Source organism: Jiangella endophytica, from assembly GCF_003427025.1.
Taxonomy (GTDB): domain Bacteria; phylum Actinomycetota; class Actinomycetes; order Jiangellales; family Jiangellaceae; genus Jiangella; species Jiangella endophytica.
In genome coordinates this window covers 57,672-173,014 of record NZ_QVAI01000009.1, presented here as the reverse complement: position 1 = coordinate 173,014, position 115,343 = coordinate 57,672, and the positions used below count along the sequence as shown (strand labels likewise).

100 protein-coding genes, 1 other RNA gene and 2 pseudogenes (2 of these 103 cut by a window edge) are annotated in these 115,343 nt (G+C 72.5%); 47 read left to right on the top strand and 56 right to left on the bottom strand.

Annotated features, from left to right (window positions below):
* The 3 genes from DZA62_RS19020 to nadA all read left to right on the top strand — a co-directional run.
* Positions 1-1,133: the 3' portion of an N-acetylglucosamine-6-phosphate deacetylase gene (locus DZA62_RS19020; protein ID WP_157987765.1), read on the top strand. 151 nt of this gene lie to the left of the window's left edge; the window shows 1,133 of its 1,284 coding nt (coding positions 152-1,284); its start codon lies beyond the left edge, outside the window; its stop codon occupies positions 1,131-1,133.
* Positions 1,134-1,531: 398 nt separating this feature from the next.
* Positions 1,532-2,389, top strand: coding sequence for a GNAT family N-acetyltransferase (locus DZA62_RS19015; RefSeq protein ID WP_116950486.1), 858 nt, complete (start codon positions 1,532-1,534; stop codon positions 2,387-2,389).
* 150 nt (positions 2,390-2,539) lie between these two features.
* Entirely contained in the window at positions 2,540-3,718 is a 1,179-nt protein-coding gene (gene nadA, locus DZA62_RS19010) for a quinolinate synthase NadA (protein ID WP_198663951.1), read from the top strand.
* Between the two features lie 470 nt (positions 3,719-4,188).
* Here nadA and pspAB read toward each other — a convergent pair whose 3' ends face one another.
* From pspAB to DZA62_RS18990, 4 genes are all read right to left on the bottom strand, one after another.
* Positions 4,189-4,755, bottom strand: coding sequence for a PspA-associated protein PspAB (gene pspAB, locus DZA62_RS19005; RefSeq protein ID WP_116950484.1), 567 nt, complete (start codon positions 4,753-4,755; stop codon positions 4,189-4,191).
* Between the two features lie 4 nt (positions 4,756-4,759).
* A complete protein-coding gene (gene htpX, locus DZA62_RS19000) occupies positions 4,760-5,659 on the bottom strand; it encodes a zinc metalloprotease HtpX (protein ID WP_116950483.1) in 900 nt (299 codons plus the stop codon).
* Positions 5,660-5,784: 125 nt separating this feature from the next.
* Positions 5,785-6,078 carry a PspA-associated protein PspAA gene (gene pspAA, locus DZA62_RS18995; protein WP_116950482.1) on the bottom strand — a complete coding sequence of 98 codons (294 nt, stop codon included), beginning with the start codon at positions 6,076-6,078 and terminating at the stop codon, positions 5,785-5,787.
* The gene (locus tag DZA62_RS18990; RefSeq protein WP_116950481.1) at positions 6,075-6,869 is read right to left on the bottom strand and encodes a PspA/IM30 family protein; all 795 of its coding nucleotides are present in this window, start codon (positions 6,867-6,869) and stop codon (positions 6,075-6,077) included. The genes pspAA and DZA62_RS18990 overlap by 4 nt, the downstream gene beginning before the upstream one ends.
* Positions 6,870-6,991: 122 nt before the next feature.
* Between DZA62_RS18990 and DZA62_RS18985 the strand changes: the two genes are divergently transcribed.
* Genes DZA62_RS18985 through DZA62_RS18975 form a run of 3 tightly spaced genes read left to right on the top strand, consistent with a single transcriptional unit; the run spans position 6,992 to position 9,102 of the window.
* Positions 6,992-7,579 (top strand): DUF3043 domain-containing protein, encoded by a 588-nt coding sequence (locus DZA62_RS18985; protein WP_116950480.1) that lies wholly within the window; start codon positions 6,992-6,994, stop codon positions 7,577-7,579.
* Positions 7,576-8,082: a GNAT family N-acetyltransferase gene (locus DZA62_RS18980; protein WP_232827533.1), complete on the top strand. Its 507-nt coding sequence runs from the start codon at positions 7,576-7,578 to the stop codon at positions 8,080-8,082. Before DZA62_RS18985 ends, DZA62_RS18980 begins: the two co-directional genes overlap by 4 nt.
* 18 nt (positions 8,083-8,100) lie before the next feature.
* A complete protein-coding gene (locus DZA62_RS18975) occupies positions 8,101-9,102 on the top strand; it encodes an aldo/keto reductase family protein (RefSeq protein ID WP_116950479.1) in 1,002 nt (333 codons plus the stop codon).
* Positions 9,103-9,187: 85 nt separating this feature from the next.
* Here the strand turns inward: DZA62_RS18975 and DZA62_RS18970 are convergent, their stop codons facing one another.
* Positions 9,188-9,409 (bottom strand): hypothetical protein, encoded by a 222-nt coding sequence (locus DZA62_RS18970; protein ID WP_116950478.1) that lies wholly within the window; start codon positions 9,407-9,409, stop codon positions 9,188-9,190.
* A 308-nt stretch (positions 9,410-9,717) separates the two neighbouring features.
* Between DZA62_RS18970 and DZA62_RS18965 the strand changes: the two genes are divergently transcribed.
* Entirely contained in the window at positions 9,718-10,971 is a 1,254-nt protein-coding gene (locus tag DZA62_RS18965) for an MFS transporter (protein ID WP_157987764.1), read from the top strand.
* An 80-nt stretch (positions 10,972-11,051) separates the two neighbouring features.
* Here the strand turns inward: DZA62_RS18965 and DZA62_RS18960 are convergent.
* Positions 11,052-11,291 (bottom strand): annotated as a pseudogene (locus tag DZA62_RS18960) (phosphotransferase-like protein); the annotation flags it as partial.
* Positions 11,292-11,297: 6 nt separating this feature from the next.
* The gene (gcvT, locus tag DZA62_RS18955; RefSeq protein WP_198663949.1) at positions 11,298-12,398 is read right to left on the bottom strand and encodes a glycine cleavage system aminomethyltransferase GcvT; all 1,101 of its coding nucleotides are present in this window, start codon (positions 12,396-12,398) and stop codon (positions 11,298-11,300) included.
* A 31-nt stretch (positions 12,399-12,429) separates the two neighbouring features.
* Here gcvT and DZA62_RS18950 point away from each other — a divergent pair, with 31 nt between their 5' ends.
* Both DZA62_RS18950 and DZA62_RS18945 read left to right on the top strand, forming a co-directional pair.
* A complete protein-coding gene (locus tag DZA62_RS18950; protein ID WP_116950474.1) occupies positions 12,430-13,191 on the top strand; it encodes a metallophosphoesterase family protein in 762 nt (253 codons plus the stop codon).
* A 53-nt stretch (positions 13,192-13,244) separates the two neighbouring features.
* Positions 13,245-14,744 carry a leucyl aminopeptidase gene (locus DZA62_RS18945; RefSeq protein ID WP_116950473.1) on the top strand — a complete coding sequence of 500 codons (1,500 nt, stop codon included), beginning with the start codon at positions 13,245-13,247 and terminating at the stop codon, positions 14,742-14,744.
* 30 nt (positions 14,745-14,774) lie between these two features.
* Here the strand turns inward: DZA62_RS18945 and DZA62_RS18940 are convergent, their stop codons facing one another.
* On the bottom strand, positions 14,775-15,098 hold the full coding sequence (locus DZA62_RS18940; protein ID WP_116950472.1) for a hypothetical protein: 324 nt from the start codon (positions 15,096-15,098) through the stop codon (positions 14,775-14,777).
* Positions 15,099-15,263: 165 nt separating this feature from the next.
* Here DZA62_RS18940 and lpdA point away from each other — a divergent pair, with 165 nt between their 5' ends.
* The 3 genes from lpdA to DZA62_RS18925 all read left to right on the top strand — a co-directional run bounded on the left by lpdA (position 15,264) and on the right by DZA62_RS18925 (position 19,404).
* Positions 15,264-16,646 carry a dihydrolipoyl dehydrogenase gene (gene lpdA / locus DZA62_RS18935; RefSeq protein ID WP_116950471.1) on the top strand — a complete coding sequence of 461 codons (1,383 nt, stop codon included), beginning with the start codon at positions 15,264-15,266 and terminating at the stop codon, positions 16,644-16,646.
* Between the two features lie 68 nt (positions 16,647-16,714).
* Positions 16,715-18,508, top strand: coding sequence for a 2-oxoglutarate dehydrogenase, E2 component, dihydrolipoamide succinyltransferase (sucB, locus tag DZA62_RS18930; RefSeq protein ID WP_116950470.1), 1,794 nt, complete (start codon positions 16,715-16,717; stop codon positions 18,506-18,508).
* A gap of 5 nt (positions 18,509-18,513) precedes the next feature.
* On the top strand, positions 18,514-19,404 hold the full coding sequence (locus DZA62_RS18925; RefSeq protein ID WP_198663948.1) for a TIGR01777 family oxidoreductase: 891 nt from the start codon (positions 18,514-18,516) through the stop codon (positions 19,402-19,404).
* A 217-nt stretch (positions 19,405-19,621) separates the two neighbouring features.
* Here DZA62_RS18925 and DZA62_RS18920 read toward each other — a convergent pair whose 3' ends face one another.
* Complete coding sequence (locus tag DZA62_RS18920; protein WP_116950468.1) at positions 19,622-21,451, bottom strand: serine/threonine protein kinase; 1,830 nt, start codon at positions 21,449-21,451, stop codon at positions 19,622-19,624.
* A 438-nt stretch (positions 21,452-21,889) separates the two neighbouring features.
* Here DZA62_RS18920 and DZA62_RS18915 point away from each other — a divergent pair, with 438 nt between their 5' ends.
* Positions 21,890-22,396: a DedA family protein gene (locus DZA62_RS18915; RefSeq protein WP_116950467.1), complete on the top strand. Its 507-nt coding sequence runs from the start codon at positions 21,890-21,892 to the stop codon at positions 22,394-22,396.
* An 8-nt stretch (positions 22,397-22,404) separates the two neighbouring features.
* The gene (locus DZA62_RS18910; RefSeq protein WP_116950466.1) at positions 22,405-23,121 is read left to right on the top strand and encodes a Type 1 glutamine amidotransferase-like domain-containing protein; all 717 of its coding nucleotides are present in this window, start codon (positions 22,405-22,407) and stop codon (positions 23,119-23,121) included.
* A 10-nt stretch (positions 23,122-23,131) separates the two neighbouring features.
* Here DZA62_RS18910 and DZA62_RS18905 read toward each other — a convergent pair whose 3' ends face one another.
* Complete coding sequence (locus DZA62_RS18905) at positions 23,132-24,892, bottom strand: BCCT family transporter (protein WP_116950465.1); 1,761 nt, start codon at positions 24,890-24,892, stop codon at positions 23,132-23,134.
* A 128-nt stretch (positions 24,893-25,020) separates the two neighbouring features.
* Positions 25,021-26,070, bottom strand: coding sequence for an LLM class flavin-dependent oxidoreductase (locus tag DZA62_RS18900; RefSeq protein ID WP_116950464.1), 1,050 nt, complete (start codon positions 26,068-26,070; stop codon positions 25,021-25,023).
* Between the two features lie 59 nt (positions 26,071-26,129).
* Between DZA62_RS18900 and lipB the strand changes: the two genes are divergently transcribed.
* The 3 genes from lipB (at position 26,130) to DZA62_RS18885 (ending at position 28,471) form a co-directional block, all read left to right on the top strand.
* A complete protein-coding gene (gene lipB / locus DZA62_RS18895) occupies positions 26,130-26,786 on the top strand; it encodes a lipoyl(octanoyl) transferase LipB (RefSeq protein WP_116950463.1) in 657 nt (218 codons plus the stop codon).
* 9 nt (positions 26,787-26,795) lie between these two features.
* Positions 26,796-27,725, top strand: a complete 930-nt coding sequence (gene lipA, locus DZA62_RS18890) for a lipoyl synthase (protein WP_116950462.1) — start codon at positions 26,796-26,798, stop codon at positions 27,723-27,725.
* Between the two features lie 326 nt (positions 27,726-28,051).
* Positions 28,052-28,471, top strand: coding sequence for a hypothetical protein (locus tag DZA62_RS18885; RefSeq protein ID WP_116950461.1), 420 nt, complete (start codon positions 28,052-28,054; stop codon positions 28,469-28,471).
* 120 nt (positions 28,472-28,591) lie between these two features.
* On the opposite strand, the gene DZA62_RS18880 is transcribed toward DZA62_RS18885, so the two are convergent.
* From DZA62_RS18880 to DZA62_RS18850, 7 genes are read right to left on the bottom strand one after another with little or no spacing between them, the layout of a single operon-like run.
* Positions 28,592-29,743 carry a PA2928 family protein gene (locus tag DZA62_RS18880; protein ID WP_116950460.1) on the bottom strand — a complete coding sequence of 384 codons (1,152 nt, stop codon included), beginning with the start codon at positions 29,741-29,743 and terminating at the stop codon, positions 28,592-28,594.
* Positions 29,743-30,729, bottom strand: a complete 987-nt coding sequence (locus DZA62_RS18875) for a PA2928 family protein (RefSeq protein WP_157987763.1) — start codon at positions 30,727-30,729, stop codon at positions 29,743-29,745. Before DZA62_RS18875 ends, DZA62_RS18880 begins: the two co-directional genes overlap by 1 nt.
* Positions 30,726-31,547 carry a hypothetical protein gene (locus DZA62_RS18870; protein ID WP_116950458.1) on the bottom strand — a complete coding sequence of 274 codons (822 nt, stop codon included), beginning with the start codon at positions 31,545-31,547 and terminating at the stop codon, positions 30,726-30,728. Before DZA62_RS18870 ends, DZA62_RS18875 begins: the two co-directional genes overlap by 4 nt.
* A 35-nt stretch (positions 31,548-31,582) precedes the next feature.
* A complete protein-coding gene (locus DZA62_RS18865; RefSeq protein WP_116950457.1) occupies positions 31,583-32,866 on the bottom strand; it encodes a CHAT domain-containing protein in 1,284 nt (427 codons plus the stop codon).
* Positions 32,860-34,422, bottom strand: coding sequence for a hypothetical protein (locus tag DZA62_RS18860; protein WP_116950456.1), 1,563 nt, complete (start codon positions 34,420-34,422; stop codon positions 32,860-32,862). The genes DZA62_RS18865 and DZA62_RS18860 overlap by 7 nt, the downstream gene beginning before the upstream one ends.
* Positions 34,419-35,447: a hypothetical protein gene (locus DZA62_RS18855; RefSeq protein WP_116950455.1), complete on the bottom strand. Its 1,029-nt coding sequence runs from the start codon at positions 35,445-35,447 to the stop codon at positions 34,419-34,421. Before DZA62_RS18855 ends, DZA62_RS18860 begins: the two co-directional genes overlap by 4 nt.
* Complete coding sequence (locus DZA62_RS18850; protein ID WP_116950454.1) at positions 35,444-36,739, bottom strand: hypothetical protein; 1,296 nt, start codon at positions 36,737-36,739, stop codon at positions 35,444-35,446. Before DZA62_RS18850 ends, DZA62_RS18855 begins: the two co-directional genes overlap by 4 nt.
* 98 nt (positions 36,740-36,837) lie before the next feature.
* Here DZA62_RS18850 and DZA62_RS18845 point away from each other — a divergent pair, with 98 nt between their 5' ends.
* Together DZA62_RS18845 and DZA62_RS18840 are read left to right on the top strand one after the other, a co-directional pair.
* Positions 36,838-37,539: a DUF4191 domain-containing protein gene (locus DZA62_RS18845; RefSeq protein WP_116950453.1), complete on the top strand. Its 702-nt coding sequence runs from the start codon at positions 36,838-36,840 to the stop codon at positions 37,537-37,539.
* Between the two features lie 49 nt (positions 37,540-37,588).
* Positions 37,589-38,878, top strand: coding sequence for a serpin family protein (locus tag DZA62_RS18840; protein WP_157987762.1), 1,290 nt, complete (start codon positions 37,589-37,591; stop codon positions 38,876-38,878).
* 29 nt (positions 38,879-38,907) lie between these two features.
* Here DZA62_RS18840 and DZA62_RS18835 read toward each other — a convergent pair whose 3' ends face one another.
* Positions 38,908-39,327, bottom strand: coding sequence for an RDD family protein (locus DZA62_RS18835; protein WP_116950451.1), 420 nt, complete (start codon positions 39,325-39,327; stop codon positions 38,908-38,910).
* 201 nt (positions 39,328-39,528) lie between these two features.
* Here DZA62_RS18835 and glnA (DZA62_RS18830) point away from each other — a divergent pair, with 201 nt between their 5' ends.
* Positions 39,529-40,953, top strand: coding sequence for a type I glutamate--ammonia ligase (gene glnA, locus DZA62_RS18830; protein WP_116950450.1), 1,425 nt, complete (start codon positions 39,529-39,531; stop codon positions 40,951-40,953).
* Between the two features lie 63 nt (positions 40,954-41,016).
* On the opposite strand, the gene DZA62_RS18825 is transcribed toward glnA (DZA62_RS18830), so the two are convergent.
* The 9 genes from DZA62_RS18825 to glnA (DZA62_RS18790) form a co-directional block, all read right to left on the bottom strand.
* The gene (locus DZA62_RS18825; protein ID WP_116950449.1) at positions 41,017-43,095 is read right to left on the bottom strand and encodes an FUSC family protein; all 2,079 of its coding nucleotides are present in this window, start codon (positions 43,093-43,095) and stop codon (positions 41,017-41,019) included.
* A gap of 125 nt (positions 43,096-43,220) precedes the next feature.
* Positions 43,221-43,703: a nucleoside deaminase gene (locus tag DZA62_RS18820; RefSeq protein ID WP_116950448.1), complete on the bottom strand. Its 483-nt coding sequence runs from the start codon at positions 43,701-43,703 to the stop codon at positions 43,221-43,223.
* Positions 43,704-43,725: 22 nt separating this feature from the next.
* A complete protein-coding gene (locus DZA62_RS36420; RefSeq protein ID WP_198663947.1) occupies positions 43,726-43,875 on the bottom strand; it encodes a hypothetical protein in 150 nt (49 codons plus the stop codon).
* 27 nt (positions 43,876-43,902) lie between these two features.
* On the bottom strand, positions 43,903-46,911 hold the full coding sequence (locus tag DZA62_RS18815) for a bifunctional [glutamine synthetase] adenylyltransferase/[glutamine synthetase]-adenylyl-L-tyrosine phosphorylase (protein WP_116950447.1): 3,009 nt from the start codon (positions 46,909-46,911) through the stop codon (positions 43,903-43,905).
* A gap of 136 nt (positions 46,912-47,047) precedes the next feature.
* Positions 47,048-47,401: a fluoride efflux transporter CrcB gene (crcB, locus tag DZA62_RS18810; RefSeq protein ID WP_116950446.1), complete on the bottom strand. Its 354-nt coding sequence runs from the start codon at positions 47,399-47,401 to the stop codon at positions 47,048-47,050.
* Positions 47,398-47,745: a DUF190 domain-containing protein gene (locus tag DZA62_RS18805; RefSeq protein WP_116950445.1), complete on the bottom strand. Its 348-nt coding sequence runs from the start codon at positions 47,743-47,745 to the stop codon at positions 47,398-47,400. Before DZA62_RS18805 ends, crcB (DZA62_RS18810) begins: the two co-directional genes overlap by 4 nt.
* Positions 47,742-48,149, bottom strand: a complete 408-nt coding sequence (gene crcB, locus DZA62_RS18800) for a fluoride efflux transporter CrcB (protein ID WP_198663946.1) — start codon at positions 48,147-48,149, stop codon at positions 47,742-47,744. The genes DZA62_RS18805 and crcB (DZA62_RS18800) overlap by 4 nt, the downstream gene beginning before the upstream one ends.
* 8 nt (positions 48,150-48,157) lie before the next feature.
* A complete protein-coding gene (locus DZA62_RS18795; RefSeq protein WP_198663945.1) occupies positions 48,158-48,859 on the bottom strand; it encodes a type 1 glutamine amidotransferase in 702 nt (233 codons plus the stop codon).
* 4 nt (positions 48,860-48,863) lie between these two features.
* Positions 48,864-50,201: a type I glutamate--ammonia ligase gene (gene glnA / locus DZA62_RS18790; protein WP_116950444.1), complete on the bottom strand. Its 1,338-nt coding sequence runs from the start codon at positions 50,199-50,201 to the stop codon at positions 48,864-48,866.
* 71 nt (positions 50,202-50,272) lie between these two features.
* On the opposite strand from glnA (DZA62_RS18790), the gene DZA62_RS18785 reads away from it, so the two are divergent.
* Positions 50,273-52,330: an NAD+ synthase gene (locus DZA62_RS18785; protein WP_198663944.1), complete on the top strand. Its 2,058-nt coding sequence runs from the start codon at positions 50,273-50,275 to the stop codon at positions 52,328-52,330.
* A 77-nt stretch (positions 52,331-52,407) separates the two neighbouring features.
* A complete protein-coding gene (panB, locus tag DZA62_RS18780) occupies positions 52,408-53,244 on the top strand; it encodes a 3-methyl-2-oxobutanoate hydroxymethyltransferase (RefSeq protein ID WP_116950443.1) in 837 nt (278 codons plus the stop codon).
* Here panB and DZA62_RS18775 read toward each other — a convergent pair.
* Both DZA62_RS18775 and DZA62_RS18770 read right to left on the bottom strand, forming a co-directional pair.
* Positions 53,204-54,055, bottom strand: a complete 852-nt coding sequence (locus DZA62_RS18775; RefSeq protein WP_157987760.1) for an SDR family NAD(P)-dependent oxidoreductase — start codon at positions 54,053-54,055, stop codon at positions 53,204-53,206. The two genes, panB and DZA62_RS18775, sit on opposite strands and share 41 nt — an antisense overlap.
* A complete protein-coding gene (locus DZA62_RS18770; RefSeq protein WP_116950441.1) occupies positions 54,052-54,906 on the bottom strand; it encodes an SDR family NAD(P)-dependent oxidoreductase in 855 nt (284 codons plus the stop codon). Before DZA62_RS18770 ends, DZA62_RS18775 begins: the two co-directional genes overlap by 4 nt.
* A 114-nt stretch (positions 54,907-55,020) precedes the next feature.
* On the opposite strand from DZA62_RS18770, the gene DZA62_RS18765 reads away from it, so the two are divergent.
* Entirely contained in the window at positions 55,021-55,563 is a 543-nt protein-coding gene (locus tag DZA62_RS18765) for a PadR family transcriptional regulator (RefSeq protein WP_116950605.1), read from the top strand.
* Positions 55,564-57,029: 1,466 nt separating this feature from the next.
* Here DZA62_RS18765 and DZA62_RS18755 read toward each other — a convergent pair.
* Positions 57,030-57,215, bottom strand: a complete 186-nt coding sequence (locus DZA62_RS18755) for a hypothetical protein (protein ID WP_116950440.1) — start codon at positions 57,213-57,215, stop codon at positions 57,030-57,032.
* Between the two features lie 125 nt (positions 57,216-57,340).
* On the opposite strand from DZA62_RS18755, the gene map reads away from it, so the two are divergent.
* Entirely contained in the window at positions 57,341-58,189 is an 849-nt protein-coding gene (map, locus tag DZA62_RS18750) for a type I methionyl aminopeptidase (protein WP_116950439.1), read from the top strand.
* A gap of 21 nt (positions 58,190-58,210) precedes the next feature.
* On the opposite strand, the gene DZA62_RS18745 is transcribed toward map, so the two are convergent.
* Positions 58,211-61,984: a S8 family serine peptidase gene (locus DZA62_RS18745; RefSeq protein ID WP_116950438.1), complete on the bottom strand. Its 3,774-nt coding sequence runs from the start codon at positions 61,982-61,984 to the stop codon at positions 58,211-58,213.
* 94 nt (positions 61,985-62,078) lie between these two features.
* Here DZA62_RS18745 and ppgK point away from each other — a divergent pair, with 94 nt between their 5' ends.
* Positions 62,079-62,852, top strand: a complete 774-nt coding sequence (gene ppgK, locus DZA62_RS18740; RefSeq protein WP_232827531.1) for a polyphosphate--glucose phosphotransferase — start codon at positions 62,079-62,081, stop codon at positions 62,850-62,852.
* Between the two features lie 10 nt (positions 62,853-62,862).
* Positions 62,863-63,236, top strand: an RNA gene (rnpB, locus tag DZA62_RS18735) — RNase P RNA component class A.
* Between the two features lie 646 nt (positions 63,237-63,882).
* Here rnpB and DZA62_RS18730 read toward each other — a convergent pair.
* The 9 genes from DZA62_RS18730 to DZA62_RS18690 all read right to left on the bottom strand — a co-directional run bounded on the left by DZA62_RS18730 (position 63,883) and on the right by DZA62_RS18690 (position 77,039).
* The gene (locus tag DZA62_RS18730) at positions 63,883-65,355 is read right to left on the bottom strand and encodes a family 16 glycosylhydrolase (protein ID WP_198663942.1); all 1,473 of its coding nucleotides are present in this window, start codon (positions 65,353-65,355) and stop codon (positions 63,883-63,885) included.
* Between the two features lie 66 nt (positions 65,356-65,421).
* Positions 65,422-66,456 carry an ABC transporter ATP-binding protein gene (locus DZA62_RS18725; protein ID WP_116950435.1) on the bottom strand — a complete coding sequence of 345 codons (1,035 nt, stop codon included), beginning with the start codon at positions 66,454-66,456 and terminating at the stop codon, positions 65,422-65,424.
* Positions 66,453-67,517, bottom strand: coding sequence for an ABC transporter ATP-binding protein (locus DZA62_RS18720; protein WP_116950434.1), 1,065 nt, complete (start codon positions 67,515-67,517; stop codon positions 66,453-66,455). Before DZA62_RS18720 ends, DZA62_RS18725 begins: the two co-directional genes overlap by 4 nt.
* A 12-nt stretch (positions 67,518-67,529) precedes the next feature.
* Complete coding sequence (locus DZA62_RS18715) at positions 67,530-68,708, bottom strand: ABC transporter permease (protein ID WP_116950433.1); 1,179 nt, start codon at positions 68,706-68,708, stop codon at positions 67,530-67,532.
* 11 nt (positions 68,709-68,719) lie between these two features.
* The gene (locus DZA62_RS18710; RefSeq protein WP_116950432.1) at positions 68,720-69,709 is read right to left on the bottom strand and encodes an ABC transporter permease; all 990 of its coding nucleotides are present in this window, start codon (positions 69,707-69,709) and stop codon (positions 68,720-68,722) included.
* A 13-nt stretch (positions 69,710-69,722) separates the two neighbouring features.
* Positions 69,723-71,681: an ABC transporter substrate-binding protein gene (locus DZA62_RS18705; RefSeq protein ID WP_198663941.1), complete on the bottom strand. Its 1,959-nt coding sequence runs from the start codon at positions 71,679-71,681 to the stop codon at positions 69,723-69,725.
* An 82-nt stretch (positions 71,682-71,763) separates the two neighbouring features.
* A complete protein-coding gene (locus DZA62_RS18700) occupies positions 71,764-73,365 on the bottom strand; it encodes an FAD-dependent oxidoreductase (RefSeq protein WP_116950431.1) in 1,602 nt (533 codons plus the stop codon).
* Between the two features lie 129 nt (positions 73,366-73,494).
* Positions 73,495-75,954 carry a glycoside hydrolase family 3 C-terminal domain-containing protein gene (locus DZA62_RS18695; RefSeq protein ID WP_116950430.1) on the bottom strand — a complete coding sequence of 820 codons (2,460 nt, stop codon included), beginning with the start codon at positions 75,952-75,954 and terminating at the stop codon, positions 73,495-73,497.
* Between the two features lie 47 nt (positions 75,955-76,001).
* Complete coding sequence (locus DZA62_RS18690; protein WP_116950429.1) at positions 76,002-77,039, bottom strand: LacI family DNA-binding transcriptional regulator; 1,038 nt, start codon at positions 77,037-77,039, stop codon at positions 76,002-76,004.
* A gap of 159 nt (positions 77,040-77,198) precedes the next feature.
* Here DZA62_RS18690 and DZA62_RS18685 point away from each other — a divergent pair, with 159 nt between their 5' ends.
* Positions 77,199-77,480 (top strand): SinR family protein, encoded by a 282-nt coding sequence (locus DZA62_RS18685; RefSeq protein ID WP_116950428.1) that lies wholly within the window; start codon positions 77,199-77,201, stop codon positions 77,478-77,480.
* A 244-nt stretch (positions 77,481-77,724) separates the two neighbouring features.
* On the opposite strand, the gene DZA62_RS18680 is transcribed toward DZA62_RS18685, so the two are convergent.
* Positions 77,725-78,450, bottom strand: a complete 726-nt coding sequence (locus tag DZA62_RS18680) for an LPXTG cell wall anchor domain-containing protein (RefSeq protein WP_116950427.1) — start codon at positions 78,448-78,450, stop codon at positions 77,725-77,727.
* A 175-nt stretch (positions 78,451-78,625) separates the two neighbouring features.
* Between DZA62_RS18680 and DZA62_RS18675 the strand changes: the two genes are divergently transcribed.
* Positions 78,626-79,261 carry a class I SAM-dependent methyltransferase gene (locus DZA62_RS18675; protein ID WP_198663938.1) on the top strand — a complete coding sequence of 212 codons (636 nt, stop codon included), beginning with the start codon at positions 78,626-78,628 and terminating at the stop codon, positions 79,259-79,261.
* A gap of 339 nt (positions 79,262-79,600) precedes the next feature.
* Here DZA62_RS18675 and DZA62_RS18670 read toward each other — a convergent pair whose 3' ends face one another.
* A complete protein-coding gene (locus tag DZA62_RS18670) occupies positions 79,601-80,653 on the bottom strand; it encodes an iron-siderophore ABC transporter substrate-binding protein (protein ID WP_116950426.1) in 1,053 nt (350 codons plus the stop codon).
* A gap of 65 nt (positions 80,654-80,718) precedes the next feature.
* Between DZA62_RS18670 and DZA62_RS18665 the strand changes: the two genes are divergently transcribed.
* Positions 80,719-81,573, top strand: coding sequence for an MBL fold metallo-hydrolase (locus DZA62_RS18665; RefSeq protein ID WP_157987759.1), 855 nt, complete (start codon positions 80,719-80,721; stop codon positions 81,571-81,573).
* A gap of 161 nt (positions 81,574-81,734) precedes the next feature.
* Here the strand turns inward: DZA62_RS18665 and DZA62_RS18660 are convergent, their stop codons facing one another.
* From DZA62_RS18660 to DZA62_RS18650, 3 genes are all read right to left on the bottom strand, one after another.
* Positions 81,735-84,737, bottom strand: coding sequence for a glycine--tRNA ligase (locus DZA62_RS18660; protein WP_116950602.1), 3,003 nt, complete (start codon positions 84,735-84,737; stop codon positions 81,735-81,737).
* An 18-nt stretch (positions 84,738-84,755) separates the two neighbouring features.
* The gene (locus DZA62_RS18655) at positions 84,756-85,580 is read right to left on the bottom strand and encodes a methyltransferase domain-containing protein (protein WP_116950424.1); all 825 of its coding nucleotides are present in this window, start codon (positions 85,578-85,580) and stop codon (positions 84,756-84,758) included.
* Positions 85,581-85,700: 120 nt separating this feature from the next.
* The gene (locus tag DZA62_RS18650) at positions 85,701-87,662 is read right to left on the bottom strand and encodes a M64 family metallopeptidase (RefSeq protein WP_116950423.1); all 1,962 of its coding nucleotides are present in this window, start codon (positions 87,660-87,662) and stop codon (positions 85,701-85,703) included.
* A gap of 166 nt (positions 87,663-87,828) precedes the next feature.
* Here DZA62_RS18650 and yaaA point away from each other — a divergent pair, with 166 nt between their 5' ends.
* Positions 87,829-88,626 carry a peroxide stress protein YaaA gene (gene yaaA / locus DZA62_RS18645; RefSeq protein ID WP_116950422.1) on the top strand — a complete coding sequence of 266 codons (798 nt, stop codon included), beginning with the start codon at positions 87,829-87,831 and terminating at the stop codon, positions 88,624-88,626.
* Between the two features lie 3 nt (positions 88,627-88,629).
* On the opposite strand, the gene DZA62_RS18640 is transcribed toward yaaA, so the two are convergent.
* Both DZA62_RS18640 and DZA62_RS18635 read right to left on the bottom strand, forming a co-directional pair.
* Positions 88,630-90,807, bottom strand: coding sequence for a polysaccharide deacetylase family protein (locus tag DZA62_RS18640; protein ID WP_116950421.1), 2,178 nt, complete (start codon positions 90,805-90,807; stop codon positions 88,630-88,632).
* 164 nt (positions 90,808-90,971) lie between these two features.
* Positions 90,972-91,991 carry an ROK family protein gene (locus DZA62_RS18635; protein ID WP_157987758.1) on the bottom strand — a complete coding sequence of 340 codons (1,020 nt, stop codon included), beginning with the start codon at positions 91,989-91,991 and terminating at the stop codon, positions 90,972-90,974.
* An 83-nt stretch (positions 91,992-92,074) separates the two neighbouring features.
* On the opposite strand from DZA62_RS18635, the gene DZA62_RS18630 reads away from it, so the two are divergent.
* The 9 genes and pseudogenes from DZA62_RS18630 to DZA62_RS36925 form a co-directional block, all read left to right on the top strand.
* A complete protein-coding gene (locus DZA62_RS18630) occupies positions 92,075-93,280 on the top strand; it encodes an ROK family transcriptional regulator (RefSeq protein WP_116950419.1) in 1,206 nt (401 codons plus the stop codon).
* Between the two features lie 255 nt (positions 93,281-93,535).
* Positions 93,536-94,567: a substrate-binding domain-containing protein gene (locus DZA62_RS18620; protein ID WP_198663936.1), complete on the top strand. Its 1,032-nt coding sequence runs from the start codon at positions 93,536-93,538 to the stop codon at positions 94,565-94,567.
* Positions 94,564-96,120 (top strand): sugar ABC transporter ATP-binding protein, encoded by a 1,557-nt coding sequence (locus tag DZA62_RS18615; RefSeq protein WP_116950417.1) that lies wholly within the window; start codon positions 94,564-94,566, stop codon positions 96,118-96,120. The genes DZA62_RS18620 and DZA62_RS18615 overlap by 4 nt, the downstream gene beginning before the upstream one ends.
* Positions 96,117-97,091: an ABC transporter permease gene (locus DZA62_RS18610; RefSeq protein WP_198663935.1), complete on the top strand. Its 975-nt coding sequence runs from the start codon at positions 96,117-96,119 to the stop codon at positions 97,089-97,091. Before DZA62_RS18615 ends, DZA62_RS18610 begins: the two co-directional genes overlap by 4 nt.
* Positions 97,088-98,071 (top strand): ABC transporter permease, encoded by a 984-nt coding sequence (locus tag DZA62_RS18605; protein WP_116950416.1) that lies wholly within the window; start codon positions 97,088-97,090, stop codon positions 98,069-98,071. The genes DZA62_RS18610 and DZA62_RS18605 overlap by 4 nt, the downstream gene beginning before the upstream one ends.
* 13 nt (positions 98,072-98,084) lie before the next feature.
* Positions 98,085-99,329: a Gfo/Idh/MocA family protein gene (locus DZA62_RS18600; protein ID WP_116950415.1), complete on the top strand. Its 1,245-nt coding sequence runs from the start codon at positions 98,085-98,087 to the stop codon at positions 99,327-99,329.
* Between the two features lie 91 nt (positions 99,330-99,420).
* Complete coding sequence (locus DZA62_RS18595) at positions 99,421-100,167, top strand: hypothetical protein (protein WP_116950414.1); 747 nt, start codon at positions 99,421-99,423, stop codon at positions 100,165-100,167.
* On the top strand, positions 100,164-101,303 hold the full coding sequence (locus tag DZA62_RS18590) for an XRE family transcriptional regulator (RefSeq protein ID WP_116950413.1): 1,140 nt from the start codon (positions 100,164-100,166) through the stop codon (positions 101,301-101,303). The genes DZA62_RS18595 and DZA62_RS18590 overlap by 4 nt, the downstream gene beginning before the upstream one ends.
* 198 nt (positions 101,304-101,501) lie before the next feature.
* A pseudogene (locus DZA62_RS36925) lies at positions 101,502-102,022 on the top strand (transposase); the annotation flags it as partial.
* Positions 102,023-102,347: 325 nt separating this feature from the next.
* Here the strand turns inward: DZA62_RS36925 and DZA62_RS18585 are convergent.
* Genes DZA62_RS18585 through DZA62_RS18575 form a run of 3 tightly spaced genes read right to left on the bottom strand, consistent with a single transcriptional unit; the run spans position 102,348 to position 105,020 of the window.
* Positions 102,348-103,430, bottom strand: coding sequence for a bifunctional RNase H/acid phosphatase (locus DZA62_RS18585; protein WP_116950412.1), 1,083 nt, complete (start codon positions 103,428-103,430; stop codon positions 102,348-102,350).
* Positions 103,427-104,146: a zinc ribbon domain-containing protein gene (locus DZA62_RS18580; protein ID WP_232827530.1), complete on the bottom strand. Its 720-nt coding sequence runs from the start codon at positions 104,144-104,146 to the stop codon at positions 103,427-103,429. Before DZA62_RS18580 ends, DZA62_RS18585 begins: the two co-directional genes overlap by 4 nt.
* Before the next feature lie 13 nt (positions 104,147-104,159).
* The gene (locus DZA62_RS18575) at positions 104,160-105,020 is read right to left on the bottom strand and encodes a Nif3-like dinuclear metal center hexameric protein (RefSeq protein WP_116950410.1); all 861 of its coding nucleotides are present in this window, start codon (positions 105,018-105,020) and stop codon (positions 104,160-104,162) included.
* A 261-nt stretch (positions 105,021-105,281) separates the two neighbouring features.
* Between DZA62_RS18575 and DZA62_RS37260 the strand changes: the two genes are divergently transcribed.
* The 3 genes from DZA62_RS37260 to DZA62_RS18565 all read left to right on the top strand — a co-directional run bounded on the left by DZA62_RS37260 (position 105,282) and on the right by DZA62_RS18565 (position 106,523).
* On the top strand, positions 105,282-105,410 hold the full coding sequence (locus DZA62_RS37260) for a hypothetical protein (RefSeq protein WP_269813899.1): 129 nt from the start codon (positions 105,282-105,284) through the stop codon (positions 105,408-105,410).
* A gap of 286 nt (positions 105,411-105,696) precedes the next feature.
* Entirely contained in the window at positions 105,697-106,251 is a 555-nt protein-coding gene (locus DZA62_RS18570; RefSeq protein WP_157987757.1) for a hypothetical protein, read from the top strand.
* The gene (locus tag DZA62_RS18565; protein WP_116950408.1) at positions 106,248-106,523 is read left to right on the top strand and encodes a hypothetical protein; all 276 of its coding nucleotides are present in this window, start codon (positions 106,248-106,250) and stop codon (positions 106,521-106,523) included. Before DZA62_RS18570 ends, DZA62_RS18565 begins: the two co-directional genes overlap by 4 nt.
* Before the next feature lie 112 nt (positions 106,524-106,635).
* On the opposite strand, the gene DZA62_RS18560 is transcribed toward DZA62_RS18565, so the two are convergent.
* Positions 106,636-107,871, bottom strand: coding sequence for an asparaginase (locus tag DZA62_RS18560; RefSeq protein ID WP_198663934.1), 1,236 nt, complete (start codon positions 107,869-107,871; stop codon positions 106,636-106,638).
* A gap of 104 nt (positions 107,872-107,975) precedes the next feature.
* Positions 107,976-108,284 carry a hypothetical protein gene (locus tag DZA62_RS18555; RefSeq protein WP_116950406.1) on the bottom strand — a complete coding sequence of 103 codons (309 nt, stop codon included), beginning with the start codon at positions 108,282-108,284 and terminating at the stop codon, positions 107,976-107,978.
* A gap of 157 nt (positions 108,285-108,441) precedes the next feature.
* Between DZA62_RS18555 and DZA62_RS18550 the strand changes: the two genes are divergently transcribed.
* The 3 genes from DZA62_RS18550 to sigJ all read left to right on the top strand — a co-directional run bounded on the left by DZA62_RS18550 (position 108,442) and on the right by sigJ (position 110,572).
* Positions 108,442-108,792, top strand: coding sequence for an MmcQ/YjbR family DNA-binding protein (locus DZA62_RS18550; protein WP_116950405.1), 351 nt, complete (start codon positions 108,442-108,444; stop codon positions 108,790-108,792).
* 86 nt (positions 108,793-108,878) lie between these two features.
* Positions 108,879-109,625: an SDR family oxidoreductase gene (locus tag DZA62_RS18545; RefSeq protein ID WP_116950404.1), complete on the top strand. Its 747-nt coding sequence runs from the start codon at positions 108,879-108,881 to the stop codon at positions 109,623-109,625.
* A 59-nt stretch (positions 109,626-109,684) separates the two neighbouring features.
* Entirely contained in the window at positions 109,685-110,572 is an 888-nt protein-coding gene (gene sigJ / locus DZA62_RS18540; RefSeq protein WP_116950403.1) for an RNA polymerase sigma factor SigJ, read from the top strand.
* A 31-nt stretch (positions 110,573-110,603) separates the two neighbouring features.
* Here sigJ and DZA62_RS18535 read toward each other — a convergent pair whose 3' ends face one another.
* The 3 genes from DZA62_RS18535 to DZA62_RS18525 are packed head-to-tail and all read right to left on the bottom strand — an operon-like array spanning position 110,604 to position 114,167.
* Positions 110,604-111,662: a hypothetical protein gene (locus DZA62_RS18535; RefSeq protein ID WP_116950402.1), complete on the bottom strand. Its 1,059-nt coding sequence runs from the start codon at positions 111,660-111,662 to the stop codon at positions 110,604-110,606.
* The gene (locus DZA62_RS18530; protein WP_116950401.1) at positions 111,659-112,873 is read right to left on the bottom strand and encodes an AGE family epimerase/isomerase; all 1,215 of its coding nucleotides are present in this window, start codon (positions 112,871-112,873) and stop codon (positions 111,659-111,661) included. Before DZA62_RS18530 ends, DZA62_RS18535 begins: the two co-directional genes overlap by 4 nt.
* A gap of 4 nt (positions 112,874-112,877) precedes the next feature.
* Complete coding sequence (locus DZA62_RS18525) at positions 112,878-114,167, bottom strand: ABC transporter substrate-binding protein (protein ID WP_116950400.1); 1,290 nt, start codon at positions 114,165-114,167, stop codon at positions 112,878-112,880.
* Between the two features lie 162 nt (positions 114,168-114,329).
* On the opposite strand from DZA62_RS18525, the gene DZA62_RS18520 reads away from it, so the two are divergent.
* The gene (locus DZA62_RS18520) at positions 114,330-115,289 is read left to right on the top strand and encodes a carbohydrate ABC transporter permease (RefSeq protein WP_116950399.1); all 960 of its coding nucleotides are present in this window, start codon (positions 114,330-114,332) and stop codon (positions 115,287-115,289) included.
* Positions 115,286-115,343, top strand: the beginning of a protein-coding gene (locus DZA62_RS18515) for a carbohydrate ABC transporter permease (protein WP_116950398.1). It continues 767 nt past the right edge of the window; the window shows 58 of its 825 coding nt (coding positions 1-58); it begins with the start codon at positions 115,286-115,288; the stop codon falls past the right edge of the window. Before DZA62_RS18520 ends, DZA62_RS18515 begins: the two co-directional genes overlap by 4 nt.

Genomic DNA, 115,343 nt, shown 5'->3' with positions numbered 1-115,343 from the left:
TCGGCAACGGCGTCATCCAGACCATCGCCGCCGGCGAGGTCCCCGCGGGCACCGGGCCGGACGACGCCGTCCGCGTCGACGTCGTCCACGACGTCACCGGCCACATCGTCGCGCCGGGTTTCGTCGACACCCACGTGCACGGCGGGCTGGGCGCGAACGTCATGAGCGCGGACGCCGCGACCGGGACCCGGGTCTCACGCTGGCTGGCCGCGGGCGGCGTCACGGCCTGCCTCGCGGCCACGACCAGCGTCGACGCCGACCAGCTGCACCGCACGCTGGCCGGGCTGGCGGCGCTGCGCGGCCGGCTGGCCGGCGGCCTGGGCATCGAGATGCTGGGCGTCCACGTCGAGGGACCGTTCCTCGCCGCGGCCCACCGCGGCTCCCACCGCGAGGAGCACCTGCGGCTGCCGTCCCCCGAGGCCGTCGACGCGTTGCTGGAGGCCGGCGACGGCGCCGTCCGCGTGGTGACGCTCGCGCCCGAGCTGCCCGACGGCATGGACACCGTCGCCCGGCTCGCCGACGCCGGCGTGCACCCCTCGCTCGGCCACTCCGGAGCGTCGTTCCAGCAGGCCAAGGCCGCCATCGGGCGCGGGCTGGACCGCGCGGCGCACCTGTTCAACGAGCTGCCGCCGATCGATCACCGCGCGCCGGGCCCGGTCCCGGCGCTGCTCACCGACCCGCGGGTGCGCTGCGAACTGATCGGCGACGGCGTCCACGTCGCGCCCGAGATGCTCCGCTTCGCTCTCGACGTCGCCGGATGGGAGCGGCTCATGCTGGTCAGCGACGGATGCGACGTGGCGGGTCTGCCGCCCGGGCGGCAGCGGCGCTGGGACGGCACCGTGGTGGACGTCACCGAGTCCGAGCCGCGGACGCTCGACGGCGCTGTCGTCGGCAGCGTCACCCGGCTGGGCGACGCGCTGCGCGTCCTCGTCCGCGACGGCGGCGTCTCGCTCTCCGACGCCCTGCGGATGGCCTCCGCCGTGCCGGCCGAGTCGCTCGGCCTGGACGACCGCGGCCGGCTGACGCCCGGACGGATGGCCGACATCGTCGTGCTGGACCCCGAGCTGTGCGTTCGAACGACCTACGTCCGTGGCGAGGTCATCTTCGACCGCGAGGAGATGGGGCCGGGCTGAGAAGGGGCCGGATGGCGAGGATGACACCCGACTGGCGGCCGCTCGCCCGCGGCGGGCCACTGCACGACCGGGTCCGGCCGGAGTTCGAGCAGCTGATCGTCGACGGCGTCCTGGCACCGGGCGAGCACCTGCGAGAGGAACTGCCGGCCGAGCACAACGATGATCATCAACGATCGCGTACACCACCAGGCGTTCTCCCGCTCCACCAGGCATGCATGCCTAGTGGAGCACCAGAACACCTGGCCTCATGGCCCCGCACGCGGCGCCGGCGACGGCCGACCCCGACCGCGCCGCCGCTCTGATGACCGCACACGTCGACCACACGCGGCGGCTGCTGGACTCCACGTACGGCCGCCGAGCCACTGGTGCATCGGCGCCGGACCTGGTGATGTGGAGACATGCGGATCCGGCCGATGCGCCCCGAGGACGCCGAAGCGGTGGAGCGGCTGACGGCGCTCGCCTACGACACCGACCGCAGCGACGACTGGCGGCGCCGCTGGTGCGATCGGGTCCGGCACCTGCTGACGACCGATCCCGGCGGCTGCTGGGTGGCCGACGACGCCGGCTACGGGCCCACCGGGGAGGCCGGCCCGGTCATCGGGGTGGCGATCTCGCTGCGCCGCGACCTGCTGTGGATCCTGTCCGCGTACGCCGTCCACCCCCGCCACCAGGGCCAGGGCATCGGCACCGCGCTCCTCGACGCCGCCGTCGGCTACGGCGCCGGCTGCCTGCGCGGCATGCTGACGGCCCGACCCGACCCGCAGGCACTGCGGCGCTACCGGCGGGCCGGGTTCACGCTGTACCCGACCATGCGCCTCACCGGTGTGGTCGACCGGTCCGCGCTGCCCGCGGTCGACAGCGTGCGTGCCGGCACCACGGCGGACGCCGACCTCGTGGACTCCGTGGACCGGCGGGTGCGCGGCGCCACGCACCGTCCCGACCAGGCGTTCGTCCAGGAGCACAGCACGCTGCTGGTCTGCGACCTGCTGACCGGCAGCGGCTACGCGTACGTCGCCGACTGGGGCGTGACGCAGCTGGCCGCGACGAACCGCGCGGTGGCGCAACGGCTGCTGTGGGAGGCGCTGGCCCGCACCGCGCCCGGCTCGCCCACCGACGTGCGAAATCTCACATCGGACCAGGAGTGGGCCGTCGACGTCGGCCTCGCCGCTGGTCTGCGCGTCGAACAGGACGCCTACCTGGCGCTACGACACATGCGGCCGCCGGCGCCGTACGTCCCGTCCACCGCGTTCGGCTGAGCCGGGCCGCCCTTGGCGGCGGCGCGACGCGAACAAGGTGGGACGATGATGGAGACGGCGCGTGTTGTCACCAGCGCCGAAGCGACGCGGCCGGACGCCCACGACGTCGTTGGCGCCGACTGCCGGAGGAAGGGCTGACGAGCCGTGACCGTGACCCACACCCCGTCGACACCCGTCCCACTGCTCCTGCTGGGGCGCGGTGCCGACCCGCAGAGCGAACGCGGCGTGGAGTGTCCGGGCGACCTGCCCGCCGCCAGCGACCCCGATCTCGTCGAGCGCGCCCGCAAGGCCCGCGCGGCGCTGGGCGACCGGGTGTTCGTGCTGGGGCACCACTACCAGCGCGACGAGGTCATCCAGTTCGCCGACGTCACCGGCGACTCCTTCAAGCTCGCCCGCGACGCCGCCGGCCGTCCCGACGCCGAGTACATCGTCTTCTGCGGCGTGCACTTCATGGCCGAGTCGGCCGACATCCTGACCGGCGACCACCAGCAGGTCGTCCTGCCCGACCTCGCGGCCGGCTGCTCCATGGCCGACATGGCCCGCATCCTGCAGGTCGAGGACGCGTGGGCGCGGCTCGAGGAGGCCGGCGTCGCGGGCGCGACCGTCCCCATCACGTACATGAACTCCTCCGCCGACATCAAGGCGTTCTGCGGCCGCAACGGCGGCGCCGTCTGCACGTCCAGCAACGCCAAGCAGGCCCTGGAGTGGGCATTCGAGCAGGGCGAGAAGGTGCTGTTCCTTCCCGACCAGCACCTGGGCCGCAACACCGCCGTCCTGCAGCTGGGCCTGTCGCTGGACGACTGCGTGGTCGTCGACCCGCACCAGCCGGGCTTCGGTGTCACCGACGAGCAGTTGCGCGCGGCGAAGATGCTGCTCTGGAAGGGGCACTGCTCGGTGCACGGCCGGTTCACCGCCGAGTCGGTGGCCGACGTCCGGGCCCGCATCCCCGACGTCAACGTGCTGGTCCACCCCGAGTGCCAGCACGAGGTCGTCACCGGCGCCGACTACGTCGGGTCGACGGAGTACATCATCAAGACCATCGCGGCGGCGCCGGCCGGCTCGGCGTGGGCCGTCGGCACCGAGCTCAACCTGGTCAAGCGGCTGGCCGCCGAGCACCCCGACAAGACCGTCGTGTTCCTCGAGAAGACGGTCTGCTTCTGCGCCACCATGAACCGCATCGACCTCCCGCACCTGGTGTGGGCGCTGGAGAACCTGGTCGAGGGCCGCGTCGTCAACCGCATCGAGGTCGACCCCGACACCACCCACTGGGCTCGGGTCGCGCTCGACCGCATGCTCGCGCTGCCCGGCAGCGGCGCCGTCAAGGACTGACGAACACCCGGCGGGCGCGCCTCGTCCCGGCTCAGGGACGAGGGGCGCTCTCCCGTCGCCGCGATCGCAGCCGGGTTGCGACACCAGATGTCGTGCCGCCCGTGAGCGTTCGGGCTCGCCGACCCGATCCGTGGCCGGCGCTCGAACGCGCCGGCTCGGCCGGTTCCGGCCGGCCCGGCACACCGAACGCCGGGTCGCACGTCACTACACCAGGCGTTCTGGTGCTCTGCCAGGCATGCATGCCTGGTAGAGCAGGAGATCGCCTGGTGATGTGGGCGAGTATCCAGACAGCTGTCCGTTCTGAGGCCGCGGAGCCGCGGGTCAAACGGTCACGGCCACGTGAAGCGCCCATCCGTTCGTCTGGGGCGCAGGTCGCACTGGACCGCATGCTCGCGCTGCCCGGCGGCGTCGCCGTCAAGGACTGACGAACGCCCGGCGGGCGCGTCGGGCCGCTCACTCCCCCGTGAGCGTCAGACGCCGGGCGCGCCCCAGACCGGGAACCAGCGGCTGACGTCGGGCTCGATCGGGAGATCGCCGCCCACCAGCGCGCGCACCTGCAGCTCCAGCGCGTTGTCGCGCTCCTGCCGCCGCGCGTCGAGAGGCGCGAACGGGTAGAACGTGCCGCGCTTGTAGAGGTACACCAGGGCGACGCTGCGGCCGTCGTCGTCGCGCAGGCCGATGGTGGTGCACAGCAGCGACGGGCCGAAACCGGCCTCCTCGAGGGTGGAGTTCACCGCGTGGAGGTCGGTGCACAGCTCGGACATCTGCGACGGCTCGCGCCGGACGACCAGCCAGGTGTAGCCGTAGTCGTCGTGCACCTCCTCCGGCTCCGCGCCGCCGAGCAGCGTGGTGACGTCGGCCTTGAGCCGGGCGAACGGGCCGCCCTCGACCTGGCGGAAGCACACCGCGCCGACCCCGGTGGGGTGTTGCTGGGCCGACGCCTCGAGCGTCAGCGCCGCCGTGGGCAGCGCGAACAGGGCGTCGAGGTTGGGTTGGACCTGCTTGGTACGTCCGAAGATGGCGTCGAGGATGCCCACGTAGTCACTCCCGGCCCAGCTCGACGGAGATGCGGCTGAGCTGTTCGAGCCGCTTCTCCAGCGGCGGGTGCGAGGCGAAGAGCGACGCGATGCCGATCTTGCCGGTCAGCGCCGGGACCAGGAAGAACGCGTTGTACGGCTCGGCCGCGCGCAGGTCCTTCTTCGGGATGCGGGCCATGTCGCCGGAGATCTTGGTCAGCGCGCTGGCCAGGGCCGACGGCTGACCGGTGAGGATGGCGCCGGCGCGGTCGGCGGCCAGCTCGCGGTAGCGCGAGAGCAGCCGGGTCAGGAGGTAGCTGACGCCGTAGACCACGGCCGCGACGACGGTGACCAGCAGCACCATGACGGCCGCGTTGTTGTTGTTATTGTTCCGGCTCATCCCGGACCACAGCAGCATGCGGGTCAGGAAGCCGGCCAGCACACCCACCACCGACGCGATGGTCATGACCAGCACGTCGCGGTGCGCCACGTGCGACAGCTCGTGGGAGAGGACGGCCTCGACCTCGCGCTCGTCGAGCCGGTGCATCAGCCCGGTGGTGACGGCGACGACGGCGCGGTCGGGGCTGCGGCCGGCGGCGAACGCGTTGGGGATGTCGGTGTCGGCGATGGCGACCCGCGGCTTCGGCATGTCGGCCAGCGCGCACAGCCGGTCGATCATGGCGTGCAGCTCGGGCGCCTCCTGCGGCGTGACCTCACGCGCGCCCATGCCGGCCAGCGCCAGCCTGTCGGAGAAGTACCACTGACCCCAGAACACGCCGAGACCGATGATGACGCCGAGCCAGATGCTGCTGGTGCCATAGGAGATGGCAGCGATCAGCACTACGTAGAGCAGAGCCAGAACGACCATGGTCAGGCCCATCCGGGCCGACAGACCGCGGTCCGGCGAGAACCTCGAGCGCGCCAACGCTTGCTTCCTTTCCTACCTGCGGCGGCGATACCGCATTCACTCAGTACAACGCGGTATTGGCAGCCGTTCGTTCCCGTGGCCGCCGGGGCGGGTCCGGCAAGGACCCACCCGGCGGCACCGGGTCACTTGGCGGGCGGCTCGGACGGGACCAGGCCCTCGTCGGTGAGCAGCTCGCGCACCTCGTCGATGTGCGCCTCGTCGTACGGGAGCACGAGGTCGCTGTCGACCAGGACGTCATCGGCGACCGCGGTGCCCGCCCGGCGGACTTCGTCGAGCAGCGCCTTCAACGCAGCGCGGAACGCGTCGTCGTCGCCGCCGTCGATGGCCTCGCCCAGGGCGTCGTCGAGCCGGTTGAGCTCGTCGAGGTGGGTGTCGTCGACCTCGAACTGCCCCTCACCCATGATGCGGACGATCACAGCTGGCCCTCCTCGCGCTGCCGCTGCGGCTCGGCCGCCTCGGCGGCCGGCGCCGCACCGTTGCCCTCGAGCTGCCGCGGCGGCTCGGCGCCACCGGTGAGCTCCTGCTTCATGCGCGACAGCTCCAGCTCGACGTCGCTGGTCGAGGCCAGCCGGTCCAGCTCGAGGGAGATGTCGTCCTTCGACGTGCCGGTGGGGTCGTCGAGCGCGCCCGACGCCAGCAGCTCGTCGATGGCGCCGGCCCGCGCCTGCATGTTCGCGGTCTTGTCCTCGGCCCGCTGGACCGCGAGACCGACGTCGCTCATCTCCTCGGAGATGCCGGAGAACGCCTCACCGATGCGCGTCTGCGCCTCGGCCGCGGTGTAGCTGGCCTTGATGGTCTCCTTCTTCGTGCGGAAGGACTCGACCTTGGCCTGCAGCCGCTGCGCGGCGAGGGTGAGCTTCTCCTCCTCGCCCTGCAGCGACTGGTGCTGGGCCTGGAGGTCGGTGATCTGGCCCTCCAGGCCCGACCGGCGGGTCAGCGCCTCGCGGGCGAGGTCCTCGCGGCCGAGCGACAGTGCCTTCTGCGCCTGCTCCTGCAGCTTGCCGGACTGCGACTGCAGCTGGGTGATCTGAACCTCGATGCGCTTGCGGCTGGTGGCGACGTCGGCCACGCCGCGGCGCACCTTCTGAAGCAACTCGAGCTGCTTCTTGTAGGAGTAATCGAGAGTCTCCCGGGGGTCCTCGGCGCGGTCGAGCGCCTTCTCGGCCTTCGCCCGGAAGATCATGGACATTCGCTGGAGGATCCCCATGAGACCAGGTATCCCTTTCTCGAGCTGGTGAGCACTGCCACACACAGTGTTTCCATCCAACCCTACGGCGTAGGGCGTCGGCGTGGCAGGGCCGGTGCGAATACTGTCCTACCCTGGTAGACGTGTTCCGTCGCCGAACTCCTCCTGAGACCGCTGACGTCCCCGCCGCCGAAGCCGCGGACGCCCCCGGCCGCGCCGGTGGCAAGGGCCGTCCCACGCCGAAGCGTTCCGAGGCCGAACAGGCCCGCAAGCAGCGGGTCCGGCCCGCGCTGAACCGCCGTGAAGCGATGCGCCGCGACCGCGAGCGCATGCGCGCCGACCGCGCCAAGACCAGGGCGGCGATGAACACCGGCGACGAGAAGCACTACCTGGCCCGCGACCAGGGCGACGTGCGGCGGTTCATCCGCAACTACGTCGACTCCCGCCGCACGGTGGCCGAGTTCTTCCTGCCGCTCATCCTGGTCATCCTGCTGACCAGCCTGATCGGCATTCCGGTCGTCCAGTTCGCGTCGACCATCATCTGGCTCGCGGTCATGGTGCTGCTCATCGTCGACTTGACGATTCTCGGCATGCGGGTGAAGCGTGAGGTGCGAAAGCGCTTCCCCGACGACCCCGGGAAGGGACACGTGCTGTACGCCATCACGCGCGCCACCCAGCTCCGCCGGCTCCGGCTGCCCAAGCCCCAGGTCAAGCCCGGGACGCTCGTGTGAGCACGGCGCCGACGGCCGACCGCGACGACACCGGCCTGTTCATCCGTGCACTGCGCTACTCCGACCCCGTCGTGCGGGCGCTCGAGAGCGAGCTGCAGCTGGAGTACGCCGAGCGTTACGGCGACCCGGACGAGGGTCCGATCTCCCCCGAGGAGTTCACCCCGCCCGAGGGCCTGTTCCTCGTCGGCTTCGTCGGCAACGAGCCGGTCGCGACCGGCGGCTTCCGCAGGCACGACGACGGCGTCGCCGAGATCAAGCGCATGTACGTCGCCCACGAGCACCGCGGCGGCGGCCACGCCCGCCGGCTGCTGGCCGAGCTCGAGGCGCAGGCGGTCCAGGCCGGTTACAGCCGCGTCGTCCTCGAGACCGGCCTGAAGCAGCCCGAGGCGATGTCGCTGTACCAGTCCAGCGGGTACGCGCCGGCCGACCCGTACGGCTACTACAGCGGGGCCGAGGTCAGTCGCTTCTTCACCAAGGACCTGGACCAGACCTCCGGAACCTGAGCCGATAGATTCTCGCGCATGGAATTTCGCGCCCTCGGCCGGTCCGGCCTCAAGATCAGTGAGATCGCGTACGGCAACTGGATCACCCACGGCTCCCAGGTGCAGGACGACACCGCCGTCGCCTGTGTGCGCGCGGCGCTGGACGCCGGCATCACCACGTTCGACACCGCCGACGTCTACGCCGCCGGTCGCGCCGAGGAGGTCCTCGGTCGGGCATTGGCAGGCCTGCGGCGCGAGTCGCTGGAGATCTTCACCAAGGTCTTCTGGCCCGCCGGGCACGACGGCCCCAACGACCGCGGCCTCTCGCGCAAGCACATCCACGAGTCCATCGACCACTCGCTGCGCCGCCTCGGCGTCGACTACGTCGACCTCTACCAGGCGCACCGGTGGGACGCCGGCACGCCGCTCGAGGAGACGATGGAGGCGTTCGCCGACCTCGTCCGCGCCGGCAAGGTGCTCTACATCGGCGTCTCGGAGTGGACCGCCGACCAGCTCCGGCAGGGCCACGCGCTCGCCCGCGAGCTTCGCGTCCCGTTCATCTCCAACCAGCCGGAGTACTCGATGCTCTGGCGGGTCATCGAGTCCGAGGTCGTCCCGGCCTCCGAGGACGTCGGCGTCTCGCAGATCGTCTTCTCCCCCATCGCCCAGGGTGTGCTGACCGGCAAGTACCGGCCCGGACAGTCCGCGCCGGAGGGTTCGCGCGGCGCCATGACCACCGGCGGCTCGGACATCGGCCGTCGCTGGCTGACCGACGACGTGCTCACCCGCGTCCAGAGCCTGCAGCCGCTGGCCGAGCAGGCCGGTCTCTCGTTGGCCCAGCTGGCGGTCGCGTGGGTGCTGCAGAACCCCAACGTCGCGGCCGCCATCGTCGGCGCCTCACGGCCCGAGCAGGTCACCGAGAACGTCGCGGCCAGCGGTGTCACGCTGGAGCCGGACCTCCTCAAGGCCATCGACGACATCCTCGGCGACGCCGTCGCGCGCGACCCGGCCGAGACGGCCAAGCGGTCGCCGAAGTACTGACGAACCTCCGCGGCGGGCCGGACCACACCGGACCGGCCCGCCGCGGCATGTCTGCCGTCCTGGACGCGGCGCCGGCGTGGCGCCGTCAGTCCGGCGGGGCGAGGCTCATCGGGCCGTAGACATCGCGGCCGTCCTCGACCAGCACCACCGAGTCGACGCCGGCCTCGACCAGCCCGCGCCAGTGCTCGCCCAGCCAGCTCTCTGCGTCGGACTGGGTCGGGAAGCCGGCCTCCGGGCGCCCCGTGCCGTCGTCCACCCCCGACGCCGGCGCGCCGTCCGGTGCCAGGAACCGCCACGTCCAGCTCATCTTCGCCTCCCGATCGACCCGTCACTGCGCCTGACAGTACGGTCCGCCGGCCCCGGAGCGGCGACCGGGGGCCGATGTGGCCCACGTCACATCGAATCCAGCGTCATGACCCGTCGCCTGGTCTGTCTTGACGGGTACAAGGGCGCGTCGTTGCCGCGCAGGGGACGGCAACGACGCGCCCTCGGACTTTCCCCGAGGCAGGCCTGACGAGCACGATGACCCGCCACAGGGGCGCCTTGACAAGAGACGCGTCATGCTGTTGCCTTCCGCGTAAAGTTAGTTTTCGCGGGGGGCGGGAGTTCATCGACGTGGGTAGTTCAGCGCCCGCAAGGCGCGAGCGTCTGCTCAGCGATCCGGACGTCTTCCGGTACGTGGCGGCGCGCATCGTCTCGTTGACCGGCTCGGCGGTGACGTTCATCGCCATGCCGGTGCTCATCTACGGCATCACCGGCTCGGCCACGTGGACGTCGCTGGTGATCGTCGCCGAGGCCGTCCCGTACCTGGTGTTCGGTCTGCTGGCCGGCGCACTGGCCGACCACGCCGACCGACGCCGGATGATGGTCGGCGCCGACCTGCTGGCCGCGGTGGCGCTGTGCACCGTGCCGATCGCGTTCTGGCTCGACGCGCTGACCGCCGCTCACGTGCTGATCGCCGCGTTCGTCGTCCGCACCATCTACGTGTTCTTCGACGCCGCCAACCAGGGCGCGCTGCCCAGTCTGGTCGGCCGGGAACGGCTGCCCGCGGCCAACGCGCTGGTGGCCGGCGGAAGCACGGTCGCCGAGACGGTGGTGCCGATGATCGCCGGTGCGCTCATCGTCGTCGTCTCCCCCGCGTCGATCATCGCCATCGACGTGCTGACGTTCGTCGCGTCGGCGATGCTCATCCGCGGCGTCGTCCGGCCGCTGAGCGGCACGCGGGATCGCGACAGCACCCTGCGGCTGTCCGCCGTCGCCGAGGGCACGCGGTTCATCGTGCGGCACGAGATCATCCGGGTGATGATCGTCATCGGCGTGCTGGTGGCGTTCAGCGCGGGCTCGCTCATGGCCATCCTCGTCGTCTGGGCCGACCGCACCCTCGGCGTGCAGGAGGGCGACTGGCGGCTCGGCGTGCTGTTCGGCGCCTGGGGCCTCGGCGCCGTCGTCGGCAGCATCCTGATGCCCCGGCTCATGGACCGCTTCGGCGGGCCACGAGCGGCGCTGATCGTGCTGCCGTTCGCGGCCGCCGCCGGCGTCATCGTCGCGCTGGCGGAGGACTGGCTGCCCGGCGCGCTGGCGATCGCCGGCTGGTCGTTGATGTACCTGGTGATCGCGACCATCTCGGTGACGCTGCGCCAGCAGGTGACGCCGGAGCCGTTGATGAGCCGGGTCATGACGGCCGGGCGCATGGCCACCTTCGGCGTCGGCTACCCGCTGGGCGCGGTCGTCGCCGGCGCGCTGGCCAGTGCGCTCGACACCGACGAGACCGTGCTGCTGTGCCAGCTGTCGCTGGTCATCGCCACCGTCATCGCCTGGCTCTCGCCACTGCGCTCCGCGCCGCGGCGACTGGACGTCGCCGAGGGCTGACGCACGCCCAACGGGCCCGCTGGGTGCTCAGGTGTAGGGGCGGGCGCAGTGATCCATCCGTCTCCAGGTCCGACCCGACGTCAGCCTGCGCGCGCGGCGATGACGCGGGCGCAGGCCATGGCCTCGGCGCGCGTGGTGTCGACCTCGAGGTCGTCGCCGACGCCGCGATGCACGAGCTCGGCCTGCCCCGCCGCCATGCCGGGGACGCGGTCGCCGCGGGCCAGCTCGCGGTCCGCCGCGACCGCCGCGTCGCAGCGCACGCCGACCCAGAGCACCGGTAGCCCGGCCAGGTGGCCGCGCCACTCCTGCTGCGAGTGCGCGGCGGGTCAGCTCTCCTTGGTCGACGGCTGCACGAACGGCGGCCGCACGACCTCGAACGCCTCGGCCCGGCCGCGGACGTCGACCTGCACCTCCACGCCGTCGGCGACGCCGGGCGGCAGCAACGCCAGGCCGATGCCCTGCTTCAGGGTCGGCGAGAACGTGCCCGACGTGACCGTGCCGGACGGCGCGCCGTCGATCGTCACCGTCATGCCCGGGCGCGGGATGCCGCGGCCACGCGCCTTGATGCCCCGCAGCCGCCGCGCCGGGCCGGCCGCCTTCTCCGCCAGCAGTACGTCGCGGCCCCAGAACGCCGGCTTGGACCAGCCGACCGCCCAGCCGGCCCGGGCCTGCACCGGCGAGATGTCCAGCGAGAGGTCCTGCCCGTGCAGCGGGTAGCCCATCTCGGTGCGCAGCGTGTCGCGGGCGCCCAGGCCGGCCGGCGCGATGCCGTAGTCGCGGCCGGCCGCCAGCAGCGCGTCCCACACCGTCCCGGCGTCCTCCCACGGCACCAGCAGCTCGTAGCCGCGCTCGCCGGTGTAGCCGGTGCGGCAGACGGTGAGCGGGACGCCGTCGTGCGTGGTCTCGGCGAACGACATGTACGGGTGCCCGATGGGCAGCCCGAGCGCGGCCAGCACCTCGTCGCTGTTCGGCCCCTGGACGGCGAGGACGGCGAAGTCGCGGTGACGGTCGCGCACCTCGACGCCACCGGGCGCGGCCGCGGCGAGCCGGCGCACCACCTCGGCGTTGTTGGCGGCGTTGGGCACCAGCAGCAGGTCGTCGTCGGCGCGCAGGTACACGATGAGGTCGTCGACCACTCCCCCGGACTCGTCGCAGCACAGCGTGTACTGCGCCTGACCCGGGCCGATCTTCTCCAGCGCGTTCGTGAGGCACGAGTCGACGAACGCCCGCGCGCCCGGCCCGGTGACCGACGCCTTGCCCAGGTGGCTGACGTCGAACAGGCCGACGCGCTCGCGCACGGCGGTGTGCTCGTCGACGATGCCGGTGTACTGCAGCGGCATCGACCAGCCGCCGAACTCGGCGAACTTGGCGCCCAGCGCCACGTGGCGGTCGTACAGGGAGGTCCTGGCGAGGTCGTCGGTGCTCACGCGCACACCCTACGGCGTCTACCCTCGGGGGATGGTCGCCTCCGTCGCGGTGTTGTCCGACGTCCATGGGGTGCTGCCGGCGCTGGAGGCGGTGCTGGCCGAGCCGGATGTCCGAGCGGCCGAACGTATCGTGCTGACCGGCGACATCGCGGCCGGCCCGCTACCCGTCGAGACGCTCGACCTGCTGGTGTCGCGGGGCGAGCGGGTGGTCTGGGTGCGCGGCAACGCCGATCGCGAACTGGTCGCCGTCGCGCGCGGAGCGACCTCGGCCATCGACGTGTCCGACTGGGCCGGGCGGCAGCTGCGGCCGGACCACGTCGAGCTGCTCGACGGCCTGCCGCATCCGGTGACGCTGGACGTCGACGGGTTCGGGCCGGTCCTGTTCTGTCACGGCACGCCCCGCGACGACGACGAGGTGGTGCTCGTCGACAGCTCGCTCGCCCGCTGGGCCGAGGTGCTGTCCGTCGTGCCGGGCGACGTGCGCACGGTCGTCTGCGGGCACACGCACATGCCGTTCCAGCGCCTCGTCGACCGCCGGCTGGTCGTGAACCCGGGCAGCGTCGGCATGCCGTACGGCCGGCCCGGGCCGCACTGGGCACTGCTGAGCGACGGCGTCGTCACCCTGCGGCGCACCGCGATCGACCCGGACGAGCTGGGCGACGCCGTCGTCGCGGCGAGCGCTTACCCCGAAGCTCGGGCCTGGGCCGACGAGTACGCGCGCACCGTCCACTCCGACGCCGAGGCGCTGAGGGTGTTCGCGCCACGCGCCGGGCATCCGGCGATGCCTGAGTGACCCGGCGGTAGCATCGGGCGGAATCGGCTGAAACGAGCGACGTCAGGAGAACCGTGACCAGCATTGCCCTGTCCTCCGCCGCCCCGACGGGCCTCAAAGTAGACGCCGTCGTCGTGGGTGTGGCCCCGGGCGACGACGACGTCGTCCTGTTGCCGGGCAGCGAATCCCTCGACAAGGCCCTGAAGGGCTCGCTGGCGAAGCTGCTGGGTCAGCTCGGCGCCACCGGGAAGGCCGACGAGGTCACGAAGCTGCCGGCGATGGGTGCCGCGAAGGCCGGCCTGCTGGTCGTCGTCGGGACCGGGCCGCTCGCCGAGGCAGGCACGCCCGCCCGGCACGAGTCGCTGCGCCGCGCCGCGGGCGTCGCCGCCCGCGCCCTGGCCGGTCAGCAGTCCGCGGCCGTCGCGCTGCCCGTCCTCGACGAGGCCGACGCCGCCGCCGTCGTCGAGGGCCTCGCTCTCGGCGGCTACGCCTTCGACCAGTACAAGAGTGGCGACCCGACCACGCCGGTCGAGTCGGTCACGCTGATCGGCCCCGGCGTCAAGGCCAAGGGCGTCAAGGACGCCGTCGCCCGCGCCGAGACCATCTCCGCCGCCGTCAACCGCGCCCGCGACTGGGTCAACGTCCCGCCGCGCGACCTCACACCCGTCACGTTCGCCGACGCCGCCACCAAGCTCGCCAAGAGCGCCAAGCTCGACGTCGAGGTGCTCGACGAGAAGGCGCTGGCCAAGGGCGGCTACGGCGGCCTCATCGGCGTCGGTCAGGGCTCGGCCAACCCGCCGCGGCTGGTCCGCGTGTCCTACCGGCCGTCGCGGGCGAAGAAGCACGTCGCGTTCGTCGGCAAGGGCATCACGTTCGACTCCGGCGGCCTGTCGCTCAAGCCGGCCGACAGCATGGTCGAGATGAAGAGCGACATGAGCGGCGCCGCGGCCGTCATCGCCGCCGTCCACGCCATCGCCCAGCTCGGCACCAAGGTCGCCGTCACCGCCTACGCGGCCATGGCCGAGAACATGCCGTCCGGCAGCGCCCAGCGCCCGTCCGACGTCATCACGATCTACGGCGGCAAGACCGTCGAGGTGCTCAACACCGACGCCGAGGGCCGCCTGGTGCTGGCCGACGGCATCGTCCGCGCCGCCGAGGACGAGCCCGACCTCATCGTCGACGTCGCCACGCTGACCGGCGCCGCCGTCGTCGCGCTGGGTAAGCGGGTCTCCGGCATCATGGCCAACGACGAGGAGCTCGGCGCGAAGATCCACGACGTCGCCGGCCGCGTCGGCGAGGCCATGTGGCCGCTGCCGCTGCCGGTCGAGCTGCGCGAGAAGCTCGACTCCCCCATCGCCGACATCGCCAACATCGGCGACCGCTGGGGCGGCGCGCTGCAGGCCGGGCTCTTCCTGCAGGAGTTCGTCGCCGACGGCATCGGCTGGGCGCACCTCGACATCGCCGGGCCGGCGTTCAGCGACAAGGCGTTCGGCTACACCCCGAAGGGTGGCACCGGCGCCGCCGTCCGCACGCTGGTGCAGCTGGTCGAGGACGTCGCCGACGACGTCATCTGACGGTTCCGCCAGGACGGCGGTCGCCGGTGCTCAGGCGCCGCGGCCGCCGTTCTTGCGATTCCAGTCGCGCATGCGCTGCGGGTAGCCGACCACCTGCGCGTCGTAGGCCGGGATGCCGAGCTTGCGGGCCAGCCCGTGCGCCGCGGCGGCGTCGCGCACCCGCCGGCGGGTCCACTCGCCGTCGTGGGCGACGAAGACGACGGTGGTGGCCGTCATGGTCGTCGGCGGCTCGACGAACGCCTCGACGCCGCGGCGGCTCCGGGCGAACTCCTCGAGGTGTTTGACGTCGGCGGAGTCGGCAGCGCGGTCCAAGCTGCCTTCGGCGCTCTTCCGCCGTCGCCGGAACAACCCCATCGTCTCGACCTCCGAGTCCGTTCGCCTGGTGGGAACCAGGACCGTATCGCGACACTACCTGCTCACAGTGCAACGTCCCGGTCCGGTGAATGGTGTCGGAACAGCGGATGGAAGGATGCTGTTGACGCGGTAGCGAGGACAACGACGACATCGAGGAGCACCACCGTGGCCGACACTGCCGGTTTCGACGTCATCATCCTGGGCGGCGGGAGCGGCGGCTACGCCGCGGCGTTCCGCGCCAGCGAGCTGGGCATGAACGTCGCGCTGGTCGAGAAGGACAAACTCGGCGGCACCTGCCTGCACTACGGCTGCATCCCCACCAAGGCGCTGCTGCACGCCGCCGAGGTCGCCGACAACTCCCGCGAGAGCGAGCAGTTCGGCGTGAAGACCTCGTTCGAGGGCATCGACATGCCCGGCGTGAACACCTACAAGGACGGCGTCGTCGGGCGGCTGTACAAGGGGCTGCAGGGCCTGTTCAAGGCCAACAAGGTCACGGTCATCGAGGGCGAGGGCCGGCTGGTCGCGCCCAACGCCGTCGAGGTCGGCGGCACCCGCTACGAGGGCCGCAACATCATCCTGGCCACCGGCTCGCGGTCCCGGTCGCTGCCCGGGCTGGACATCGACGGCACCCAGGTCATCAGCAGCTACGAGGCGCTGACGCTGGACCGCGTACCCTCGTCGGCGGTCGTGCTGGGCGGCGGCGTCATCGGCGTCGAGTTCGCCAGCGTGTGGCGCTCCTTCGGCGCCGACGTCACCATCGTCGAGGCGCTGCCCCGGCTGGTCCCGGCCGAGGACGAGGCTGCCTCGAAGGTGGTCGAGCGGACGTTCCGCAAGCGCGGCATCGGCTTCAAGACCGGCGTGCGGTTCGCCGGCGTCGAGAAGCACGACGGCGGCGTCACCGTGTCGCTGGAGAACGGCGAGACCATCGACGCCGAGCTGCTGCTGGTCGCCGTCGGGCGTGGCCCCGTCACCGAGGGCCTGGGCTACGAGGAGAACGGCATCACGCTCGACCGCGGCTTCGTCGTCACCGACGAGCGGCTGCGCACCGGCGTGCCGAACGTCTACGCCGTCGGCGACATCGTCCCCGGCCTGCAGCTGGCCCACCGCGGCTTCGCGCACGGCATCTTCGTCGCCGAGGAGATCGCCGGGCTCGCCCCCGTCCCCGTCGACGACCTCGGCATCCCCAAGGTCACCTACTGCGACCCCGAGGTCGCCTCCGTCGGCCTCACCGAGGCGCAGGCCAAGGAGCGGCTGGGCGACGACAAGATCGAGACGTTCGAGTACAACCTCGCCGGCAACGGCAAGAGCCAGATCCTCAAGACGCAGGGCTTCGCCAAGCTCGTGCGCGAGAAGGACGGCCCGGTCATCGGCGTGCACCTGGTCGGCGCCCGCGTCGGCGAGCTGATCGCCGAGGCGCAGCTCATCTACAACTGGGAGGCGCTGCCGCACGAGGTCGCCCAGCTGATCCACCCGCACCCCACCCAGAGCGAGGCGCTGGGCGAGGCGCACCTCGCGCTGGCGGGCAAGCCGTTGCACGTCCACGGCTGACCTGCCGGGGCATAAGCTTGCCTCGGCCTTCCAGCGACGACCGTACGTAGGACTCGAGAGGACAGACGATGGCAACCTCCGTCACCTTGCCCGCACTCGGCGAGAGCGTCACCGAGGGCACAGTGACCCGCTGGCTCAAGCAGCCGGGTGACACGGTCGCCGTCGACGAGCCGCTGCTCGAGATCTCCACCGACAAGGTCGACACCGAGATCCCGTCGCCGGTCGGCGGCACCCTGCTCGAGATCAAGGTCGCCGAGGACGAGACCGTCGAGGTGGGCGCCGAGCTGGCGGTCATCGGCGAGGCGGGCGAGTCCAGCGGCGACGGCGCGGGCGGCGGCCAGGCGGCCGCCGAGGCCGCTCCGGCCGAGGCGGCTCCGGCTGAGGCCGCTGAGGAGGCTCCGGCCGAGGAGGCCGCTCCCGCCGCCGCGGAGGCGCCGGCTCCCGCTGCCGCGTCGGTCGACGGCGCGGGCGGCGAGAGCACGCCCGTCACGCTTCCGGCGCTGGGCGAGAGCGTCACCGAGGGCACGGTCACCCGCTGGCTCAAGCAGCCGGGCGACGCCGTCGCCGTCGACGAGCCGCTGCTCGAGATCTCCACCGACAAGGTCGACACCGAGATCCCGTCGCCGGTCGCCGGCACCCTGCTCGAGATCAAGGTCGCCGAGGACGAGACCGTCGAGGTCGGCGCGGTGCTCGCGCTGGTCGGCACGGCAGGCGGGGCCGCCCCGTCGGCCCCCGCGCCGGCCGCCCCGGCTCCTGCGCCGGTCCAGGAGGCCCCGCCCGCGGCTCCGGCCGCCCCTGCTCCGGCTCCGGCCGCTCCCGCTCCGTCCGCCCCCGCGGCGCCCGCCGCGCAGGCCACGGCCACGCAGGCTCCGCCGGCGCCCGCCCCGGCCGCTGCGCCCGCCGCCGAACCGTCCGGCAACGGCACCACCTACGTCACCCCGCTGGTCCGCAAGCTGGCCACCCAGCACGGCGTCGACCTCAGCACCGTCCAGGGCACCGGCATCGGTGGTCGGGTCCGCAAGCAGGACGTCCTCGCCGCGGCCGAGGCAGCCAAGGCCGCCGCCGCGCAGCCGGCACCGTCCGTCGCGACACCCGCCGCCGCACCGGCCGAGGCGCCCGAGTCGATCGAGCCGTCGCCGCTGCGGGGCACCACCGAGAAGCTGACCCGCATGCGCAAGGTCATCGCCAAGCGCGTGCACGAGTCGCTGCAGGAGACCGCACAGCTCACCAGCGTCGTCGAGATCGATATCACCACGCTGGCCCGGCTGCGCGACCGCAGGAAGGCCGACTTCGCCCAGCGCGAGGGCGTGAAGCTGTCGTTCCTGCCGTTCTTCGCGAAGGCCGCGGTCGAGGCGCTCAAGCAGCACCCCAAGATCAACGCGTCGATCGACGTCGAGAAGGGCGAGGTCACCTACCACGACCGCGAGAACCTCGTCATCGCCGTCGACACCGAGCAGGGCCTGCTGGTGCCGGTCGTGAAGGACGCCGGCGACCTCAACATCGCCGGGCTGGCGCGCAAGATCGCCGAGGTGGCCGAGAAGGCGCGCACCGGCAAGCTGACGCCCGACGAGATCACGGGCGGCACCTTCACGCTGACCAACACCGGCAGCCGCGGCGCCCTGTTCGACACGCCGATCTTCTTCCAGCCGCAGGTCGCGATCCTCGGCACCGGCGCCGTCGTCAAGCGTCCGATGGTCATCGACGACCCCAACCTGGGCGAGACCATCGCCGTCCGGCACATGGTGTACTTCGCGCTCAGCTACGACCACCGGCTGGTCGACGGCGCCGACGCCGCGCGGTTCCTGACCACGGTGAAGAAGCGGCTCGAGGGCGGGCGGTTCGAGGCCGACCTGGGCCTCTGACCCCCATGCGGGTCGCTGTTGCGGGCTCCAGCGGTTTCGTCGGATCGGCGCTGGTCGCCGAGCTGGAGTCCGCCGGTCACGACGTCGTGCGGCTGGTGCGGCGGGCTCCGGCCGCGGCCAACGAGGCACGGTGGGACCCCGAGCAGGGCGTGGTCCCACTCCCCCGCCTCACCGACGTCGAGGCCGTCGTACACCTGGGCGGCGTCAACGTCGGCTCGCGCCGCTGGACCCGCGGGTTCAAGAAGCAACTGCACCACAGCCGCATCCGCTCGACGACGGTGCTCGCGTCGGCGCTGACCGGCCTGCCGACACGCCCGCGGGTCTTCGTCAGCGCGTCGGCGATGGGCTTCTACGGCCCCGACCGCGGCCGCGAACTCCTGGACGAGGAGTCCGGCCCGGGCGACGGCTTCCTCGCCCGGCTGTGCCAGGACTGGGAGCACGCCGCGGCCCCCGCCCGGGCCGCCGACATCGCCGTCTGCCACCCGCGCTTCGGCCTCGTGGTCGGGCCGGGCGGCGGGGCGCTGAAGCCGCTGCTGCCGCTGTTCCGACTCGGCCTCGGCGGCCACTTCGGCGGCGGCGAGCAGTTCTGGAGCACCGTCTCCCTGCACGACGCCGTCCGCGCGCTGCGCTTCCTGATCGAGCAGCACGGGTGCGTCGGCCCCTACAACGTCACGGCGCCCGAGCCGGTGTCCAACGGTGAGTTCAGCCGCCTGCTGGCCGCCGAACTGCACCGGCCGCGGCTGCTCCCGGTGCCCGGATTCGCCCTGCAGATCGCCCTCGGCCAGGCGTCGTCGGAACTGCTCGGCAGCCTGCGGATCGTGCCGACGCGGCTCACCGAGGCGGGCTTCGAGTTCGATCAGCCGGATGCGCGTTCCATCATCAGGGCGGCTCTCTGAGGGGTCTTCGGGGTGTTCAGCTGGCCGGCGCGTTCGGTTGGCCGGGCTCTCGTGGGGTTGGGTCTGCCGCGTTGGCCCGCCCCCTGCTCGCTGTTGGTACCCCTCCGCTGGCCGCTGCCGACTTCGCTGGGGTTGGCGACCGACTCCGCTCAGCCCACCGTCCGCTGGCGGCGCGCCTCCATGATCATCAATGGTGCGCGCCAGCGGTCGAAAGCGGCTAGCCGAAGCGCCAGGAGCTGGTGCCGTCGGGGTTGGCGACCGCGACGAGGTCGGCCTCCCAGGTCTGCTCCTCGAAGCCTTCCATCTCCTGCTCGACGTTGCCGTCCTCGTTGACGAGGGTGTAGGGCGGGGTGCGCTGCGTGATGGTGACCCTCGCGCGGCCGCCCTCCTGGGACACCAGCTCGGCGTTGACCACCTCGAAGACGAGCCCGTCGGTGTGGACGTCGGCGTCGGCGTACTCCTCCAGCGTCTCGGCGTCGTCGGTGAGGGTGGGGTTGGTCGGCGAGTGCACCTGGCAGAGCAACTCGGGGTCGCCCTCCTCGAACGCCTGCGCCCGCAGCGTGTACAGGCGCTGCACCTCCTGGGTCCAGTCGGTGACCGTGGGCGGCGGGACGCTGGGCGCGGGTTGCGGCCCGCCACAGAGATCGGTGGACACCTCGGCGCCGGGGCTGGAGCCGCTGCCGGGGCCGTCAGTCGGGGTGTCGTCGCCGAAGACGCTCCAGCCGACGATGGCCACGCCGGCGACCACCAGCAGCGCCACCAGCGTGCTGACGATCCACAGACGGTCCTTGCGTTTCGGGCCGCCGGTGTCCACATCGTCCGAGGAGGGCGGCGGTGCGCCGCGGCCACCCCCGCGGCGGGAGTCCTTCGCCGGCGGGGCGGCGGCGGACTTCGCCGGGGCGGGACGACGGCCGGGGCGGCGGTCGTCGGGAAGGACGCCTTCGGGGACGGGGACGTTGACGCCGTCGTCGATGCCGCCGCGCGGGCCGGACGGCGGCGGCGGTTCCTCGCTCCGCCCGCGCCGGCCGCGGCGCGGGGTGCTGATGGGGCCGGTCGGCGCCGTGGGGCTCACACCGGCGCCGCCGGGCACCGTGGTCGGACCGGCGCCTGCGGGAGCCACCATGCCGCCCACAGCCCCGGACGCGAGCACCTCCGGCGCGTCGGCCGACTCGGAGCGGCGACGCGCGCGGCGCCCGGTGGCCGTCGAGCGGCGCATGAAGGCCGCGACGTCGTCGTCGGCGCCCATGACGGGGGCGTCGAGCACAGGCCGCATGGTGCCGGTGGTCGCGTGGTTCTCCTCGAGGACCAGCTCGACGGGGGCGGGGTCGGCCACGGCGAAGAAGACGTTGCCGATGCTGCTGACCGGCGGCCGCCGGTTGGGGACCGGGTCGAGCGCGCTGGCCAGCAGCGCCTGCGTGGCCGGTGGGACCGCGGGCAGCGACAGCCGGGCCGACGGCAGATAGCCCGTCAGCGCGACGACCGCGGCCGTGACCAGCCCGTACACGTCGGCCGGAGGGCCGGGTGGCGAGCCGGCCTGGACCTCGGGCGGCACCGGGCGGGCCCGCTGGCCGACGCGCAGCGGCACGCCGGTCTGCACCAGCCCGACGCCGGCGACCATGGGCCGGCCGTCGAGGCTGAACACGAGATCGTCGAGCGTGAGGTCGCCGTGGACGATGCCACGGCGGTGGACCTCGGCCAGCCCTTCGGCGACCGGAGCGCAGGCCGTGACGACCTCGCCCGCCGGCAGCACGCCCCGGGCACCGATGATGCCGGCCAGGCTGCCGCCCTCGGCCGCGCCCAGCACGACGACGACGCCGCCCGGACCATCGACGACGTCGAGGAACGGGATGACGTGCGGGTGGTCGACGGCGCGCAGGGCCTGGGCGGCCAGCCGCAGCCGGTCGCGCACCTGGGGGCCCACCTGACCGACGAACCGCAGGGTTACGGACGCACCGGTCGCGTCCTCTCGAGCGAGGTACATGGCCGACGCGTCGGAACCGAGGCGGCGGGTGATCGTGTAACCCGCGGGAGTCTCGAGACCCAGCATCGGCCCATCGTTGCAAACCTCACGCCCGGATGTCGCATCGGCCGTGTCACAAATCCCGTCACACCACCCTCAGGCGTCGCTCCGCACCGGATCGGCGCCACCACCCCGGGCAAACCTCACGCCCGGATGTCGCATCGGCCGTGTCACAAATCCCGTCACACCACCCTCAGGCGTCCCTCCGCACCGGATCGGCGCCACCCCTCTCACAGGATCGGCGCCACCCCTCTCACAGGATCGGCGCCACCAACCCGGGCAAACCCCACGCCCGGATGTCGCATCGGCCGTGTCACACATCCCGTCACACCACCCTCAGGCGTCCCTCCCCACCGGATCGGCGCCACCAAACCGCCGGCCGTGTCACAGCTTGCTCGGGACACTGTCCGCGGCGTGCCGAGCGTCCTGCGGGCACTCGGCCGGGCGGTGACTACGATGCCGGGCATGGACGGGGTCACGCCGCTCGCAGCCCCGGACAGCCCGTTCGGACTGCCGCTCTGGCTGGGAGTCGCCGTCATGTTCGGCATCGTCGTCGCGCGGGCCCAGGCGACGTACTGGCTGGGCCGGGCGGCGGGGACGGGCATCGCGCGGTCCCGCTGGGGCGAGCGCCTCGGCCGCGACCGGCTGGATCGCGCCGAGCGGGTCGTCGGACGCTACGGCCCGGTCGCCGTCACGCTGTCGTTCCTGACCATCGGCGTACAGACGGCGGTCAACGCGGTCGCCGGCGCCACCCGCATGCCGTTCGGCCGCTACCTGGCCGCGATGCTGGTCGGGTCGGCCCTGTGGGCCGTCATCTGGACGGTCGGCGGCCTGAGCGTGGTCTGGGGCGCGGCGACGGTGGCCTCGGCGGCGCCGCCGGCGGCCGCGGCGGTGGTGGTCGCGGCCGTGGTGATCGCCGCGGCGATCATCGGCTACCGTCGGCGGCGGGCACGCCGAGCGCTCGTCCCCTAGGAGGCCCGATGACCCGCCCGCCCACGATCCTCGCCACCAGCGGCGGCTTCGCCTACGACGCGCGCGAGAACCTCCGACCGGCCGGGCTGACGCGGCTCGCGCTGCGGCTGACCGGCGCCGACCGGCCCAAGCTCTGCTTCGTGCCGACGGCGTCCGGCGACAGCGTGTTCTACGTGCAGCGGACGTACGCGGCGTTCGCGGGCTGGTCGGTCGACGTGTCGCACCTGAACCTGTTCCCGATGCCGAACGTCGACGACATCCGGGCGCACGTGCTGGCGCAGGACGTGCTGTGGGTCGGCGGCGGCTCGGTCGCGGGGCTGCTGGCGATGTGGCGGCTGCACGGCCTCGACGACGTCATGCGCGAGGCCTGGGAGGCCGGCGTCGTGCTGGCCGGGGTGTCGGCCGGGTCGATCTGCTGGCACGTCGGCGGCCCGACCGACTCGTTCGGGCCGACGTTGCGCGCCGTCACCGACGGGCTGGCGCTGCTCCCGTACGGCAACGGCGTCCACTACGACTCCGAGGAACAGCGCCGCCCGCTGCTGCACCGGATGGTCGCGAGCGGCGAGGTGCCCACGTCGTTCGCCACCGACGACGGCGCGGGCGTGCTGTACCGCGGGACGGAGCCGGCCGGCGTCTACACCGAACGCGACGGCGCCGGTGGCTACCTGGTCGAGGCGTCCGGCGGCGCGGCCAAGGAGACCGCCCTGCCCGCCGAACGCCTCTGACGAGGCCGGCTCAGCGCCGCCGGCCGGGATCCTCAGGCGGCCCGGTCTCCTCCGCCGGAGCGTCGCCGTTCGTGGCGCCCACCCGCAGGTGGAACTCGCCGTCGTAGTGATCGAGGCCGTAGTCGACGGCCTGCTCGACCGCTTCGACGCCGCGGTCCTCGCGCAGCATCAGCGGATCGCTGCGGAGGTCCTTGGCCAAGGCCACACAGACGCCGACCATCACCAGCATGAACGGCGCTCCGGCCAGGATGGTGATGTTCTCCAGGCCTTCCAAGGCGGTCGCACCGCCCTCGCCGATCATCAGCATGATCGCGGCCACGGCGCCCATGAGCAGGCCCCAGAAGACCACCACGCGCCTCGACGGCTCGATCGACCCGCGCTGTGAGAGCGTGCCGGTGACGATGGACGCGGCGTCGGCGCCGGACACGAAGAAGATCGCCACCAGCAGCATGACCAGCACGCTGGCGATCGTCGTGAGTGGCAGGTGCTGCAGCACCGAGAACAGCTGTTCCTCCTGGCCGGACGGATTCTCCGCCGTCCCGGCGATGTCCGCGCCGTCGCGCTGCAGGTCGATGGCGGTGCCGCCGAAGATGCAGAACCAGACCACGCTGACGGCACTCGGCACCAGCAGGACGCCGACGACGAACTGCCGGATGGTGCGGCCGCGGCTGATGCGGGCGATGAACATCCCGACGAACGGGGTCCACGACATCCACCACGCCCAGTAGAAGATCGTCCAGCCGGACACCCACGCCTGCATCGCCTCGCCACCGCTGGCCTCGGTGCGGGCGGCCATCTCGGCGAGGTCGGCGAAGTAGTCGCCGATCGCGGTCGGGATGAGGTTGAGGACGAAGATCGTCGGGCCCGCGACGAAGACGAAGAAGGCCAGAACCGTGGCCAGCACCATGTTCGTGTTGGACAGCCACTGGATGCCGCGTTCGATGCCCGACACCGCCGAGGCGACGAACGCGAACGTCAGCACGGCGATGATGGCCACCAGCAGCCCGGTGCTGACGTCGTTCAGCCAGCCGACCTCCTGCAGGCCGCTGCCGATCTGCAGCGCGCCCAGACCCAGCGAGGCGGCCGTCCCGAACACGGTGGCGAAGATCGCGAACACGTTGATCGCCCGCCCGAACCCACCCTCGACCCGGCGCCGGCCCAGCAGCGGCGTGAACACCGAGCTGATCAGCTGGCTGCGGCCGCGCCGGAACGTGCCATAGGCGATGGCCAGGCCGACGACGGCGTAGATGGCCCACGGGTGCAGCGTCCAGTGGAACAGCGTCGTGGCCATCGCCGTGTTCATCGCCTCGATGCTCTCCGGCTCACCGGTCCCCGGTACGGGGTCGGTGGTGAAGAACGTCAGTGGCTCGTTCACGCCGAAGAACATCAGCCCGATGCCCATACCGGCGCTGAACATCATCGCGATCCACGACGACGTTCGGAATTCGGGCCGTTCGTCGTCGGCGCCGAGCGGAATGCGTCCGTACCGGCTGAACGCCACCCAGAGGATGAAGACGACGAACCCGGTGGCCGTCAGCGCGAACGCCCAGCCGGCGTTGTGCGTGACCCACGCGAGCGCCTCCGAGGAGGCGCTGGCCAGCGAGTCCGTGTTGGCGAGTCCCCAGATCACGAAGGCGAGCACGATGCCGCCGGCGACGCCGAAGACCACCTTGTCGGTCGGCCGTCTCTCCGCGGCGGCGGGTGTGTCGGGATCGGGGCCGTGGACACCGGCCTCGCGGGCGGTTGTCGTCGTTTTTCGATCAGAAGTCACGTGAATGGCGTACCCGAATGGGCACTTCTCCTCTCTTCACCCACAGAAATGACGCGTTTCAACGTAACGGCCGAGGCCTTTCGGGGCACGCCGATTCGTCACTGTGGGTGGGCGCGTCGAGGAGACGGTCAGGGCAGCAGACCCGCCAGCAGGTCGTACGAGCGCAGCCGGTCGGCGTGCGGGGACACCGTCGTGACCACCATCAACTCGTCGGCGGCGGTGCGGTCCAGGAGCGCTTCCAGTTCGCGGCGGACGGTGTCCGGACCGCCCGCGATCTGGCCGCCGAGGAACGGCGCCAGCAGCTCCAGTTCGGCCGGGGCGAACTCGTACGCCGCGGCCTCCTCCGGCGTCGGCAACGGTCCGGGCCGCCCCGACCGCAGTCGCGCCATCGACAGCTTCATCGGCCCGGCCAGCCACTGCGCGCGCTCGTCGTCGTCGGCCAGCACGACGCTGACGGCGACCATGGCGTACGGCGCTGCGAACTCGGCCGACGGCTGGAACCCGTCGCGGTACAGCGTCAGCGCGGGGACCGTGTTCGTCGAGCTGAAGTGGTGGGCGAACGAGAACGGCAGCCCGAGCGCCGCCGCGGCCCGGGCGCTGTAGTCGCTGGACCCCAGGAGCCAGACCGGGACGTTCGCGCCGTGCCCCGGTGTCGCGGTGATGCCGGCGTACGGGTGCCCGTCCGGCCACTCCCCCGAGAAGAACGCCCGGACGTGGGCCAGGTGCTGCGGGAACTCCTCGACCAGCCGCGGGTCGCTGTTGCCGCGCAGCGCGTGCGCCGTCAGCCCGTCGGTGCCCGGCGCCCGGCCGATGCCGAGGTCGATGCGGCCGGGATGCAGTGCCTCGAGCGTGCCGAACTGCTCGGCGACCACGAGCGGCATGTGGTTGGGCAGCATGACCCCGCCGGAGCCGACCCGGATCGACGTCGTCGCGGCGGCCACCGCCCCGATGAGGATCGGCGGGGCGGAGCTGGCGATGCCCGGCATGTTGTGGTGCTCGGCCAGCCAGTAGCGCCGGAAGCCGAGGTCATCGACGTGCCGGGCCAGCTCCAGGGTCTGCGCGAGCGCCGCGGACGGCGTCGACCCGCTCACGACGGGCGCGAGGTCGAGGACGGACAGGGGGACTCCGCGGAAGCGGGCCTCGGCAGTGGCGCTGCCGCTCGGCGTAAGGGAGGTCACGACAGGTGCCAACCGCGCGGTTGCCGCGAGCCTTCCCGGCGGGCGTAGGCTCGACGTCCGTGGGCGAGCTACGGATCATCCGGCACGACGGGTTCGTGCCGTATCAGGAGGCTTGGGACGAGCAGCGGCGCCTGCACGCCGCACGGGTGGCCGGCGAGATCGGCGACACCATCGTCCTGCTGGAACACGAGGCGGTCTACACCGCGGGCAAGCGCACCACGCCCGACGAACGACCGCTGCTGGATGCCGGCGCGCCGGTCATCGACGTCGACCGCGGCGGCAAGATCACCTGGCACGGGCCGGGTCAGATCGTCGGCTACCCGATCCTCGCGCTGCCGGAGCCGTACGACGTCATCGGCTACGTCCGCCGGGTCGAGCAGCTCATGCTCGACGTCTGCCACGACCTCGGCGTCGACGCCGTCCGGGTCGAGAACGACGGCCGCAGCGGCGTGTGGATCCAGCCCGGCGACGGCCGGCCCGACCGCAAGATCGGCGCCGTCGGCCTGCGGGTGGCGAAGGGCGTGACCATGCACGGGTTCTCGCTCAACTGCGACAACGACCTCGGCTGGTACGACCGCATCATCGCCTGTGGCATCCGCGACGCGAGCGCCACGACGCTGTCGCGCGAACTGGGCCGCCAGGTCACCGTCGCCGAGGTGCTGCCGTATGTCGAACGTCACCTCGACGAGCTCCTCGCGCTGCAGCCGCAGACGTAGGGTGAAGGGGTGACTGTCGCGCCGGAGGGACGTCGGCTGCTGCGCCTCGAGGTGCGCAACGCCGAGACGCCGATCGAGAAGAAGCCTTCCTGGATCAAGACGAAGGCGACCATGGGCCCGGAGTACCGCGAGCTGCAGTCGCTGGTGAAACGCGAGGGCCTGCACACGGTCTGCCAGGAGGCCGGCTGTCCCAACATCTTCGAGTGCTGGGAAGACCGCGAGGCGACGTTCCTCATCGGCGGCGACCACTGCACCCGACGCTGCGACTTCTGCCTCATCGACACCGGCAAGCCCGACGATCTCGACCGCGACGAGCCACGCCGGGTCGCCGAGTCGGTCCAGGCCATGGGGCTTCGCTACGCCACGGTCACCGGCGTCACCCGCGACGACCTCCCCGACGAGGGCGCCTGGCTGTACGCCGAGACCATCCGCGAGATCCACAAGTTCAACCCGAACACCGGGGTCGAGATCCTCACGCCCGACTTCTCCGGCAAGGCCGACCTCCTGCAGCAGGTCTTCGACGCCGAGCCGCAGGTGTTCGCACACAACGTCGAGACCGTGCCGCGCATCTTCAAGCGCATCCGCCCGGCGTTCCGGTACGAGCGCTCGCTCGACGTCATCTCCATCGCCCGCGCGGCCGGCATGATCACCAAGTCCAACCTCATCCTCGGCATGGGCGAGACCCGCGAGGAGATCTCCCAGGCGCTGGCCGACCTCCAGGGCGCCGGCTGCGACCTCATCACCATCACGCAGTACCTGCGCCCGTCCGTCCGCCACCACCCGATCGAGCGCTGGGTGAAGCCCGAGGAGTTCGTCGAGCTGCAGGCCGAGGCCGAGGAGCTCGGCTTCGCCGGCGTCATGTCCGGGCCGCTGGTGCGCTCGTCGTACCGCGCCGGGCGGCTGTACCGGCAGGCCATGGAGGCCCGCGCCGCACACTGACCCGTGATCGGTAGGCGCCGCCAGGGGGCGCGACGCTGCCGGCATGACGCAGCAACCCTGGCCCGGCGACCCGGCGGCGGCCTGGCGGCGAGCATCGACCGACGGCCCGGCCCCGTCGGCACGGCGCCCGCACCCGCCCGACCTGTCCGATTTCGAGACCTTCACCCGGCTGCTGCCGCGGCGTGGCGAGTACCTGGCGATGCCGGTGCTGTACGGCATCGGCGGCGTGTTCTGCGTCGCCGTGGGCCTGCACCTGATGCGCTATCAGCGGCCACTCGACCCGTTCGACGACACGGTGCCGGGCTGGCTGGGGCTGATCGCGTTACGTGCGCGGCAAGCGCGACCACCCGCGCTACCTGAGGGAGCTGTTCGTCCGGATCAACCGCGACGGCACCATGGTCCAGACGTTCCTGAGCACCCTGCGGTTGGAGGCCCACGAGGGCACCGACCCGTCCAGGATCGCCGTCGAGACCCGGGTCGGCGACGCCCAGGCGGGACGGCTGTTCGCCGCCTTCCACGACTGGCTGGACGGACTGCGGCACGACGGCGACGCGACGAAGGCCGTGCGCGAGCGTTTCGGCAGCCGCCGAGTGCTGCCGGCCACCGAGCTGTTCGGCCCCGAGGCGGAGGGCGGCTACCTCCTCCGTGCCACGGCCATCAGCCAGTGTCTGGTCCTGCTGCCCGAGACCGCCGACGACGGCATCGAATTCGGCTCGGTCGAACCACTCTTCTATCTGCCGTGGTGACGTCGTTCCCTACGGTTCGGGCCGTGCCGCTGACACATCTGGGTGCCCGTGAGCACTGGCAAGATTCCAGCCGGCTCTGGCGCTGAACACGTTCGACTCCCAGTACGACCGCCGAGCCTCTCAGAGCCCGAACCAGCCCTTCTCCGCCACGACGATGTCGCGGACGGCGCCGTCGGTACCGACGATCACCACGTGGTCGGTCGGCCACGGGCCGCCAGGCGAGCCGAACGGTCCTTCCCAGTCGGCCTCGACGACCAGCACGACCTCGCCGGACGGGGCGGTGGAGGCCACAGCGACGCCGCCGCGCACGTCGAGGGTGGCGGTGATGGCGCCGGTCCGCACGTCGACCACGGTGAGCCGCCGGCTCTCCTCGTCGTTGGGGCCGGCGCTGCTCTGGACGACGACGTGCCCGCCGGCGAGGCCCGCGGTCGTCAGGACCGCCTCCTCGCCGGGTTCGACGATGTCGTACGGCCAGTCGACACCGGCGCAGGCCCGCTCCGGCGGCAGCCGCGGAACGACCTCCTGGACCAGCCCGGCGTCGTGGAAGTCGACCGGCGACAGCTCGCGCCGCACCCCGTCCTCGACGACGTGCAGCCGCGTGGTCGCCAGACCGGCCGGCGTGCCGTCCGGCGGCACCAGCCCGACGTCACGGGTCTCGGTCACCGCACGGGTCACGTCGTAGGTGATGGGCGCGGCCCCTCCTTCGCGGCCGAGCTGGCACCCCCACGTGTCCTGGGTGGCGTCGTCGGCGGCGACCGCGGCGACCTCGTCGAGTGGGAACTGACGGGTCTCGCCCTCATCGGTCGCGAACAGCACGGCCTCGCGTCGCGGGTCGTACACGTAGTTGTCCCAGCGGCCGTGCGGCACCTCGTCGCCGAGCCCGTCGACGTCCTCGTCGCGCGCCACGGTGTCGCCGTCGTCCAGTTCGATGATCGCCACACCGAACGTGTGCCGCACGTACACGTACCGCTCACCGGCCGCGACGACGACCGGCTCCCAGGTCGCGTCCGGCAGCTTCGCATCCCACACCGTGTCGCCGGTCGCGACGTCGATGGCCAGGACGCCCGAGGACAGGCCGCCGGGGCGCAGGCCGGGCATGCCGTCGTCGTCGTAGCCGACCAGCGCGACGGCGCGCCCGTCGATGGTGGTGAGGAACGGCGGACCGGCGATGGACGCGGTGGTCCGGATCACGAAGCCGGGCACGACGTACGCGCCGAGGACGAGCACGACGATCATCACGGCCATCGCGGCCGCACCCAGGCGCCGGCGCATCAGAACCACCGCATCCCGGGCGCGCCGACCACGAACTCGGTGAAGCCGCCGGCGGTCGCGACCACGAGCAGCCCGGTGTACTCGTCGTTCTCGGTGAGGATCAGCACCCGGTCGCCGGGCGCGTTCACCACCTGCCGCAGCGTCCCGGGCAGCCGATAGGTGTGCGCCGGTTCGTACGTCTCCGGGTCGACGATCGACAACCTCGAGTGCGGGTGCTCCAGCGCCTCCAGGACGAGGAACCCGGACCCGGCCGCGACGCCGTAGCGGTCGGCGCCGGTGTCGAGCAGGTAGAAGTCGGTCCGGGTGGCCCAGGTGTTGAGGTCGATCGAGCTGCCGTCCGCCGCGAGGGCGCTCTTCGACGTCGTGCCTGGCTGGTTGCCGTACAGGTCGCGGACGGTGCCGGTGTTCAGAACATCGCGCCAGCGGGTGACGGCGTCGGCGCCGGCCGGCTCGGCCGTCGTCGTCCCGACCGGTACCGCGAGCACCTCGCCGCCCGACGTCAGGGTGACGACGGCGTTCGTGGCGGCGTCGTAGTCGTACGCGGTGAGCGAGGCCAGGTAGGCCGCACCGAGGCCGTCGATGCCGTCGTCGCGGGCCACGACGCCGCCGTCGTCCAGGTCGACGATCACCAGGCCGTCGTCGGTGGTGACGTACGCGTACCCGTCGCCGGCGGCCAGCACGCCGGCCTCGATGCCCGGGTAGGCGGTGGAGATCTCACGGTCCCAGAGGTGCTCGCCGGTGCCGAGATCGATGGCCGCGACCCGGATGGTGACCTCCCGCGAGAAGGCCCACAGGATCCGGCCCATCGCCCCGCCCGCCTCGTGCTCGTACGCGACGACGGCGACGTCCCGGCCGTCGACGGTGGTGACCGCGAGGTCCAGCGACGGCCGGGTGGGGCCGTCCACCCCGCCGGCGGCGAGGGCGGCGACACCGGCGCCCGCAGCGGCGACGACCAGCGCGAGGATGACGAGCAACCGGCGCCTCATCCACCACCCCCTCCCCCGCCGTCGCCCGAGGGCCGGCGGTACTCCTCGACTCGCGGGTCGAACTCGACCGGCACGGTGGCGTCCAGCTCGACCAGCACGTCGGTGTCGTCGGGAGCGACGGGGTCGGTGTGCACCCAGAGCCGGGCTCCCGGCAACGGCACCCGCTCGGGCTCGGTCACCAGCCGGGCCGTCACCCGCCGCTCCCCCGCATAGCCGGTGACGACCTCGAACTCCGGCTGCGCCCCTCCCGCCCAGGTCTTCAGGAACCGCACCGACTCCAGGACGCCGTCGACGCGTCGTCCGCGGGCCCGCAGCTCGCGCATGCGCTCCTGCCTGCGCAGCGCGCCCCGCGTCAGCACGATCGCGCGGCCGATCAGGATCACCCCGGCGAGCGCGACCGAACCCGGGATGGCGGCGGCGATCAGCACCGGGAGGTTCGAGCCGTGGTCGGACCAGGCGTACCCGAGCGGCGCCGTGAGCGTGGCGCCGAACCCCAGCAGGCCGATGCCCAGCATCATCCGCGTCCCGACACTCGGCCGGCCGGTCAGCCGCTCACCGAGCGCGTTGACGACGAGCGCCGCGGCCAGCACGACCACGATCGGTGGCCCGGCGCGCAGGGCGACGTAGCCGAACCCGTGCCCCCTTGCGATCAGCACGAAGAGCACCACGAGCGCGACCGGGACGGTGGCCAGCAGGACCAGGCCGGCGAGGACGAGCAACGTCCAGGCTCCGGCGCCGCCGCGCGGCCGTTCCCGCACGACGTGGTCGCCGGTGTCGTGGACGGAGAACACGACGTCGGAGTATTCGGAGTCGGCCATGAGCCCGACGTTGTCAGGCGCGCCGTGCCTACCGATCACGGGTTCGGCCGGGGCGTCGGCGTGGGCGCGTACGCCGTCGAGAAGGCGCCCCAGAACAGCGGAGAACAGGACGGGTCGCCGCTCCGCCACCAGCGGGCGGCGCGGTCGCGTTGCCAGGCGGCCAGGGCCGCGACCGGATCGGCCGCCTCGTGCGCGTCGTTCACCGCGACGACGGCGCCGGCCAGGCCGCCGCCGGGGAGGGCGGCGTCGGTCGGCAGCGCCCAGCGCGCGGCCGTCACGTACTCGGCCCCGGTCTGCACCATCGCCGTCACCAGCCCGGACGGCTCGGCGAACCGGGCGTCGCCACCGCTCTCGCAGGCGATCATCGCGACCCGGTTCGGCAGCCGCCACGGCCGGGGTGCGTCCGTCCGGTGCCCGAACGCGAGATCCGCGGCGGTGAGCGGCCGGTGCGCGCCGATCGGCGCCGCCCGGCCGGATGCCGACGCCGGACAGGACAGGTGCAGCGCGGCGCCGAGCCCGTGCTCGGCCGTCGTCACGTGCCCGACGTAGAGGAACCGGGCAGCGGTGGCGAGCTCGGCCTCCAGCAGGTCGCGGTCGAGGTCGCCGCGCCGGAACGCGTCCGACACCGTCGCGGCGGACGGGCGCAGCCGCGGGCCGAGCGCGGCGGCCATCGCGGCCAGCGCGGAGCCGGACTCGACCGGGCCGAGCACCGAGCCGAGCGCGGAGCCGTCCGGGACACCCGGGACGCGTGGGTCCAGCGCCGCGGCTACCGGGCCGGCGCGATCCCACGGCGCGACCCGCCGGCCGGTCGCGTTGCGCACCGTCGCCGGGGTCAGCACGGACACGTCAACGAGGTCGGCGAAGCGCTCCCCCGCGTCGCCGGGCAGCGCCTCCCACGGCACCTGGGCGGTCGACGGCGACGGCTGGATCCGCAGGTGCGGGCGCGCGCCGCGGGCACCCAGCTCGTTCAGCTCGGCCGTCAGGTGGAACGGCAGCAGCGTCTGCGCCAGCCGGGTCGTCAGCGCGTGCTCGCGCTCGCGGTCGAGCAGCGCGCCGCCCAGGGCGCGGCCGAGTGCGCCCTCCGGATCCTCGCCGGGCAGCGGCGACGGCAGCGCCCGCGCGAGATCGTCGAGGCCGGGCCGGAGCCGCCCCCGATCGAGCGCCATGACCCGCGGCTCGCCGGGCGCATGCTCCCAACGCCACGACACGTACAGGTCGCCCGCATCGACCAGCTTCACCTGCACCACCGGCCGCGCGGCGTTGTCGAGACCGTCGAGGACCCGCAGGTCGACGGCGGGACGGCGGCGCAGCCTCACCATGCCGGCACCACCTCGGCGGAGCGCACCGGGAACCCGTAGCGTTCCTCGGCGGCGTCGATGAACCCGTCCAGCACCCCGCCGCCGGACGGCAGCATCCGCAGGCGAGGCGGCAGTGCCAGCCGGTCAGGGTCCGGCGCGACGAAGCCGGGGCCCTCGGTCGCGGCGTCGGTGAGCGCGGCCCACGCGTGCTCGGCGAACGCATCGTCGGCGTCGAGCAGCCGGTGCGACTCGGCGGATGGCGTCAGAGTGGCCGACGCGGCCGCGTGTTCGACCAGTTCGAACGCGAGCTGCGTCCATCCCAGCTTGGTGACCAGCTCGAACGCCAGCGTCAGCGCGGGCGCGGCGACGGTGCCGGCCCATCGCTCGCGCACCGGGCCGGCCGCGAAGCCGTACCGGATCGCGTCGGTGGCGAGCGCGGCGGGCAGCGCAAGCCCCAGCGCGGCCTCGCGGCGCCGGGTGCGCTCCTTCCGGCGCGGTGTGATGCGAGTGGAGGCGGCGACGATCATCGCCCGGCGGACGTCGACGCGGGCCACCTCGTGCCGCAGGCTCAGCCGTTCGCACCGCTCGCGGGCGGCCAGATAGACCCCCTCGCCCGCGGCGAAGCCCTGGACGACGGTCGTGAGATCGCCCTGCAGCAGCAGGCACTCGGTCAGCTGCGCGGCGTCGCCGGCGTCGGACAGCACCGTGACGGCGGCGGACAGCCACCGCTGTGCGGCGCCCGGCCGCCCGCGGCGCAGCGCGACCGCCGCACGCCCGACCTGGCAGCCGGCGACGTCGAGGATGCGGCCGAGCCGCTGGTACGCCTCCTGCGCCGCGGTGAAGCCGCCCTCGGCCGCGGCGAGGTCGCCGCGGCGCAGCGCCTGCCGGGCCAGGTTCTCCCGCGCGAGGGCATGGGCGGCGGCGTCGCCGGTCAGCGAGTGCAGCTCGGCGGCCAGGCCGAGCTGCTGGGCGGCGGCGTCGTCATCGCCGAGGCGGGTGGCCAGCGCCGCGAGGTTGGCGTGCGCGTGCCCGGCGAGGCCCGGCTCGCGCTCCTGGGCGACGGCGAGCGCATGGTGCAGCGCCGCCTCGGCCTCCTGGGCCCGGCCCAGGCTCAGCAACGAGACGCCACGGCTGTTGTGCAGCGCGAAGACGAGCACGGCCGGAGGTTCGCCGGTCGGGTCGGCGGCGGCCGCGGCGGCGTCGAGGTCGCGCAACGCGTCCGTGCTCCGGCCCAGGCGCTCCAGTGTCTGCGCCCGGTTGACCAGCGTGGCGGCCCGGGTGGTGGCGCCGCCCACGGCGAGGCTCTCGTCGGCCAGGGTCAGCGCGGCGGCGAGATCGCCGCGGTCGTCCGCGGCCATCGCCAGCAGGTGCAGCGCCCGGGCGCGCAGGTCGCGGCCCTCGCCGTCGTCGCACCCCTCGGTCGCGTGGCGCAGCTCGGCGAGGATCGCCTCGGCCCCCGCGACACGGCCGGCGGCCAGCTCGGCCGCGGCGTCGTCGAGACGGCGGCCGAGAGCCTGCCACCGCGGGCCGTAGGGCGCGGCCGGGCGGAGACCGACCCGGGTGTCCTGGCCGGTCACGGTGCCGCCTGGCCGGCCGCGCGCTCGGTGCGCGTGGCGTGCGTCGCGCTCAGCCGGGCCCGGGCGGCGGCGACGATCGCCGTCCGTCGGGCGGCGTCCTCCGGGTGGACCTGATCGGGTGCGTCGGCCACGGCGGGTGCGTAGACGACCGCGGCCCACTCGGCGGCCGGCAGCAGCAACGCGGCCGCCGGGATCGGAGCGGTCCCGGTGAACCGGTCGTCGCGGACCGGCTCGAGCGGCACCTCGACCGGGCCGAACCGGGCCCGCAGCGTTGCGGTGCGCGCCCGCGGGTCGGGCGCGGCCGGCACCGAGACGTCCACGACGGTGTGGTCGCCGGTGCGGCGGATGGTCCAACCCGCCTCGGCAGCCGCGTCGACAACACCCGGCGGGACCGCCGCCCAGCTGACCTGCGTCGACCCTCGCGCCACCAGCACACCGGCGCCGTCGCCGCGGCCACCGGCCGCGAGTGCGAGCCCGGCCCGGCCCGGCGTGCCGGCCGCGGCGGGCAGCGCGACGCCGTAGTCCTCCGCGACGGCGGCCAGCTCGGCCGCCAGCTCGGGGTGCTGGTGCGGCATCGCGGCGGCGGCGAGGGCCCGCTCGACCGCTTCGTCGTCGTCGAGCAGGTGCTCGACCGCCGCGGCCGCGACCGCGCGCTCGGCCCGCAGCAGGTCCTGATCCAGCGCCGGCACCCCGGCGAGCGCCGACGCGGGCCACCACGCCTCGGCCCAGGCGAGGTGCGCGAGAGTGCGGACGGCCTCGACGATCCGCTGGTCGGCGGGCGCGGCCGCGACGTCGGCACCGGCCTGCGTCGCGGCCGGGACCGCCGCGGCGACGTCGGCACCGTAGAGCTCCCAGAGCCAGCCGGCGGCACGGCCGACGTCGTGGATCGTCGCGGACGGCAGTGCCGCGGGGTCGACGACGTCCCAGGTCAGCAGGGCGCCGGCGGCCTCGGCCAAGGCCGTCCGCTCCGGGTGGCGCGGTGCCGGCCCGACCGTCACGCCGTCTGCGGCCCGGGTGACGATCACGACCGCGTCTCCGTGGCCGCACGTGACAGCGCCGACCGCAGCCGGTCGCGCTGGTCGAGGATCACCGAGCGCAGCACACCGTCGAGCAGGTCCCAGCACAACCCGGAATCGACATCCTGGCCACGCAGTTCGCGGCCGTGCAGCCGGACCCAGAGGCGACGCAGGTAGACGGCCCGGACGCCACGGACCTCGGCGCGCAGCTCGTCCGGGACGACGGCGGCCTCGGCCTGCGGCAGCCGCAGCACCCGATGCACGTACGCCTCGCGCCGCCAGCGCGACCGGAGCCGGGACCGCGCGTCATCGGCCGCCCGGCGGACGTCGGAGTCGTCGAGCGCCGGGGCGGCGGCGCGGCCCAGCGCCAGGACGACGCGTCCGGGCTCCCCGGCCAGCTGCCACGGCCGTGCGGACCGGCCGATCTCGGCGCGGACCGACTCGGCGACGTCGCCCTCGATCGCATGACCCGTCGCGGCCCCGGCGAACAGCCGCTCCAGGATCGAGCGGTCGAACGGCTTCGGCAGCCGCCGCTTCGACGCGGCGTCGCCGAGCCCCGGCCGCTCGACACTCGTCCGGTCGGTCAGCCCATGCTCGCGGGCCGAACCGGGCGGCTCCAGGTGGGCGGCGTCGCGGCTGCCGTGCCGGCCGTCGACGAGCGCCGCCCAGGCCTGCTCGTCCGGAGCGGTGGCGCACGTCGCCAGCAGGTCGTCGAGCTGTCTCGGCGGTTCCGGCGCGGCGCCGAGAGGCTCACGATCACTCCACGCCGCGTCCAGCAGCCGGGCCAGTTCCTCGGCGTGCGCGGGATCGACGACGTGCGCGCGCACCGCGGCGGCCGTCACCCGCCCGGTCGCGGCGCGGGCCTCGGCGACGACGGCGTCGGCCAGTTCGGCGGCACGCGGGACGTCGTCGGGGTGCCCGTGCTGATGGGCCAGTTCGTAGCAGTGCTGGAAGTGGCGGTCCTGCGGATTGCCATCGGTGACGCCCGCCCGTCGCCTGGCCTGCTTGACCAGCAGGAACCAGGCGGCCGTGGCCGTCAGAACCGGTCCGGCGGCGGAGATGCGCGCGGTGAGGTCCGCCGCGTCGCCCGCCGCGATGGTGGTGCCCGCGAACCGCGGGTTGAGCACCGGGCGCAGCACGAGCGGATCGAGGATCAGCCGGACCGTGCGGACCAGCGGGCGCCCGGAGGCGTTGCCGAGCGGCGCGACACCTGGTCCGAGCAGCGCCCACGCCTGCGCCAGTAGCTGACCGCGCGACACCCTGGCGGCCGCGTCGAGGGTCGTCCCGCCGCGGCTGCTCACGGTGTCCGATTCTACCGATCGCGCGTTCGCCGACCTCGGCGTTCACCCACCCACCGGCGGGTCGGGAGGCGGGCGCGGCAGGAAGTACTCTTCTCCCCATGGCACGCAACGACGACGAGGGGACGCCCGAGAAGACCGGGCGCATCGCGCAGATCCGCCAGACCTACAAGATGGCTCGGCGGTCCGACCGCTGGGTCGGCTGGATCACCCTGGGCATCCTGCTCGGCGTCATCGCGCTCGCGGTCGTCGTCGGCATCTTCGTCGGGCCGCTGTGGCTGTGGATCGTCCTCGGCCTGCCCATCGCGCTGCTGGGCGCCGCCATCGTGTTCGGGCGGCGGGCCGAGCGGGCCGCGTACTCCCAGATCGAGGGTCAGCCCGGCGCCGCCGCGGCCGCGCTCGGCACCCTGCGCCGCGGCTGGGACACCACCCCCATGGTGGGCGCCAACCGCCACCAGGACGTCGTCCACCGTGCCGTCGGCCGGCCCGGCATCGTGCTGATCGGTGAGGGCGCCGTCCCCGGCCGGGTCGCCAACCTGCTCGCGCAGGAGAAGAAGCGGCACAACCGCGTCGCGCCGGACATGCCGGTCATCGAGGTCATCGTCGGGCGCGAGGAGGGCCAGGTGTCGCTCCCCCGCCTCACCCGGCACCTCAACAAGCTGCCGAAGAACATCCGCCCGGCCGAGGTGACGGAGCTGCGGGCGCGGCTGCGCGCGCTGGGCAGCACGCCCATCGGCATCCCGAAGGGGCCGCTCCCGAAGGGCGCCCGCATCCCGCGCGGGACCCAGATGCCGGGCCGCTGACCCGGCCACGGGTGCCGAACCGAATCACCGCGCCACGCGTCCAATGAGCATGCGTGGACGATCTTGGACCGGCCTGCCCGCGCGGGTGCTGCTCGTCGCCGCTGTCGTCGTCGCGGCCTCGGGTTGCGGCGGCGACGTTGACATGGCCCGCTCAGAGGCGTCGCGCGAGGAGGCGACCGTCGCCGACGCCCAGGTCGCCGGCGACATCGTGCGTACCCTGGCGGCGGAACTGTACGCGTCGCTGGCCAGCGGCGACGACGGCAACCTCGTCTACTCGCCGGCGAGCATCGCGGTAGCCCTGGGCATGCTGCGCGCGGGCGCGACCGGTGCGTCGGCCGATCAGCTCGACGCGCTTCTCGGCACGACCGGCCCGGACCAGCTGCATCCGGCGTTGAACGCGTTCGAGCAGGCCCTGGACGCACGCTCGGGCGAACGCGACAACGCCGACGGCGAGAGCGCCGACGTGGCGCTGTCGTCGGCCAACTCGCTCTGGGCGCAGGACGGCGCGCAGTGGGAGACGCCGTTCCTGGACACCCTGGCCCGCTTCTACGACACCGGCGTGCGCCAGGTCGACTTCGCCGACGCGGCGGCCGCGCGCGACTCCATCAACGGCTGGGTGGCCGACAACACCGAGGACAAGATCGGCGAGCTGATCCCACCCGTCGCGTTCAGCGACGCCACGAAGCTGGTGCTCGTCAACGCGCTCTACGCGAAGGCGCCGTGGGACACCGCGTTCCACGATGCGGGTGCGAACGACTTCACCACGATCGACGGCGACGTGCGGCAGGCCCCGGCGATGAGCCTGGCGACGACGTTCCCCTACCAGGCCGGCGATGGATGGCAGGCGGTCACCATCCCGTACGCCGGTCGCGAGCTGGCGATGACGCTGCTGGTGCCCGACGCGGGCGCGTTCGCGGCCGTCGAGGGCCGACTCGACGGCGAGCTCCTCGGCGCCGTGCTCGGCAACACGCAGACCGCCCAGGTCGACCTCCAGCTGCCGAAGTTCGGCCTGCGCACCGCGACGACTCTCTCCGACACCCTGGCCACCCTCGGCGTGACCGCGCCGTTCGATCCGCTGACCACCGATTTCGCCCCCATGAGCACGGATCCCGACATCGTTCCGCTGACCGTCGGCGAGGTCCGGCACGAGGCCACCATCACCGTGGACGAGGAGGGCACCGAGGCGGCCGCCGCGACCTCCGTCGAGGTGGGGCAGGGGTCCGCACCGGTCGACGGCCCCGTCGAGCTGACCGTCGATCGCCCCTTCGTCTTCGTGCTGCACGACGTCGAGACCGCCACGCCGTTGTTCGTCGGGCGGGTCACCGACCCGCTGGCATGAGCCCGCGGAGACAAGCGTCGCGACGCCGTTCAACGGCCGTTGACGACCACCGTGTTGGACGCGAGGTCATGCAGGCCGCGGCCGTCGCGGGTGAACACCAGCGGCGGGATGATCAGCGCGATCATCAACGTCCGCACCGCGGCGATCAGCGGGCTGATGCGCCGTCCGCCCAGGTGGGCGACCCGCAGCCCGAGCATCAGCTGACCGAGACTGCCACCCGCCAGCGTGGTCGACGCCACCACCAGCAGGTACCAGCAGATCAGCGGCAGCCAGAACACCCCGCTCTGCGCGTCCCACACCCCGGAGTCGCCGCCGGTGAGGATGAACGCGACGAGGTTGCCGGCCAGCCAGTCCAGCAGCAACGCGGCGAAGCGCCGGCCCCACCCGGCCGCCGAGCCGGGGCCGTGGTCGGGCAGCTGGAGGTCGAAGGACGACCGGTCGGAACTCACCCTGTGAGCCTAGGGGGTGCCCGGGGACTGACGGAGACCGCCTCCGCGACCCGCCTCACATCGCACGTAACACTGGTGAAACACTTGGGACACCGCCGGGAAATCCCAGGAACCTAGCGTCCGAGCAACGAGGGTAATACGGTCAACGCCGACCGTCGACGGATGCGGAGACTGCGCCGCCGAGGCGCGAAGGAGATGCGGATGTTCACCAACCCGGACGAGCTGTTGAAGTTCGTCAAGGACGAGGGCGTCGAGTTCATCGATGTCCGCTTCTGCGACCTGCCAGGCGTCATGCAGCACTTCAACGTGCCGGCCTCGGCCTTCGACGCCGACGCGATCGCCGAGGGCCTGATGTTCGACGGCTCCTCGATCCGCGGCTTCCAGGCCATCCACGAGTCCGACATGAAGCTGATCGCGGACCCCGCGACGGCATTCGTCGACCCGTTCCGCAAGGCCAAGACCCTCGCGCTGAACTTCTCCATCGTCGACCCCTTCACCGGTGAGCCGTACAGCCGCGACCCGCGCAACATCGCGGCCAAGGCCGAGGCCTACCTCGCCAGCTCCGGCATCGCCGACACCGTCTACTTCGGCCCCGAGGCGGAGTTCTACGTCTTCGACGACGTCCGCTTCGAGACCAAGCAGAACGCCGGCTACTACTACATCGACTCCATCGAAGGCGCCTGGAACACCGGCCGCGTCGAGGAGGGTGGCAACCGCGGCTACAAGACGCGGTACAAGGGCGGCTACTTCCCCGTCCCGCCGGTCGACCACTACGCCGACCTGCGCGACGACATGGTGAAGGCGCTGACCGGTGTCGGCATCGAGATCGAGCGGGCCCACCACGAGGTCGGCACCGCCGGCCAGGCCGAGATCAACTACAAGTTCGACACCCTGAAGCACGCCGGCGACCGCCTGATGCTGTTCAAGTACATCATCAAGAACATCGCCTGGGACGCCGGCAAGACGGCCACGTTCATGCCGAAGCCGCTGTTCGGCGACAACGGCTCGGGCATGCACTGCCACCAGTCGCTCTGGAAGAACGGCGACCCGCTGTTCTACGACGAGCTCGGCTACGGCGGCCTGTCCGACCTCGCCCGCTGGTACATCGGCGGCCTCATCAAGCACGCCGACTCGCTGCTGGCCTGGACCAACCCGACGGTGAACTCGTACCACCGCCTGGTGCCGGGCTTCGAGGCGCCGGTCAACCTGGTCTACTCCCAGCGCAACCGGTCGGCGGCGGTCCGCATCCCCGTCACCGGCACGTCGCCGAAGGCCAAGCGCATCGAGTTCCGCGTTCCGGACCCGTCCAGCAACCCGTACCTGGCCTTCTCCGCCATGCTCATGGCCGGCGTCGACGGCATCCGCAACAAGATCGAGCCGCCGGAGCCGGTCGACAAGGACCTGTACGAGCTGCCGCCCGAGGAGCACGCCAACATCGCGACGGTCCCGTCGTCGCTCGGCGAGGCCCTCGACGCGCTGGAGTCCGACCACGACTACCTGCTCGAGGGTGGCGTCTTCACCGACGACCTGGTCGAGACCTGGATCGACTGGAAGCGCACCAACGAGATCGACCCGATCCGGCTGCGTCCGCACCCGCACGAGTTCGAGCTCTACTTCGACATCTGATCGCAGGGCACATCCCCTGACGGGAGCCGCCGGCCGCCTGCCTCGAGGCGCGGCCGGCGGCTCTCAATCATTATTGGGGCCGGTGTCCTCAGCCGGCGCCGGCACCACCCGGGCGAGGTCGTGGGTGACGCCGCCGAGCCAGAGTTCGATGTCGACGACCCAGGCGTTGGGGACGCCGGCGAATCGCGTGTCGCCCTGCGGCGGCATGGTCGGTATCGGCTTGCGCAACGCCGCCGCCAGGTCGTCACAAGCGCGCTCCACCCGCCTTGCGTCCGCGGTCACCGACTCGGCCCATGGCGCCACGGTCCCCGGCGCACACCGCGCCAGCAAGGTCTCGGCACCCTGCACGACGTGCAGGCCGGCGACGACCGCGGCATGCCAGTCCACCGCCGACAACCGCGGATCGGGTCGCTCGGTCTGATACATGCCATAGGACGCGTCGGCGAGCAGCATGGCGTACCTGGCCCGAGCCAGCGCGCCATCCGCGGGTACGCGTGCGGCCAGCACCGACACCGTCTCCCTGACGGTGTCACCTGCGGCGACCAGGAAGTCGGCGGTCGCGCCTCGCAGCTCGCCCGCGCTGCCGCGGGGCCAGGCCATGACGCCGGCGAGCATGCCGACGGCCGCACCGACGAACACGTCGACCACTCGTACCTCGGCCAGCTGCCAGCTGGCCGGAGCGAGCTGCACGAAGGCCATCGCGAGCACCAGCGTGAAGAGAACCTGAACCCAGACCGGCCCCAGGATGGCACCGACCGCGAAGGCCACCAGCATCGTGGGCGGCAGCGCGATCGCGTACACCTCGAGGTCGGGTCCGACGACGACGAGGAGCGCCGCCGCCGCCACGCCGCCGACAAGCGTTCCGATGACGACCGGTCGCAGGGCGGTCCGGGTGTCGGCGGCTCGGCTGCGCATCAGGGTGAGAGTGGCGAGCAGCACCCAGAATCCGTGCTGGAGGTCCAGTGCGCCGGCGACCAGGCGCGCCGCCGCCAGCGCCAGGGCCACTCGAACAGCGCCCTGGAAGAAGACCGAGCGCGGGGTCAGGTGGGCCCGCAGCCGTCGCAACCACAGTGCGGGGTTGCTCTCCCGGGCAAACCAGAAGCGGTCGACGCCGTCCGGCACCACCAGGCGGCCACCCCGGGTCAGGCGTACTGCTGTGCCGAGCACCCACATCCCGTCGGCCGCGGTCAGGACGAGCCCGTCTGCGCGTAGCGCGCGCGGGTCGCCGTCGCCTTTCTCCCAGCGGGCCTGCTGCAGCTCCCTGATCGCCCTGGCGAGGCCGTCGGTGTCCGGTGCCGCGCCACCGGTGAGGCTGCGGGCGCTGGACCACGTGGTGGCGATCGCCCGGGTCAGCAGCGCGGAGGCAGCGGGGGTGAGCGAGCCCGGACCGGCCGGAGTTCGGTTCAGTTCGGACAGACGGGCCAGCGTGAAGCCCAGCGTCTGGGCGGCCTGACTGCGAGCGCGGTCGCGGCGGCCCGGCGCGATCGGGCGCAGCTCCGGCGGCAGCCGGGACGGGCGCAGCGCGTCGACGGCCCCCCGCGCGGACTGCTCTGCCGCTGCGCTGCTCGCGGTGAAGAGTGCCTGCGCATAGCCCGCGACCCGTGAGCAGGCTCTCGCCAGCCGCGGGTCGTATCCCTCGGGCGTGCGGTCCGGCCACAACAGCAGCTCCGCCAGCGCGAGGAGCACGATGCCGACGCAGACCCCGATCAGCCGGGAGCCGATGGTGTCGGGTGCATAGGGCGGGAAGCAGGGCAAGATGTAGAACAGCTGCAGGCCCGCCGCCAGGCCGACGAGGCGTGGTCCGCCGACACCGGCGAAGGCGACGCTGAACCCGACCACCAGCATGCCGGCGACGGCCGCCCAGGTGCTCACCGCGAGCGCCGTTCCGATCAGGATCAGCAGCGCCGCCACCGGCAGCACCGCCAGCAAGGTGCGCGCCCGCTGGGCAGCCGATCCGGCCACCTGCGACAGTGCTCCCAAGGACACGGAGCCGAACAGTGCATAGATCGCCATGACGTCGTCGTTCAGGCCGTACCGGCAGCCGTAGAAGCCGACGCAGGCGACGAGGGCCACCCTGGCTGCCTGGCGCACAGCGTGCAGGCCGGGATCGCGGCGCGCCAACCAGGACGTGGCCCCCTCCATGCCCCATGGTAGGGCGGGCCACCCCGGTCGAGGGGTGCCGACCGCGCCCTGGAGACTCCTTCGGCGTGGTGACGGCCTGGTGACGGTGCGGTGACGGCCGCCGGCGGTTCCGGTCCGGGCGAGGCTCAGCGGCGCGCGGCCCGCTCGTGGACGGCGCGCATCCGCTCGTCGAACGGCGGCACCGGGCCGACGACCTCGATGCCCGTCACCACGTCGGTGATCGGCAACGCCCGCACGGGTGCCGCCGGCAGTCCCCACGCGGCGCGCCAGCCGGCCAGCTGGGCGCTCGACGCGGCGAAGACGATGCGACCCAGACCGGCCCACCCGTGGGCGGCCGCACACATCGGGCAGTGCTCCCCCGAGGTGTAGACCGTGGCGCCGGCCCGCTCGGCCGGCGGCAGGTGCTGAGCGGCCCACTGGGCCAGGGCCAGCTCCGGATGGGCGGTCGGGTCGGAGGCGGTCGTCTCGTGGTTGTGATCCTCGGCCAATATGGCGCCGTCAGCGCTCACCAGCACCGACCCGAACGGGTCGTCGCCGGCGGCGAGCGCGGCCTCGGCCAGCTCGACACACCGTTCCAGGAACGCGGAATGCTCGCCAGCGAGCGTCATCAGGGCAACCTCTCGACGATGGTCAGCTGTTCCGTTTGAGCCAACCCCACGCCGAGGTGGCCAGGAACAGGACCACGCCGATGAAGAACAGCCAGAGCAGGCCCTTGATGACCAGCCCCAGGACCGAGATGACCAGCCAGGCCACGAGCAGGATCAGAATGATTCCCCACATGCCGCCATTATCGCGGCCGGACCGGGTTCAGCGGGCGTCGTCGTAGAAGAGGCGTTCGACGACCGCCCGGGCCTTGCGGGCGAAGCGGTGGTAGTCGTCGACGAAGAGGGTGGACTCGCCGACGCCATAGCCGAGCACCTGCGAGACCGCGGCCAGTGTCTTGGGGTCCTTGGGCAGCATGTCCGACGGCCGGCCGGTGACGAGGACGGTCGCGTTGCGGATGCGCGCCGCCAGGCGCCAGGAGTCGACCAGCACCGAGCGGTCCTCCGCCGCCAGCAGCCCGGCCGACACCGCCGCCGCCAGCGCCCCCGGCGTCGACGTCGTGCGCAGGGCGGGCACGGACGAGGCGTGCCGCAGCTGCAGCAGCTGCGCCGTCCACTCGACGTCGGCGAGGCCACCCGGTCCGAGCTTGAGGTGCATCGACGGGTCGGCGCCGCGGGGCAGCCGCTCGGACTCGACCCGGGCCTTGATGCGCCGCACGTCGCGGATCTGCACGTCCGTCAGGCCGGCGGTCGGCCAGCGCAGCGGGTCGATCAGCGCCTCGAACCGCCGCAGCAGCTCGGGGTCGCCGCAGCAGGGCCCCGCCCGCAGCAGCGCCTGCCGCTCCCACACCTCGCCCCACCGGTCGTAGTAAGCGGCGTACGAGGCCAGCGTCCGCACCAGCGGGCCCTGCTTGCCCTCGGGCCGCAGCGCCGCGTCGACGGTGAGCGACGGCTCCGGCGACGGCAGCGAGAGCAGCCGGGTCATCTCGTTCGCGACGGCCTGTGCGGCCGTGGCCGCCTCGGTCTCATCCTCGTCGGGGTACGGCGTGTGGACGAACAACACGTCGGCGTCGGACGCGTACCCCATCTCGCGGCCGCCGAGACGGCCCATCGCGACGACGGCCAGCCGGGTCGGCAGCGGCCCGCCATGAGCGGCCTCGACGGCGCGGGTGGCGGCCGCCAGCGCACCGGACAACGTCACCTCCGCGATGACGGTCAGCGCCTCGCCGACGTCCTCGACGGGCGCACCGACGGCGAGGTCGGCGACGGTGACGCGGAACAGCTCGCGCCGGCGCATGGCCCGGACGACGCCGATGGCGGCGACGGGGTCGTCGTGGCGCTGGACGCCGGCCAGGACCTCCTTCTCCAGCGGCCCGCGCTCGCGCAGCCGCAGGGCTTCGTCGTCGCCGAGCAGGGAGACCGCCTCGGGCGCGCGCAGCAGCAGCTCCGTCGCGTACCGCCCGGACGCCAGCACGCGCGCCATGCGCTCGGCCGCGGCGCCGTCGTCGCGCAGCAGCCGCAGGTACCAGGGTGTGGTCCCGAGCGCCTCGCTGACCTTGCGGAACCCGGCCAGCCCGGTGTCGGGCTCGGGTGCGTCGGCGAACCAGCCGAGCAGCACGGGCAGCAGCGTCCGCTGGATCGACGCCCGCCGCGACACCCCCGTCGTCAGCGCTTCGATGTGCCGCAGTGCGCCCGCGGGGTCGGCGTACCCGAGCGCCCGCAGCCGCGCCAGCGCGGCCTCCGGGCTGAGCCGGACGCCGTCGCCCGGCAGCCGCGCGACGGCCGACAGCAGCGGCCGGTAGAACAGCTTCTCGTGCAGCCGCCGCACCTCGCGGGCCTGCTGGTGCCAGACGTCGACCAGCTCGGCCGGCTGCTTCAGCGCCAACGACCGCGCGAGCATGCGCAGCTGATCGTCGGAGTCGGGGACGACGTGCGTGCGCCGCAGCCCGCGCAGCTGGATGCGATGCTCGAACGTCCGCAGGAACCGGTAGGCGGCGTCGAGCACGGCGCCGTCGTCGCGCCCGACGTATCCGCCGGCGGTCAGCGCCCCCAGCGCCCCCAGCGTGTTGCCGTCGTGCAGGCTGACGTCGGCCCGCCCGTGCACCAGCTGCAGCAACTGGACGGCGAACTCGACGTCGCGCAACCCGCCGGGACCCAGCTTGAGCTGGCGGTCCGCTTCGGCGGGCCGGATGTGGTCCTCGACCCGCCGGCGCATCGCGTGCACGTCGTCGACGAAGCCGTCGCGGCCGGCAGCGGTCCACACCATCGGCATGACGGCGTCGACGTACTCCTGGCCCAGCGCGCGGTCGCCGGCCACCGGGCGGGCCTTGAGCAGCGCCTGGAACTCCCAGGTCTTCGCCCAGTCGCGGTAGTAGGCGACGTGGCTGGCGACGGTGCGCACCAGCGGCCCCCGCTTGCCCTCGGGCCGCAGCGCCGCGTCGACCGGCCAGATGGTGCCCTCGCCGGTGTAGACGGAGCACGCCCTCATCAGGGCCGTGGCCAGCGTCGTCGCGGTGGACAGCCAGCCGGTCGCGCCGTCGGGGTCGTCGGCCGGCGGCTCGGCGACGAACACGACGTCGACGTCGGAGGCGTAATTGAGCTCGCGTCCGCCGGCCTTGCCCATCGCGATGACGGCCAGCCGGCAGTCGGGCGCTCCGTCGGGCAGCGCGGCCCAGGCGACGGCGAGCGCGGCCTCCAGCGTGGCGCCGGCGAGGTCGGCCAGCTCGGCCGCGACGGCGGCGACGTCGAGCCGGTCGGCGAGGTCGAGTGCCGCCAGCGCCGCGACATGCCGCCGGTAGGCCACCCGCAGCGCGTCGAGCAACTCCGGCTGCTCCCCCGCGGCGACGGGAACGGCCGCGGCGGGGTCGGCGCCGACGGCCGTGAGCAGCCGCGCCCGGACGGCGTCGGCGGCCGGCCGGTTGGCGGGGTCCAGCGAGCCGAGGTCGAGCCAGTGGTTCGGATGCCGGCACAGATGGTCGGCCAGCGCCGAGCTGAACCCGAGCACGGCCAGCAGCCGGCGCCGGTGCGGCGAGTCGGTGCCCAGCATCGTGCACAGCTCCGCCCGCCGCTCGTCCGTCTCGAGCGCCTCCAGCAGCCGGCCGAGCCCGCGCAGCCCGAGGTCGGGGTCGGCGACGACGCCCAGCGCGGCGACGAGGTCGGTTCCGGCGAGGTCGGTGAACAGCGGGCCGTCGAGCTCGCGCTGCGCCGCGGCGGTGTCGGCGAACCCGGCCTTGGCCAACGACGCGACGCGGCCCTCGGTCCGGTTCACAGACATGAAACAAACCTACCGCCGCACTCCGCGCCCCGCCGACCGCCCACCACCGACCACGTTGATCTTGGAGTTGTTCGGCCATCCATCGGACATTTCACTCGGGATCGCCGAACAACTCCAAGATCAACGTGGCCGGGGGTCAGGAGGCAAGGGCCCAGCCGAGCGCGGCGGCGCCCAGCCCGGCAGTCATGCTGACCAGCACGTTCGCGGCCCCGCGCGCCCACGCGCCGTCCTCGACCAGTCGCAGCGTCTCGTAGCTGAACGTGCTGTACGTGGTGAGTGCGCCGCAGAATCCGGTCCCGATCAGCACGGTCAGCTCGGAGCTCAGCGACGGCGACCCGACCACGAGTCCGAGCACGAACGAGCCCACGACGTTCACCACCAGCGTGCCCCACGGGAACGTGCCGTCGAGCCGGGTCTGCACCCAGCGGTCCACCACGTACCGCAGCGGCGCGCCGACCGCGGCGCCGGCCGCCACCAGCAGCACCGTCACCGCTCGTCGCTCCCCCGGCCCACGTAGCGGACCACCTCGACGTCGGCCAGCGTGATGAGACCCTCGCGCACCAGCGGCGCGATCTCGTCGACGAAGCGCTGCACCGGCTCGGCGTGGTCCACGATCACCACGGCGACCGGCAGGTCCTCGGACAGGCTGAGGATGCGCGTGGTGTGGATGTGGTGGGACGCGCCGAACCCCTCGATGCCGCGGAACACGCTGGCGCCGGCCAGCCCGGCGGCGTGCGCCCGATGCACGATCTCGGTGTACAGCGGCCGGCCGTGCCAGGTGTCGTTCTCACCGACGACGATGGTCAGCCGCCGGGCCGGTCCCTCCAGCGTCATGCGCGTCTCCTTCCTCGCAGGGCCCGGGTGGCCGCGGTCCCGAGCCAGACCGCCAGCAGCGCCAGCACCGGCGTCACCAGGAAATACGTCAGGGCGGCGGCCACCCGGCCGTCGGCCAGCAGCCGCTGCGTGTCGACCGCGTAGGTGGAGAACGTCGTGTACCCGCCCAGCACGCCGATGCCCAGAAACGGCCGCAGCAGCCGGTGCGGCGCGGTGAGATCGAGCAGCACGGCCATGAGGACACCGATCAGCAGGCAGCCGGACACGTTGACCACCAGGATCGCCCAGGGCCAGCCGGTGCCGGCGGGTTGCAGCGACGCCGCGCCGTGGCGGGCCAGCGAACCCAGCACACCGCCCGCGGCGACGACCGCGAGCACGGGCACCTGGCGGCGCAGCCTGGACATCGGTCTCCCTACCGGCGCACCGCCACCGACGCCTCGACGATGCGGGCGAACCGAGTGGCCAGCTCTTTCCCGGCGGCGACGACGTCCGCGTCGCGGTCGGCCAGCTCACGCACCACCGGCGCCGCGTCGACGTCGTCCAGCTCGGCCGCCCAGCCGGCGAACGTCGGCTCGGACACCTCCGGGTGGAACTGCACGCCCCACGCCGCGGTGCCGACCCGGAACGCCTGGTGCGGGTACATCGCCGACGATCCCAACCAGACGGCGCCCGGCGGCAGCTCCGCGACGGCGTCGGCGTGCATGCTCGGGCCGGGGAACGGGTCGGCCAGCCCGCCGACCAGCGGATCGCCGGCCGACTCCGCGCGCCAGCGCACGTCCGTGACGCCGGACTCGCGGCCCGGCGCGGCGCCGACGTCGACCCGGCCGCCGCACGCGACGGCCAGCAGCTGCGCACCGAGGCAGATCCCGAGGGCTGGTGTCGCGCCCTCGGCCGCCGTGCGCAGCAGCGACCGCACCGCCGGCAGCCAGGGAGCGACGCCGTCGTCATAGGCGTTCATCTGCCCGCCCAGCACGATCAGGCCCGCGCCGGGCACCGCCGGGAGGGGGTCGCCGGCGTAGGGCCGCAGCACCCGGACCTCCGCGCCCGCGTCCTCCAGCCAGCCGCCGAAGCGGTCCAGCGGACAGCCCGGCTCGTGCTCGACGACGTCGATCAACGCGTCACATCACCGGCAGCATCTTGGCCCGCTCGAACGCAGTGACCTGCAGGCTGTACTCGTTCCACTCCGCGCGCTTGTTGCGCAGGAAGAACTCGAAGACGTGCTCGCCCAGCGTCTCGGCGACCAGCTCGGAGTTCTCCATGGCCTCGATCGCCTCGTCGAGCGAGGCCGGCAGCGGGTCGATGCCCATGGCCCGGCGCTCGCGGTCGGTCAGCGCCCACACGTCGTCCTCGGCGCCCGGCGGCAGCTCGTAGCCCTCCTCGATGCCCTTGAGCCCGGCCGCGAGGATGACCGCGTAAGCGAGGTACGGGTTGCAGGCGGAGTCCAGCGAGCGGAACTCGACGCGCGCCGACTGCCCCTTGTCGGGCTTGTACATCGGGACGCGGACCAGCGCGGACCGGTTGTTGTGCCCCCAGCAGACGTAGGCCGGCGCCTCGCCGCCGCCGCGCAGCCGCTTGTAGGAGTTGACCCACTGGTTGGTGACGGCGGTGATCTCAGGCGCGTGCTTGAGCAGCCCGGCGATGAACGAGCGGGCCGTCTTGGACAGCTGGTACTCGGCGCCCGCCTCGTGGAAGACGTTGCGGTCGCCCTCGAACAACGACACGTGGGTGTGCATGCCCGACCCCGGCCAGGCGGTGAACGGCTTGGGCATGAACGACGCGTAGAGGTCCTGGGACAGCGCGACCTCGCGGACGACGGCGCGGAACGTCATGAGGTTGTCGGCCGTGGCCAGCGCGTCGGCGTAGCGCAGGTCGATCTCCTGCTGGCCGGGCGCGCCCTCGTGGTGGCTGAACTCCACCGAGATGCCCATGTCCTCGAGCATCGTGATGGTGTCGCGGCGGAAGTCCTGCGCGATGCCGTGCGCGGTGTGGTCGAAGAAGCCGCTGGCGTCGACGGGGATCGGCTCCTCGCCGCCGGTGGGCTGGTTCTTGAAGACGAAGAACTCGACCTCGGGATGCGTGTAGAACGTGAACCCCTGCTCAGCGGCCTTGCCGAGGGCGCGCTTGAGCACGTGGCGCGGGTCGGCGTACGACGGCGAGCCGTCGGGCATCAGGATGTCGCAGAACATGCGCGCGGTGCCGTTGGAGCCGCCCCGCCAGGGCAGCACCTGGAACGTCGTCGGATCGGGCTTGGCCAGCATGTCCGCCTCGTAGACACGGGCGAACCCCTCGATGGCCGAGCCGTCGAACCCGATGCCCTCGGAGAACGCGTTCTCCAGTTCGGCAGGGGCGACCGCGACCGACTTCAGGAACCCGAGCACGTCGGTGAACCAGAGCCGGACGAACCGGATGTCGCGCTCTTCCAGCGACCTGAGGACGAACTGCTGCTGCTTCTCCACGCGGCCAGTGTGCCCCACTGTCGTGTCCGCCGGGTAGCTGGACGGTGTCGTCGCGTGACTAAGCTCGGATCGTGCCGCAGATCAGAATCGCGCTCGCTCAGGTGAACCCGACCGTCGGTGCGCTGGAGGCCAACGCGGACCTCGTCGTCCGCATGACCAAGCACGCCGCCGCGCAGCACGCCCACCTCGTCGCCTTCCCCGAGATGATGCTCACCGGCTATCCGGTCGAGGACCTCGCGCTGCGGGCGTCCTTCGTCGACGAGTCGCGCGCGGCGCTGGAGAAGCTGGCGGTCCGGCTCGACGCCGAGGGGCTCGGCGCCACCGCCGTCGTCGTCGGCTACTTGGGCAGGGACGACGCCACGGCGCGCCAGCACCAGCTGGGCCGGCCGAAGGGGTCGCCGCAGAACGCCGTCGCCGTCCTGTACGGCGGGCGCGTGGTCGCCCGGCAGGCCAAGTACCACCTGCCCAACTACGGCGTGTTCGACGAGGCCCGCTACTTCGTGCCCGGCAACCACCTCGGCGTGTTCCGGCTGCACGGCATCGACGTCGCGCTGGCGGTCTGCGAGGACATCTGGCAGGACGGCGGGCCGGTCTCGGTCGCGCGTGAGGCGCGGGCCGGGCTGCTGCTCGTCGTCAACGGGTCGCCGTACGAGCGCAACAAGGACGACACCCGCCTCGACCTCGCCCGGCGCCGGGCCGCCGCCGCGCAGGCGACGCTCGCGTACGTGAACATGGTCGGCGGCCAGGACGAACTGGTCTTCGACGGCGACTCCCTCGTCGTCCGCCCCGACGGCGAGCTGCTCGCCCGCGCGCCGCAGTTCGAGGAGGGCTGCATGGTCGTCGACCTGCAGCTGCCCGACGCGGTCGCGGCCGCGCCCGGCCCGTGGGGCATGACGCAGGAGCGGGTCGCCGGGTTCGCCGTCCACCGCACCACGCTGACCACCGCGCCGCTGCCGGCCTACACGCCCGACCCGGGCGCGCTGGCGCCGCGGCTGTCCGACCTCGCCGAGGTGTACGCGGCCATCGTCACCGGTCTGCGCGACTACGTGCGCAAGAACGGCTTCTCGTCGGTGGTGATCGCGTTGTCGGGCGGCATCGACTCCGCGCTGGTCGCCGCCGTCGCCGTCGACGCCTTGGGCGCCGAGAACGTCCACGGCGTCTCGATGCCCAGCAAGTACTCGTCCGAGCACTCGAAGTCCGACGCGCAGGACATGGCTGAGCGGACCGGGCTGCGGTTCCGGACGATCCCGATCGAGCCCATGGTCCGCGCGTTCCTCGACAACCTGGAGCTGACCGGGCTGGCCGAGGAGAACCTGCAGGCCCGGGTGCGCGGCATGACGCTCATGGGGCTGTCGAACCAGGAGGGCCACCTGGTCCTCGCCACCGGCAACAAGACCGAGCTGGCGGTCGGCTACTCCACCATCTACGGCGACGCGGTCGGCGGCTACGCGCCGATCAAGGACGTGCCGAAGACGCTGACCTGGGAACTGGCCCGCTGGCGCAACGCCGCCGCGGCCGAGCGCAACGAGACGCCGCCGATCCCGCAGGGCTCCATCGACAAGCCGCCGAGCGCCGAACTGCGCCCCGGCCAGCTCGACTCCGACTCACTGCCCGACTACCCGCTGCTCGACGACATCCTGTATCGGCACCTCGAGCTGGACCTCGACGCGGGCGAGCTGCAGGCCGCCGGGTTCGACGCCGACCTCGTCGCCAAGGTGCTGCGCATGGTCGACACCGCCGAGTACAAGCGGCGGCAGTACCCGCCCGGCCCGAAGATCACGATGCGCAACTTCGGCCGCGACCGCCGGGTGCCGATCACCAGCGCCTGGCGCGAGACACCGCGGACGACGCCCGCTCCGGCCGCCGCGGCCGCTCCGGCGGAGTCACCGGTGGAGGGACCGGCGGAGACGCCGGCGACGGCGCCGGTGGAGGGACCGGCGGAGACCCAGCCGGCCGCTCCGGCCGAGGCCGGCCCGACCGCTCCGGCCGAGGCCCAGCCGGCCGCTCCGGCCGAGGCCCAGCCGGGTCCGTCCGCCGCCGGATCGCCACCCACGCCTGTCGAGCCACAGCCCACCGCCGACCCCGAACCGGCCGAGCGGGAGCTGCCTCCGCCGCCGCCTCCGCACTGACGGCCCCGTTCGTGGGACAATCGGAGGTGTTAGGGGACCCGGACACGGGCCTCGAGACGCACCCAAGGAGTCCTGCGATGACGCACGAGACCGTCCCGTTGTACGGCGGCCAGCTCTCCCGGCGGGTCACCATCCGCGACCTGCGCACCGCCAAGGAGCGCGGCGAACGCTGGCCCATGCTCACGTCGTACGACATGTACACCGCCGAGATCTTCGACGCCGCCGGCATCCCCGTGCTGCTGGTCGGCGATTCCGCCGGCAACAACGTCTACGCCCACGCCGACACCGTCCCCGTCACGGTCGACGAGCTGATCCCGCTGGCCCGCGCCGTCGTGCGGTCCACCAGCCGGGCGCTCGTCGTCTGCGACCTGCCGTTCGGCTCGTACCAGGTGAGCTCGGAGCAGGCGCTGACCACGTCGATCCGCCTCATGAAAGAGACCGGCGCCCAGGCGGTGAAGCTGGAGGGCGGTCTGCCGGTGGTCGAGTCGGTGCGCCGCATCGTCGAGGCCGGCGTCCCGGTCATGGCGCACATCGGGTTCACGCCGCAGAGCGTCAACGCGCTGGGCGGCTACCGCGTGCAGGGCCGCGGGCCCGAGGCCGACCGGCTGATCGAGTCGGCGCTGGCACTCGAGGAGGCCGGCGCGTTCTCCGTCGTGCTCGAGATGGTGACGGCCGAGGTCGCCGCCGAGGTGACGAAGCGGCTGTCGATCCCGACCATCGGCATCGGCGCCGGACCCGACGTCGACGCCCAGGTTCTCGTCTGGCAGGACATGGCCGGGCTGCGCGAGGGCCGGTTGCCCCGGTTCGTCAAGCAGTACGCCGACCTCCGCGGCGCGCTCGCCGACGCCACCAAGGCGTTCGCCGACGACGTCGTCAGCGGTGCGTTCCCGGCGGAGGAGCACACGTACCACTGAACGGGCCGCGCAGTTCCTCGGTGAGCCGCCAGAGCCGGGTGGCGTCGTCGCGGTCGTACGAGGCCGCCGACGACGCCACCGTCCGGTACCGGTCGTAGTAGGAGCCGTTCTCGACGACGTCCGCGCCGGCCAGCCGGGTCACCGGGTCCGCGCCCTGCCGCGCCGACAGCGACATCAGGCTCGCCATCAGCACCAGGACGCGGGGAAAGTGCCGGCCGATGTCGGTGCGGACCATGCCCGGGTGCAGCGCCACGACGCTCAGCTCCGGGTGCCGCCGGTGCAGCTCGTACGTGAACAGCAGGTTCGCCAACTTGGTACGGCTGTAGGCGAGGAACGGGTCGTAGCGGCGTTCGCTCTGCAAGTCGGCGAAGTCGATGGCGACGGGCCCGCGGCCGCGCAACGGCGCCCGGTGGCCCTCGGAGTTGACGTTCACCACGCGGCCGTCGCCGTCGTGCAGGAGCGGGAGCAGCGCACCGGTCAGCGAGAACGGCGCCAGGTGGTGCACGGCGAAGTTCAGCTCCAGGCCCTCGGCGGTGACCCGGCGGTCCGGCAGCATGACGCCGGCGCCGTTGACCAGCGTGTCGACGCGATCGGTGGCGGCCCGGACCGCCGCGACCGCCCGGGCGACCCCGTCCGCCGTCGACAGGTCCGCCGCGACGACCACCGCGTCGGGCAGCCGTCGGCTCAGGTCGGCGGCGCGGTCCGGGCTGCGGCCGATGAGGATCATCCGGTGCCCGGCGGCCGCGAGGTCCTCCGCCGATCGCCGGACCAGCCCGGAGGTCGCCCCGGCGACGACGATGGTGCGTGTCACGCCGGCGCCTCGATGGTCGACAGCCCGAAAGTGCGCGCGATCAGCGCCTCGCGCAGCCGCGCGGGCAGGTGCGAGACCAGCCGCAGCATCCGCACGTCGCCCGACGCCGGGTACCAGCGCCTCGGGCGGCGCGCCTCGACCGCCTTGACGATGGCCGCGGCGGCCTTCTCAGGCGGGCTGCTCCGCTGGTTCGCCGACGCCTTCTCGACCGCCGCGAGGTGCGGCCCGTAGAGCGCGACGCGGCCCGGGTCGGCGTCGTTCAGCGCGGCGCGGGCGGCGGCCTCGGCCTTGGCGAAGATCAGCGTCTTCGTCGTCCCGGGTTCGATCAGGACCACCGGGATGCGCCACACCGCGAGCTCCCCGCGCAGCGCGTCGGACAGCGACTCCAGCGCGGCCTTGCTGGCGCCGATCGGGCCGAGGAACGGCACCGGCACCCACGCCGTCGGGGCGCTGACGTTGATGACGCGCCCGCGGCCGGCGCGCAGCAGCGGCAGGAAGGCCTGGGTGACGTAGGCCGGGCCGAACGTGTTCACCTCGAACTGGCGGCGCAGCTCGTCGGGCGGGACCAGTTCCAGCGGTCCCTGGACGATGACGCCGGCGTTGTTGACGACGGCGCGCAGGCCGGCGCCGCCGGTGTCGTGGGCGACCTTCTTCGCCGCCAGCGCGACGCCCGCCGGGTCGGTGACGTCCATCTCGACGACGCGCACGCCCTTGACGCCGGCGATGGCGCTCGCGTCGCCGCGGACCGTCGCGAACACCGTCATGCCCCGGTCGGCCAGCGCCCGGACGGCGACCGCCCCGATGCCGCCGTTGGCGCCCGTCACCAGGACGGCGCCCTTGGTGTCAGCCATGGCTCACTCCTTCAATATGTCATCATGGACATGTCCTTAGGGACAGGTTCGAGTATTCATGTGGCCGGAGGGACATGTCAAGATGAGGCGACCGGTTCCGGAGAGAGGGTGGCGATGTCGCTGAGACACGGCCTGCTCGGCCTGCTCGCGGAGGGCCCGGCCAGCGGCTACGACCTCGCCGGCCGGTTCCAGGAGGTGCTCGGCATGGTGTGGCCGGCTCAGCACCCGAAGATCTACGCCGAGCTGGGCAAACTCGCCGACGACGGCCTCATCGAGGTCGACTCCGTCGGCGCCCGCGGCCGCAAGGCCTACCGCATCACCCCCGACGGTCTCGCCGAGGTCCGCCGCTGGCTCACCTCCACCGAGGTCGACCACACGATGCGACTGCAGGCACTGCTGCGCTCGGTCTTCTTCTGGCTCATGCCCCCCGACGACCTCCGGCGGCACCTGGCGGCGGAGGAGACCTACTACCGCCAGACCGCCGACTTCTACCGTCAGATCGCCGCCGCCAAAGACCGCGGCGACTACGGCGACAGCCCGCCGACGCAGGCCATCAGGATCGCCGCCGAAGCGGGTATCCGGCTGCACCAGGCACTCGCCGACTGGGCCGAGTGGGCCCAGACCGCGCCGCTCAGCTCGGACGAGGACTCGGACTAGGCGGCCGTCAGGGCAGTGGTGCGGTCGGCTTTGCTGGCCGGGATGCCGTGCGTCGGGTTCGCGCCCTTCGCCGTCCCCCTACTGGCCTTTCTCTTCGCCGCGCACCCGCGCCTCAAGCGGACTTTGTTGGGGGCGCTCCGCGCAGGCGAGGACCGCTCGACCCACGGTCGCATGGCCGCATGGCCGCATGGCCGCATGGCCGCACGGTCTAAGAACTGGCAGCTATCAGGGGGACGGGGCGAGTCTGGACACACCTCGAACTCCGCAGGCGACGCCACCCTCACGTCGGCGACCGGGGCGCAGTTTCGGCCATCGCCGGCTGCGCAACGCCGGCCGACGTCGCCGTGGTCCGACCGGCGACGTGAACCGGCCCTCGGCGACCGGGGCGCAGTTTCGGCCATCGCCGGCTGCGCAACGCCGGCCGACGTCGCCGTGGTCCGACCGGCGACGTGAACCGGCCCTCGGCGACCGGGGCGCAGTTTCGGCCATCGCCGGCTGCGCAACGCCGACCGACGTCGCCGTGGTCCGACCGGCGACGTGAACCAGCCCTCGGCGACCGGGGCGCAGTTTCGGCCATCGCCGGCTGCGCAACGCCGACCGACGTCGCCGTGGTCCGACCGGCGACGTGAACCAGCCCTAGGCGACCGTCGCCTCGGGATCACCGACGCCGCGAGCCTGTGGACAGCGATGATCATCAACGATCACGTACGCCACTAGGCGTTTTCCCGCTCCACCAGGCATGCATGCCTCGCAGAGCGAACACAGTCCTAGGCATGGCCCCCGAATCGACGAGAAGTCTCACCCAGTGGACGTCACACGTGCGACGACAGCCCCGGCCCACGACCAGGGCCCCAGGAAAGTCATCGGCGGCAAGGGCCACCGTTCGCGGGACGGGCGACCTCGTCGGCTCAGCCCACTCGTCGGCTCAGCCCACTCGTCGGCTCAGCCCACACGGTGGCTCAGCCTGCTGGTAGGCCCGATCTGCCGTGCGTCGGGTTCGTGCCGTTCGCCGTCCACCTGCGGCCCATTCTCCAGCCGCGCAACCGCGCCTCGAGCGGACCTGTTGGGCGCTTCGCACCGACGACGACCGCTTGACCCACGGCTACGCGGCCCAAGAGCGTGGCAGCTACCAGGGGGACGGGGCGAGTCCGCACACCTCAGGCTTCGCAGGCGTGGCCCCCGGTCCCACCGTCGGCCGTCGTGGCCGACCGGCCGCCCAGCCCACCGGCCACCGTCGCTCAACGACCGTCGCCCGACCCACCGTCGCCCGACCCACCATCGCCCGACCCACCATCGCCCGGCCCACCGTCGCCCAGCTCACCGGCCACCCCGCCCGACTCCCACCGACCTGCCAGCGTCACCCGGCGACCGACGACCTGCCCCCAGCGGCGAGTCGATCACGGAGAAGTGCAGGCCGCCCGGCCTCCGGAACGTGCTGTCCCAGGATCAACGGGCGGGGACGGCCGTCAGGATTCGTCGTTCCAGTCGCGGTCGAGGGCGTCCTGCTGAGCCGTGCGTTCGTGCGCCCGCGCCAGCGCGTCCTCGGCCTCCGCGCGCGTCTCGTACGGCCCGAGACGCCGGTCGTTGGGGCAGCCGTCGACCGGCTCCACCCGCGAATGCACCAGGCACCAGTACCAGGGTCCGTCGGCCACGATGACTCCCTTCGCCGGAGAGGCGCACCTCAGCCGAACACACCAGGCTTCGCCTGAGAAACGCACCTCAGCCGAACACACCAGGCTTCGCCTGAGAAACGCACCTCAGCCTAGACTTTCACACCATGTCGCCCGTCGTACCCGGCATCGTCTCGCCCGAGCGCCCCGTCCCGCCGTCCATCGCACGCCCGGAGTACGTCGGCAAGGCCCGTCCAGCGCCGTTCACCGGCTCGGAGGTGAAGGACGCCGGCACCGTCGAGCGCATCCGCGTCGCGGCCCAGTTGGCCGCGCAGGCGCTGGCCGAGGTCGGCAAGCACGTCGCGCCGGGCATCACCACCGACGAGCTGGACGCCATCGGGCACGAGTTCCTCGTCGAGCGCGGCGCGTACCCGTCGACGCTCGGTTACCGGGGGTTCCCGAAGTCGCTGTGCACCAGCGTCAACGAGGTCATCTGCCACGGCATCCCCGACTCCACGCTCGTCCGCGACGGCGACATCGTGAACATCGACATCACCGCCTACATCGACGGCGTGCACGGCGACAACAACGCCACGTTCCTCGCCGGAGACGTCGACGAGGAGACGCGGCTGCTGGTCGAGCGGACGCAGGAGTCGCTGAACCGCGCCATCAAGGCCGTCAAGCCGGGCCGCGCCATCAACGTCATCGGGCGGGTCATCGAGTCGTATGCGAAGCGGTTCGGCTACGGCGTCGTGCGCGAGTTCACCGGGCACGGCGTCGGCGAGTCGTTCCATTCCGGCCTGGTCGTCCCGCACTACGACGACCCCGGGTCGACGACGATCATCGAGCCGGGCATGGTGTTCACCGTCGAGCCCATGCTGAACCTCGGCACGCACGAGTGGACCATGTGGGACGACGGCTGGACGGTCGTCACCCGCGACGGGCGGCGGTCGGCGCAGTTCGAGCACACGTTGCTGGTCACCGAGAACGGCGCCGAGATCCTCACCCTCCCGTGAGGTCCCGGCACCGTCTCGCCGTCACCGCAGGCCGAACGCCCGCACGACGGTCTGCTCCAGCCGGTTGCCGTCGACGTCGGCCGCGCTGAGCCGCAAGCTCACCGCGTCACCGGCCCCGTCCGGAGCCGCGAGGGTCGCGGTGTAACGGTCGCCCCGGCCCCGCAGCGGCGCCGGGGTCCACGACTCGCCGCCGTCGTACGAGACCTCCAGCTCGACCTCGTCGATCTCGACGCCGGGCGTCCCGACCTGGTGCCGCAGGCCGACGTCGACCCGGATCGGGCCGTCCGCCGGCACCGCGCCGAGCGCGTCCGCGCCGGGCACGTCGTAGTCGGCGACCAGCAGCGGCAACCGCTCGCCGTCGCCGTCGTCGCCGGCCGAGTGGAACGTCCACGCCGAGCTCACCTGGGTGGAGTAGAGCCACCAGGGCTGCTCGAATCGTCCGTCCAGCTCCAGGCGGAAGGTGCCGGGGCCGGCAGGGACGTCGATCGCCGCGCCGCGATCGGCCGCCTCTCCCAGGAGCTCGTCGTCGCGATACAACCGCATCGCGTACTCCTCCAGCGGGGAACCGAAGATCTGCACGTGGCCGGGATCGTGGACGAAAGCGCTGAACAACGCCCAGATGGAGTCCCCGAATCGTTCGACGACGGCGTCCGCCGACTCCCGATCGGGCAGCGTCTGCGTGGCGACCGGGCTCATCCACCGCACGTCGTCGCGCTGCCGCGGCCGGTAGGTCCGGGGGATCTCGCTCCAGGCCGGCCCGCCGTCGTCGGCGTTGTGCGGCAGTACCTCCTGCCACCAGGTCACGTCGTTCGCGAGGACGTGATCAGTGCGCTCCGAGGGCGCGGCCACGAACGGCAGCATCCAGCCGCCGATGCCGTTGCCGGACGGCGACCGGCCCTGCCGCGTCTCCGACGTGTTCGACATGGGCACGTGCGCGCCGAACTGGACGTCGATGGTCGCGAAGTCGGTCGTGCGGAACCGCCACTCGGGCCTCTCGGGGATCTGCCCGCGGGTCGGGACGAGGATGTCGTAGACGAACGGGGTGACCGCCGAGCCGGTGAGCTCGAGCTCCACCGGACCGGCCTCCAGCAGTGCGCTCAGCTCCGCCGCGGAGGCCCGGCTGATCCCGATGACCGGGAGGTCGGCGAGGGGGTACATCCATTCGGTCCGCACGCCCGCGGTCCGCGAGTCGTAGAACAGCACCGCCTTCGCGCCGGCCTGCTCGAGGTCGGCGGCCTGCTCGCCGTTGTCCCGCTCGGGGTCGCGACGGGCCAGGGCGATCATGCCCTCGACGGACGTCTGTCGCAGCTCGTCGGGGCCGGCCGCGCCCACGTCGACGACGGGGAGTCGCAGCGTGCCGTCGACCCGTTCGGACATGACGTAGTAGTCCGCCTCGACCTCGACGGACGCGCCCGGCACCTCGGCCCGGACGGGCCGCTCCTCCAGCCGCGCACCGGCGTCGAAGAGGAACTCGCCGGACGTCACGGGCTCGGTCGGCGTGGCGAACAGCGCGTAGTCCATCCCGATCGTCTCCAGGGACGACACCAATGCGAGCTCGTCCTCGGAGCGGCCGCGGGCGTAACCGACCTGACTCCACCGTGGGGTCGCCGACTCCGCGCCTCGGACCGTCGTGCGGACCGGCGCGGCGCCCTGGGCGTCCAGGGTGACGTCCGCCGGGCCGGTCACCTCGACCTCCGGCTCGGTGACCAGCGTGTACTCCCTCGACCGGTCGTCCGCGGCCGCGCGGTAGAGGAACGAGCCGAACGAGTACGTGCCCGGGGGCAGCCGCAGGGTCGCCGACCCGTCCTGCACCGGCTCGACCGTCCAGCTGCCCTGCTCGACGTCCACGACCTCGACCTCACCGGACGCCGGTGCGCCGGCCCGGTCCACCAGCCGCACCGTGACGTCGTACATCTCCGGTTCGACGAACCAGCCCACGGGGATGCGGACGGAGCGCTGCGTCTGCGAATCGGTGGCGACGACGGCGGCCTCGTAGTTGCCGGGGTCGAGGCCGGTGGCGTCGACGGTGACGGTGGCCGTCGCGGTGCCGCCGGCCGGGATCGCCAGCTCCGACGGTGTGACGGTGATCGAACCCTCGGGCGGCGGCTCGGCCCCCGTCGTCGTGACGGCGACGTCCACCGTGACGGGCGCATCGGAGACGTTCGTGTAGGTGACCTCACGGGTGACGGGCTCGATGTCATCGTGCGGCCAGCGGTAGTAGCCGAACTCGAGCTCGCCCTCCGACGGCACGACGCTGACGGTCGTCGCGCCGGCGACGTCGACCCGCCCGGCGCCCTGCTCGTAGATGCTGATCTCCGGGGTGGGGGCCGCGGTCGACATCAGGACCGCTCGCAGCTGCGACGCCGACCAGTCCGGGTGCTGCCCCGCGAGGATCGCAGCGGCGCCCGCGACGTGCGGCGCCGCCATGGACGTCCCGTCCAGCGCCAGGTACGGGTCGTCCGAGGGCTCCCCGACGCCTCCGTCGCCGAGGGTGGTCGACCGCGCCGCCGTGATCTCGACGCCGGGGGCGGTGATCTCCGGCTTGACGGCGCCGTCGGTGAGCCGCGGGCCGCGGCTGGAGAACGGCGCGAGGACGTCGTCGCCGTCCACGGCGCCGACCGCGAGGGCGGCATTGGCCGTCGCGGGGCTCGCGACGGTCTCGCGGCCGGGCCCCGCGTTCCCCGCCGAGGTCACGAAGAGGACCCCCGACTCCTCCGTCAGCCGGTCGACGGCGAGGGCCGCGGGGTCCTGGCCGTCGGTCGGCTCCGACGAGAGGCTGAGGTTGACGACGTCCGCACCCTGCTCCACGGCCCACTCCATGCCGGCGATGACGTCGGACATCTGGCCGCTGCCGTAGTCGTCGAGGACCTTGCCCGAGATGAGCCTCGCCTCGGGCGCGACGCCCCGGAAGCCGCCGTCCGACGCCGCGCCGGTGCCCGCGGCGATCGAGGCGACATGGGTGCCGTGCCCGAACCGGTCCACGGTGTCGTCGGACATCGAGAAGTTCTGTTCCGCGACGACCTGGCCGGACAGATCCGGATGGGTGGCGTCGACGCCGGTGTCGAGGATCGCGATCACGGCCCCGGCGCCGGCGTACCCGTTCTCCCACGCCTGCGGGGCGCCGATCTGGGGGACGCTCTCGTCGAGGCTCGCCCGGACCGTGCCGTCGAGCCAGACGTGTGAGATCGCGTCCGCGCCTGCGCGTGCGCCGGCCCCGGCCGCCTGCGAGAACGTCGCCCAGAACTGCGACGCGGTGTCCTTGTCCTGGTCCACCGCGACAGCGTCGATGCTGTTCAGCGTGCCGGTGACGGTCCCACCCGGCAGCTCGCGCCCGGCCGCCCGCGCGCCGGCGTCCGCATCGGCGTACTGCACGATGAGCGGGAGCGTCGACCGGCCCTCGTCGCCGTACCCCTGGGCGATGAGCCCGGTGACGTCGAACAGGCCGGGGTCGAGGGTGCCCGCCGCGAGGAACGGCTGGGCCGCGGCCGGCAACACGTACGTCCGGTCGCCGGCGCGGCGGATCTGCACCGCGTCGGAAGGGCTGTCCGGCCCGGGGACCATGGTGACGGTCTCGCGTCCGGGCTCTCCGGCGCCGACCAGCACCCGATCACCCGTCACCAGGGTGACCAGCCGGCCGCCGCCGCCGGCCGCCCCGGCGTGCCCGGGTGGCTCAGGCGCCTCGGGTGGTGCGGGTGCGCCCGTGCTCGCGCCCGCCGTCAGCACCATGGCCAGCGCGGCGCCGAGCGCGACCCGCGCCGATCGTCGTCCGTTCTTCGGCCGTTCTCGTTCTGTCATCACACTTGCAGGACGGATCGAATCACCAGGAGGTTGTCCGGCCGGTCACAACTGTCGGCTGGCCCCGAGCGCGTTCATCGACGAAGCTGATCCTGTGAACGACACGAGCGCGACGCAGGGCTTCGGCATCGACATCGGCGGCAGCGGCATCAAGGGGGCACCGGTCGACCTCGGCAAAGGCGAGTTCGCCGCCGAGCGCGTCCGCGTCGACACCCCTGAGGAGTCCACCCCCGACAACGTCATCGCGGTGGTCCTCGAGGTGCTCCAGCAGTTCGGCTGGGATGCGCCGTTCGGCTGTACGTTTCCCGGCATCGTCAAGCGCGGCGTCATCTCGTCGGCCGCCAACGTCGACAGCTCCTGGGTCGGGGTGAACCTCGAGAAGGAGCTGGCCGAGCGCACCGGGCAGCACGTCACCATCGTCAACGACGCCGACTCCGCCGGGGTCGCCGAGGACCGCTTCGGCGCCGCCGCCGACGTCGACGGCGTGGTCATCGTCACCACGCTCGGCACCGGCATCGGCAGCGCCGTCCTCCACGACGGCAAGCTGCTGCCGAACACCGAGTTCGGCCACCTCTACCTGCACCACCACCACGAGGCCGAGAAGTACGCGGCCGCGTCGGTGCGTGAGGAGAAAGAACTGTCGTGGGAGGACTGGGCCGAGCGGCTCCAGGTGTTCTACTCCCACCTCGAGTTCATCTTCTCCCCCGACCTGTTCGTCGTCGGCGGCGGCGTCAGCAAGAAGGCGGACAGGTTCCTGCCGCTGCTGGAGCTCGACACCCCCATCGTGCCGGCCGGGCTGCGCAACGACGGCGGCATCATCGGCGCGGCGCTCCTGGCCGCCGAACGCGCAGCGCAGGCGGTATCCTGAGACCGGAGGACGAGCCGGCCGGGCGGCCGCGTCGGGGCCGTCAGGTCCCGCCGAGGAAAGTCCGGACTCCACAGGGCAGGGTGGTGGGTAACGCCCACCCGGGGTGACCCGCGGGACAGTGCCACAGAGAACAGACCGCCTCCCGCGTTCGCGCGGGCGGTAAGGGTGAAACGGTGGTGTAAGAGACCACCAGCGCCCCAGGTGACTGGGGCGGCTCGGTAAACCCCACCCGGAGCAAGGTCAGACAGGGAGCGTTCGAGGGCGGCCCGCCCGAGCTCTCGGGTAGACCGCTGGAGACCACCGGCAACGGTGGTCGTAGATGGATGGTCGCCGGTCCCGGTCCGCCGGGAACCACAGAATCCGGCTTACAGGCCGGCTCGTCCCCCGCCACCGCGGCCGGTCCGCGTCATCGGCGACATCCTCACCCGCCGCCGCGACACCTCACCCGTCCGAGAATCGCATGCCGCGCGCACGAGGCGGCGTCACGGTCATCGTCGCGAGTGAGGTGTGGTCCAGGCGAGTGCAGACCACGCCACATGCGCACGCCTGGTGGCGGCTCACCGGTGCCGAACCGCTGGTCGAGGTGCGGGTAGCGCCCGGAGTGCCTCGTCGTTGGCCGCCGGCTCGACGAGGTGCGCCGGGTCGGAGAAGAGTCCCAGGATCCCGGTGATCTCCACGGTGACACCGGTCTCCTCCTTCGTCTCGCGGATCGCCCAGGAGCTGGGCGATGGTCTCGCCCAGCTCCTGGGTGGCCGGCGCCGTTCACGGCGAGCACGCCCGCCGCGGGCACGAGGCTGTTCGGTGCCGGCGCGTCCGGATCGTTCCAGTACTCGATGCGGCGGCCCATCAGACGTCCTCACCGCGGTGGCGAGCAGCCACGTCCACAGCTCATGAGCACGCTGCCTCGATGGGGACAGCCCTCGACGACTCCGCCGAGCGCGGCCTCCCCGTCCCGGAGTGGGACACAACTGCATCACGTCCACCTCGAGCACGGCTGCCGCGAGCGAACATGATCATGGACGGCGGCGTCCTAGGCGTCGCAGGCGATCGAGCCGGTGAACTGGCACTCGTCGCCCGGCGCGGTGTAGGCGACGCGGTCGACGCGCATGGTGAGAGGGCCGGTGGGCGGCACGAAGGTACCCATCGACGAGGTCGTCTCGCTGCCCCAGATGTTGAGGAACAGCTTCGCGTCGCGAACCGGGATCTTCGTGGGATCGGTCACCGACCAGGTCAGCTCACCGTCGACGTAGTAGTCGAGCCGCTGCGCGCTCCACACCATGCCGTAGTCGTGGTAGGCGGCGTCGGACGACGGGTCGAGCGCCGCGGAGCCGTTCGCCATCGGCTGGTTGTACCGTGACGTCGCGTGACGCACGCGGCTGGTGTCGACGCCGAGCAGCCTCGCCAGGTCGATGCCTTCCGCCGGTCCGGCATCACCGGCCGGCACGTAGGTGGCCAGCGACGACACCACACCGGAGTTCTCGACCGCCTGGGCGCGCACCTCGTACGTTCCATAGCCCAGTGGTCGTCGGTGCTGGACCTCGGCGCAGGCGTAGGCCCGGTCGCCCGTCGGCTGTTCGACGAAGGTCAGCTCCAGGGCGCCGCCCGCGGTCGTGGCCTGGTCGGCATCCCAGGCGCAGTTGTACGCGGCGCCGCTCGCCCACCCGTCGGACACGAACCAGCGGGCCGTGTCGAGGGTGTCGAACTCGTCGACGAACGAGGTGGTCGGCGCCTCGATGCCGCACGCCATCGACTCCGGGAACGGGCACGGGTCGCCCAGCTTCGTATACGCGACGTAGTCGTACTCGGTGACGACCGGCTGCCCAGGGTACTCGAACGGTCCCATCCAGTCGTTGAGGGTCTCCGTGCCCCAGGTCATGACGATGATCCGCTGGGTATGGGACGGCACCTGGGCGGGGTCGGTGTAGGTGCGGACCAGCCGGCCGTCGACGTAGAAGCGCAGCCGGTCGGGCTCCCAGACGAACGCGTAGTCGACGAACTCCAAGTCGTTGTCGACGCCGAGCGCGACCGGGCCGCCGCCCGCGGCGACACCGTCGACCCAGGCGTTCGGCTCGACCTCGGTCGTGTCCTTGCCGAGCACCTCGAAATCGATCTCGTGCCAGGGGTCGCCGTGTGACGGCCCGGTGTAGGTGAACAGCGACTGGTTGGTACCGCTGGCCCGGTCGACCCGCATGCGCGTCTCGTAGGTCCCGTAGCCGTAGTTCTGGGTCGTCTGGATCGAGGCGCACGAGTAGTTCTGACCGGCGTACGGGGTGTCGTCCAGCTCGATGGTGAGCAGTCCGCCGGCGACAGTCGCGTTGTCCTGATTGAACGCGCAGTTCATGTACGTTCCGTTGCGGTAGCCGTCGGAGACGTACCAGAAGTCGCTGTCCAGTGGCGTGTCGAAGTGCTCGATGAACGAAGGTGGTCCGCTGCCGTCCACGGGCGCCTCGTCCGCCTGGACGCCGGTCACGGCGAATCCGGCGGTGACGATGGCTGTGGCCATGCCCGTGACGAGAGCCGCTCGTCGTCGTATTCGCATGGATCAGTACCTGCCCTTCTGTCGTCGTCGTCAGACGGGATCGGGTTCGATGCCCGCGAGGCTGAGGTCGTCGGTGCGCAGACATGCCGCCCGGTGGCCGGGCCCCGTCCGCTCCAGCGCGGGCGCGCCGCCCGGCACGTCGCAGCTGCCGGGCACCGCGTACGCGCAACGGGTGTGGAAGGTGCACCCGGGCGGCGGGTCCGCCGGGTCTGGGAGGTCGTCCGCGAGGCGGATGCGGCGCCCGGCGTCCCGCAGCCGCGGATCGGGCCGGGGCACCGCGGAGAGGAGCGCTTCGGTGTAGGGGTGGCGCGGCCGCGTGTAGAGCTCGTCGGTCGGGGCCACCTCGACCATCCGGCCGAGGTACATCACCGCGACCCGGTCGCAGACGCTCTCGACCACCGACAGGTCGTGCGAGATGAACAGGTACGTCAGGCCGAGCTCCTCCTGCAGGTCGCGCAGCAGGTTGAGGATCTGCGCCCGGACGGAGACGTCGAGGGCGGACACCGGCTCGTCGGCGATCACCAGCCGCGGCTCGAGGATCAGCGCCCTCGCGATGTTGACCCGCTGCCGTTCCCCGCCGGAGAACGCGTGCGGATACCGGTGCAGGTACTTCGGCGACAGCCCGACCCTGCTCAGCATGCCGGCCACGCGGTCCTCGAGCTCGGATCCGGTGGCCACGTTGTGATTGCGCAGTGGTTCGCCGATCACCTGCAGGAGCGTCATGCGGGGGTTCAGCGACGAGAACGGGTCCTGGAACACGACCCTGATCTGGCGTTGCAGTTCACGCAGGTCACGGTTCCGCGCGGTGGTGAGGTCGACCTCGTCGCCCGCGGCGTCGCGATAGCGGATCAGGCCCGCGGTGGGGCTGATGATGCGGGCGATGCTGCGGCCCAGCGTGGTCTTGCCGCAGCCCGACTCGCCCACGAGGCCGAGCGTCTCACCGGGCTGGATCGCGAGGTCGACGCCGTCGACGGCGCGGACGTGACCGACGGTGCGGCCGAACAGCCCCCGCTTGACGGGGAAACGTACATGCAGGTCCTGGACCTCGAGGATCGGCGCGGTCATGGCGTCACACCCGACCCGTCGGCCGGCGGCGACGCTGACACCGCGACCGGGTCGTACAGCACGCAGCGCGCCGTCCTGGCCGGGCCCACGACCGCGTCGGGCGGGTCGGTGCGGTCACAGACGCCGGCGACGGCCACATCGCAGCGCGGATGGAACGCGCAGCCTGCGGGGCGGTCGGACGGATGAGGCACCGTTCCGCGGATGGTCGTCAGCCGCTGCCGGGAACCCCGGCCCATCCGCGGGACGGAACCGATCAGCGCCCGCGTGTACGGGTGCTTGGGATCGTGGAAGATCTCGTCGACGCCACCGCGTTCGACGACGGTGCCCAGGTACATGACGACCACCTCGTCGGCGATCTCGGCGACGACGCCGAGGTCGTGGGTGATGAACAGCACCGACATGCCCGACCGCGCCTGCAGGTCGCGCAGCAGGTCGATGATGCGCGCCTGGGTGGTGACGTCCAACGCCGTGGTCGGCTCGTCGGCGATCAGCAGCGCCGGGTCGCAGGCCAGCGCGATCGCGATCATCACGCGCTGGCACATGCCGCCGGAGAGCTGGAACGAGTACGCCTCCATCCGTGCCTCCGGGCGCGGGATGCCCACCCTGCGCAGCAACTCGACGGCCCGGTCGCGCGCCTCCGCCCTGCCGAGCGGGAGATGCAGGCGGATCGCCTCGACCAGCTGCGACCCGACGGTATGCATCGGAGACAGCGACGCCATCGGCTCCTGGAAGACCATCGAGATCTCACCGCCGCGAATCCGGCGCATCCGTTCGCTCGTCGGCTCGAGCGTCGCGAGATCGACCTCATCGCCGCCCGCGGGCCGCCACCGGATCCGTCCGCCGACGATCCGGCCGGGCTCGTCGACCAGCCCGAGCACCGACCGCGCCGTCACGCTCTTCCCGCAGCCGGACTCGCCGACGACGCACACGGTCGCACCGCGCGGCACGGACAGGCTGACGCCGTCGACGGCCCGAACCGTCCCCTCACGGGTGAAGAACTGGGTCTTCAGCCCATCGATCTCGAGCAGCGGTCCGTCGCCGACCGCACTGGCAGCACTCATCCCCGACCGACCTCATCTCTTGTACGGGTCGGCGGCGTCGCGCAGGCCGTCGCCGACGAAGTTCAGGGCCAGCACCGAGACGATCACGCACAGGCCTGGCAGGAGCAGCCACGGCGCGGTCGCCATGGCGCGGATGTTCTGGGCGTCCTGCAGCAGGACGCCCCACGACACCACGGGTGCCTGCAGGCCCAGACCCAGGAAGCTGAGCGAGGTCTCCGCCAGGATCATGCCGGGGACCGACAGCGTCACGGAGGCGATCAGATGGCTGCTGAACGACGGCATCATGTGGCGGAAGATCACCCGCTGGCGGCTGCTGCCGTCCAGGCGCGCGGACGTCACGAACTCCTCGTTGCGCAGTGACAGGAACCGCCCCCGCACGACCCGGGCGAGGTCGGTCCAGGCGATCGCGGCCAGGATCGTCGTGATGGCGAAGTAGCGCTGCATCGGCCCCCACTCGGGTGGCAGCGCGGCGGCCAGCCCCAGCCACAACGGGATGCTGGGCACGGACATGAAGAACTCGACGAGACGCTGGATCGCCAGGTCGGTCCTGCCGCCGACGTAGCCGGAGATCCCGCCGAGGGTCACGCCCAGGACGAACGCCATCGCCACCCCGACCAGCCCGATACTCATCGACACGGTGGTGCCGTGGATCATCCGGGACAGCAGGTCGTGCCCCGTCCGGGTCCCGCCGAGCAGGTACATCGGATCGTCCGGGTTCGTCGGGCCGATGAGGTGCCGGTCCCAGGGGATGAGGCCGAGGATCTCGTACTCCTCGCCCTTCACGAACAGGCCGACGTCGATCTTCTGGGACTCGTCGGGCTCGAAGGTGAGCTCCAGCGTCTCGTCGTCGACGGTGGAGCGGTATCCGTGGACGAACAGGCCCCAGTCCCAGTCGCCGCCGGACCGGTCGACGACGTGCAGCCGCTGCGGCGGGGCGTAGGTGTACTCGGGGTCGAACGTGCTGGAGCTGAAGGGCGCGAGGAATCCGGCGAAGACCGCCACGACGTAGATGCCCGCGGTGACGATCAGCCCGGCCATGGCGAGCCGGTGCTGCTTGAACCGCCACCAGACGAGTCTGCGTTGCGAGGCCGTGCCCCGGGATCGCCGCCCGGGGGTCTCCGGCACGGCCGCGGGCGACTCCGGAGGTGGATCCGGCTCGCGCGGCGGCGCCTGAGACGTCAGATCGGTCATCGGGAGCCTCCCTACCGGTGCCCGAGTCGGACCCGGGGATCGAGCCGGGCGAGCAGGACGTCGGACAGCAGCGTGCCCACCACGGTCAGCACGCTGACGATGAGGATGATCGAGCCGGCCAGGTACATGTCCTGGCTGCGCAGAGCGCCGAGCAGGAGCGGCCCGGTGGTCGGCAGGTTCAGCACGGACGCCACGATCACCTCACCGGACAGCAGCGCCGGCAGCACCCAGCCGACGGTGGAGATGAACGGGTTCAGTGCCACCCGGAGCGGATACTTGAACACCAGGCGCCGCTCCGGAACACCGCGGGCCCGGGCGGCGACGACGTACGGCTTGCGGACCTCGTCGAGCACGTTGGCCCGCAGGATCCGGATCAGCCCGGCCGTTCCGGCGGTACCGAGCACGACGATCGGGATCCACAGGTGGGCGGCCAGGTCGCCGACCTTCGCCAGGCTCCACGGTGCGTCCCTGTACTCCGGCGAGAAGAGCCCGCCGACGCTGTACCCGAACACCGTGTGCATGACGTACATCAGGCCCAGCGCGATGAGGAAGTTCGGCACCGCGAGGCCCAGGAACCCGATCGTCGTCGCGAGATAGTCGCCGGGCGAGTACTGCCGCACGGCCGAGTAGAGGCCGATCGGGAACGCGATGAGCCAGGTCGCGAGCAGCGTCGACACGGTGAGGACGATCGACAGCGGGAGCCGGTCGGCGATCAGGCTCGACACGCTCGTCCCGTACTCGAACGACTGCCCGAAGTCACCGTGGACGATCCCGGACATCCACGCCAGGTACTGCTCGTGGACGGGCCGGCCGAGGCCGTACCGGTCCCGCAGGCCGGCCAGCATAGCCTCGTCCACCTGCTGGCCCTCGGCCTCCAGCCGGGTGACCATCGTGGTCAGGTAGTCGCCCGGCGGCAGCTGGATGATGAGGAACGCCACGACGGAGATGGCGAACAGCGTCGGCACCATGACCAGGCAGCGGCGCGCGATGAAGGTCAGCACAGTGGCCGCCCGGTCAGCCCTGGATGAAGAACTGCTCGGGATTGGCGACACCCGGGTACGGGAAGTTGGCGGCGAAGTACGTCTCGCCGAGCATGTTGTGGAAGGTGTTCTTGACCACGCCGTATCCCGTCAGGGGTGTGCTGACGCCGATCAGGTGGAACTGCTCGCGTGAGATCGCGAGCACCTGACGCATCAACTCGACCCGCCGGTCGGCATCGGGCTCCACGCGCAACTGGTCGTAGAGCTCGCGCTGCTCGACCACGTGGACCGGCGGCTCCAGGCCGGCCGGGTCCGTGCCGTCGGACACGTACCAGCGGTCCCACAGGACACCGAACGCGTTGTCCGCGCCGCCGGAGGGCATGAAGTACTGCGGGGTGGTGACGGGGTTCAGGCCGCCGTCGCCGTCCCAGACGTGCGCCTCCTGGTCGTTGGCGTCGAGGATCTCGTACCGGTGCTCGCTCGCCTCGCTCTGGATGGACAGCTCGACGCCGACCTCCGCCCAGTGCGTCTTGATCAGCTGCATCGCGTCGGTGAGCTCCGGCTTCTGGTCGCTGGGCGCGAGGATCCGGATGCCGATCGGGCTCCCGTCGGGGCCGAGCCGCCGGCCGTCGCCGTCGGTCTCGCTCAGCCCGGCCGCGTCGAGGTGCTGACGGGCGAGATCGACGTCGTACTCGGTGTACTGCCGGCCGAATTCTTCGTCGTACACCGGACTGTCCGGCAACGCCGCCGGCTGCCACGGCTCGCCCTGCCGGGCGAAGACCGCGTCGATGATCTCCTGCCGGTTGATCGCATGTGACAGGCCGATGCGGAAGTCGCGGTTCTGGAAGACCGCCCGCTTGACCTCGTCCTTGCAGTTCTGGTTGAGCAGGATGGTGCAGGTGTTGATCTTGTCGGGGATGAGGTCGAAGAAGTCGTAGCCGCCGGTCTCGCGATCGGCCGCGAGCACCGGCTTGTTCGCGGTGGTCGTGACCACACGCTCGATCATGTCGATCTCGCCCTGGACGGTGTTGAGCAGCAGCACCTGCTCGTCCTGGACGATCCCGAACTCGATGCCGTCGAGGTACGGGAGCTGGCTGCCCTCGGGGTCGACCTTCCAGTAGAACGGGTTGCGCTCGAACGTCATCTGGCTGGCCTCGGAGATCGGCGTCGTGGGCACCCAGGCGTGCAGTCGCGGCAGATTCACGTCGGCCCAGAGGGCTTCGCCGCCGATCGCGTGCTGCAGCGCCTCGGCCCACCCCGAGAAGTCATTCGCCTGCGCGGCGGCGTCCGCGTCGGGGTTGAGGGCGAGGTGGTACTGCTGGAGGTAGTGCTTGGGCAGCCGGGTCAGGACGTTGTGCGGCTGGTTGGCGATGGCGTCGAGGAACAGCGCGTACGGCGCGGCGAAGGTGAACCGCACGGTGCGGTCGTCGACCTTCTCCAGTGTCGCCATCGCGTCCCCGGACCGGAACATGCCCAGCCCCTCGGGCATCACGTCCGGGTTGTTGACCAGGTCGTCGTAGGCGAAGACGATGTCGTCGGCCGTGAACGGCTGTCCGTCCGACCATTTGAGGCCTTCGCGGAGCACGAAGGTGAACTGCGTGACGTCGGCGCTGGCCTCGAACGACTCCGCGACGTTGGGGATGATTTCGGTCCAGTCGCGGTTCCAGCGGACCAGGTTCTCGTACGCGACCGAGTAGTCCAGCCGGAACGGCTGAGCGCCGACCATGCCGTTGCGCCAGGTGCCGCCGTACGGTCCGATGCGGTCCACGGGCTCGACGACCAGCGGGTTGGCCGGCAGCCGATCGGCCACCGGAGGCAGCTGGCCGGCGTCGACCAGCGCCTTGAGGCTGGGCGCCTCCGGGCCGTTCGTGGCGCTCGCGGGAGTCGGGCCGCCAGCGCCGGATCCCGACGACGAACAGGCCGGCACCGCTGCGACCAGTGCCAATGCCCCACCGGCCCGGAGTAGCTGGCGGCGGCTGAGGTTTGCGTCCATCTCAGTCTCCTTCGACATGAGTGCACAGGAGTCACGCTTCGAGGCGGCCGGCCGCGCGCAGGCGGCGGCGCCGTGGGGGCGGTCAGTAGCCGCGGACGTCGGGCCAGGCCAGCTCGACGCCGTGATCGGTCAGGGTCGTCTGGAACGCGCTGAGGTGCTCGGTGTCCGCGCGCACCTGGTGGGGGGTGGTGCCGTGGGTCAGGCAGTACGCCGCCAACAGGCCGGCGGACTCGCCGACGTTCCACTCGACCGGGTGCAGCCGGTAGCTGCCGTTGGTGATGTGGGTGGTGCCGATGTTCTTCGCCGCCGGCAGGAGGTTGCGCGTCCGGACCGGAAGCAGGGCGCCCAGGGGAATCTGGAACGGTGTCGCCGCGACGTCGATGTAGTTGTCGCCGCCGGTCGACGGGTGCAGGTCGATCCGGTAGGACCCGATGCCCACCGAGTCGGCGTACCGCGCCGCGCCCCGGTCGCCGCGCTGCGCGAGCGCGACGTCCTGTTCGACGACGGTGTACTCGGCGGCGATCCGCCGCGACTCCCGGATGTACGGCGCCTTGGCCATGCCGTGGTCGGTGCCGAAGACGTCGCCGCGCAGCCGCAGGCCGGGCAGGCCCGTGCCGCCGTCGGCCGTGGGCAGCTCGGTCTGCAGCCAGTAGAGGAAGCTGCGGCTCATCCGCAGTGCGCCCGCGGCGTGCCCGGCGGCGGCCTCGGCGTCGACGCCCGCCCCGGTGCCGTCCTCGACCGGAATCACCGGGCCCTCGACGTAGTCGATCATCGGCCAGTTCACGATCACCAGGTCGCTCGCGAACGCACCGGGCGCGAAGTTGGCGCGGTCGAGGACGCGCCGGAACTGCCAGAGGTCGCGGTCGGCGCCGATGTGCGCGGTGTCGCCGTGCGGGATGAACGTTCGCTCGGCCGGCTTCAGGTCCCACGGGGACGGCGCGACCATGCCGAACATGGGGCCGGGCCAGTAGGACGGCTGATAGGTGCGCCAGAACGCGTAGTCGTCCGGCTTGTCGATGGTGTGGTTCTCACCGGCGCGGTGCTCGATGGCGAAGCACCAGGACACCGCCTGCATGTTGGCCGGCTGCGCCTCGGCCGGCGCCGACGGCTCGCCGGTACTGTCCCGGGACTCGAAACCGGTCACGTACTCGGTGCCCGTGAGCGGGAGCAACTCCCCCGTCTCGGTGGCGTCGAGGATGTACGGCGCGACGAGCGTGAGCCGGACGTCGTTGTCCAGGTCGTGGACGACGACGCTGGTGACCGTGTCGCCCTCGGTCGTCGCGCTGACCGGGCGATGCCGCGTCCGGACCTCGATGCGGCCGTCGGCCCGGTGCGGCGCCAGCATCCCCTCCAGAACCGCCAGGCCGACCCGCGGCTCCGCGCAGAGCTGGCTGACGCGGCCGTTGCCGGGATTGAAGGCCCGCGCCGCCCGGGCCCGCGCCGTGACCGGGTACCAGTGACGGTAGTAGTCGCGGATGCCCTCGCGCAGCGCGCGATAGCTGGCGGTGCAGCCGAACCGCTCGATCCACGGGTGCTCGTCGGACGGCACGCCCTGGGCGGTCAGCTGCCCACCGATCCAGTCGGTCTCCTCGGTGATGACGACACGGAATCCGGACCGGGCCGCCGCCAGCGCTGCGGCCACGCCCCCGAGGCCGCCGCCCACGACGACGACGTCCGCGCTCATCTCCTGATCACGAGCCACGCCTGAACTCCTTCGCACCGTTCGCTGGGAATACGTAGTAGCAGCGAGATCACCGCTGTAGAAGCGCGCTATTACGTATGAGCAGAATCTAGGGGTGGAATCGCCCGGATGTCAACGGCCGATCGTGACCATCTCGACGAGCGGAAGGTCATCGACGTGATGTCCGACCTGGACCAGGTGCTCCCCCGGCTCCACGTGCCAGCCGGCCTCCCAGTACTCGAAAACGCGGCGCCGCAGCTGGATCGTCACCGCCTGCTCGGCGCCGGCCGCCGCGCGCACCACGGCGAAGCCGGCCAGCCAGCGGACCGGGCGGCCGACGGCGCTGCCGGGCCGGGAGAGATACGCCTGCACGACGTGCTTGCCCGCCCGCGAGCCGGTGTTGCGCACGGTGACGTGCACGTCGACCCCGCCGTCGGCCCGGGGTTCGACCCGCGGATCCGACAGGTCCCACGTCGTGTACCCGTGCCCGGCCCCGAACGGGTAGGCCGGGATGCCGCCGTCGCGCAGCCAGGCGCGATAGCCGACATGGACACCTTCGTCATAGACGACGTCACCGTCGACGGCCGTCGTGTCCAGCACCGGGACGTCGGCCTCGGTCGCCGGCCAGGTGGTCGGCAGCCGCCCGCCCGGCTCGGACGCCCCGAGCAGCACGTCGGCGATCGCGTGCCCGACCTCCTGCCCGCCGAACCACGCCAGCACGACGGCCGCGACCTCGTCGCGCCAGGGCATCAACACCGGCGCGCCCGCGTTCACCACGACCACCGTGCGCGGATTCGCCGCCGCGACGGCGCTGACCAGCTCGTCCTGCCGGCCCGGCAGCGCCAGTGTGGTCCGGTCGAAGCTCTCGCTCTCCATGTCGCTGCTGGTTCCGACGACGGCCACCACGACGTCAGCCCGGCGCGCGGCCTCGACCGCGGCCACGATCGCGTCGTCCGGCGACGACGTCGCGAGGTCGACACCGACGATCAGCGTGACGGCCGCGTCGGGGCGATCGCGCTCCGGCAGCTCGACCCGCGCCTCGATGGTGACGGCACGGCCGGCGACCATCTCGACGGGAGCGCTCGCGATCGGCGGCGACAGCAGTCCGCCGGCGAAGTCGGGCCCGTCGTGCACCAGCTGCCGCTCCACCAGCGTCACTCCGTCGATCGACAGCCGGGCGTGGCCCGCGGCGGCCACACCGAGCCGCACCGTCTCGCCGGCCTCCGGCACGTAGCTCGTCGACAGCTCGACGACGGCGACGTCCGCCAGCCGCGTCGAGCCGAATCTGGCGAGGTCGGCGGAGCGCCGGTGCTCGGTGAACACGACCGTTCCGTCGGCGGCCCGGCACACGACCCGCACCCCCGGCGTCCCGTCGACCGGGTCGGTGAGCCGCGCCGCCGGCAGCGGCGCCAGATCGGGCTGGACGAGGGCGCCGAGCTCCCAGCGCACGTCGGCATCGGGCAGGGCGCGCCGCAGACCCTCCAGCGGCGAGACCACGTAGTCGGGTTGGACGTGCGCGCTGCCACCGCCCTGACTGCGAGCGATGAACGCGTTGTGCCCGACCACCGCGACCGACCGCAACGCCGCCGCGTCCCACGGCAGCTCGCCCTCGTTGCGGACCAGGACCATGCCGTCGGCGGCGACCTCACGCGCCAGCGCGGGTCCGGCGGCGACCTGCGCCGCGCCCGCGGCGGAGCCCGGCCCGAACCCGTCCAGCGCGCCGACCCGGGCCGCCAGCCGCAGCACGCGCAGCACCTTCTCGGCGATCACCTCCGCGGGCACGCGGCCGCCGCGGACCGCGTCAACCAGCACGTCTCCCCAGTGACCGTCCGGACCCGGCATGACGACGTCCTGCCGGGCCAGCGCCGACGGCTCCGTGCTGGTGACCGCGCCCCAGTCGGAGACGACCACGCCGTCGAAGCCCCACTCGCCGCACAACGGCTCGGCCAGCAGCGGGTTCTCCGTCATGGTGGCCCCGTTGACGCCGTTGTAGGCGGACATGACCAGCCACGGCCGCTCTTCGACGACGGTGTCCTCGAACGCCGCGAGGTACAGCTCGCGCAGCGCCCGGTCGCTCACGACGACGTTGGCGGTGTGCCGGTCGTTCTCGAAGTCGTTGGCGACGTAGTGCTTCGGGCAGGCGCCCACCCCGCCATCCTGAACGCCGCGCACGTACGCGGCCGCCAGGCGCGACGTCAGCAGCGGGTCCTCCGAGTACGCCTCGAAATGCCGGCCGCCCAGCGGGCTGCGGTGCAGGTTGATCGTCGGCCCGAGCACCACGTCGGCGCCCATCCGGCGCGCCTCTGCCGCCAGCATCGTTCCGTAGCGGTAGGCGAGAGCGGGGTCCCAGCCGGCGCCGAGCGCCGTCGCGGACGGCAGGTTCAGCGCGGTCTCCTCGCCCTCCCAGCTGATGCCGCGGATGCCGGACGGCCCGTCGGACAGCCTGATCGAGCGCAGGCCGATCGCGGGCTCGGCCGGAAGGTGCCAGAAGTCGGCCCCGGTCAGCAGGCGGACCTGCTGCTGGAGCGACAGCTTCTCGACGAGGCCCAGCAACTGCTCGTCGAGGGCGCTGCCGGAGACGGAATCGAGCATGGTCCCTCCTCATCCGGGCACGCGAGCCCGGAGTCGTGGTGATGTCGTCAACGCGGGGCCGGGGCGACCGTGGCCCCCGGCACGACCGAACACGGCACGACGGTGCTCTCGGCGACACCGTCGGGGTCTTCCAGCACGTCGACCAGCACATCGATCGCCGTGCGGCCGATCTGGACTCTGGGGATCTGCAGGGCGACCCACGGCGTCGTGACCTCCGGCGCCAGGTCCTCGAGCACGACGACGGACAGATCGCGGGGTATGCGCAGACCTCGGATCCGCAGCTCGGCGGCCAGCAGGTCGGCAAGCGGCAGGCTCTCGGCCACGACGGCGGTCTCGGGGCCGCTGATCAGCTCTTCGATCCATTCCGTGGTCAGGCCGGACTCACCGCGCGCCCCCGGCGAGCGGTCTTGGAGACCCAGCCGGGCGACCGCCTCGGCGTAACCGCGCCGGCGGTCCTCGTACGGCTCCAGGCCGAAGGTGGCGCGCAGATAGGCGAGGTGGCGGTGCCCCTGGTCAGCCAGCATGTCGACGATCTCGCCGGTGACGCCACGGTAGTCGGGCACGACGCAGGGGAACTCGGCGCCGGGAACCTCCCGGCGGCCGATGTGCACGAACGGATATCCCTCGCCCGCCAGCCGCGCGAGATCGCCCTTGTCCGTCACGGCGCCGAGCAGCACGCTGCCGTCGGCGAGGTTCAGGCGGTTGACGCCGTTGCGATACACCCGTCGCCGGCCGTCGGACGCGCCGGTCGAGGTGAACAGCACGAGGTCGTAGCCCAGCTCTTCGGCGCGCTCCTCGATGCCGAGCAGGAACTCGAAGAAGAAGCTCTCCCGCGCATGCGGGAAGACCGGCTCGAAGGTGTGGACGCCGAGGAGCATGTTGCGCTTGTTGCGCAGGCTGCGCGCCGACGGATTCGCGACGTAGCCGAGCTCCCTGACCGCCTCGAGCACCTTCCGGCGCGTGGCCTCGGGGATACGTGCCGCCTCGGCGCCGCCGGCGATGACCTTCGACACGGCCGACTGCGACACCCCGGCCAACCTGGCGACATCCGCTTGGCGTGGGGCCCGTTCGCGACGCTTGGCCATGCGCTCCCTCTTCACCCAGTGCTACTACGTATGAGCTACCGTAGGGCCGCGGCGGCGGCACTGTCAAAGGCCGCGCCCTTAGCGCACCCGTCACGTTGTGTCCGACCCCCTGGATAGCGTTCGCCGCTTCGCCGCCGATCACGTGGAGGAACGCTGGACATGGCGATGATGCTGGTCAGCTACGACGCCAACACGCCTGGACACAGCTACGACCACCTGCTCGACGCGCTCGAGGGATTCGGGGCGTACTGGCACTGTCTCGACTCGACCTGGCTGGTCGAGACGCGAATGAGCCTCACCCAGGTCCGCGACGCGCTGTGGCTGCACATGCACCCCGACGACGAGCTGCTGGTCATCGAGGTGACCGGGGCGCCAGCGTCGTGGGTCGGTTTCTCGCGCGAGTGCGGCGACTGGCTGCGCGAGAACCTCGACCGTTCCTGACGGCGGGTGGTCCGGCGCCGCTGTGGCTGCGCCGGACCACCCGTCGTGACCGTCGAGGGTGAGTTACTGCCGCCGCAGCAGTAGTCACTCACCCTTCACGCACGCCAGGAACGCGCCCGGCCCAGCCGTCGGGAGGGAGTCTGTCCCGCCAGAGCGGGCACAACCCCCTCCCGACGCGCGCAAGACGGCGAGGAACTCACCCGGTGCACCAGCTCGCCCGGCTGGCACAATCGGACTCACTCAGCTAGCGCTGGGCCGCCGTCCGGCGCATCACCAGCAACGCACCGGCCGCCAGCAGCGCGACGGCCCCGAGCCAGAGCGGTGCGAGGTCGCCTGCGCCGGTGTTCGGCAGTGCTTCGCCGTCACCGTCGGCCGTGCCGCCCGCGGCCGTGCCGCCCCCGGCGCCCGCCCCGGCACCGTCGTCGCCTGCGTCGTCGTCATCCGTGCCGCCGTCGTCGTCCTCACCGGTCTCGCACCCGACCGCGTCGGAGTCCCGGTCCAGGTGGAACGGGTCCAGCTCGGCGTCGAACAGCTCGATCGGCTTGTAGGCGTCGTCGATGTCCGGGCAGTCGTAGTCGCCGTGGGTGTCGCTGCACCACGCCGCGGAGTCGGCGTAGTGGGCGCACGGACCCGGCTCGTCCGCCGGCGGCTCCTCGGCCGGCGGCTCCTCTTCGCCACCGCCCGGCGGGTCACCGCAGGCCCACCCGTCTCCGTCGCCGTCGAGGCCATACGGGTCGTCGGACCCCGGAACGAGCTGGATCGGCCAGTACTCCTGCGGGATGTCATCGCAGTCGTAGTCCTCGACACCAGGATCGCACCACGACTCACCGTCGAACGGTTGCGCGTAGTCGTCGCAGTTGGTCGCGTCAGGTGCCTTGGCCTCGTCACGTGCTTCGGTGGACGTCGCCGGGTCGGGCACCTCTGCCCACGACGGCAATGCGCCGCCGAACAGCAGGGCCAGTCCGGCCATGATCGCTATGGTGACCTTTCGCAAGGTCGCCCCCCTTCGGAACTTCGGATACATAGGCCGTAGGTACGGCCCACACCAAAGCCCCGGACGGTAGCGCGATCTTCGTCACCTCGGAAGAACTTTCGCCCGATTTGCCGCGATTCTCATGAAGATCGACGGAGTAGCGTGACCAGCCGTGACCGATCAGCGTGACATCGACGCCAAAGAGATCGTCCGCCGCGGCTACGACGCCGTCTCGCACCACTATCGGGCCGACGACGCTGACCCGGAGAGCCACCGCCGGTGGGTCGACGAGCTCACCGGCCGGCTGCCGCGGGCCGCGAGCGTCCTGGACCTGGGCTGCGGCAACGGCGTCCCGGTGGCCCGCGACCTCGCCGCCGCCGGGTTCGCCGTCACCGGCGTGGATCTCAGCGAGGTGCAGATCGCTCGCGCCCGCGCGCTGGTGCCCGGCGCGACGTTCCTCGCCGCCGACGCGACGACGGTCGAGCTCCCGGCCGGCGCGTTCGACGCCGTCGTGTGCCTGTACGCGCTGATCCACATCCCGCTGGCCGAACAGCCGCCGCTGCTGGAGCGGATCGCCGGCTGGCTGCGGCCGGGCGGGCTGTTCGTGGCCACCACCGGTCACGACGCCTGGACCGGCAGCGAGGACGACTGGCTCGGCGGCGGCGCGACCATGTGGTGGAGTCACGCCGACGCCGCGACGTACCGGGAGTGGCTCGAGGCCGCCGGCCTCACCGTCGAGCGGCAGGAGTTCGTCCCGGAGGGCGGGAGCGGGCACGAACTGTTCTGGGCCCGCTCCCCCGCGTCCTAGATGAGTGAGTCCGATTGATCGTTGGAGGTCGTGAGCGGGGTCGTCGTGCGGTGATGCCGGGTGTGGGCGGCTGGGCTGAAGCGTGTTGGGAGCGTTCCTCGGTCGGTGCGGATGCACCTCACCCGCCGCGGGCCACTTTCAGTGCGTTGTTCGGGACTCGGTCCGGTCCTGACGCGGGTGAGGTGTCTCGCGCCCGGGTGTGGAACGGGTAGCACGATGGTGGTGGCCCTGTTGTTGCTGTTCCGGCGACACAACGAGCGCCATCGCCTGCCCACATCGGCCATGCCGCCCGGCGCCACAGCCACACACTGCCCGACGAGCCCATACGGACTCACTCATCTAGGCGCCGCCGACGACGGTGGCGAGCTGCGGCACCAGCTGCTCCAGCGCGTACGGGAGGCTGAGCACCGACGACCACGTCAGAGCGCCGGACACCAGCGGGTCCTCGATGAACAACACCCGCCCGTCCTGAACGACCTGGAGCTGGTCGTAGAGCGGCTTGGCCTCGATCTGCTCGCGCAGGGTGGCCTCGTGCCCGACGTTCCAGATGAGGAGGTCGCGGTCGAGCTGGGTCATCAGCTCGTCGCTGATCGGCGCGCCGTCGAGGTCGCCGGCCAGTTCGGCGATGTCGGCTGGCAGCACGAAGCCGAGCTGGGTCATGAAGACGGTGCGCGGGTCGGTGGCGCTGCGGGCGAACGACGACCCGGGCTCGAACTGCTCGGCGACGACCATCTCGACGCCGGCGAACTCCGGGTGGGCCGCCGCGGCGTCGGCGAACTGCTGGTCGACGGCGGCGACGAGCTCGTCGGCCCGCTCGGCCTGGCCGAGGATCTGCCCGACCATGCGGGTGGTCTCCTGCCACGGCATGCCGTACTCGGGGTAGTCCGGCGACGACGCGACGGTCGGCGCGATGACCGAGAGCGTGTCGTACTCCTCCTGCGTCATGCCGGTGTAGAGCCCGATGATGAGGTCGGGCTCCAGCTCGGCGATGGTCTCGTAGTCGAAGTCCTGCATGCCGGTGAACGCGCCCTCGTTGAGCACGACCGGCTCGGCGTCGCCCAGCTCGTCCTGCGCCCACGGCCAGATCGCGTGCGGCTGCTCGCCGTACCAGTCGGTGACGGCGATCGGCGCGACGCCGAAGGCCAGCACGGCGTCCTGGTCGCTGAAGCCGAGCGTGATCACGCGCTGCGGCGCCTCCGTCAGCTCGGTGGTGCCGTAGCGGTGCTCGACGGAGGCGGGGAACTCTCCGCTCGCCGCGTCGGACGAGGACGGGTCCGGCTCGCTCGTGGCGGCGGCGCCGTCGTCACCGTCGTCACCCCCGCAGGCGGCGAGGAGCAGGAGCGGGACGGTCAGGACGAGGGCGAGCCGGCGGCCCGCGACACGAAGCGACATGGGAGCAAGGATAGGCTGGCCTTAGCGGGACATCGCGGGCGGCCCCCGGCCGGTACCGTCGGCCTATGGCCGGCCTTGCCGAAGTGACCCGCAACGTCCTGGTCGCCACTCACGCGTTCTGCACCAGCACCACGACCGTGGTGACCGGCAACGCCGGGAGGGCGGCGCAGCCGGCCGCGAGACCTGGCGACGGTCCCTGGCGAAGCTGCCTGGTCGTCGACCCGGGCATCACGCCGGCCGAGCTGGACGAGCTCGCCGCCGACCTGTCCGGGCGGAGACTGCGCGTCGCCGCCGGCTTCGCCACCCACCCGCACTGGGACCACGTGCTGTGGAGCCGGGCGCTCGGCGGCGATGTGCCCCGGTTCGCGACGGCAGCCTCCGCGGCCGCCGCTGCCGCCGGGCGCGACGACGGCCTGGCCGAGGCACGCACCGACGCGCCCGGAACGGACGGCCAGCTGTTCGCCCGGCTCACCCCGGTCCCCGGCGGCGGCACCGGCCTCCCGTGGCGCGGCCGCCGCGTCGAGGTCGTCGAGCACCGGGCGCACGCACCCGGCCACGCCGCGCTCCTGGCCGACGGGGTGCTGATCGCCGGCGACATGTGCTCGGACGTGGAGGTGCCGCTGCTGGACCTCGACGCGGCCGATCCGCTCGGCGACTACCATCACGCGCTGGACCTGTTCGAGTCGCTGGCGCACGACGTGCGTCACGTCGTGCCCGGTCACGGCCATGTTGGCGACCACGCGGAGCTGCGCCGCCGGCTCGACGCCGACCGCCGCTACCTCGACGAGCTGGCCGCCGGCCGCGGTGACGACGATCCGCGGCTGACGACGGGCTGGTTGGTCCGCGACCATCACGCGCAGCGGACCGCCGTGATGCCCCGCCCCGATAGGGAGGGTGCCCACCCTACGGGCGGGCACTGACAGACGACGACGAACAGACCGCTGCCGACCGACCGGCGACCGACCGCCAACGACGGGCCGGAGCCGACAGACCGCGACCCACAGGCCCGATCACACGAGCCGCAGCCCCAAAGGCCACGACCCACAGGCCACGACCGCAGGCCCGCCCGAGAGACGCAACGTCAGCCGAGAGCGGTGTCGAGCGCGGCCCAGTCGACGGTGCGCGGGCTGTGCGCGCCGATGGTCGCCAGCAGGCCGAGCCGCGATGAGCGCACCGCGGGGTCCTCGGCCATGACCAGGATGTCGTCGAAGAAGGCGTTCACCGGGTCGGCCAGCGCGCCGGCGGCGTCGGCGAACTCGGCGAGCGGGCGGCCGGAGTGGTCGCCCAGCGCCGACACGGCCTCGACCAGTCGCTGCTCGGCCGGCTCGGTCAGCACGGCCGGGTCGTAGGACGCGGCGGTGCCGGCCGGGACGATGCGGTTGATCCGCTGCAGCGCCGCCACCAGCGCCCGGAACGACTCGTCGCCGGCCCGCTCGCGCACCGCGGCCAGCGTCGCGACGGCCTGGCCGGGCGCGTCGGCGCCGGGCAGGACCGCGGAGACGAAGTCGGCCGGGACGTCCTCGTCGCGCAGCTGCTGGGCGAACCGGGCCACGACGAACTCGCGGGCGGCCGCGACGGCGTCGTCGGAGACCTCGATGCCCTGGGCACGCAGCCGGTCAGCCGCGACCGCCAGGCCGCCGTCGACCGTGACGGCGGACAGCGCCGGCGTCTCGCGCAGGATCCGCACGACGCCGAGGGCGGCACGCCGCAGCCCGAACGGGTCGGAGCTGCCGGTGGGCTTGGCGCCGAGCGCGAACATGGCCATGAGCAGGTCGAACCGGTCGGCCAGCGCCAGGATGGCGCCCGGCGTGGTCGACGGCAGCGCGTCGGCCGTCGACCGCGGCAGCTCCATCTCGAACAGCGCCTGCCCGACGGCGGGCGTCTCGCCGGCGCGCACGGCGTACTCGCGAGCCATGACGCCGGCCAGGCTGGACAGCTCGACCACCATCTGCGACGACAGGTCGAACTTGGCCAGCGCGGCGGCCCGCAGCAGCGCCTCGGCGTCGCCGGAGGACAGCTCGACACCCTTGGCGAGGTCGGCGGCGATTGTCTCGATGCGAGCGGCCCGCTCGGCCACCGAGCCCAGCTTCTCCTCGAAGGTCAGCTTGCTGAGGCCGGCCTTGAACTGGTCGAGCGGCACCTCGAGATCGGCCCGCCAGAAGAACGCGGCGTCCTCGTACCGGGCCCGCAGCACCGCCTCGTTGCCGGCGCGGACGACGTCGGCCTCGACCGTGCCGTTGGCGACCGCGACGAAGTGCGGCAGCAGCGTGCCGTCGGCGGAGCGGACCGGCAGGTAGCGCTGATGCTTGCGCATGACGGTGGTGAGGATCTGCTCGGGCAGCTCGAGGTAGCGGGTGTCGAACCCGCCGAGCAGCGCGTTGGGCTCCTCGACCAGGTTGGTGATCTCGTCGATCAGCCCGGCCTCGGCCTCGGTGTCGACGACGCCGCCGACGGTCGCGGCCAGCGAAGACGCGGCCTCGACGACGGCGGCCCGGCGGACCGCGGGGTCGGCGACGATGTCGTGCCCGGCCAGGAACTCGAGGTACCCGGCGGCGGACGGCACGGTGACGATGGGCTCCGGCGCGGTGCGGTGCACGCGGGTCGTGCGGCCGCTGACCAGCGCGGACACCCGCACCGGCACGACGGTGTCGCCGAGCAGCGCGGTGAGCCAGCGGATGGGCCGGGTGAAGGACAGCGCGGGGTCGCTCCACCGCATGTTCTTCTCCGACCGCAGCTCCGACACGACCTCGGAGAGCAGCGACGACAGCACCTCGACCGCGCCACGGCCGGCGTCGACCACGCGGACGACGACGTGCTGGTTGCCGCCGAAGTCGGCGGTCGAGAGGTCGTCGACGTCGACGCCCTGGCCGCGGGCGAACCCGAGCAGCGCCTTCGTCGGGTTGCCGTCGGCGTCGTAGGCGGCCTCGACCCGCGGGCCACGGACGGTGCGGTCGGCGTCGGGCTCGCGCGGCTCGACGGCGTCGACCTGGACGACGACGCGCCGCGGCGTGCCCACGACGTCGATCGACCCGTGACCGAGTCGGGTGGCGCCCAGCTTCGTGGCGACCGCCTCGCGCACCGCGGCCACCGTGTTGGTGACCTCGTGCGGGGGCATCTCCTCGGTGCCGATCTCGAACAGCAGCGGCGCCGGGCCGGGCAGGTCGGCGTGCGGGACGCCGGGCAGCAGCGGCTCGGCGTCGTCGTCGTCGCGACCCGGGCGGGACACGAGGCCCAGCGGGTGGCCGAGCTCCTCGCGCCGCGCCGTCCACAGCGACGACACCTCGCGGGCCAGGCCGCGCATGCGGGCGAACGCCTTGGCCCGTTCGGTGGTGCTGATGGCGCCGCGGGAGTCGAGGACGTTGAACGTATGCGAGCACTTCAGCACGTAGACGTGCGCCGGAACGGGCAGCCGCTCGGCGATCATGCGCTCGGCCTCGGCCGCGTAGGTGTCGAACAGCCGGCGGTTGGCCTCGATGTCGGCGTCGTCGAGGTAGTAGCGCGACATCTCGTACTCGGCCTGGCCGAACGCCTCGCCGTAGGAGATGCCGGGCGCGTACTCGATGTCCTTGAAGTGGCTGACGCCCTGCAGCGCCATGATGATGCGCTCGATGCCGTAGGTGATCTCGACCGAGACGGGGTCGAGGGTCTGCCCGCCGGCCTGCTGGAAGTAGGTGAACTGGGTGATCTCGAGGCCGTCGAGCCAGACCTCCCAGCCCAGCCCCCATGCGCCGAGGGCGGGCGAGGCCCAGTTGTCCTCGACGAAGCGGATGTCGTGGGCGTGGATGTCGATGCCCAGCGCCTCGAGACTGGCGAGGTAGATCTCCTGCGGGTCGCCCGGGTCGGGCTTGAGGATGACCTGGAACTGGGTGTGCGTCTGCAGCCGGTTCGGGTTCTCGCCGTACCGGGCGTCGTCGGGCCGGACGCTGGGCTCGACGTAGGCGACGTGCCAGGGCTCCGGACCCAGCACCCGGAGGATGGTGGCCGGGTTCATGGTTCCGGCGCCGACCTCGGTGTTGAACGGCTGCACCATGAGGCAGCCCCGGTCGGTCCAGTACTTCGTCAGCGCCAGCAGCGCGTCCTGCATCGTGAGCACGGGGAAACCCTAGTGGTGTGAGGCCGATGGCACGAACTCGAACCCGGTGACCCGGGCGATGATTTCACCGTGCGGAACGACGAACCAGCCGTCGGCGTGACCGGCCCACTCGCGCCACGCGGTGGCCAGGCGGTCGAGGTCCGATGTGGTCGCGAGGCCACGGCCGACCGCCTGGTCAGCGAACGCCGACGACGTGACGCGGTCGGCCCACAGGCCGCCCCACCACGCGCGGTCCTCCGGCGTGCTGAAGCACCAGACGCTCGCGGTGGCGGTGACGTCGGGCAGCCCGGCCTCGTGCGCCCACGAGAGCAGCCGCCGACCGGCGTCCGGTTCGCCGCCGTTGCCCAGCGCCAGCGTCCGGTACAGCTCCAGCCACTCGGACAGGCCGGGCAGCCGCGGGTACCAGAACATGCCGGCGTAGTCGGAGTCGCGCGCCGCCACGACGCCGCCGGGCCGGGCGACCCGGGCCAGCTCGCGCAGCACGGCGACCGGGTCGGCGACGTGCTGCAGCAGCTGGTGGGCGTGGACGACGTCGAAGCTCGCGGCGTCGAACGGCAGCGCGGCGGCGTCGCCGGTGCGGAACTCGACGGCGTCGGCGCCGTTCTGCGCCGCGGCCTGGGCGATGACCTCGTCCGACGCGTCGAGCCCGACCACCCGGCCGGGCGCCACCAGCGACGCGAACTCCGTCGTGATGGTGCCCGGCCCGCAGCCCACGTCGAGCACGTCCGCCCCCGGCCGCAGGCGGTCGCGCAGGTACGCCGCCGAGTTCGCGACCGTGCGCCAGGTGTGCGAGCGCAGGACGCTCTCGTGGTGGCCGTGCGTGTACGTCGCCATGCCGCCACCGTAAGAACCCCGGGGGCCTGCTGTCAGCCGTGTTCGCACGTTGGACGCGGTTGTGACGGGCGGGCGCCCCGCACGTCAGGGGCGCCCGCCCGGGTCTCTCGGCCCCGGCGCTCAGTCCGGCACGATCGCTCCCGGAGGCAGCGCCACCGCGCCGTTGGTGTCGGTGACGGTGACCGTGAAGGTCTTCGGCTCGCTGATGTTCCCGGCCGAGTCGATGGCCCGGTACTGCAGCTCGTGCCGGCCGTACCCGGGCTCGAAGTCCGGGTAGGACTGCTCGAACGGCGCCTTGGTGACCCCGCCGCTGCCGAGGTTGCCGTACGCGATCTCCTTGATGACGGTCCCGGCCGGGGTGAACCGGTACGGCGTCCCCTCGGGCGCGTCCGGCCAGCCGTGGTAGTTGAACCAGCCGTCGCCGTCGAGCTGGAACTCGATGACGACGTAGCCGTCCTGGTCGTCGGTGGCCGCCAGACCCATCTCGAACCACTCGCGGAACACGTAGTGCGGCGGGCGCACCCGGGTGCCGGGCACGACGGAGACCGGGTCGGACAGCTCGACGCTCACCTCGGGCGCGACGTTGTCGACGGTCCAGGTGAGCGTGTCGGTGGGCGCTCCCGCGACCTCCGGGTCGGACACCGTCGCCGTGAGCTGGTAGGTGCCGGCCCGCAGGTTCAGCGCGCCGAGGTCCAGGTTGCGCGAGTTGTCCGGGTTCGCCAGCACGCTGCCGTTCAGGCGCCATGTGACGTCGAGGATCCGGTCGCGCGGGTGGGTGGTCTCGACATAGACGACGTCCCGGCCGCCGACCGGGTGCGTGGTGGAGGTCGACGAGGTGAACTCGACGTCGGCCGGCGCGGGCGGCTCCTCGACGATGGTCCACTCGCGCGTCTGGGTGAGGGCGCCACCGTCGGCGACGGCAGGGTCACGGACGTCCGTGGTGTCGTCGGAGACGGTGACCGTCACGGTGTCGCCGATCTGGACGCCGTGCGCGTCGAGGTCGAAGTTGCGGCTGTTGTTCGTCCCTGCGACGACCTGGCCGTTGACCGCCCAAGTGACGGTGAGCTCGTGGTACAGCGGGTGCATCGTCTCGACCCAGAGCACGTCGCCCGGCGACACCGGCTGGTCCGTCGGGGTCGACTGCACCGTCATCTCGACGTCGTCGCGGCGGCCGGAGATCTTCTCGATCATCCGCTCGCGGCCGATCTGGTCGAAGTGGTAACCGATCCAGCGCATGATCGAGTGCTCGCTCGGCCGCCAGATGCCCGAGGCACGCGTCTGACCGCTCTCGTACCGGCCGATGACGCCGCCGGACAGGCTCTCCTCGCCCAGCCAGCGGTACCACTTGACCTGCTGGTCGCGCATCTGCTGCTCGGTGAGGATCGTGTGGTGGATCGACGACGGCTCGCCACCGGTGTACGGCGCGCCGGGCACGTTGCGGGTGCTGTACGGGTACTCGTCCTGCAGGTTCCCCAGCGAGTGGCCCAGCTCGTGCGGACTGACCAGCGGGCCCTGCGGCGCCTGCCCGGTCGTCGTGGCGTTGCGGCCGCCGATGCCACCGTACGTGCTGGTGTTGGCGATCGTCAGGGTCTGCCGGTTCTGCGCCGTGACACCCGGGATCATCGACGCGTACCGCTCCAGCGCGTCCTGGCCGCCGGCGCCGAACGTGACGCCGCGGGCGTTCGCGCCGGCCGGGCAGGTGCCGGCGTACTGCAGCTTCAGCGGCGTGTCGCGGCGGACGTTGCCGTCGTCGGGGTCGCAGCTGATGCCGGACTCCCCCGACACGATCTCGATCATGTACACGTTGAAGTAGTCGCGGTAGCTGCGGAACGGCTCGATGCTCCACTGCACGTTCAGATGCTTGTCGACGTCGTCGCGGAACTGCTGCATCTCCTCGGCGGTGTACCCGTCGCCCAGGACGATGAGGTTCAGCCGGTCCTCCGGGTCACCCGTCACCTGCAGCGGCACCACCGTCGCCGACCCGACCTCCTCCGGCGCCGCCGCCGACGGGACCGCGCCCGTCAGCACCGCACCCAACAGCCCGGCCGCCCCCACCGCGGCCGCGATCTTCCGCCTCACCATCGTCGCTCCCACCCCTCGTCCGTGGAGGGCTGCCCGCGCTGCGGATTGCGGCATCGGCCCCCCGCAGGGACGCTAGCCAGGTTGGATCCAAACCTCACCGGGCAGATGACGGACGTTGTGCGCCGGCCGTCCGTCGTCTGACGGAACCGGCGGTTACCCTGCCGGAGTGCTGATCCTGCTGCCGCCGTCCGAGGGCAAGACCGCGCCGGACGACGGCGCGGCCGCCGTCGATCTCGACGCGTTGTCGTTCCCGGAGCTGACCGGCGACCGCGTCGACCTACTGGCCGCGCTGGTCCGGCTGTGCCGCACGTCGCCGGAGGCCGCGGCGGCGGCGCTGGGGCTCGGCCCGACGCAGGCCGCCGACGTCGAGCGCAACGCCGTCCTCCCGCACGCGCCGGCCGCGCCGGCCCGCGACGTGTACTCCGGCGTGCTGTACGACGCGCTCGGCCTGCGGTCGCTGCGCGGCGGCACGGCCCGGCGGGCCGACGCGTCGGTCCTGATCACCAGCGGGCTGTGGGGCATGCTGCGGCCGTCGGACGTCATCCCGGCCTACCGCCTGGGCGGCGGCGTGAGCCTGCCCGGCGTCGGGCCGCTGGCCGCGTTCTGGCGCCGCCCGCTGGGCAAGAGCCTGCCCGCCGCGGCCGGCGACGAGCTGATCGTCGACCTGCGCTCCAGCACGTACGCGGCATTCTGGCGGCCGCCGGCCGACCTCGCCGCCCGCACTGTCGTCGTGCGCGTCCTGCACGAGCACGACGGCAGGCGGAGCGTCGTCAGCCACCACAACAAGGCGACGAAGGGCCGCATCGTGCGGCGGCTGCTGCAGGACGGCGCGAACGTCGCCACCCCGAAACGTCTGGTCACGGTGCTGACCCGGCTGGGCTGGACGGCGGAGCTGACCCCGCCGTCCGCGCCCGGCCGCCCGGCCACCGTCGACGTCGTGGTCACCGAGGTGCCGACGGCGTGAAACTCAGCCGAGGATGACGTACGGCTCCGGTGGCTCGCCGGGGAAGACCAGCGGCGCGTACGGCACCGGGTTCTCCACCACCGGGATCGGGTCGCCGGTCGGGATCAGCCGGTCCGCCACGACCTCACCGCTCGCGTCGACCGTGCCGAAGCAGTAGCCCAGCTCGCGGGCGGCGTCGATCAGCAGCGCCAGTCCGCCGTTCGTGCCGGGCCCGGCGGGCGTGTCGTACGGCCCGTCGTGCAGCGAGATGATCGCGCCGGGGTGCAGTTGCTCGACGATCGCGCCGCTGATCTGCTGCGGCGTGCGCTCCGGCACCCAGTCGTCGGTGCCGATGCGGGTCATGTAGTCGGTGTAGCCGAGATCGGCGATGATCTGCCTGACCTGCGCGTTCGCCGCCCCGAACGGCGGCCGGACGCCCTTGAACGAGATCGGCGCGCCGGCCGCGGCGAACGCGGCCTCGGCATCCAGGAGTTCCTGCCTGACGGCCTCCGGCCCACCGGCCGCGAGCACCTGGTTGAGGTTGGCGTGGCTGTACGTGTGATTGAGCAGCTCGTGTCCCTCGGCCAGCTGGAACCGCGCGAACTGCGGGTTCGCCGCGACCCGGGTTCCGGTGTCCATGAACACCCCGGTCACCTGCTTCTCGCGCAGGATCCGCAGCGTCTCCGTCCGGTAGTGCGACGGGCCGTCGTCGAACTGGATGGCCAGCCGGTCGTCGCACGTGTTCGGGACGGACGTGTCGCGCGGGCCGCCGACCTGGGTCCGGCCGGCCGCCGAGACGACCCGGGCGCGGTCGGCGCGCGACAGCTGACCGGACGCGACGAAGGCGTCGGCGGCCGCGCGGGCGGCGGCGACGAACTCGCCGTGCGTGCCGAACGGCTCGCCCGCCCAGACGCGGTCCAGCAGCGTGCAGCCGTCCGCGCCCTCGGGGTTCGCGACGCCGGTCTCGACCCGGGGCGGGCCGAACCACACCGTCTCCTCCGGCGACCAGCCGTTCGGGCACTCGTCGGCGTCGGCCGTCTGGGCGGCAGCCGGCGTCGCGGCGGTGACCGGCGTCGGCGTGATGATCTCGTACGGCTCCGGCGGCAACCCGCCGCCGAACAGCAGCGGCAGGTACGGGACCGCGTTCTCGACCGACGGGATCGGCTCGCCGCTGGACACGTACCGGTCGGCGACGATCGCGCCGGTGCTGTCGAACGTGCCGAAGCACAGCCCGGCCGCCCGGACGTCGTCGATGATCAGCGGCAGCGCCTCCATCAGCTCCCGGCCGGCGACAGTGTCGATCGGGCCGTCGTGCAGGAAGATGTTGCGCCGCCCGTCGGCGATGCCCGCGGCGATGTCGGCCCGCAGCTGGGCGGCCGGGCGGTCCGGCTCCCAGTCCGCCGCGTCGATGTCGCCGCTGATGACGGTGGAGCCCAGTCGCGCCAGCTCCGCCCGGACCTGCGCGTTCGCCGCGAGGAACGGCGGGCGCATGCCGACGAACGGGCGCTCGACGCCGGCCCGGTCCAGCGCCGCCTCGGCGTCGCGCAGCTCCTGCCGCAGGCGCGGCATCGTGACCTGGTTGAGGTTCGGGTGCTCGTAGGTGTGGTTGAGCACCAGGTGGCCTTCCGCCCGCTCGAACGCCGGCAGCTGCGGGTTCGCGTCGATGCGCATGCCGGCGTCGAAGAAGGTCGCCGTGACCTGCTTCTCGCGCAGGATCGCCAGCGTCTGGTCGCGATAGAAGGACGGGCCGTCGTCGAAGGTCAGTGCGACGCGGTCGGTGCAGGTGTTCGGGATCGACTCGTCGTGCGGGCCGCCGACGGCACTGCGTGCGGCCGCCGACCGGATCGCCGCGGACTCCCGCTGGTCGAGCAGGCCGAGGTCGCGGAACTCGCGGGTCGCCCGCACGACGGTGCCGACGAACTCGCCGTGCGTGCCGAACGGCTCCTCCGCCCAGACGACGTCGAGCAGCGTGCAGCCGTCGTCGCGGCCGGGGTTCGCGATGCCGGTGTCGATGCGCGGCGGGCCGAACCACACGGTGGTCTCGGTGGACCAGCCGCCCGGACACGCGTCGTCGGCCGCCGCGACCGGGTCCCGTTCCGGCGCCGGCGCGGGATCGGCGGCGGAGGGCCCGGTCAGCAGCCCGGCGGCCACCGCCGCCAGCACTCCCGCCGTTGCCCATCGTCGTGTCGCGGTCCTGGTCATGGCCACTCCTTCGGGGGTCGGGGGCACGACGGAGGAACGGATCCGCTCAGGCAGAGAAGAACGGTGAGCAGACCGCTGATCTCTGTGAAGCTACCCGTGACAGATCGTCACGGGAACCCCGAATCGGAGATTTGCGGCAACTTTCTCATCTAGGTGATGTAAAACTAGGCCGCGACGGCCGCGGCCAGGGCACCGGCGACGGCGGCGCGCTCGCCGAACGCGCTAGCTCTGACCTGCAACGACTCGCCCTCGGTGCGGGCGAGCCAGCGTCGGGTGGCGGCCAGCGTCTCGGGCCTGGAGCCGACGCCGCCGCCGAGCACGAACGTCGCCGGATCGACGATGGCCCGGACGGCCCGCAGCGCCAGCGCGAGCAGCCGTCCGAGCTCGTCCAGCACCTGTGCGGCCGCCCCGTCGCCGTCCGCCGCGGCCGCGAAGACCTCCGGCGCGGGCCGCCGCCGGCCGGCCAGCTCCAGGTATCGCCGTTCGACTCCACCGCCGCTGACCTGCTGTTCCAGCGGGCCGTGCACGAGGTTGGCGGGATCGAACGGATCCGAGCCGAACGGAAGGTCGGCCACCTCGCCGGCCAGGCCGCGACTGCCGGCGTAGATGCGCCCGCCCAGGACCAGGCCGAGCCCGACCCCCGTCCCGACCGCGACGAACGCGAGGTCGCCGCCACGGCCGGGCAGCCAGGCGTGCTCGCCCCACGCGGCCAGGTTCGCGTCGTTGTGCACCAGCGGCCGGGCGCCCAGACGGGCCTCGAGGTCGGCCGGCACGTCCATGCGGTCCCAGCCGGGGATGTTCGGCGCGTGGCCGACCGCGCCGGTCGCCGGGTCCGGCGCACCCGGACAGCCGACCGCCACCCGCGGCGGCCGGCCGGTGAGCCCCGCGGCCGCGGTCAACGACTCCACGAGCCTGGCGATCTGGCTGGTCACCGCCGTGCCACCACGCGGATCGGTGCGCTCGACCCGGTCCAGCAGCCGGTGCCGGTCCGGGTCGTAGAGCACCGCGTGCAGCTTCGTGCCGCCGAGATCGACGCCCACGACCGGCACTGCTCCCCCGTCGCCGGCGCCCGGATCGCCCCTGCCGGACGGGGCCATAGCGGCGCTCCCGGACGGCAGCCAGCCGGCGTCGGCGAGGGCACGGCGCAGCGGGACGGCCAGGCCGGTACGGTCGGTTCCGGGCATCACCACGGGCGACGTCTCCAGTCTCGAGCGGGCTGGGGATGGGTACAGTATCAGCCTGATAGAAAACTCCAGGGGGAGCAGCCATGTCCGGTCGGACCTCCTCGACGGCCAACGCCGAGACCGTCTCGCGGGTGAACCAGACCGCGATCCTCGACGCGCTCCGTCAGCACGGGCCGCTGTCGCGGCAGGAGATCGGCGCGCGCACCGGTCTCAGCGCGGCGACGGTGAACCGGCTGGCCGGGCACCTGCTGCGCAAGGGCCTGATCGTCACCGACGGCCACCAGCCGTCGACCGGCGGGCGGCCGTCGATCCTGCTGCGCTACAGCGGCCGCGCACACCTGGTGTCGGTGCTGCACGTGGGTGCCACGCGCACCGAGGGCGCCCTGGTCGACTTCGACGGCAGCATCGTCCATCGCGTCCAGCGCCCCGTCGTCCCCGACGTGCTGCATGCCGCCGACCGCGCCACCATCCGGCTCGAGGAGGCGTTGTCGGTGGTCACCGAGCTGGGCGCCGCCGCCGGCGGACGGGGCCAGCCCAGCCAGGCCATCGGGGTCGCCGTCCCGGGCGTCGCCGGCGCCGACGGACGAGTGACCTGGGCGCCCGCGCTCGACTGGCGCGAGGTGCCGGTCGGCTCGCTGCTGAGCGAGCGCACCGGTCTGCCGGTCGTCGTCGAGAACGATGCGAACGTCCTGGCCGTCGGCGAGCACCACCGCGGCGCCGGCCGCGGCGTGCAGGACCTCGTCGCCGTCGTGCTCGGGACCGGCATCGGCACCGGTATCGTCACCGGCGGCCGGCTGCACCGCGGCTCGCGAGCGGCGGCCGGCGAGATCGGCTACATGCTGCTGGACCGCTCATCGCTGGCCCGACTGTTCCCGGGCTTCGGCGACCTGGAGAGCCGGGTCGGCTCGGCCGGGCTGACCCGGCAGGCCCGCGAACGCGGCATCGCGGCGCCCGACGGTCGGCCGCTGACCGCCGCCGACGTGTTCGACCTGGTCAGGAGTGGCAGCGTCGAGGCGCGGGCACTGCTGGAGGAGACCCTCGACTACGTCGCCCTGGCGGTCGCCAACCTGTGCACCGTCCTCGACCCGGAGCTGGTGATCGTCGGCGGCGAGATGGGCGGCGCGGCCGACCTCATCACGCCCGGCCTGCGCGACCGCCTCGTCGGCCGCGTCCCCCACGTCCCCCGCCTGGCCGCGTCCGAACTGGGCGACGACGCTGTCATCATTGGCGCCGCCGAGCTGGCGGCGCGCCTGGTCAGCGACTCCGCCTACGTCGCCGCCACCCGCTGACCCCCGACCCCGAGTTGATCTTGGAGTTCTTCGGCCATCGCGCCCGGAATGTCCGGTAGATGGACGAACAACTCCAAGATCAACTTGGGGTCGGCGGCGTGGCTTCGTGCCGGAAACGTGACCCGGAACGGTAGACGGCGCTGCGCGACGTACGGCACGATGGGCGGCACTTATCACTCGTCATGGATGAAAAGTCGCCTGAGAAAGGGTGTGGTCCTGATGCCGAGACCGAGTCGAGGGTGGCGCGCGGGGGCCGTGGCCGGCAGCGTCGCCCTGCTCCTGGCGGCCTGCAGCTCCGACGACGGCGACGGTGGCGACGGCGGCTCCGGTGACCAGCCCTACACGATCGGCCTCTCCAACGGCTTCGTCGGCAGCGAGTGGCGCACCCAGATGGTCGACGGCCTGGAGGAGGCGTTCGCCGAGTACGAGGCGGAGGGCGTCGTCGACGAGCTGGTGGTCGAGAGCGCCGACACCGACGTCAACGGTCAGATCCAGCAGATCCGCAACCTCATCAACCGCGGCGTCGACGCGATCATCGTCAACCCGAACTCCGAGACCGCGCTGGATGCCGTGTTCCGCGAGGCGACCGGGCAGGGCATCGAGGTGTTCGCCATCGACCAGGCGGTGACGTCCGAGGATGTCACGAACGTCGTCATCGACCAGGCCGAGTGGGCCCGCATCTCCGCCGACTGGCTGGCCGGGCAGGTCGGGCAGGGCGGCAACGTGGTCGTCGTCAACGGCATCGCCGGGCACCCCGCCAACGAGATGCGCTGGGGCGCCGCCGAGCAGGTCTTCACCGACGCCGGCGTCAACGTGCTCACCGTCGCCGACGGCAACTGGGACCAGGCGACGGGGCAGCAGGTCATGACGAACCTGCTGGCCACCTACCCCGACGTCGACGGCGTCTGGACGCAGGACGGCATGGCCGAGGGCGTGTTCCGCGCCGTCGACGCGGCCGGCCGGCTGGACCGCATCACCATCAGCGGCGAGGCCCGGGTCGGCTTCATGCGGCTGTGGAACGACGCCCGCGCCACCGGGTTCCAGAGCATCGGCGTCGTCAACCCGCCCGGCGGCGCCGTCTCCGCGCTGCACATGGCCGTCAACGTGCTCGACGGGCGGGAGTTCGCGTCCGGCACCATCGACGGCAACACCGTCCACGTGCCGATCCCCTACACCGTCGACGAGACCACCTTCGACCAGTACTGGGGCGAGGCCGGCAGCGAGAGCGACGCGTACAGCCTGGACGGTTCGCTGACCCGCGACGAGGCCGCGGACTTCTTCGAGTGAGCACGCCGCTGCTGGAGATGAGCGGCGTCCGCAAGCGCTACGGCGGCGTCCAGGCGCTCGACGGGGCCGAGCTCACCGCGGTGCGCGGCGAGGTGCACGCCCTGCTCGGGCCGAACGGCTCCGGCAAGAGCACGCTGGACAAGACCCTGGCCGGCACCGTCGTCCCGGACGCCGGGACGATCCGCATCGACGGAGCCGAGGCGCGCATCGGCGGCCCGCGCGACGCGCACGCGCTCGGCGTCGCCGCCGTGTACCAGCAGCTCAGCATTGTCGGCGACCTCACCGTGACACAGAATGTCGTGCTCGGGCTGGAGCCGGCCCGCCGGTTCGGGTTCCTCGACCAGCGGGCCGCCCGCGACCGCGCCGGCGCCGCTCTGGAGCGGTTCACCGCCGCGTTCGCGGGACGACTGCCGCTGGACCGGCCGGCCAGCGCGCTCGGCCCCGGCGAGCGGCAGATCGTCGAGGTCGCCAAGGCGCTGGCCCGGCGGCCGCGGATCCTGGTGCTCGACGAGGCCACCGCGTCGCTGCACAAGGAGCAGGTCGACGTGCTGTTCGACGTGGTCCGCGAGCTGCGCGCCGACGGCGTCCTCGTCCTGTTCACGTCGCACCGGCTGGACGAGGTCTTCGCGCTCTGCGACCGCGCCACCGTCCTGCGCAACGGCCGCACCGCCGGCACCGTCGAACTGGCCGCCACCGACGAGGACGAGCTCGTCCGGCTGATGGTCGGCGACGCGCCGCACCAGGCACCGCGTGCGGCACGGGCCGGTGCCGCTGGCGCGGGATCGGCGGCGGAGGGCCCGGTCAGCAGCCCAGCGGCCACGCTGGAGGTGCGCGGCCTCACCACCGACCGGCTGCGCGACGTCAGCTTCACCGTCCGCTCCGGCGAGGTGCTGGGTCTGGGCGGGCTGCAGGGACAGGGCCAGTCCGAGCTGCTGCTCGCGCTGTTCGGCGGCGCGCACGTCGGCGCCGGCGAGGCGGTGCTGGACGGCCGCCCGCTGCCGCTGTCGTCACCGGTGAAGGCGGCGCGGGCCGGTGTCGCGCTGGTGCCCGGCGACCGCGGCCGGCAGGGCATGTTCGCCGTGCGGCCGATCCAGGAGAACCTCTCGCTGGCCAGCATGCACCGCCGCGCGACGGCACGGCTCGCGCTGCGCGGCGCGGCCGAACGCGGCGCCGCGACGGCCATGGTGGAGCGGCTGCGGATCAAGATCGGCTCGCTGGCCGACCCGGTGTCGACGCTGTCCGGCGGCAACCAGCAGAAGGTCGTCATCGGCAAGTGGCTGCTCGACCGGCCCCGCGTCGTCCTGCTCGACGACCCGACCAAGGGCGTCGACGTCGCCGCGAAGGAGGAGATCTACGCGATCGTGCGCGGCCTCGCCGACGACGGCGCCGTCGTCATCCTCAACTCCAGCGACAACCGCGAGCTCACCGAGCTCAGCGACCGCGTTCTCGTGGTGTTCGAGGGCACCGTCGTGGAGGAACTGGACGCCGAGGCGATCTCGGAGCGCCGGCTGATCTCCAGCGCACTGCGGCTGGGGCCCGGAGAGACACTGTGACCGGCGCGGCCGCCGGGCTCGTGGACCGGGTGCGCGGCGTCCAGCTGTCCGGCCTGGCGACGGTCGCGATGCTGGTCGTCGCGGTCGCCGTCAACTCCGCGCTGCAGCCGAACTTCTGGGACTCCTACGCGCTGACCTCGAACTTCGCGACGTTCGTGCCGTTGGTGGCGATCGCCGTCGGGCAGACGATCGTCGTGCTGAGCGGCGGGCTGGATCTCTCGCTGGGGGCCCAGGTCACGCTGGCCAGCGTCGTCGCCGTCCAGGTCGTCGACGGGTCGCTGGACCGGTTCCCGCTGGCCGTCGCGGCCGCGCTCGGCGTCGGGCTGGCCTGTGGCGCGCTCAACGGGCTGGTCGTGGCGCTGCTGCGACTGCAGCCGATCGTCGCGACGTTCGCGACCAGCTTCGTGTTCAGCGGGCTGGCGTTGGTCGTGCTGCCGACTCCGGGCGGGTCGGTGCCGTTCGAGATCACGACGGCGTACCGCGACTCCGTGCTCGGTGTGCCGGTCGCGCTGCTGCTGATCGTCGCGCTCGCGCTGGTCTGGCTGGTGCTGCGCCGGCACCGCGTGCTGCGGCACGTCTACGCCGTCGGCGGCGACGCGGACGCGGCGTACGCGTCGCTGGTGCCGGTCGCGCGGACCCGGGTCTGGGCGTATGTGCTCGGCGGGCTGTTCGCCGCTCTGTCGGCACTGGCGATCCTGGCCAACACCGGGTCCGGAGACCCGTTCGTCGGCAACGAGCTGACGCTGGCGTCGGTGGCCGCCGTGGTGATCGGCGGCACGGCGCTGGCAGGCGGCCGCGGTGGGGCGGGCGGGTCGGTGCTCGGCGCGATCGTCCTGGCGCTCGTGACGAACATCATCTTCTTCGCCGACGTGCCCACCGACTACCGGCAGCTGGTCAACGGCGCCGTGATCATCCTGGCGCTGGCCCTGGCCGGCATCCCCGCGCTGCAGAAGAGGAGGCCGTCGGCATGAGCACACCGGTGGTGGACACGCCACGTCGCGGGCTCACGGCCTGGCGGCCGGGACCGGTCGCACTGGCCGGGACCGTCGCCGTCGCTTTGGTGATCGCCGGCGAGATCGTCTCCCCCGGCTTCGCCGGGTACGGCCAGCTGGTCAACCTCATGCGGGTGGCGGCGTTCCTCGGCGTCATCGCGATCGGCCAGACCATCGTCATCATCGCCGGTGGCGGGGGCGTCGACCTGTCCGTCGGCAAGGTGGCGACGTTCTCGGCGATCATCGGGTCGCGGGTCATGGCCGGCGACGACGCCAACATCGTCCCGGCCGTGGCGCTGGCGCTGCTGGTCGCGGCCGCGATCGGACTGGTCAACGGGCTGGGCGTCACGCTGCTGCGGATCCCGCCGTTCGTCATGACGCTGGGCATGATCGGCGTCGTGCAGGGGCTCATCCTCGCCTACACCGGCGGCCAGGCCGAGGGCCGCGCGGCGCCGGCGCTGACGTCGCTGGTCAACGGGCGGGTGATCCTCGACCTGCCCGGTCTGCTGTTCCTGTGGCTGCTGCTCGGCCTGCTCGCCGTCTGGCTGCTGCGCCGCACCACGTTCGGCTGGAGCCTGTTCGCCGTCGGCGCCAACCGCACGGCCGCGGAGCTGACCGGCGTGCGGGTGAACCGGACGCTGATCCTGGCCTACGTGCTGTCGGCGACGTTCGCCGGGCTGGCCGGCATCCTGCTGCTCGGGTACACCGAGTCGGTCTTCCTCGACCTCGCCGACCAGTACATGCTGCCCTCGGTCGCGGCCGTCGTCATCGGCGGGACGCTGCTGGCCGGCGGCATCGGCGGGTACGCGGGCACCGCGGTCGGCGCGATCGTGCTCACCGTCCTGCAGGGTCTGCTCACCACGCTGGACATCGGCGGCGCCTGGCGCACCGTCGTCAACGGTGTCGTCCTGCTCGTCCTGCTGTCGCTCTACGGGCGGCAGCGACGCCTTCGGAGTTAGGGGTCCTTCCACGATGGAGAACAGGCAACGGCTGGGGGTCGGCATCGTCGGCGCCGGCTTCATGGCGAACTTCCACGTCACCTCGTGGACCGGCGTCCGCGACGCCGACGTCGTCGCCGTCCAGAGCCCCGGTGGTGAGAGCGCCCGCGAGCTGGCCGGACGCTGCCGCGAGCTGGGCGTCGGCGACGCGACCGCGTACACCGACGTGCGCGACCTGGTCCGCGACCCGCGCGTCGACGCCGTCTGGGTGACGGCGCCGAACCACACCAGGCTGGAGGTCATCGAGACGATCGCCGACGAGGTCCGCTCCGGCCGCGCGTCGCTCGTCGGCGTCGCCGTCGAGAAGCCGCTGGGCCGCACCCTCGCCGAGGCGCGCCGCGTCCACGACCTGGTCGAGGGCGCCGGGCTGTTGCACGCCTACCTGGAGAACCAGGTGTACGCGCCCGCCGTCACCCGCGGCCACGAGCTGCTGTGGGCCCGCGGCGCCGCAATCGCCGGGACGCCGTACCTCGCCCGCTGCGCCGAGGAGCACAGCGGCCCGCACTCCGCCTGGTTCTGGGACGGCACAAGGCAGGGCGGCGGCGTGCTCAGCGACATGATGTGCCACTCCATCGAGGCCGGCCGGTACCTGCTCACGCCGCCCGGCGCCGACGTCTCGGACTGGCTGACGCCGGTGTCGGTCAGCGCGCAGATCGCCTCGCTCAAGTGGTCACGCAAGAAGCACGCCGCCCAGCTCGCCGAGCGGTTCGGCGGCGCCGTCGACTACACCCGGCGGCCGGCCGAGGACTACGCGCACGCCACCATCGTCTTCCGCAACGGTGACGGCGACGACGTCGTCGTCGAGGCGACCACCTCATGGAGCTACGTCGGCCCCGGCCTGCGGCTGACGTTCGAGCTGCTCGGGCCGGAGTACTCGATGACCGCCAGCACGCTGAGCACCGAGGCGCAGCTGTTCCTCAGCCGCGAGCTGAGCTCACCCGAGGGCGAGGACCTCGTCGAGAAGCAGGGCGCCGAGCAGGGCCTGCTGCCGATCGTCTCCGACGAGTCGCTGACCTACGGCTACACGACGGAGAACCGGGCCGTGGCCGCGGACTTCCTCGCCGGGCGGCAGCCGCGGGAGAGCCTCGCCCGCGGCGTCGAGGTCAGCGAGCTGATGATGGCCGCCTACCTGTCCGCCGAGACCGGCCAGACGGTGCGTCTCCCCGCCGACCTCGACGCGTTCGTCCCGCAAGTGGCGCAGGGAACCTGGCGGCCGTAGCTCCCACTTGATTTCCGCGCAGCCGAGGCGCGATCCCACTGCATCGGCGTGTCGGCGGCTGCACTCCGGCCGCGCCTGTTTCACTGCCCGCATGCGTACCTGGGACCCGCATGGGCTGCAGCATCTCCGGTCGATCCGCCGCGAGCTGGACCGCATCGGCCTGGTCGGCCTGGCCCACGAGGCGATCGTCGAGGTCTGGCGGTCCAACAGTGCGCGGTACGAGCCGGAGGAGCTCTTCGACGACGCCTTCACGCTGGGCGTGAACTCGACCAGGAACCTGGCGAACCGGCTGTACGCGTACGCACGCGGTGACGAGCGCTGGCGGGCGACGGGCGTGCAGGCCAGCCAGGAGTTCGGCGCGACCGTCCTGCACACCGGCGGCCTGGACCTGCGACTGGTCAAGGCTCCGTCGACCGCGGGCCGCAAGCCTGACTTCGTCGCCGACTTCGACTGGCAGTCCGGCGAGATGAGGCACGCGGCCGCGGCCCGCAACCGCGCGGCGTACGGGCTGCCGGCGCGACGCCCGTCCGAGCCGGCCCTCTTCGAGGTGGAACTGCCGGACGCGGCCACCGCGGTACGGGCGTGCCGCGACCTGTTCCTCGTCTGGGGTGCCGACCTCACGACCGGGCTGACGGCGGGCTGGCTGGGCCTGCCGACGACGACGGCGGACCGCTGGATCGCGCTGGCCAGGTTGTGGTGGGACGAGGCGGCGACGTCGCAGCGCACCGACGGCGCCAGCCAGACGCCGGCCGGCGACACCCCCGGCTTCGAGGACCAGCCCGCCCCGGTTCCCACCATCACGCTCAAGCCACGGCGACAGGAGGCCGGCGCGCCGTGACGCCGGAGTCGGACCCGACCCGGCGGGCCCGCCGGCGCCGGGCCAGCGGCACCGTCGTCGACTTCGACGGCCGCCGGCTCGCGCTCGCCCGGCGGCGGCATCGACTCCAGCGCACCGCGCTGGCGGACCTGACCAGCGTGAGCGCCGCCGCCATCACCCAGTTCGAGCGCGGCACGGCACGTCCCACCAACGCCGTCGTGGCCGAGCTCGCGCTGGCGTTGGGGATGCCGCTGGACTTCTTCCGGCAGGGCCGCCCCATCGAGCCGGTCCCGGCCAGCGCCGCACACTTCCGCTCGCTGCGCGCCACCCCGGCCATCGCCCGCGAGCAGGCCCTCGCGTTCGCCGAGATCTCGCTGGCCGTGGTCGACCTGGTCGAGCAGTACGTCGACCTGCCGGACGTGCCCGTCCTGGCCGAGCCGGTCGAGACCGAGCCCGAGCCCGGCTCGATCGCCCGGCTCGCCGCCGCCACCCGGGCGCGGCTCGGAGTCGGTGCGGGGCCGGTTCCGCACATGGTCCGGCTGCTCGAGGCGCACGGCGTCGTGGTGCTGCGCCTGCCCCCCGAGATCGACCATCGCGTCGACGCGTTCTCGACCGAGGCCGGCCACCGCCCCCTCGTCCTGCTGTCGCCGGCCAAGGACGACCGCGCCCGCAGCCGCTTCGACGCCGCGCACGAGCTGGCCCACCTCGTCATGCACCAGGACGTCGACCCGGGCTCGAAGATCGTCGAGCGCCAGGCCGACACCTTCGCCTCCGAGTTCCTCGCCCCCACGGACGAGCTGGAACCGGACCTGCCACGCAAGGTCGACTGGGACGCGCTCGCCCGGGCCAAGTCGACCTGGGGCATCAGCCTGGCGGCGCTGGTCTACCGGGCCCGTCACCTCGGCCTGTGGGGCGAGCACGCCTACCGGCGGGCGAACCAGCACCTCGCCGAGCTGGGCTACCCGGAGCCCGGACCACTCGGCCCGCCTGAGTCGCCCTACCTGCTCGGAGCGGCGGTCGAGCTGCTGGCCGGCGCCGGCACCACGATCGGCGACCTCGCCACAGCCAGCCGGCTGCCCGCGCAGCAGATCGAGGAGATCGTCGCGGCCGGCAGCGAGACGCGACCTCGGCTGTCCCTCACGATCGACCCGCGCTAGGCGTATCCGGCCGTGAGGTGGGTGGCGGGTGTGTCGGGTGGAACGGGGTGAGAGCCCCCGGGGTGGTGTGGCATGTCGAAGCCTGCACGACCCGGGAGGGCTCGGTGTCCCACCGTCACGCTCCTGCGACGTTCCATGGCCGGTGGCTGATCATCCGGCGGCACCGTGGCGGCCGCCTGGGCTACCAGCAAACGACTCCGCTCGGACCTGGCCGGGCACGCCCGGCTCTGCGGCTACGGCGCCAGCCACTCGCGGTTCTTCTGGGGATTCCGCTTGTATCTGATCTGCACCGCCGAGGCATGCCCATCATCTGGGGACTGGCCAACCCCAAGATCGGTGAACGCGAGGTCGTGACCGCGTTGCTCGACCACGACCATCATCTCGTGCGGGCCGGGCAGGGGAATCCTCGCCGACAAAGGGTGAGCCGGGCGCGACTTCGAACACTTCGTCAGCACCGGCCTGGGCGCGCTCCTGATCCGCCCCGACCGCAAGGATGAGCCGACCAGACTGGGCAGGCTGGCCCGGGTCCGCCAGTGGGTCGAAGCCGTCTTCGACACGCTGAAAGACCAGCTCACCCTCGAACACCGCGGCGCCCGCACCCTGCCCGGTGTCCACGCCCGCATCGCCGCACGAGTACTCGCCCTCGCCACCGCGATCTGGCGCAACTGGCGCGCACCGGCGCCTCCGCCAAACGATCCCTGATCGCCTACGACCACTGACGATCAATCGGACTCACTCGCCTAGATGAGTGAGTCCGAATGGTGGTGGGGACGGCAGGTCGGGAGTCGAGGACGGGACGGACGGGTCCGCCGCACGGGTAGCTGTCGCGTCGGCGCCACGGCGTGACGATGTGACCCGGCCCTTCGTCGTTGATGACGATTGACAGCGCCATGAACTGCCGTGCCCGGGGGCAGGTGATCATGCTCGAACCGGGTGGGCCGGGGGCTGAGGGGCGGCGGTCCCACACCGCTCACCGGACCGGCCGACGCCACCGACGCGATCAGAACCGCGGAACCACGGAAGAACCCCTTCGGACTCACTCGCCTAGGGGCGATGGCCGAACGACGGCAGCGCGGTGCTGCCGTCGGCGTAGTACTGCAGTTCGGTGACCGAGCCCGGCGATGGCAGCAGCCGGAACAGCGACTCCGCCGGGGCGCCGAGCGCCAGCCGGGTCAGCGTGCGCATCGGGATGGAGTGGGTCACGACGACGACCGGCTGGCCGGGGTAGGTGGCCAGCAGGGCGTCGCGGGCGGCGCTGACGCGCGGGACGACGTCGTCGAGCGACTCGCCGCCGGGTGGGCGCAGCGCCGTGGTGCCGAACCAACCGGCCAGCGCGTCGGGGTAGCGCTCGCCGATCTCGGCCAGTGTCAGGCCGTCCCAGTCGCCGAAGTCGCACTCGCGCCACGCCTCGTCGACCGTGGTCGTGAGGCCGAGCCGCCGGCCGATGATGTCGGCGGTCTCACGGGTGCGCACCATGGGCGAGCAGACGACGGCGACGGCACCGCTGGTGCTCAGCAGCTCGGCGGCACGGGCGGCCTGCTCGCGGCCGAGTTCGTCGAGGCTCGGGCCGGGCACGCCGCCACCGGAGAACCGGCGCGCCGCCGTCATGGCCGTCTGGCCGTGCCGCACCACCTGCAGCGTGGTGGGCGGGCCGAGCTCCGGACTCCACGCGGTCAGCTTGGTGACCGGTGAGGTGGCGTCGGCGGGCGCCGGCACCGGGCGGCCGTCGAGGGCCTGGTTGACCAGGCGGTCGGCATACGCGTTCTCCGCCCGCGGCACCCAGGTGTAGCTGACGCGCTCGCGCGGGAAGATCTGGCCGGCTTCGCCGGCCAGCGACCGCAGCTCGGCGTTCTTGATCTGCCAGCGGCCCGACAGCTGCTCGACGACGAGCTTGGAGTCGAGCCGGGCCTCGACGACGGCGTCGGGGTCGATGCCGCGGGCGGCGCGCAGGCCGGCCAGCAGGCCGCGGTACTCGGCGACGTTGTTCGTCGTGACGCCGATGGTCTCGGCCGCCTCGGCCAGCACCTCGCCGGAGGCGGCGTCGCGGACGACCGCGCCGAACGCGGCCGGGCCGGGGTTGCCCCGCGACCCGCCGTCGGCCTCGACGATCAGCTTTCGCGTGGTCACAGCCCCGACTCGGGGGTACGGACCAGGATGCGCCGGCACTCGTCGTGGCGGAACACGACGTCGGGCGCAAGCCCGCGGATGCGGCCCAGCTCGGCGGCGTCGAGCTGCAGCATGCAGCCCTCGCAGCGGCGCTGCCGCAGCGCGGCCGCCCCGATGCCGCCGCGGTCGGCGCGGATCTTCTCGTACAGCGCCAGCAGGTCGGCCGGGATGTCGGCGGCCAGCGCCTGGCGCTCGGCCCGCGAACCGGTGGCGTCCTGGTCGATCTGCGCCCACGCGGCGTCGCGGGCGGCCTGGACCTCCTGCGCCTTCTTGCCGACGCTCTCGCGCTCGGCGGCCAGCGCGGCGGCCTCGTTCTGCGCCTCCTCGAGCCGCTCCATGATCTCGATCTCGGCGTCCTCGAGCACGCCCTGGCGGCGGTTGAGCGAGGCGATCTCGCTCTGCAGGCTCTCGAGCTCCTTCGCCGACGACACCTGCCCGGCGTCGAGCCGCTTCTGGTCGCGGTCTTTGCGGCCCCGGACCTGCTCGACCTCGGCGTCGGCGCGCTTCTGCTCGCGCTCGAGGTCGGTGACCGCCGTGCCGGCGACGACCTCGGCGTCGCGCAGCCGGCTGTGCTCGCCGGCGAGCGTCTCGAGCTCGGCGGCCTCGGGCAGCGTCCGGCGGCGGTGGGCCAGCTGATCGAGCCGCTGGTCGACCGCCTGGACGTCGAGCAGCCGCAACTGGACGGCGGGGTCAGCGTTCAGCGTGAGCTCCTTCGTCGGCCCCGGATTCCCGGGCGATTCGATGCAGTGTCCACGGATCGGTCGGCGTGGTCGAGACGCGAGTCTCCACCGTATCGCCTGCGCCCGACAACTCGGCCGCCAGCAGGGCCGCGGCGTCGGGCAGCCACGGCCACTCGCTGGCCCAGTGCGCGACGTCGACGAGCGCCGGCCCGCCGGCCTCGCCCGCCTCCGACGACGGGTGGTGGCGCAGGTCGGCCGTCACGTACGCGTCGACGCCCGCGGCCCGCACCGTGCCGAGCAGGGAGTCGCCCGCGCCGCCGCACACCGCCACCGTCGCGACGACGGCGTCCGGGTCGCCCATGGCGCGCACCCCGGACGCCGTCACCGGGAGCGCCGCGGCCACCCGGCGGACGAACGCGGCCAGCGGCTCCGGCGCAGGGAGCCGGCCGATGCGGCCCAGGCCGAGCGCGGGGTCGTCGGCGCCGGCGGGCACCAGCGGGCGGGTGCCCTCCAGGCCGAGCGCCGAGGCGAGCGCGTCGTTGACGCCCGGAGCGGCACGGTCGGCGTTGGTGTGCGCCGTGTGCAGCGCGACGCCGCCGGCGATCAGCCGGTGCACCAGCCGCCCCTTCGGCGTCGTGGCCGGCACCCCGTGCACCGGGCGCAGGAACAGCGGATGGTGGGTGACGACGAGGTCGGCCTCCCAGGCCAGTGCCTCGTCGACGACGGCGGCGACGGGATCGACGGCGAACAGGACGCGCCGCACCCGAGCGTCGGGATCGCCGCACACCAGCCCGACGGCGTCCCACGACTCGGCCAGTTCCGGCGGGTAGAGCCGCTCGAGGGCGGCGACGACAGCGGCGAGACGGACCACGGACCGACCCTATCGATCAGCAAGGGGGTGCCGTCGAAGCGGACCCGTTCTCCGGTTGACGTCGCGACGACCCCGATGTGACGCTCATCCCAAGGGGGCAACGGCACGCACGAGGAGGCTCGTCCCATCAGCACCCCACACCCCGCCGACGGCCACTCCTGGTGCGTCGAGCACGACCCCAGCGGCGCGTGCCTCGGCGGTCTCCACGAGCTTCCCGGCGGCGGCACCGCCTGGCTGGAGGGCGCCGGCGAGCCGGTCGTCGTGGTGGCGCTGGCCCGGTCCGGCGACCGGCGCCCGCCGCGGTTCGCCGCCGGCCAGGCGCGCGACCTGGCCGCGGCGCTGACGGCGCTCGCCGACCAGCTCGACCGGCCGGGCCCGTTGTCCACATGACTCGAACGCCCGTTTGACATCCCCCTCCCACCACCCCCTACCATGTCCCCATAGCCCCACCCCTCCCCGGAGGGCTGGCACAGCTATCGACCACGAGACGCGGCATCCGGCCGGACGGTCTCGTACCGGCCGCTCACGGTGGGACGGCACGGCGACCAACGCGCATCTTCATGCCGTCCCCTGTCCAGGGGTACGGCTGCTGGGCGGCGCCGTCCCCATCCGCATGACCACACGACGGCTCCCCCGGCCCCCAGTCCGCTCCTGAGCGACTCCATTGGAGGAGACCGTGGCCACCACACCAGCCGCGGACCGTCGCGACGTCATCGTCCGGTCCGCCTTCCTCAGCGACGATGTCGGCGAGATCGTCGCCTGGCACGACACCGAGGGACCCGCCATCGACATCCATCTCGAACCCACCGACGCCGGCCAGCGCGTCGACGTCTCCCTCACCCCGGCCGAGGCCCGCGTCGTGGCCCGGCAGCTGACCGAGATCGCCGACACCGCGCAGCGGGCCGGCTGGACCCCGGCGCTACTGGCCGACGTGCGCGAACGCTACCTGCCGGGGCTGTCCGACGCGCAGATCATCGAGCGGCTCGAGACCCTCACCGACCGGCTCGGCGGGTTCGTGCTGGGCTTCCGCGGCAAGGTCGACTGGCGGGCCGGGCGCATCCTCGTCGCCGAGACCGGCAACGACCTCCTCGACCGCGCCACCGCCGCCGTCGACACCGCCGAGCGGCACATGTCCAGCTACCAGCAGGCGGTCGACCAGCTCACCGCCGTCAAGGCCGAGCTCGACCATGTCCGCCGGTTCTTCGCGCACGAGAGCGAGTTGGGCCGATGACCGCCACCACATCCCACGACCAGTGCGTCCTCAAGTGGTGCAACGAGGCCGGCGACCACGCCCCGCACCGGCAGTACGTCGCGTCCCTGGTCGCCTGGCACCAGACCTGGCTCATCGGTATCAACGTCGTCCAGGCCGACGGCGAGCCCGTCCACGTCGAACTCACCGCCACCGCCCGATGGTCTCCACCGGCCACGGTGACGCTGAAACCCGACGAGGCCGAGGCGGTCGGGCAGGCGCTCCTGGAGGCCGCCGCCCGCGCCGTCCGCTGACCCGGCCACGGCCGCCGGGGCTGCCGCCTTCCCATGATCATCAACCTTTGGTGTCGTCATGGCGGCACGAAAGGTTGATGATCAGGGAGGGAGTCCGTCGAAGGTGCGTAGGTCAGGACGTCCGCAGCGACGGCAGCGCCGAGGTGATGTCGGCCTGCAGGCCGGCCCACTCGACGAAGTCGGCGCGCACGTCGTCGACGCCGTCGTTGAAGGCCAGCGCCATCATCAACAGCAGCCGGGCGTGGGGCGCGTTGAGCGAGTCGGCGGGGAAGACCGCGCCGCTGCCGCCGTACACGCTGCCCGATCCGGTCCGGGTGGTCGACGCGAACATCACGCCGACCTGGACCGCCCGGGTGCGGGCCTGGCCGGCCGCGCCGGAGATGCCGCCGGCGCCCGTCCCGGCGGTGACGATGCCCTCGACGCCGGCCGCCGCCCAGGCGTCGATCGCCTCGCCGCCGGCCTCCTGGGCGTTGTAGAAGATCTCGACCCGCGGCAGGTCCGCCTTCTCGATCGTCGTCAGGTCGAACGGCGTGCGCCAGTTACGCAGCGCGTTCGCCGTCGTCACCACGCTCCCCCGCGTCTCGAACACCCGCAGCGCCCGGGGCGGCATCCGCATGATCCGCACCTTGAGGTCGTCGACGTAGCCGAGGAGCCCGAACTCCGGGGTCTGGAAGGTGTCCATCCGGTACGACGACGTCTTCGTCACGTCGCGCACGGCGTGGATCTCGTCGTTGAGCATGAGGACGGTGCCGAACCACCCGGTCTTACCGCTGGCCGCCGTCACGATCGCGTTGAACAGGTTGGCCTGCGCGTCGGACCCGATGACCGTCCACGGGCGCATCGCGCCGGTGATGACGACCGGCTTCGGGCTGCGCACCGTCAGGTCGAGGAAGAAGCCGATCTCCTCCATCGTGTCGGTGCCGGTCGTGACCACGACGCCGTCGGACGTCCGCAGCGCGTTGTCGACCGCGAGCGACAGGTCGTACAGCTCGGCGATCGTGTAGCCGCCGGAGCCCTTGTTGCCGAACTGCAGGCTGTTCACGTTGGCCACCTCGTCGAGGTTGGGCACCTCGGCGAGCATGTCCTCCATCAGCAGCGTGCCGGCGCGGTAGCGCTGGAAGCTGGTCGGAGTGTCCGACAGGCCGGCCATGGTGCCGCCCGTGGCGACGACGGTCACGGTGGGCAGAGCCTCGTCGGCGGCGCGGACGACCGACTTCGGCACGGCCTGCGGCGGCTGCGCCGGCGCGCCGTCCGCGCCGGGCAGGAACACGATCAACAGGGCGACGGCGGCCGCGACCGCCAGCGGGACGCGACCACGCAACGCCGCGACGTTCCGGTGGAACGACATCTGAGGGCACCTCCGGCTCACAGGACCAGGGACGCCCATAAAGAATCAATGATCCGTTACCGGGAGGAACCGCCCGATTTTCCGCGGCGTTACGACTGCCGGCTTCAGGGTCCGGACCAGCCGGTGGCCGCCCGCGGATGCCGCTGGCCCGGCACCCGCCGTGGCTGCCGCACGGGCGTCGCGGCGAAGCGAACCTCCTGGGCGGCGGCGCACAGCGGCCCGATCAGCCCGGCCGACAGCTCTTCCACCCAGAGCAGCAGATCGACGTCGGCCGGCCGGGCGGGCACGCCGAGGTCCAGCGAGTCCTGGTACCAGCGCACCACCGACGGCATCAGCGCCCGCAGCGCCGCCCGCCGGTCGGTGACCCCCAACGCGCCGAGTGCCTGGTCGAACTCCGCGACGAAATCTCTCATGTCGTGCCCCCTTGCCCGGCACCACGCCGACACACCGTTGCGCCGGGCCGCCGCACCGCCCCTGCGAGCCTGAATACCCCATGAGCGCCCGCGCCGTCGACGATGACCGGACCAGTCCGGCCGCGCGGACGGTGGACGAACCTGCTTCGATGGGGGCATGGCCGTGCCGATCCCCGACTTCCTCGCCATCGTCGCCGGGCTGCCCGGAGCCGGCGGGACCGACTCCGACCGCTGGACGACGTTCCGGGTCGACGGCCGGACGTTCGGGTATCTGTGGCCGGCCACATCGACCGTCGGGCTGAAGCAGACCATCGCCGAGCAGCTGGCGCTGGTGGCCGAGCGCCCGGACGTCTTCGAGATCCAGTTCACCGCGGGCGCGTTCGGCTGGGTGGTCGTCCACCTCGACGGCATCGAGCGCGACGAGCTGGTGGAGCTGACGTTCGAGGCCTGGCGGCTGACGGCGCCCGAGGCGCTGGTCGAACGGCAGGGCGATCGGCTGCCACAGTAGGAGTGTCACGGATCGGCGGGCTGATCGGTCGTCCTGGTGTACGGCGGCCGGCCCGGCCGCCACCGTCCCTCCGGAAGGGCTGCACCATGAAGATCGTCGTCATCGGCGGTACCGGTCTGATCGGCTCGAAGGTCGTCGCGCTCCTCGACGACCAGGGCCACGAGGCCGTCGCCGCCGCCCCCAACACCGGCGTCAACACGCTGACCGGTGAAGGGCTGGCGGAGGCGCTCGACGGCGCGGACGTCGTCGTCGACGTCTCGAACTCGCCGTCGTTCGAGGCCGCGGCCGCGCTCGAGTTCTTCGAGACGTCCACCGGCAACCTGCTCGCCGCGGAGGACGAGGCCGGCGTCGGGCACCACGTCGCGCTCTCGGTCGTCGGGACCGACCGGCTGGCCGAGAGCGGCTACTTCCGGGCCAAGATCGCCCAGGAGAAGCTGATCGCCGCGTCCCCGGTGCCCTACTCGACCGTCCACGCGACGCAGTTCTTCGAGTTCCTCAAGGGCATCACCGACGACGCCACCCACGAGGGCGTCGTCAGTCTGGCGCCGGTGTTCATCCAGCCGATGGCCGCCCAGGACGTGTCCGCCGCCGTCGCCGAAGTGGCCGTCGGCAGCCCTCTGAACGGGATCGTCGAGGTCGCCGGGCCGGAGCGGTTCCGGCTCGACGAACTGGTCCGCACGACGCTCGCCGCGCGGCAGGACCCGCGCGAGGTCCGCACCGACCCCGGGGCGCGCTACTTCGGCGCCGCCCTCGGCGAGGACACGCTGGTCCCCGCAGCCGAGGCCCGGCAGGGCGCGACCACCCTGGCCGGCTGGCGGGCCTCCCAGGCGTAGGTGCACCCGGCCCCGCCACGGGCGTGCCCGGGGCGGGGCCGCCCCGATATCGTGATCCTGTGACCACGGACGGCGTCGCCGAGTTCCTCGACGTTCGGCCGCAGCTGTTCGGCATCGCCTACCGCATGCTGGGCAGCGTCGCCGAGGCCGAGGACATCGTGCAGGACGCCTGGATCCGCTGGCAGCGCACCGACCGCGGCGAGGTCGAGAACCCGGCCGCCTTCCTCACGACCACCGCGACCCGGCTGGCCCTGACGGCGGCGACGTCGGCCCGCGTGCGCCGCGAGACCTATCCCGGCCCGTGGCTGCCCGAGCCGGTCGACACCAGCGACGATCCCGCGCTCGGCGCGGAACGGGCCGAGGCGCTCGACCTCGCGGTCCTGCTGCTCCTCGAGAAGCTCGGGCCGGCCGAGCGGGCCGTGTACGTCCTGCACGAGGCCTTCGACTACCCCTACCGGCGCATCGGCGAGATCCTGGAGATCTCCGAGCCGCATGCCAGGCAGCTGGCCCGCCGCGCCCGGCTCGCCCTGGAGTCCGGCCGGTCGGCGCCGGCCGCGCCCGCGGTCCGCCGGCAGCTGCTCGAGACGTTCGTCGCCGCGGCCCGCGACGGCGATCTCGAGGCGCTCGAGAAGCTGTTCACCGACGACGTCGTCGCCCGGGCCGACGGCGGCGGCAAGGTGCGCGCGTCGCGGGTCGAGCTGGCCGGGGTGGCGCGGGTGGTGCTGTTCATCGACAACATCCTGCGCAAGTACTGGCACGACTTCACGCTCAGCGTCGTCGAGGTCAACGGCGGGGGCGGCCTGCTGGTCACCGACGACGCCGGCACACCGCAGGCCGTCCTCGCGCTGGACGTCACCGAACGCGGCGTCGAGCGGGTCTTCTTCGTCGTCAACCCGGAGAAGATGCGGCAGTTCGAGCCGACGGCCGACGCGGAGCGGGCGCCGTAGCGTTGCGCGCCCGCCGCGCCGACGCCGTCCGTCAGGAGTGCTCGTAGATCCCGCCCCAGCCGGGCCGCTGATCGTTCGGGCGCTGGGTGTGGATGACCATGGGCTGACCGGAGACCCAGGTGAGGTCCATCGCGATGTTCACCCGGGGACAGCCGAACAGGTCGTCGTCCTTGTCGAGGACCGCCTGGGTGCTCAACGGATAGTGGTGGTAGGCGGTCGAGACCGGCAGGGTGTGGGAGAAGACCGTGATCGGACTGGACACCCCGCAGGCCGTTCCGTCGAGGTACTGGGGCTGCACGACGACGTCGACCTTCACGGTGGTGCCGTCGGATTCCGGATTGACGCATCCGGCGAACGTGTCGCCCGGGGCGCACGAGGTCACGTTCTGGTCCATGGCGATGGTGACCTTCGGGCTGGCCGCGCTCTGGAAGGTGTAGTTGCCGTAGTTGTGCCGCCGGAACGGGGTCGCCGCGTTGATGTAGGGCTGCGGGCCGGTGCCAGTGTCCGGGACCGTCCAGCCGTATCCCGCCGTCACGCCGACGCTGCTGGTCGGCTTGACCGGCGTGGCGTTCAGGGTCGCGCCTGCATGGAAGGTCACCGGGATGGTGCCGCTGTTGGGCTGGTAGGCGGCCACCCGGAGCTTGCAGGTGTACGTGCCGGTGGACGGTGCCCGGAACATGGCGCGGATCTGCGGCCGGAACGTGTAGATGTTGTTCGGCGGGTCGAGGTTCCGCGCGGCGTACCACCCGGTGCCCACGCTGGCGATGCCGGGCCCGTAGCACTGCACGATGAAGGCCACGCCGGGGTCGGGGCGCGGCTCCGTCCGGTTGGTGCTGGCCTCCAGGTCGCGGGTGTAGAGCCAGACCCCCTCCCCTTGGGTCAGGCTCATCGTGAGGACGCCGGCGCCGCCGGGCAGGTCGACGGGGTTGCTGTTGGTCGTGGCGTTGATGACGAACTGGGGTGTCGGCGGCGTGGAGATCGGGTCGTTGCCGATCGCCTGCGCGCTCAGCGCGTTCGTGCCGAGCAGCGCCGTGACCGCCGCCCAGACGGCGAGCGTGCCGAGCGTTCTGCGGGGACGGATGGGTCTCATCGGGCCTCCAGCATTCTGTTCAGGCACGTGATGGCCAGCATCAGGTGCCGCGGGTGGTGGTAGTTCTCGATCCGTGCCGGCATCGCCGCGAACGACTCGTGACTGCCCTGACGATCGGTGGCGTGCCTCCACGTCGGTGATCCGTGCCCGTGGAGCGGAAACGTGTTCCGCACGTACGCGTAGGTGCGCTCGAACAGGTCCTTCGCCCAGCGGGCGCCCGTCCGCTCGATGACGAGCAATGCCCCGATGAGCACCTCCTCCTGCACCCAGAGCTGCTTGTCGGTGGACCAGAGGTTGCGGTCGACGTGCTGGAGGTTGCGGAACACGCCGCCGTAGACGTCGTCCCAGGCGACCTCGACGTGCCGCCGCAACCGGGTGGCGGCGGTGTCGAAGAGTGCGTCGTCGCGCAGCCTCGTGGCCTCGGCCAGCACCATCCACAGCGCCTCGACGGCGTGGCCGGTGTAGACGAGCTGTTCGTACTCGTCGTCCGGCCGGCCGAGGTCGTGGTCGACGAGCTCGTTGAGCAGATCGAACCGCGGGTTGTGGTGGTGCGCGACGATCGCCTCGACGCACCGCGCGGCCACGCCCTCCATCTCGGCGTCCTCGCGCATCTCGAGCAGCTGCGTCGAGGCGCGCAGCAGCACCATCCAGATGCCCAGGACCCGCGCGCCCGGGTAGGGGCGCGCGTCCGGCCCGAGATACGTCTGCCCGATCGTGGGCTGGAAGTCCGGCTCGTCGTATCGCCGCAGGCTCCGCAGCACCAGCTCCTTGGCCTCGTTCCAGAGCCGGGCGTCGTCGGTGGCCTTGGAGAACTCCGCCAGTCCCTCGGCGACGAACAGGTCGCCGTAGACGGCGCCGCCGCTGCCCGCCAGCGGGACACCGTCGCGACTCACCTCCGACGGCCACGGCTCGTCGCCGGCCGGCTGGGTGCGCCGGAGGAAGCCGACCGTGCGCCGAGCGACGTCCAGGTACTCCTGGTCCTTCGCCAGGTTGTTGTAGAGGAACGAGTAGACCCAGACGCCGCGCCCGTCGAACCAGGTCCGCTTCGTCTCGTCGACGCGCAGGCCGGACGGGTCGACGTGGCACATGAATCCCCCCTCCCGGTGGTCCACGACGAACTCGTCGAGGAACGGGAGGAACCCGTCGAACAGGTCCTGGCGGTACCGGTCGCGCAGCCGGCGGATCGCGTCGAGGTCCTCGAACGACACCACGGGCTCAGCCGGCCTGCTCGGCCAGCAGCGTGTTCCAGGCGTCCTCGACCTTCGCCAGCGCGTCCGTCGCCGCGCCGTCACCGGTCAGGAACGCGCGGATCTCCTTCAGGTAGGCGTCCTCGAGCTGGGTGGAGATCTGCTGGGTGATCACCAGCGGCAGCTCGTCGAGAACACGCATCCGCGCCGCGTCCTGCGGATCGCTCTCGTCGAGGTCGGTGAACGCGCCGCCCTCCAGGGTCTGCGACGTCGACGGGAAGAGCGGCGCCAGCTCGCAGAACTCGAGCTGCGCGTCGGGACCGGTGACGTGCAGGATGAAGTCCGCGGCCACCTCCTTGATGTCGCTTCGCTCCGGCACGACGAACGTGTTGATGCCGGGGATCACGTAGTTGCCCGCAGCCCCCTGCACTCCCGGGGTCACCACGAGGTTCTGGTAGACGTCCGGGGCGTTGTTCTCGGTGTTGATCAGGTTGGCGGGGAGCCCGTACACCCCGCCGACGACGCCCGCGGCGAGGCCGTTGTCGAGCGTCTCGGGCAGGTTGCGGATGTCCTCGGAGACCGCGCCGGGACAGACCGCGCCCGCACGGTAGGCCTCCCGCCATTTGTCGAGCACCGCGGCGGCCTCCGGCGTGTTGAGCGTCGCCTGTGTCCGGTCGTCGTTCAGCACGGTGATCCCCTCGCTCTGGAGCACCGCGACCCTGGGCAGCTCGGCGAACCCGCATGCGCCGGTGGCCGCCTTGACCTGCCGGCCGAACTCGAAGGCCTCGTCCCACGTCGTCGGCAGGTCCGCGGGCGCGATGCCGGCCTGGTCGAGCAGCTGGGTGTTGTACCAGCCCGCGGGCGCTCCCCCGTGGATCCATGGGACCGCCACGAGTTCGTCCTGCAGCCGCACGGCATCGACCAGGGCGGGGATGTAGGCGCTCAGGTCGTCGTCGGAGTAGAAGGGCGTGAGGTCGGACAGCGCGTTGCCGAACGAGCCGAGGTCGGAGTCGACCAGCTGCACGACGTCGGGAACGTCGCCGGAGGCCAGCGCCGCGAGGAGCTTCTGGTTGATCTCGCCGCCCGGGACGTCGACCCACTCGATCTCCACGCCGTCGTTGGCGGACTCGTAGTCGTCGATGAGGCCTTGGATGTAGTCCCCGTAGTTTCCCTTCAGGTTGATCGTCCAGAACTCCACCGTGCCCGACGTCTGCTGGTCATCCGACGTGTTGTCGGCCGACCCCGCGATGCACCCGCTCAGGGCGCCGATCGACAGCAGCGCCGTGGCGAGCACCGCAGGGGTCTTGGGACTGCGCATCCGACACCTCCATGGAAGGGGCGACCCCAGTGGCCACCGACGAGCCGAGATCCTTGACAGCAGTTTATGGCCACCGTAATCTCCCGATCCGGATGTCCGTAACTGCGATTTGCGCAAGATTAGCGCCACGAAGACAAATGTCAACCCCCTACGGAGGCCCTCATGACGACCATCGCCTCGGCCGCACCCAAGGCGACGTCGACGGGCCCTCCGGGCGGAGGTGACACCCCCCGCAAGGGGGCGGGGCGGGGCAACGCGGTGGGTCAGGCGCGCTGGATCCCCTACGCCTTCCTGATCCCGGGTCTCGCGTTCCTGGGCGTCTTCTTCCTCTGGCCGGCCTGGACGGCGATCCAGCTGGCCTTCTACCGCTACGACGTCGTCACGCCACCGGTGTACGTCGGGCTGGACAACTTCTCGACCGCCTTCTCCAGCTCCGACTTCTGGCAGGCGCTGACCAACTCCGTCCTCTTCCTGGTGATGTACCTGCCGCTGGTGGTCTTCCTGCCACTGCTGCTCGCGGTGCTCGTCAACTCGAAGATCCGCGCGGTGTCGTCGTTCCGGCTCCTCTACTACCTGCCGGTCGTGACGCCGATGGTGGCGATCGCCATCGCCTGGAGCTACGTGTTCCATCCGCGCGGAGGGTTGAACTGGGCCCTGCTGGAGCTGGGCGTGATCGACGAGCCGATCCAGTTCCTGCTCGACCCCACGTGGTCGCTCCCGGCGGTGGTCGCCGTGGAGGCCTGGCACGGGCTCGGGTACTTCATGGTGATCTACCTGGCCGGGCTGCAGGCGATCCCCCAGGACCTGTACTCGGCGGCGTCCCTCGACGGTGCCGGCTGGTGGCGGCAGCTGACCAGCATCACGATGCCGCTGATCCGCCCGTACCTCGCCGTGTGTCTCGTCCTGGGCGGCGTCTTCTCCATGCAGGCGTTCGCCTCGATCTACGTCCTGACCGGAGGCGGCCCGCAGGGCGCGAGCAGCACGCTCGGCTTCTACATCTGGACCGAGGCGTTCCAGCGGTTCAACTTCGGCTACGCGAGTGCGGTCGGCCTGATCCTGTGGGCGCTCCTGCTCACCTTCGCCGCCGTCAGCCACCGTCTCTCGCGAGGTGAGGCGGAATGAATCCCCGCTCCTGGGCGATGCCCGTGCGCTACGCCGCGATGGCGATCGTGGCGC

Coding starts and splice junctions, on each gene's coding strand:
- DZA62_RS19015 (WP_116950486.1), top strand. CDS start 1,532: ATGCGGATCCGGCCGATGCGCCCCGAGGACGCCGAAGCGGTGGAGCGG.
- DZA62_RS18990 (WP_116950481.1), bottom strand. CDS start 6,869: ATGGGGATCCTCCAGCGAATGTCCATGATCTTCCGGGCGAAGGCCGAG.
- DZA62_RS18975 (WP_116950479.1), top strand. CDS start 8,101: ATGGAATTTCGCGCCCTCGGCCGGTCCGGCCTCAAGATCAGTGAGATC.
- DZA62_RS18970 (WP_116950478.1), bottom strand. CDS start 9,409: ATGAGCTGGACGTGGCGGTTCCTGGCACCGGACGGCGCGCCGGCGTCG.
- DZA62_RS18950 (WP_116950474.1), top strand. CDS start 12,430: ATGGTCGCCTCCGTCGCGGTGTTGTCCGACGTCCATGGGGTGCTGCCG.
- DZA62_RS18940 (WP_116950472.1), bottom strand. CDS start 15,098: ATGGGGTTGTTCCGGCGACGGCGGAAGAGCGCCGAAGGCAGCTTGGAC.
- sucB (WP_116950470.1), top strand. CDS start 16,715: ATGGCAACCTCCGTCACCTTGCCCGCACTCGGCGAGAGCGTCACCGAG.
- DZA62_RS18925 (WP_198663948.1), top strand. CDS start 18,514: ATGCGGGTCGCTGTTGCGGGCTCCAGCGGTTTCGTCGGATCGGCGCTG.
- DZA62_RS18920 (WP_116950468.1), bottom strand. CDS start 21,451: ATGCTGGGTCTCGAGACTCCCGCGGGTTACACGATCACCCGCCGCCTC.
- DZA62_RS18915 (WP_116950467.1), top strand. CDS start 21,890: ATGGACGGGGTCACGCCGCTCGCAGCCCCGGACAGCCCGTTCGGACTG.
- DZA62_RS18910 (WP_116950466.1), top strand. CDS start 22,405: ATGACCCGCCCGCCCACGATCCTCGCCACCAGCGGCGGCTTCGCCTAC.
- DZA62_RS18880 (WP_116950460.1), bottom strand. CDS start 29,743: ATGCGCCGGCGCCTGGGTGCGGCCGCGATGGCCGTGATGATCGTCGTG.
- DZA62_RS18875 (WP_157987763.1), bottom strand. CDS start 30,729: ATGAGGCGCCGGTTGCTCGTCATCCTCGCGCTGGTCGTCGCCGCTGCG.
- DZA62_RS18870 (WP_116950458.1), bottom strand. CDS start 31,547: ATGGCCGACTCCGAATACTCCGACGTCGTGTTCTCCGTCCACGACACC.
- DZA62_RS18865 (WP_116950457.1), bottom strand. CDS start 32,866: ATGGTGAGGCTGCGCCGCCGTCCCGCCGTCGACCTGCGGGTCCTCGAC.
- DZA62_RS18845 (WP_116950453.1), top strand. CDS start 36,838: ATGGCACGCAACGACGACGAGGGGACGCCCGAGAAGACCGGGCGCATC.
- DZA62_RS18840 (WP_157987762.1), top strand. CDS start 37,589: ATGCGTGGACGATCTTGGACCGGCCTGCCCGCGCGGGTGCTGCTCGTC.
- glnA (WP_116950450.1), top strand. CDS start 39,529: ATGTTCACCAACCCGGACGAGCTGTTGAAGTTCGTCAAGGACGAGGGC.
- DZA62_RS18825 (WP_116950449.1), bottom strand. CDS start 43,095: ATGGAGGGGGCCACGTCCTGGTTGGCGCGCCGCGATCCCGGCCTGCAC.
- DZA62_RS18820 (WP_116950448.1), bottom strand. CDS start 43,703: ATGACGCTCGCTGGCGAGCATTCCGCGTTCCTGGAACGGTGTGTCGAG.
- DZA62_RS36420 (WP_198663947.1), bottom strand. CDS start 43,875: ATGTGGGGAATCATTCTGATCCTGCTCGTGGCCTGGCTGGTCATCTCG.
- DZA62_RS18815 (WP_116950447.1), bottom strand. CDS start 46,911: ATGTCTGTGAACCGGACCGAGGGCCGCGTCGCGTCGTTGGCCAAGGCC.
- DZA62_RS18805 (WP_116950445.1), bottom strand. CDS start 47,745: ATGACGCTGGAGGGACCGGCCCGGCGGCTGACCATCGTCGTCGGTGAG.
- crcB (WP_198663946.1), bottom strand. CDS start 48,149: ATGTCCAGGCTGCGCCGCCAGGTGCCCGTGCTCGCGGTCGTCGCCGCG.
- panB (WP_116950443.1), top strand. CDS start 52,408: ATGACGCACGAGACCGTCCCGTTGTACGGCGGCCAGCTCTCCCGGCGG.
- DZA62_RS18770 (WP_116950441.1), bottom strand. CDS start 54,906: ATGGCTGACACCAAGGGCGCCGTCCTGGTGACGGGCGCCAACGGCGGC.
- DZA62_RS18765 (WP_116950605.1), top strand. CDS start 55,021: ATGTCGCTGAGACACGGCCTGCTCGGCCTGCTCGCGGAGGGCCCGGCC.
- map (WP_116950439.1), top strand. CDS start 57,341: ATGTCGCCCGTCGTACCCGGCATCGTCTCGCCCGAGCGCCCCGTCCCG.
- DZA62_RS18745 (WP_116950438.1), bottom strand. CDS start 61,984: ATGACAGAACGAGAACGGCCGAAGAACGGACGACGATCGGCGCGGGTC.
- DZA62_RS18730 (WP_198663942.1), bottom strand. CDS start 65,355: ATGGCCACAGCCATCGTCACCGCCGGATTCGCCGTGACCGGCGTCCAG.
- DZA62_RS18725 (WP_116950435.1), bottom strand. CDS start 66,456: ATGACCGCGCCGATCCTCGAGGTCCAGGACCTGCATGTACGTTTCCCC.
- DZA62_RS18720 (WP_116950434.1), bottom strand. CDS start 67,517: ATGAGTGCTGCCAGTGCGGTCGGCGACGGACCGCTGCTCGAGATCGAT.
- DZA62_RS18715 (WP_116950433.1), bottom strand. CDS start 68,708: ATGACCGATCTGACGTCTCAGGCGCCGCCGCGCGAGCCGGATCCACCT.
- DZA62_RS18705 (WP_198663941.1), bottom strand. CDS start 71,681: ATGGACGCAAACCTCAGCCGCCGCCAGCTACTCCGGGCCGGTGGGGCA.
- DZA62_RS18700 (WP_116950431.1), bottom strand. CDS start 73,365: ATGAGCGCGGACGTCGTCGTCGTGGGCGGCGGCCTCGGGGGCGTGGCC.
- DZA62_RS18695 (WP_116950430.1), bottom strand. CDS start 75,954: ATGCTCGATTCCGTCTCCGGCAGCGCCCTCGACGAGCAGTTGCTGGGC.
- DZA62_RS18690 (WP_116950429.1), bottom strand. CDS start 77,039: ATGGCCAAGCGTCGCGAACGGGCCCCACGCCAAGCGGATGTCGCCAGG.
- DZA62_RS18685 (WP_116950428.1), top strand. CDS start 77,199: ATGGCGATGATGCTGGTCAGCTACGACGCCAACACGCCTGGACACAGC.
- DZA62_RS18680 (WP_116950427.1), bottom strand. CDS start 78,450: ATGGCCGGACTGGCCCTGCTGTTCGGCGGCGCATTGCCGTCGTGGGCA.
- DZA62_RS18670 (WP_116950426.1), bottom strand. CDS start 80,653: ATGTCGCTTCGTGTCGCGGGCCGCCGGCTCGCCCTCGTCCTGACCGTC.
- DZA62_RS18665 (WP_157987759.1), top strand. CDS start 80,719: ATGGCCGGCCTTGCCGAAGTGACCCGCAACGTCCTGGTCGCCACTCAC.
- DZA62_RS18660 (WP_116950602.1), bottom strand. CDS start 84,737: ATGCAGGACGCGCTGCTGGCGCTGACGAAGTACTGGACCGACCGGGGC.
- DZA62_RS18655 (WP_116950424.1), bottom strand. CDS start 85,580: ATGGCGACGTACACGCACGGCCACCACGAGAGCGTCCTGCGCTCGCAC.
- DZA62_RS18650 (WP_116950423.1), bottom strand. CDS start 87,662: ATGGTGAGGCGGAAGATCGCGGCCGCGGTGGGGGCGGCCGGGCTGTTG.
- DZA62_RS18640 (WP_116950421.1), bottom strand. CDS start 90,807: ATGACCAGGACCGCGACACGACGATGGGCAACGGCGGGAGTGCTGGCG.
- DZA62_RS18635 (WP_157987758.1), bottom strand. CDS start 91,991: ATGCCCGGAACCGACCGTACCGGCCTGGCCGTCCCGCTGCGCCGTGCC.
- DZA62_RS18630 (WP_116950419.1), top strand. CDS start 92,075: ATGTCCGGTCGGACCTCCTCGACGGCCAACGCCGAGACCGTCTCGCGG.
- DZA62_RS18605 (WP_116950416.1), top strand. CDS start 97,088: ATGAGCACACCGGTGGTGGACACGCCACGTCGCGGGCTCACGGCCTGG.
- DZA62_RS18600 (WP_116950415.1), top strand. CDS start 98,085: ATGGAGAACAGGCAACGGCTGGGGGTCGGCATCGTCGGCGCCGGCTTC.
- DZA62_RS18595 (WP_116950414.1), top strand. CDS start 99,421: ATGCGTACCTGGGACCCGCATGGGCTGCAGCATCTCCGGTCGATCCGC.
- DZA62_RS18565 (WP_116950408.1), top strand. CDS start 106,248: ATGACCGCCACCACATCCCACGACCAGTGCGTCCTCAAGTGGTGCAAC.
- DZA62_RS18560 (WP_198663934.1), bottom strand. CDS start 107,871: ATGTCGTTCCACCGGAACGTCGCGGCGTTGCGTGGTCGCGTCCCGCTG.
- DZA62_RS18555 (WP_116950406.1), bottom strand. CDS start 108,284: ATGAGAGATTTCGTCGCGGAGTTCGACCAGGCACTCGGCGCGTTGGGG.
- DZA62_RS18550 (WP_116950405.1), top strand. CDS start 108,442: ATGGCCGTGCCGATCCCCGACTTCCTCGCCATCGTCGCCGGGCTGCCC.
- DZA62_RS18545 (WP_116950404.1), top strand. CDS start 108,879: ATGAAGATCGTCGTCATCGGCGGTACCGGTCTGATCGGCTCGAAGGTC.
- DZA62_RS18535 (WP_116950402.1), bottom strand. CDS start 111,662: ATGAGACCCATCCGTCCCCGCAGAACGCTCGGCACGCTCGCCGTCTGG.
- DZA62_RS18525 (WP_116950400.1), bottom strand. CDS start 114,167: ATGCGCAGTCCCAAGACCCCTGCGGTGCTCGCCACGGCGCTGCTGTCG.
- DZA62_RS18520 (WP_116950399.1), top strand. CDS start 114,330: ATGACGACCATCGCCTCGGCCGCACCCAAGGCGACGTCGACGGGCCCT.